General features: G+C 33.6%; 127 protein-coding genes and 6 pseudogenes (1 of these 133 running past the window's edge). 18 read left to right on the top strand and 115 right to left on the bottom strand.

Translation table 11 applies throughout. The features are described from left to right. The 8 genes from ACIQ38_RS21065 to ACIQ38_RS21030 form a co-directional block, all read right to left on the bottom strand. Positions 1-100, bottom strand: partial view of an ABC transporter substrate-binding protein gene (locus ACIQ38_RS21065; protein WP_402827937.1) — the beginning only. 875 nt of this gene lie to the left of the window's left edge; the window shows 100 of its 975 coding nt (coding positions 1-100); it begins with the start codon at positions 98-100; its stop codon lies off the left edge, out of view. A gap of 142 nt (positions 101-242) precedes the next feature. After that, entirely contained in the window at positions 243-1,685 is a 1,443-nt protein-coding gene (locus ACIQ38_RS21060; RefSeq protein ID WP_402827934.1) for a dihydrolipoyl dehydrogenase family protein, read from the bottom strand. 1 nt (position 1,686) lies between these two features. Next, complete coding sequence (locus ACIQ38_RS21055; RefSeq protein ID WP_402827931.1) at positions 1,687-2,907, bottom strand: dihydrolipoamide acetyltransferase family protein; 1,221 nt, start codon at positions 2,905-2,907, stop codon at positions 1,687-1,689. Between the two features lie 12 nt (positions 2,908-2,919). Continuing rightward, positions 2,920-3,936 (bottom strand): alpha-ketoacid dehydrogenase subunit beta, encoded by a 1,017-nt coding sequence (locus ACIQ38_RS21050; protein ID WP_402827928.1) that lies wholly within the window; start codon positions 3,934-3,936, stop codon positions 2,920-2,922. Positions 3,937-3,939: 3 nt separating this feature from the next. Beyond that, positions 3,940-4,995 carry a pyruvate dehydrogenase (acetyl-transferring) E1 component subunit alpha gene (gene pdhA / locus ACIQ38_RS21045; RefSeq protein ID WP_402827925.1) on the bottom strand — a complete coding sequence of 352 codons (1,056 nt, stop codon included), beginning with the start codon at positions 4,993-4,995 and terminating at the stop codon, positions 3,940-3,942. Positions 4,996-5,010: 15 nt separating this feature from the next. Continuing rightward, positions 5,011-6,153: a Leu/Phe/Val dehydrogenase gene (locus tag ACIQ38_RS21040; protein ID WP_402828002.1), complete on the bottom strand. Its 1,143-nt coding sequence runs from the start codon at positions 6,151-6,153 to the stop codon at positions 5,011-5,013. 33 nt (positions 6,154-6,186) lie between these two features. After that, positions 6,187-6,612, bottom strand: a complete 426-nt coding sequence (locus tag ACIQ38_RS21035; RefSeq protein ID WP_402827922.1) for a thioesterase family protein — start codon at positions 6,610-6,612, stop codon at positions 6,187-6,189. 249 nt (positions 6,613-6,861) lie between these two features. Next, entirely contained in the window at positions 6,862-7,827 is a 966-nt protein-coding gene (locus ACIQ38_RS21030; RefSeq protein ID WP_402827920.1) for an NAD(P)H-dependent flavin oxidoreductase, read from the bottom strand. A gap of 83 nt (positions 7,828-7,910) precedes the next feature. Between ACIQ38_RS21030 and ACIQ38_RS21025 the strand changes: the two genes are divergently transcribed. Continuing rightward, the gene (locus ACIQ38_RS21025) at positions 7,911-8,423 is read left to right on the top strand and encodes a gamma carbonic anhydrase family protein (RefSeq protein WP_402827917.1); all 513 of its coding nucleotides are present in this window, start codon (positions 7,911-7,913) and stop codon (positions 8,421-8,423) included. A gap of 454 nt (positions 8,424-8,877) precedes the next feature. Here ACIQ38_RS21025 and paaX read toward each other — a convergent pair whose 3' ends face one another. The 13 genes and pseudogenes from paaX to ACIQ38_RS20960 form a co-directional block, all read right to left on the bottom strand. Next, positions 8,878-9,756 carry a phenylacetic acid degradation operon negative regulatory protein PaaX gene (gene paaX, locus ACIQ38_RS21020; RefSeq protein ID WP_402827915.1) on the bottom strand — a complete coding sequence of 293 codons (879 nt, stop codon included), beginning with the start codon at positions 9,754-9,756 and terminating at the stop codon, positions 8,878-8,880. Positions 9,757-9,841: 85 nt separating this feature from the next. Further along, positions 9,842-10,066 (bottom strand): annotated as a pseudogene (locus ACIQ38_RS21015) (enoyl-CoA hydratase); the annotation flags it as partial. Positions 10,067-10,144: 78 nt separating this feature from the next. Continuing rightward, a complete protein-coding gene (locus ACIQ38_RS21010) occupies positions 10,145-11,662 on the bottom strand; it encodes an aldehyde dehydrogenase family protein (protein ID WP_402827912.1) in 1,518 nt (505 codons plus the stop codon). 14 nt (positions 11,663-11,676) lie between these two features. Continuing rightward, the gene (locus ACIQ38_RS21005; protein ID WP_402827909.1) at positions 11,677-12,450 is read right to left on the bottom strand and encodes an enoyl-CoA hydratase-related protein; all 774 of its coding nucleotides are present in this window, start codon (positions 12,448-12,450) and stop codon (positions 11,677-11,679) included. A 12-nt stretch (positions 12,451-12,462) separates the two neighbouring features. Then, on the bottom strand, positions 12,463-13,239 hold the full coding sequence (locus ACIQ38_RS21000; RefSeq protein ID WP_402827906.1) for an enoyl-CoA hydratase/isomerase family protein: 777 nt from the start codon (positions 13,237-13,239) through the stop codon (positions 12,463-12,465). Next, a complete protein-coding gene (locus ACIQ38_RS20995) occupies positions 13,239-13,541 on the bottom strand; it encodes an EthD family reductase (RefSeq protein WP_056832140.1) in 303 nt (100 codons plus the stop codon). The genes ACIQ38_RS21000 and ACIQ38_RS20995 overlap by 1 nt, the downstream gene beginning before the upstream one ends. Positions 13,542-13,557: 16 nt before the next feature. After that, positions 13,558-14,058 carry a 1,2-phenylacetyl-CoA epoxidase subunit PaaD gene (gene paaD / locus ACIQ38_RS20990; protein WP_402827902.1) on the bottom strand — a complete coding sequence of 167 codons (501 nt, stop codon included), beginning with the start codon at positions 14,056-14,058 and terminating at the stop codon, positions 13,558-13,560. 26 nt (positions 14,059-14,084) lie between these two features. Further along, the gene (paaC, locus tag ACIQ38_RS20985; protein WP_402827899.1) at positions 14,085-14,897 is read right to left on the bottom strand and encodes a 1,2-phenylacetyl-CoA epoxidase subunit PaaC; all 813 of its coding nucleotides are present in this window, start codon (positions 14,895-14,897) and stop codon (positions 14,085-14,087) included. Next, a complete protein-coding gene (gene paaB, locus ACIQ38_RS20980) occupies positions 14,894-15,241 on the bottom strand; it encodes a 1,2-phenylacetyl-CoA epoxidase subunit PaaB (RefSeq protein WP_402827896.1) in 348 nt (115 codons plus the stop codon). Before paaB ends, paaC begins: the two co-directional genes overlap by 4 nt. An 18-nt stretch (positions 15,242-15,259) precedes the next feature. Further along, on the bottom strand, positions 15,260-16,210 hold the full coding sequence (gene paaA, locus ACIQ38_RS20975; RefSeq protein WP_402827894.1) for a 1,2-phenylacetyl-CoA epoxidase subunit PaaA: 951 nt from the start codon (positions 16,208-16,210) through the stop codon (positions 15,260-15,262). A 122-nt stretch (positions 16,211-16,332) separates the two neighbouring features. Then, a complete protein-coding gene (locus ACIQ38_RS20970; RefSeq protein WP_402827891.1) occupies positions 16,333-16,572 on the bottom strand; it encodes a ferredoxin in 240 nt (79 codons plus the stop codon). 21 nt (positions 16,573-16,593) lie between these two features. Continuing rightward, positions 16,594-17,613: an NAD(P)/FAD-dependent oxidoreductase gene (locus tag ACIQ38_RS20965; RefSeq protein ID WP_402827888.1), complete on the bottom strand. Its 1,020-nt coding sequence runs from the start codon at positions 17,611-17,613 to the stop codon at positions 16,594-16,596. A 26-nt stretch (positions 17,614-17,639) separates the two neighbouring features. Beyond that, the gene (locus ACIQ38_RS20960; protein WP_402827999.1) at positions 17,640-18,944 is read right to left on the bottom strand and encodes a phenylacetate--CoA ligase family protein; all 1,305 of its coding nucleotides are present in this window, start codon (positions 18,942-18,944) and stop codon (positions 17,640-17,642) included. 407 nt (positions 18,945-19,351) lie between these two features. Here ACIQ38_RS20960 and ACIQ38_RS20955 point away from each other — a divergent pair. Beyond that, positions 19,352-19,549: pseudogene (locus ACIQ38_RS20955) on the top strand (DMT family transporter); the annotation flags it as partial. Positions 19,550-19,720: 171 nt separating this feature from the next. Here ACIQ38_RS20955 and ACIQ38_RS20950 read toward each other — a convergent pair. Then, entirely contained in the window at positions 19,721-20,602 is an 882-nt protein-coding gene (locus tag ACIQ38_RS20950) for a DMT family transporter (protein WP_402827887.1), read from the bottom strand. 104 nt (positions 20,603-20,706) lie between these two features. Here ACIQ38_RS20950 and ACIQ38_RS20945 point away from each other — a divergent pair. Next, a pseudogene (locus tag ACIQ38_RS20945) lies at positions 20,707-21,328 on the top strand (helix-turn-helix domain-containing protein). A 354-nt stretch (positions 21,329-21,682) separates the two neighbouring features. On the opposite strand, the gene ACIQ38_RS20940 reads toward ACIQ38_RS20945, so the two are convergent. From ACIQ38_RS20940 to ACIQ38_RS20925, 4 genes are all read right to left on the bottom strand, one after another. Then, positions 21,683-21,964: a hypothetical protein gene (locus ACIQ38_RS20940; protein ID WP_402827884.1), complete on the bottom strand. Its 282-nt coding sequence runs from the start codon at positions 21,962-21,964 to the stop codon at positions 21,683-21,685. A 483-nt stretch (positions 21,965-22,447) separates the two neighbouring features. Then, positions 22,448-22,615, bottom strand: a complete 168-nt coding sequence (locus tag ACIQ38_RS20935) for a hypothetical protein (RefSeq protein WP_402827881.1) — start codon at positions 22,613-22,615, stop codon at positions 22,448-22,450. Between the two features lie 1,063 nt (positions 22,616-23,678). After that, a complete protein-coding gene (locus tag ACIQ38_RS20930) occupies positions 23,679-24,179 on the bottom strand; it encodes a HEAT repeat domain-containing protein (protein WP_402827878.1) in 501 nt (166 codons plus the stop codon). Between the two features lie 57 nt (positions 24,180-24,236). Beyond that, positions 24,237-24,575 carry a hypothetical protein gene (locus tag ACIQ38_RS20925; RefSeq protein WP_402827875.1) on the bottom strand — a complete coding sequence of 113 codons (339 nt, stop codon included), beginning with the start codon at positions 24,573-24,575 and terminating at the stop codon, positions 24,237-24,239. Positions 24,576-24,705: 130 nt separating this feature from the next. On the opposite strand from ACIQ38_RS20925, the gene ACIQ38_RS20920 reads away from it, so the two are divergent. Next, positions 24,706-25,488: a hypothetical protein gene (locus ACIQ38_RS20920; RefSeq protein WP_402827872.1), complete on the top strand. Its 783-nt coding sequence runs from the start codon at positions 24,706-24,708 to the stop codon at positions 25,486-25,488. A gap of 399 nt (positions 25,489-25,887) precedes the next feature. Here the strand turns inward: ACIQ38_RS20920 and ACIQ38_RS20915 are convergent, their stop codons facing one another. The 19 genes from ACIQ38_RS20915 to ACIQ38_RS20825 all read right to left on the bottom strand — a co-directional run bounded on the left by ACIQ38_RS20915 (position 25,888) and on the right by ACIQ38_RS20825 (position 41,320). Beyond that, complete coding sequence (locus ACIQ38_RS20915) at positions 25,888-26,970, bottom strand: phosphotransferase enzyme family protein (protein WP_402827996.1); 1,083 nt, start codon at positions 26,968-26,970, stop codon at positions 25,888-25,890. 718 nt (positions 26,971-27,688) lie between these two features. Then, a complete protein-coding gene (locus ACIQ38_RS20910) occupies positions 27,689-28,141 on the bottom strand; it encodes a hypothetical protein (protein WP_402827869.1) in 453 nt (150 codons plus the stop codon). Between the two features lie 215 nt (positions 28,142-28,356). After that, positions 28,357-28,968, bottom strand: coding sequence for a hypothetical protein (locus tag ACIQ38_RS20905; RefSeq protein ID WP_402827866.1), 612 nt, complete (start codon positions 28,966-28,968; stop codon positions 28,357-28,359). A 149-nt stretch (positions 28,969-29,117) separates the two neighbouring features. Further along, a complete protein-coding gene (locus ACIQ38_RS20900) occupies positions 29,118-29,630 on the bottom strand; it encodes an HAD-IIIA family hydrolase (protein WP_402827863.1) in 513 nt (170 codons plus the stop codon). Positions 29,631-29,746: 116 nt separating this feature from the next. Continuing rightward, complete coding sequence (locus tag ACIQ38_RS20895; protein ID WP_402827861.1) at positions 29,747-30,139, bottom strand: hypothetical protein; 393 nt, start codon at positions 30,137-30,139, stop codon at positions 29,747-29,749. A gap of 45 nt (positions 30,140-30,184) precedes the next feature. Beyond that, a complete protein-coding gene (locus ACIQ38_RS20890; protein WP_402827858.1) occupies positions 30,185-30,469 on the bottom strand; it encodes a hypothetical protein in 285 nt (94 codons plus the stop codon). A gap of 580 nt (positions 30,470-31,049) precedes the next feature. Beyond that, positions 31,050-31,742 carry an aspartate/glutamate racemase family protein gene (locus tag ACIQ38_RS20885; protein ID WP_402827855.1) on the bottom strand — a complete coding sequence of 231 codons (693 nt, stop codon included), beginning with the start codon at positions 31,740-31,742 and terminating at the stop codon, positions 31,050-31,052. 186 nt (positions 31,743-31,928) lie between these two features. Next, positions 31,929-32,195, bottom strand: a complete 267-nt coding sequence (locus ACIQ38_RS20880) for a hypothetical protein (protein ID WP_402827852.1) — start codon at positions 32,193-32,195, stop codon at positions 31,929-31,931. A 55-nt stretch (positions 32,196-32,250) separates the two neighbouring features. After that, a complete protein-coding gene (locus ACIQ38_RS20875; RefSeq protein ID WP_402827849.1) occupies positions 32,251-32,616 on the bottom strand; it encodes a hypothetical protein in 366 nt (121 codons plus the stop codon). Positions 32,617-32,820: 204 nt separating this feature from the next. Next, positions 32,821-33,306 carry a VanZ family protein gene (locus ACIQ38_RS20870; protein ID WP_402827846.1) on the bottom strand — a complete coding sequence of 162 codons (486 nt, stop codon included), beginning with the start codon at positions 33,304-33,306 and terminating at the stop codon, positions 32,821-32,823. A gap of 685 nt (positions 33,307-33,991) precedes the next feature. Next, positions 33,992-34,678 (bottom strand): hypothetical protein, encoded by a 687-nt coding sequence (locus ACIQ38_RS20865; protein ID WP_402827843.1) that lies wholly within the window; start codon positions 34,676-34,678, stop codon positions 33,992-33,994. A 192-nt stretch (positions 34,679-34,870) separates the two neighbouring features. Further along, entirely contained in the window at positions 34,871-35,113 is a 243-nt protein-coding gene (locus ACIQ38_RS20860; protein ID WP_402827840.1) for a hypothetical protein, read from the bottom strand. A 155-nt stretch (positions 35,114-35,268) separates the two neighbouring features. Further along, positions 35,269-35,793, bottom strand: coding sequence for a hypothetical protein (locus ACIQ38_RS20855; protein WP_402827837.1), 525 nt, complete (start codon positions 35,791-35,793; stop codon positions 35,269-35,271). Between the two features lie 681 nt (positions 35,794-36,474). After that, the gene (locus ACIQ38_RS20850) at positions 36,475-36,858 is read right to left on the bottom strand and encodes a glyoxalase superfamily protein (RefSeq protein WP_402827834.1); all 384 of its coding nucleotides are present in this window, start codon (positions 36,856-36,858) and stop codon (positions 36,475-36,477) included. 265 nt (positions 36,859-37,123) lie between these two features. After that, positions 37,124-37,870 carry a hypothetical protein gene (locus ACIQ38_RS20845; RefSeq protein ID WP_402827831.1) on the bottom strand — a complete coding sequence of 249 codons (747 nt, stop codon included), beginning with the start codon at positions 37,868-37,870 and terminating at the stop codon, positions 37,124-37,126. After that, positions 37,870-38,361: an RNA polymerase sigma factor gene (locus ACIQ38_RS20840; protein ID WP_402827828.1), complete on the bottom strand. Its 492-nt coding sequence runs from the start codon at positions 38,359-38,361 to the stop codon at positions 37,870-37,872. The genes ACIQ38_RS20845 and ACIQ38_RS20840 overlap by 1 nt, the downstream gene beginning before the upstream one ends. Before the next feature lie 286 nt (positions 38,362-38,647). After that, positions 38,648-39,349, bottom strand: coding sequence for a class I SAM-dependent methyltransferase (locus tag ACIQ38_RS20835; protein WP_402827825.1), 702 nt, complete (start codon positions 39,347-39,349; stop codon positions 38,648-38,650). Between the two features lie 413 nt (positions 39,350-39,762). Continuing rightward, a complete protein-coding gene (locus tag ACIQ38_RS20830; protein WP_402827822.1) occupies positions 39,763-40,014 on the bottom strand; it encodes a hypothetical protein in 252 nt (83 codons plus the stop codon). A 283-nt stretch (positions 40,015-40,297) separates the two neighbouring features. Then, positions 40,298-41,320: an alpha/beta fold hydrolase gene (locus ACIQ38_RS20825; RefSeq protein ID WP_402827820.1), complete on the bottom strand. Its 1,023-nt coding sequence runs from the start codon at positions 41,318-41,320 to the stop codon at positions 40,298-40,300. 145 nt (positions 41,321-41,465) lie between these two features. Between ACIQ38_RS20825 and ACIQ38_RS20820 the strand changes: the two genes are divergently transcribed. Continuing rightward, positions 41,466-42,374, top strand: coding sequence for a LysR family transcriptional regulator (locus ACIQ38_RS20820; protein ID WP_402827818.1), 909 nt, complete (start codon positions 41,466-41,468; stop codon positions 42,372-42,374). 269 nt (positions 42,375-42,643) lie between these two features. Here ACIQ38_RS20820 and ACIQ38_RS20815 read toward each other — a convergent pair whose 3' ends face one another. The 8 genes from ACIQ38_RS20815 to ACIQ38_RS20780 all read right to left on the bottom strand — a co-directional run bounded on the left by ACIQ38_RS20815 (position 42,644) and on the right by ACIQ38_RS20780 (position 48,161). Next, positions 42,644-43,093: a GNAT family N-acetyltransferase gene (locus tag ACIQ38_RS20815; RefSeq protein WP_402827815.1), complete on the bottom strand. Its 450-nt coding sequence runs from the start codon at positions 43,091-43,093 to the stop codon at positions 42,644-42,646. Between the two features lie 136 nt (positions 43,094-43,229). Next, positions 43,230-43,592, bottom strand: coding sequence for a hypothetical protein (locus tag ACIQ38_RS20810; RefSeq protein ID WP_402827812.1), 363 nt, complete (start codon positions 43,590-43,592; stop codon positions 43,230-43,232). A gap of 321 nt (positions 43,593-43,913) precedes the next feature. Beyond that, positions 43,914-44,387 (bottom strand): GNAT family N-acetyltransferase, encoded by a 474-nt coding sequence (locus ACIQ38_RS20805; protein ID WP_402827809.1) that lies wholly within the window; start codon positions 44,385-44,387, stop codon positions 43,914-43,916. A 274-nt stretch (positions 44,388-44,661) separates the two neighbouring features. Further along, the gene (locus ACIQ38_RS20800; protein ID WP_402827806.1) at positions 44,662-44,811 is read right to left on the bottom strand and encodes a hypothetical protein; all 150 of its coding nucleotides are present in this window, start codon (positions 44,809-44,811) and stop codon (positions 44,662-44,664) included. Positions 44,812-45,299: 488 nt separating this feature from the next. Next, the gene (locus ACIQ38_RS20795) at positions 45,300-46,427 is read right to left on the bottom strand and encodes a CamS family sex pheromone protein (protein WP_402827803.1); all 1,128 of its coding nucleotides are present in this window, start codon (positions 46,425-46,427) and stop codon (positions 45,300-45,302) included. 114 nt (positions 46,428-46,541) lie between these two features. Beyond that, the gene (locus tag ACIQ38_RS20790; RefSeq protein WP_402827801.1) at positions 46,542-46,943 is read right to left on the bottom strand and encodes a topoisomerase; all 402 of its coding nucleotides are present in this window, start codon (positions 46,941-46,943) and stop codon (positions 46,542-46,544) included. Positions 46,944-47,255: 312 nt separating this feature from the next. Further along, positions 47,256-47,531 (bottom strand): hypothetical protein, encoded by a 276-nt coding sequence (locus tag ACIQ38_RS20785; protein ID WP_402827798.1) that lies wholly within the window; start codon positions 47,529-47,531, stop codon positions 47,256-47,258. Positions 47,532-47,630: 99 nt separating this feature from the next. Then, the gene (locus ACIQ38_RS20780) at positions 47,631-48,161 is read right to left on the bottom strand and encodes a hypothetical protein (protein ID WP_402827795.1); all 531 of its coding nucleotides are present in this window, start codon (positions 48,159-48,161) and stop codon (positions 47,631-47,633) included. Positions 48,162-48,382: 221 nt separating this feature from the next. Here ACIQ38_RS20780 and ACIQ38_RS20775 point away from each other — a divergent pair, with 221 nt between their 5' ends. Next, entirely contained in the window at positions 48,383-48,784 is a 402-nt protein-coding gene (locus tag ACIQ38_RS20775; protein ID WP_402827792.1) for a DUF3888 domain-containing protein, read from the top strand. Between the two features lie 366 nt (positions 48,785-49,150). Here ACIQ38_RS20775 and ACIQ38_RS20770 read toward each other — a convergent pair whose 3' ends face one another. From ACIQ38_RS20770 to pdxR (ACIQ38_RS20750), 5 genes are all read right to left on the bottom strand, one after another. After that, positions 49,151-49,537 (bottom strand): hypothetical protein, encoded by a 387-nt coding sequence (locus ACIQ38_RS20770; protein ID WP_402827789.1) that lies wholly within the window; start codon positions 49,535-49,537, stop codon positions 49,151-49,153. A 371-nt stretch (positions 49,538-49,908) separates the two neighbouring features. Beyond that, positions 49,909-50,385: a hypothetical protein gene (locus tag ACIQ38_RS20765; RefSeq protein WP_402827786.1), complete on the bottom strand. Its 477-nt coding sequence runs from the start codon at positions 50,383-50,385 to the stop codon at positions 49,909-49,911. 104 nt (positions 50,386-50,489) lie between these two features. After that, on the bottom strand, positions 50,490-50,849 hold the full coding sequence (locus tag ACIQ38_RS20760; protein ID WP_402827783.1) for a hypothetical protein: 360 nt from the start codon (positions 50,847-50,849) through the stop codon (positions 50,490-50,492). Between the two features lie 799 nt (positions 50,850-51,648). Further along, positions 51,649-52,092 carry a YfmQ family protein gene (locus ACIQ38_RS20755; protein ID WP_402827781.1) on the bottom strand — a complete coding sequence of 148 codons (444 nt, stop codon included), beginning with the start codon at positions 52,090-52,092 and terminating at the stop codon, positions 51,649-51,651. Between the two features lie 269 nt (positions 52,093-52,361). Next, entirely contained in the window at positions 52,362-53,792 is a 1,431-nt protein-coding gene (pdxR, locus tag ACIQ38_RS20750; RefSeq protein ID WP_402827778.1) for a MocR-like pyridoxine biosynthesis transcription factor PdxR, read from the bottom strand. A gap of 972 nt (positions 53,793-54,764) precedes the next feature. On the opposite strand from pdxR (ACIQ38_RS20750), the gene ACIQ38_RS20745 reads away from it, so the two are divergent. Then, on the top strand, positions 54,765-55,193 hold the full coding sequence (locus ACIQ38_RS20745) for a hypothetical protein (RefSeq protein WP_402827775.1): 429 nt from the start codon (positions 54,765-54,767) through the stop codon (positions 55,191-55,193). 670 nt (positions 55,194-55,863) lie between these two features. Here ACIQ38_RS20745 and ACIQ38_RS20740 read toward each other — a convergent pair. The 4 genes from ACIQ38_RS20740 to ACIQ38_RS20725 all read right to left on the bottom strand — a co-directional run bounded on the left by ACIQ38_RS20740 (position 55,864) and on the right by ACIQ38_RS20725 (position 58,437). Next, positions 55,864-56,247: a hypothetical protein gene (locus ACIQ38_RS20740; protein WP_402827772.1), complete on the bottom strand. Its 384-nt coding sequence runs from the start codon at positions 56,245-56,247 to the stop codon at positions 55,864-55,866. A 285-nt stretch (positions 56,248-56,532) separates the two neighbouring features. Next, on the bottom strand, positions 56,533-56,901 hold the full coding sequence (locus ACIQ38_RS20735) for a hypothetical protein (RefSeq protein WP_402827769.1): 369 nt from the start codon (positions 56,899-56,901) through the stop codon (positions 56,533-56,535). A 32-nt stretch (positions 56,902-56,933) separates the two neighbouring features. Continuing rightward, complete coding sequence (locus ACIQ38_RS20730) at positions 56,934-57,461, bottom strand: histidine phosphatase family protein (protein WP_402827766.1); 528 nt, start codon at positions 57,459-57,461, stop codon at positions 56,934-56,936. A 226-nt stretch (positions 57,462-57,687) separates the two neighbouring features. Next, positions 57,688-58,437, bottom strand: coding sequence for a VOC family protein (locus ACIQ38_RS20725; protein WP_402827763.1), 750 nt, complete (start codon positions 58,435-58,437; stop codon positions 57,688-57,690). Between the two features lie 96 nt (positions 58,438-58,533). Here ACIQ38_RS20725 and ACIQ38_RS20720 point away from each other — a divergent pair. Next, positions 58,534-58,833, top strand: a pseudogene (locus tag ACIQ38_RS20720) (MFS transporter); the annotation flags it as partial. 428 nt (positions 58,834-59,261) lie between these two features. On the opposite strand, the gene ACIQ38_RS20715 reads toward ACIQ38_RS20720, so the two are convergent. Together ACIQ38_RS20715 and ACIQ38_RS20710 are read right to left on the bottom strand one after the other, a co-directional pair. Continuing rightward, positions 59,262-59,453 carry a hypothetical protein gene (locus tag ACIQ38_RS20715; RefSeq protein WP_402827760.1) on the bottom strand — a complete coding sequence of 64 codons (192 nt, stop codon included), beginning with the start codon at positions 59,451-59,453 and terminating at the stop codon, positions 59,262-59,264. Between the two features lie 349 nt (positions 59,454-59,802). After that, positions 59,803-59,925 carry a hypothetical protein gene (locus tag ACIQ38_RS20710; protein WP_402827758.1) on the bottom strand — a complete coding sequence of 41 codons (123 nt, stop codon included), beginning with the start codon at positions 59,923-59,925 and terminating at the stop codon, positions 59,803-59,805. 353 nt (positions 59,926-60,278) lie between these two features. On the opposite strand from ACIQ38_RS20710, the gene ACIQ38_RS20705 reads away from it, so the two are divergent. Beyond that, the gene (locus tag ACIQ38_RS20705) at positions 60,279-61,970 is read left to right on the top strand and encodes a M3 family oligoendopeptidase (protein WP_402827755.1); all 1,692 of its coding nucleotides are present in this window, start codon (positions 60,279-60,281) and stop codon (positions 61,968-61,970) included. Positions 61,971-62,144: 174 nt separating this feature from the next. Here ACIQ38_RS20705 and ACIQ38_RS20700 read toward each other — a convergent pair whose 3' ends face one another. Both ACIQ38_RS20700 and pyrH read right to left on the bottom strand, forming a co-directional pair. After that, complete coding sequence (locus ACIQ38_RS20700) at positions 62,145-63,017, bottom strand: serine hydrolase domain-containing protein (RefSeq protein WP_402827752.1); 873 nt, start codon at positions 63,015-63,017, stop codon at positions 62,145-62,147. A 224-nt stretch (positions 63,018-63,241) separates the two neighbouring features. Further along, positions 63,242-63,988, bottom strand: a complete 747-nt coding sequence (gene pyrH, locus ACIQ38_RS20695) for a UMP kinase (protein ID WP_402827749.1) — start codon at positions 63,986-63,988, stop codon at positions 63,242-63,244. Positions 63,989-64,242: 254 nt separating this feature from the next. On the opposite strand from pyrH, the gene ACIQ38_RS20690 reads away from it, so the two are divergent. Both ACIQ38_RS20690 and ACIQ38_RS20685 read left to right on the top strand, forming a co-directional pair. Then, positions 64,243-64,779 (top strand): sigma-70 family RNA polymerase sigma factor, encoded by a 537-nt coding sequence (locus tag ACIQ38_RS20690; RefSeq protein ID WP_402827746.1) that lies wholly within the window; start codon positions 64,243-64,245, stop codon positions 64,777-64,779. A gap of 3 nt (positions 64,780-64,782) precedes the next feature. Beyond that, positions 64,783-65,910 carry a DUF4179 domain-containing protein gene (locus ACIQ38_RS20685; RefSeq protein WP_402827743.1) on the top strand — a complete coding sequence of 376 codons (1,128 nt, stop codon included), beginning with the start codon at positions 64,783-64,785 and terminating at the stop codon, positions 65,908-65,910. A gap of 145 nt (positions 65,911-66,055) precedes the next feature. Here ACIQ38_RS20685 and ACIQ38_RS20680 read toward each other — a convergent pair whose 3' ends face one another. The 7 genes from ACIQ38_RS20680 to ACIQ38_RS20650 all read right to left on the bottom strand — a co-directional run bounded on the left by ACIQ38_RS20680 (position 66,056) and on the right by ACIQ38_RS20650 (position 70,315). Then, positions 66,056-66,526, bottom strand: a complete 471-nt coding sequence (locus ACIQ38_RS20680; protein ID WP_402827740.1) for a GNAT family N-acetyltransferase — start codon at positions 66,524-66,526, stop codon at positions 66,056-66,058. Positions 66,527-66,567: 41 nt separating this feature from the next. After that, positions 66,568-67,407, bottom strand: a complete 840-nt coding sequence (locus ACIQ38_RS20675; protein ID WP_402827737.1) for a DUF2268 domain-containing putative Zn-dependent protease — start codon at positions 67,405-67,407, stop codon at positions 66,568-66,570. Positions 67,408-67,479: 72 nt separating this feature from the next. After that, on the bottom strand, positions 67,480-67,623 hold the full coding sequence (locus ACIQ38_RS20670; RefSeq protein WP_402827993.1) for a DUF3953 domain-containing protein: 144 nt from the start codon (positions 67,621-67,623) through the stop codon (positions 67,480-67,482). A 201-nt stretch (positions 67,624-67,824) separates the two neighbouring features. Next, entirely contained in the window at positions 67,825-68,274 is a 450-nt protein-coding gene (locus tag ACIQ38_RS20665) for a DinB family protein (protein ID WP_402827734.1), read from the bottom strand. Positions 68,275-68,525: 251 nt separating this feature from the next. Further along, positions 68,526-68,960, bottom strand: coding sequence for a hypothetical protein (locus tag ACIQ38_RS20660; RefSeq protein ID WP_402827731.1), 435 nt, complete (start codon positions 68,958-68,960; stop codon positions 68,526-68,528). Between the two features lie 54 nt (positions 68,961-69,014). Next, positions 69,015-69,353: a hypothetical protein gene (locus ACIQ38_RS20655; protein ID WP_402827728.1), complete on the bottom strand. Its 339-nt coding sequence runs from the start codon at positions 69,351-69,353 to the stop codon at positions 69,015-69,017. Positions 69,354-69,907: 554 nt separating this feature from the next. Further along, complete coding sequence (locus ACIQ38_RS20650) at positions 69,908-70,315, bottom strand: DUF4181 domain-containing protein (protein ID WP_402827725.1); 408 nt, start codon at positions 70,313-70,315, stop codon at positions 69,908-69,910. A 523-nt stretch (positions 70,316-70,838) separates the two neighbouring features. Between ACIQ38_RS20650 and ACIQ38_RS20645 the strand changes: the two genes are divergently transcribed. After that, on the top strand, positions 70,839-71,843 hold the full coding sequence (locus tag ACIQ38_RS20645) for a DUF2268 domain-containing putative Zn-dependent protease (protein WP_402827722.1): 1,005 nt from the start codon (positions 70,839-70,841) through the stop codon (positions 71,841-71,843). Between the two features lie 458 nt (positions 71,844-72,301). Here the strand turns inward: ACIQ38_RS20645 and ACIQ38_RS20640 are convergent, their stop codons facing one another. The 27 genes from ACIQ38_RS20640 to ACIQ38_RS20510 form a co-directional block, all read right to left on the bottom strand. Continuing rightward, entirely contained in the window at positions 72,302-72,733 is a 432-nt protein-coding gene (locus tag ACIQ38_RS20640; RefSeq protein WP_402827990.1) for a MarR family winged helix-turn-helix transcriptional regulator, read from the bottom strand. Continuing rightward, positions 72,723-73,019, bottom strand: a complete 297-nt coding sequence (locus ACIQ38_RS20635) for a transporter suffix domain-containing protein (RefSeq protein WP_402827719.1) — start codon at positions 73,017-73,019, stop codon at positions 72,723-72,725. The genes ACIQ38_RS20640 and ACIQ38_RS20635 overlap by 11 nt, the downstream gene beginning before the upstream one ends. 120 nt (positions 73,020-73,139) lie before the next feature. After that, positions 73,140-73,883, bottom strand: coding sequence for a GNAT family N-acetyltransferase (locus tag ACIQ38_RS20630; protein ID WP_402827716.1), 744 nt, complete (start codon positions 73,881-73,883; stop codon positions 73,140-73,142). Then, on the bottom strand, positions 73,880-74,254 hold the full coding sequence (locus ACIQ38_RS20625; RefSeq protein WP_402827713.1) for a DUF6176 family protein: 375 nt from the start codon (positions 74,252-74,254) through the stop codon (positions 73,880-73,882). Before ACIQ38_RS20625 ends, ACIQ38_RS20630 begins: the two co-directional genes overlap by 4 nt. A gap of 15 nt (positions 74,255-74,269) precedes the next feature. After that, a complete protein-coding gene (locus ACIQ38_RS20620) occupies positions 74,270-74,431 on the bottom strand; it encodes a DUF2087 domain-containing protein (protein WP_402827710.1) in 162 nt (53 codons plus the stop codon). Positions 74,432-75,076: 645 nt separating this feature from the next. Next, the gene (locus ACIQ38_RS20615; RefSeq protein ID WP_402827707.1) at positions 75,077-75,430 is read right to left on the bottom strand and encodes a DUF3147 family protein; all 354 of its coding nucleotides are present in this window, start codon (positions 75,428-75,430) and stop codon (positions 75,077-75,079) included. After that, a complete protein-coding gene (locus tag ACIQ38_RS20610) occupies positions 75,427-75,819 on the bottom strand; it encodes a MarR family winged helix-turn-helix transcriptional regulator (protein ID WP_402827704.1) in 393 nt (130 codons plus the stop codon). Before ACIQ38_RS20610 ends, ACIQ38_RS20615 begins: the two co-directional genes overlap by 4 nt. Positions 75,820-76,074: 255 nt before the next feature. Next, positions 76,075-76,599, bottom strand: coding sequence for a GNAT family N-acetyltransferase (locus tag ACIQ38_RS20605; RefSeq protein WP_402827701.1), 525 nt, complete (start codon positions 76,597-76,599; stop codon positions 76,075-76,077). A gap of 41 nt (positions 76,600-76,640) precedes the next feature. Further along, positions 76,641-77,927: a histidine--tRNA ligase gene (locus ACIQ38_RS20600; protein WP_402827698.1), complete on the bottom strand. Its 1,287-nt coding sequence runs from the start codon at positions 77,925-77,927 to the stop codon at positions 76,641-76,643. A 431-nt stretch (positions 77,928-78,358) separates the two neighbouring features. Further along, the gene (locus ACIQ38_RS20595; protein WP_402827695.1) at positions 78,359-79,336 is read right to left on the bottom strand and encodes a DUF4179 domain-containing protein; all 978 of its coding nucleotides are present in this window, start codon (positions 79,334-79,336) and stop codon (positions 78,359-78,361) included. After that, positions 79,299-79,859, bottom strand: coding sequence for a sigma-70 family RNA polymerase sigma factor (locus ACIQ38_RS20590; RefSeq protein ID WP_402827692.1), 561 nt, complete (start codon positions 79,857-79,859; stop codon positions 79,299-79,301). Before ACIQ38_RS20590 ends, ACIQ38_RS20595 begins: the two co-directional genes overlap by 38 nt. Before the next feature lie 267 nt (positions 79,860-80,126). After that, a complete protein-coding gene (locus ACIQ38_RS20585; RefSeq protein WP_402827689.1) occupies positions 80,127-80,894 on the bottom strand; it encodes a serine hydrolase in 768 nt (255 codons plus the stop codon). Between the two features lie 90 nt (positions 80,895-80,984). Continuing rightward, positions 80,985-81,218: a hypothetical protein gene (locus ACIQ38_RS20580; RefSeq protein ID WP_402827686.1), complete on the bottom strand. Its 234-nt coding sequence runs from the start codon at positions 81,216-81,218 to the stop codon at positions 80,985-80,987. A 643-nt stretch (positions 81,219-81,861) separates the two neighbouring features. Beyond that, a complete protein-coding gene (locus ACIQ38_RS20575; RefSeq protein ID WP_402827683.1) occupies positions 81,862-83,277 on the bottom strand; it encodes a YfcC family protein in 1,416 nt (471 codons plus the stop codon). A gap of 406 nt (positions 83,278-83,683) precedes the next feature. After that, complete coding sequence (locus ACIQ38_RS20570) at positions 83,684-84,133, bottom strand: GNAT family N-acetyltransferase (RefSeq protein ID WP_402827680.1); 450 nt, start codon at positions 84,131-84,133, stop codon at positions 83,684-83,686. Between the two features lie 368 nt (positions 84,134-84,501). Then, positions 84,502-84,939 carry a YflT domain-containing protein gene (locus tag ACIQ38_RS20565; protein WP_402827677.1) on the bottom strand — a complete coding sequence of 146 codons (438 nt, stop codon included), beginning with the start codon at positions 84,937-84,939 and terminating at the stop codon, positions 84,502-84,504. 247 nt (positions 84,940-85,186) lie between these two features. Continuing rightward, positions 85,187-85,570, bottom strand: coding sequence for a VOC family protein (locus ACIQ38_RS20560; protein ID WP_402827674.1), 384 nt, complete (start codon positions 85,568-85,570; stop codon positions 85,187-85,189). Positions 85,571-85,660: 90 nt separating this feature from the next. After that, positions 85,661-86,200, bottom strand: coding sequence for a GNAT family N-acetyltransferase (locus tag ACIQ38_RS20555; RefSeq protein ID WP_402827671.1), 540 nt, complete (start codon positions 86,198-86,200; stop codon positions 85,661-85,663). A gap of 227 nt (positions 86,201-86,427) precedes the next feature. Next, positions 86,428-86,694: a CD3324 family protein gene (locus ACIQ38_RS20550; RefSeq protein WP_402827668.1), complete on the bottom strand. Its 267-nt coding sequence runs from the start codon at positions 86,692-86,694 to the stop codon at positions 86,428-86,430. A 333-nt stretch (positions 86,695-87,027) separates the two neighbouring features. Next, positions 87,028-87,189 (bottom strand): tRNA U-34 5-methylaminomethyl-2-thiouridine biosynthesis protein, encoded by a 162-nt coding sequence (locus tag ACIQ38_RS20545; protein ID WP_402827665.1) that lies wholly within the window; start codon positions 87,187-87,189, stop codon positions 87,028-87,030. Between the two features lie 275 nt (positions 87,190-87,464). Continuing rightward, on the bottom strand, positions 87,465-87,782 hold the full coding sequence (locus tag ACIQ38_RS20540) for a hypothetical protein (RefSeq protein ID WP_402827663.1): 318 nt from the start codon (positions 87,780-87,782) through the stop codon (positions 87,465-87,467). A gap of 82 nt (positions 87,783-87,864) precedes the next feature. Continuing rightward, complete coding sequence (locus tag ACIQ38_RS20535; protein WP_402827660.1) at positions 87,865-88,344, bottom strand: hypothetical protein; 480 nt, start codon at positions 88,342-88,344, stop codon at positions 87,865-87,867. Between the two features lie 81 nt (positions 88,345-88,425). Continuing rightward, positions 88,426-88,914, bottom strand: coding sequence for a hypothetical protein (locus ACIQ38_RS20530; protein WP_402827658.1), 489 nt, complete (start codon positions 88,912-88,914; stop codon positions 88,426-88,428). 1,228 nt (positions 88,915-90,142) lie between these two features. Next, positions 90,143-90,511 (bottom strand): DUF2188 domain-containing protein, encoded by a 369-nt coding sequence (locus ACIQ38_RS20525; protein WP_402827655.1) that lies wholly within the window; start codon positions 90,509-90,511, stop codon positions 90,143-90,145. Between the two features lie 304 nt (positions 90,512-90,815). Further along, entirely contained in the window at positions 90,816-91,361 is a 546-nt protein-coding gene (locus ACIQ38_RS20520; RefSeq protein WP_402827652.1) for a GNAT family N-acetyltransferase, read from the bottom strand. 483 nt (positions 91,362-91,844) lie between these two features. Continuing rightward, complete coding sequence (locus ACIQ38_RS20515; RefSeq protein ID WP_402827649.1) at positions 91,845-93,554, bottom strand: hypothetical protein; 1,710 nt, start codon at positions 93,552-93,554, stop codon at positions 91,845-91,847. A 237-nt stretch (positions 93,555-93,791) separates the two neighbouring features. After that, positions 93,792-95,177 carry a DHA2 family efflux MFS transporter permease subunit gene (locus ACIQ38_RS20510; protein WP_402827646.1) on the bottom strand — a complete coding sequence of 462 codons (1,386 nt, stop codon included), beginning with the start codon at positions 95,175-95,177 and terminating at the stop codon, positions 93,792-93,794. A 140-nt stretch (positions 95,178-95,317) separates the two neighbouring features. On the opposite strand from ACIQ38_RS20510, the gene ACIQ38_RS20505 reads away from it, so the two are divergent. Then, positions 95,318-95,857: a TetR-like C-terminal domain-containing protein gene (locus ACIQ38_RS20505; protein ID WP_402827643.1), complete on the top strand. Its 540-nt coding sequence runs from the start codon at positions 95,318-95,320 to the stop codon at positions 95,855-95,857. A gap of 139 nt (positions 95,858-95,996) precedes the next feature. On the opposite strand, the gene ACIQ38_RS20500 is transcribed toward ACIQ38_RS20505, so the two are convergent. The 7 genes and pseudogenes from ACIQ38_RS20500 to ACIQ38_RS20470 form a co-directional block, all read right to left on the bottom strand. Further along, positions 95,997-96,350, bottom strand: coding sequence for a VOC family protein (locus ACIQ38_RS20500; RefSeq protein WP_402827640.1), 354 nt, complete (start codon positions 96,348-96,350; stop codon positions 95,997-95,999). Positions 96,351-96,485: 135 nt separating this feature from the next. Continuing rightward, entirely contained in the window at positions 96,486-96,806 is a 321-nt protein-coding gene (locus tag ACIQ38_RS20495) for a hypothetical protein (RefSeq protein WP_402827637.1), read from the bottom strand. Positions 96,807-97,086: 280 nt separating this feature from the next. After that, complete coding sequence (locus ACIQ38_RS20490) at positions 97,087-98,088, bottom strand: phosphotransferase (protein WP_402827634.1); 1,002 nt, start codon at positions 98,086-98,088, stop codon at positions 97,087-97,089. Between the two features lie 237 nt (positions 98,089-98,325). Beyond that, positions 98,326-98,571 carry a hypothetical protein gene (locus ACIQ38_RS20485; protein WP_402827632.1) on the bottom strand — a complete coding sequence of 82 codons (246 nt, stop codon included), beginning with the start codon at positions 98,569-98,571 and terminating at the stop codon, positions 98,326-98,328. A gap of 22 nt (positions 98,572-98,593) precedes the next feature. Continuing rightward, positions 98,594-99,631, bottom strand: a complete 1,038-nt coding sequence (locus tag ACIQ38_RS20480) for a serine hydrolase domain-containing protein (RefSeq protein WP_402827629.1) — start codon at positions 99,629-99,631, stop codon at positions 98,594-98,596. Positions 99,632-99,776: 145 nt separating this feature from the next. Beyond that, positions 99,777-100,064: a GNAT family N-acetyltransferase gene (locus ACIQ38_RS20475; protein ID WP_402827987.1), complete on the bottom strand. Its 288-nt coding sequence runs from the start codon at positions 100,062-100,064 to the stop codon at positions 99,777-99,779. 168 nt (positions 100,065-100,232) lie between these two features. Further along, a pseudogene (locus ACIQ38_RS20470) lies at positions 100,233-100,808 on the bottom strand (GNAT family N-acetyltransferase); the annotation flags it as partial. Positions 100,809-100,902: 94 nt separating this feature from the next. Here ACIQ38_RS20470 and pdxR (ACIQ38_RS20465) point away from each other — a divergent pair. Beyond that, entirely contained in the window at positions 100,903-102,297 is a 1,395-nt protein-coding gene (gene pdxR, locus ACIQ38_RS20465) for a MocR-like pyridoxine biosynthesis transcription factor PdxR (protein WP_402827626.1), read from the top strand. A gap of 454 nt (positions 102,298-102,751) precedes the next feature. Here pdxR (ACIQ38_RS20465) and ACIQ38_RS20460 read toward each other — a convergent pair whose 3' ends face one another. Then, positions 102,752-103,441 (bottom strand): FMN-dependent NADH-azoreductase, encoded by a 690-nt coding sequence (locus ACIQ38_RS20460; protein ID WP_402827623.1) that lies wholly within the window; start codon positions 103,439-103,441, stop codon positions 102,752-102,754. A 191-nt stretch (positions 103,442-103,632) separates the two neighbouring features. Between ACIQ38_RS20460 and ACIQ38_RS20455 the strand changes: the two genes are divergently transcribed. Beyond that, complete coding sequence (locus ACIQ38_RS20455; protein WP_402827621.1) at positions 103,633-104,112, top strand: Rrf2 family transcriptional regulator; 480 nt, start codon at positions 103,633-103,635, stop codon at positions 104,110-104,112. A 331-nt stretch (positions 104,113-104,443) separates the two neighbouring features. Here ACIQ38_RS20455 and ACIQ38_RS20450 read toward each other — a convergent pair whose 3' ends face one another. Beyond that, positions 104,444-105,061, bottom strand: coding sequence for an NUDIX hydrolase (locus tag ACIQ38_RS20450; RefSeq protein WP_402827619.1), 618 nt, complete (start codon positions 105,059-105,061; stop codon positions 104,444-104,446). Between the two features lie 5 nt (positions 105,062-105,066). Continuing rightward, a complete protein-coding gene (locus ACIQ38_RS20445) occupies positions 105,067-105,711 on the bottom strand; it encodes an HAD family hydrolase (RefSeq protein ID WP_402827616.1) in 645 nt (214 codons plus the stop codon). 124 nt (positions 105,712-105,835) lie between these two features. Between ACIQ38_RS20445 and ACIQ38_RS20440 the strand changes: the two genes are divergently transcribed. Continuing rightward, the gene (locus ACIQ38_RS20440; RefSeq protein WP_402827613.1) at positions 105,836-106,699 is read left to right on the top strand and encodes a LysR family transcriptional regulator; all 864 of its coding nucleotides are present in this window, start codon (positions 105,836-105,838) and stop codon (positions 106,697-106,699) included. Between the two features lie 152 nt (positions 106,700-106,851). On the opposite strand, the pseudogene ACIQ38_RS20435 reads toward ACIQ38_RS20440, so the two are convergent. Further along, positions 106,852-107,512 (bottom strand): annotated as a pseudogene (locus tag ACIQ38_RS20435) (transposase); the annotation flags it as partial. Positions 107,513-109,302: 1,790 nt separating this feature from the next. Continuing rightward, positions 109,303-109,467, bottom strand: coding sequence for a GNAT family N-acetyltransferase (locus ACIQ38_RS20430; protein WP_402827984.1), 165 nt, complete (start codon positions 109,465-109,467; stop codon positions 109,303-109,305). 470 nt (positions 109,468-109,937) lie between these two features. Between ACIQ38_RS20430 and ACIQ38_RS20425 the strand changes: the two genes are divergently transcribed. Continuing rightward, on the top strand, positions 109,938-110,639 hold the full coding sequence (locus ACIQ38_RS20425) for a response regulator transcription factor (protein ID WP_402827610.1): 702 nt from the start codon (positions 109,938-109,940) through the stop codon (positions 110,637-110,639). 5 nt (positions 110,640-110,644) lie between these two features. Then, positions 110,645-112,081: a sensor histidine kinase gene (locus ACIQ38_RS20420; protein ID WP_402827607.1), complete on the top strand. Its 1,437-nt coding sequence runs from the start codon at positions 110,645-110,647 to the stop codon at positions 112,079-112,081. 41 nt (positions 112,082-112,122) lie between these two features. On the opposite strand, the gene ACIQ38_RS20415 is transcribed toward ACIQ38_RS20420, so the two are convergent. The 3 genes from ACIQ38_RS20415 to ACIQ38_RS20405 are packed head-to-tail and all read right to left on the bottom strand — an operon-like array spanning position 112,123 to position 115,155. Beyond that, entirely contained in the window at positions 112,123-112,482 is a 360-nt protein-coding gene (locus ACIQ38_RS20415; protein ID WP_402827604.1) for a YxeA family protein, read from the bottom strand. Positions 112,483-112,487: 5 nt separating this feature from the next. Beyond that, positions 112,488-114,401: an FtsX-like permease family protein gene (locus tag ACIQ38_RS20410; RefSeq protein ID WP_402827601.1), complete on the bottom strand. Its 1,914-nt coding sequence runs from the start codon at positions 114,399-114,401 to the stop codon at positions 112,488-112,490. Beyond that, entirely contained in the window at positions 114,388-115,155 is a 768-nt protein-coding gene (locus ACIQ38_RS20405) for an ABC transporter ATP-binding protein (RefSeq protein WP_402827598.1), read from the bottom strand. The genes ACIQ38_RS20410 and ACIQ38_RS20405 overlap by 14 nt, the downstream gene beginning before the upstream one ends. Positions 115,156-115,343: the final 188 nt, after the last annotated feature.

Genomic DNA, 115,343 nt, shown 5'->3' with positions numbered 1-115,343 from the left:
TCTTCGAAGATGCCTCTTTTTCCCCTCCCCCACTACATGCCGCAAGTATAAGTGTGGAACTGAAAATAACAGCCAACATTTTTTTCCAACCGTTCTTCATTACATTTCCCCCTCTTTTACTCCATTTTATTTAGTATTTATTTGAATCTAATCTAAAAACGTGAGTATTTTATAACTAACTCAATATCATATGAAAAATTACAATATTCAGTCTTTCGTTTACGTAAAACGGTTGTTAACTTTTATGAGATCTTCGTCAAGTCTTTCTTTTTCATTGGTGAAGTATGAATTGCTTGTCCTACTAACCCCTCTACTACTTCAAGTAGTCCTTCATTGTATCCTGGATGCGCATAGTGTGGAAAAATGATATCTTCTTCTTTCGCTGCCATTTCAAGCAACTGGACAAAGGAGCCAGACATTTCAACCGCCCCTTCTCCTATCATATGAATGCCTTGTATTATTTCAGTTGTTGAATCCGAAATAACTTTAATAAATCCATCTTTTTTCCCAGCAATTGTTGCATAACCATTACCACCAAGAGCAAATTGGCTAACACGAATATCTATCCCTAAATCACGTGCACTTCGTTCCGTTAGCCCCACTGAAACGACTGGTGGAATGGTATGCGCAACAACTGGCATAAATGTCAGATCAACTTCTGTTTGTATTCCAGCAATGGATGCAGCTGCAGCTTTTCCTTGTTTAATAGCTTTTCCAGCAAGCATTGGGCCACCGGTTATGTCACCAATTGCATATATAGAAGGGATGGATGATCGCATATCATTGTCAATCTTAATAAATCCTTCTGCAGTCAATTCGATTCCCAAGCGGATTATTCCAATCTCCTCCAAATTAGGCTTCCTTGTTTCAGAAACATATAGATGAGATCCACTGATTGTCTCTACTACATTTCTATCTGATAAAAAGGTTATTGTAATATTCTCTTCCGTCTCATGTTTTGCAATGAAATCCACTTCTTTTAACATTTTTATTTTCCGCTTTTTAAACAAACGAGTTAATTCTTTATTTATAGAGTCATCGAAAGGAAGACCTAGTTTGGCGTCAATTACAACGCTGACATGAGCACCAAATGCCGCAAAGCTAGAAGCAATTTCAAGTGCAATGTAATCTTGCCCTCGTACAATGAGGTGTTCTGGAATTTTATCCATCTTATATATTTCATGCGTCAATAATACTCTTGAATCTTTTACTCTCTTTACCTCTTGCTTGATAGTGTTACTACCAGTTGCGATAATGAGTTGCTCAAATGTATAAATATCGAATTGATGTCCATTTTCTACTCCGATTTTATCAACAGATAGTAATGTAGCTTTTCCACGTATTATTTCAATTTTATTTTCCTTACATAAACTTTCTACACCTGACCTAAGCTGATTAATAATATTCGTTTTATAAGAGCTTAGCTTTTGAAAATCGAAGATCATATCCGAACTTCCGATTCCAAGACTGTTAAGATGAGCGGTTTCTGATAATTTTGATGCTGCATGTGTAAAAACTTTGGAGGGGATACAACCATTATTCAAACAGACACCCCCCATATCAGCCTGTTCAATTAACGTAACCGTAAGACCAAGCTGTGCAGCCCGTATGGCGGCACTGTAGCCACCTGGCCCTCCCCCAATAATTATAAGATTCCGCTCTTGACTGATTTCCCCAACAACCATTTTATATCAACTCCAACATCAGTTTATGTGGCTGTTCAATCAAACCTGCAAAGCGGTTCGTAAATTCAACTGCCGTAGCGCCATCCGCTACACGGTGGTCAAACGCCATAGAAAATGTCATAATATGGCCTATTACGATTTCATCATGAGAATTGACAATTGGTTGTTTTTTCGTTTTGTGAAAAGCAATCAGAGCGGTTTCAGGATAGTTGATAATTGGCGTCGCTCCTGTACTTCCTAAAGGTCCAACATTACTCACCGTAAAGGTACTATTTTGCATTTCAAATGGTTGTAGTTTACCTGCAATTGCTCTTTCTGTTAACCATTTGACCTCTTTGTTAATCTGTTTAATTGATTTCTTATCGGCTTGATGAATAACCGGGACCATTAAACCACTTTCTGTGTTTGTCGCGATACCGATATGATAGTTTTTCTTTAATAGTATCCTGCTATTTTCTTCATCGAGTTCCGCATTGAATATAGGGAATTCCTTTAATGAAATAACAAGTGCTTTAATAAGAAACGCCGGGATACTGATTGATTCTCCAGATGCTTTCATTTTCTCTTTCAATTCAAGTAAGTTTGTCATATTGACTTCGTCAAAATGAGTGACATGGGGAATTGTAAAGAGTGATTTCGTCATCTTTTCTGCAATCTTTTTCCGAATCCCTTTAAAAGGAATTTCATCGGGTATTTCTTGAGAAAATACGGTTTGCTTTTCATTCTTTACTGATTCCTCAGTTGATTGTATTCCTTCCAAGAATCGAAAAACATCCTCCTCTGTTACTCTTCCAGATGGATCTGTAGCACGGACGTCTTCAATATTAATGTTATTGTCGCGTGCAATTTTGCGTGTGTATGGAGTAGCAAGCACCCGTTTATAAGTCATCGGAAGAGCTTTTTCTTCATTGTTATTCGTAGACTTCCCTTTCATTTCTGAAACTGGATTCACTTCTACATGTAATTTTTGTTCCGTCCGTTCAGATTCATCGAATTCAATGTAGAGTAAACTCGTTCCGACCTGTACAACTTCACCTTCATCAATACGAATTTCTTTAACGATCCCTGAGCAAGGAGAAGTAAGTTCAGCAACCATTTTGTCTGTTTGTACTTCTACAAGTGGTTGATCAGTTATAACCGAATCTCCGACCTTCACTAAGTAATGAAGTACTTCTCCTTCGGTCATTCCTTCCCCGACATCATGCAGCTTTACTTCGAGCATTCCATATCCTCCTTAAAAATGAACCACTTTTTCAATTCCCTCAACGACTCTTGCCGGTGTTGGTAGATAATGTTCTTCTAATGCAAAGAATGGAACCGGTACGTCAAATCCCGTAATTCGTTCAACTGGAGCTCGTAAATAAAGGAAGGCTGTATCGTTAATAATCGACACGATATCATTACCTAATCCTCCAGTATTGTGAGCTTCATGAATAATAACTGCTCTTGTTGTCTTTTTTACAGAGTTAGCTATTATGTCACGATCAATTGGATACAATGTTCGTAGATCAATAATTTCACAACTAATTCCCTTTTGGGCAGCCAATTCAGCTGCTTTCTCTGCTTTCGATATCATCGCACCCCAAGCAATAAGTGTTACATCGGTACCTTCACGTACAATTTTTCCTTTACCAATTTCCACCGTATATTTCCCAACAGGTACTTCATCTCTCTTCGAACGATAGTTTTTCATAGGCTCCAAAACCAATACCGGATCAGGATCTTCCATGGCAGCAATTAACAATCCTTTTGCATCGTAAGGATTTGAAGGGCAAACGACTTTAATGCCAGGCATATGTGTGAATAAGGTTTCAGTACTATCAGAATGTATCTCCGGTGCGCGTATTCCAGCCCCGTATGGTGCTCTAATAACCATTGGCACTGTAAAACGGGACATCGAACGCATTCGAATTCGTGAGACATGTGTCATGATTTGCTCGTAAGCAGGATAAATAAAACCGAGAAATTGAATTTCTGCAATTGGTCTAAAACCGTTAACCGCAAGCCCAATCGACGTTCCGATAATCCCTGCTTCTGACAGTGGAGTGTCTACTACTCTATCATCACCAAATGTTTCTTGCAGTCCTTCAGTCGCTCGGAATACCCCACCGTTCTTACCGATATCTTCACCAAGAATAATGGTTCGATCATCCTCTTCTAAAAGGAGTCGCATACCATCATTAATAGCTTGAATTAAGGTCAACTGCTTTGTCGTTTCATTTTTTGTAATTGACTCTTTTATTTGTGCCATTCATTACCGCCTCCCTAAATGTGCAAGGTACGATTCTTTTTGTTCAACAAGTTGAGCTGGCATTTCAGCATATACATGATTAAAAACGTCTTCTAAGTTTGGCGGAGGAAACTTTTCCATTTCTTCAACAGCCGCTTCAACTTCACTACTCGTTTTATCTTTTGTTGCTTGGATCCATTCATCATTCCAGTAGCCGTAATTTTTCATAAACAGTTCTAATCTTGTTAATGGGTCAACAAAATCCTCCCCTTGTTCTTTAGGACGGTATTTTGACGGATCATCAGCTGTCGTGTGTGCACCTTTTCGCCAAGTAACTGCTTCTATCAACGTTGGACCATTGCCACTTCGAGCATTGTCAAAAGCTTTTTTTGTTTCAAAATATACTGCGAAACAATCATTTCCATCAATTCGAACCCCTGGTATACCATAGGCAACTGATTTTTGAGCTATCGTCTCAGAATTCATTTGTTTTTCAATCGGGACTGAAATCGCATATCCATTATTTTGGTTAAAAAAGACAACTGGTACTTTGAATACACTCGCAAAATTCAAACCTTCATGAAAATCACCTTCCGAAGTTGCACCGTCCCCGAAATAAGCAATTGCTGCATTTTGTGTTCCTCTTCTCTTTTCAGCCCAAGCAGCTCCTGCCGCATGAGGTAGTTGAGTTGCAATAGGAACAGCGGGTGGGAATATATTTCTATCTTGGGGTACTACACAGCCCTCTACTCTCCCATTCCAATACAAAAACGTTCTAGCCATACTTTTTCCGAATGTAATTGTCGCACCATGATCCCGATAAGTTGGGAAAACCCAGTCTCCAGCTTTTAAAGCCAGTGCGCTACCAACTTGAGCAGCTTCCTGTCCTTCAAAAGGGGCATAAGTACCCAAACGTCCTTGTCGTTGCAAGTTAATCGCTTTTCTATCAAAAGTACGAATTCGTAACATGTGATAGTAAAGGTCTTGAACCAATTGCTCATCTATTTGTTTTTCAAATCCCGTATCAAGAAGATATCCTTGATCGTCTATGATTTTTTTTATAGGGTAGTTATCTTCCACTTAACTCGCCTCCCATTAGGATAGTTTGCTAAACGACCATTTAGGTTTCGCTGGTGCTGAGTAAAAGCTATTCCGTTTGCTCCGATTTGCTATTCTTTTTTCACACATTGCATTCGCTGATTCCTCTGTTGTTTTTCCGCTGCTCTCAGCATCTTTATACACTTCCAATACTACATCGTAAATATGTTTTGTTTTTGCAAGTACACGTTCATGATTTATGCCATACAATTCATCTGCCACTTGTATAAGACCACCAGAATTTACAATGTAATCCGGAGCATACAATATCCCTTTATCTCTCAATAAACTTCCATGTCTATCTTCTAATAATTGATTGTTAGCTGAACCTACAATTGCTTTTACTTTAAAATGAGGAATTGTAGTGTCATTAATAATCCCTCCAAATGCACATGGAACGAATATATCTGCTTCTTGGGAATAAATATCATCATTTTCAACAATCTGAACTTTGCCAGTTGTTTTTGCAGCTACTTCTTCGATTGCTCGAAGGCTATCTTTATTAATATCTGTTACAAAAATGCGAGCACCAGCTTCCAAAAGTCCTTTTGCAACTTTAAACCCTACCTTACCTAATCCCTGAATTGCATAACTATGTTGACCCAAGTCATCATTTCCATACAACAATTGATTGGTTGCTTTGATGCCGTACAAAACACCAGCGGCAGTTGGTATAGAAGAATCACCACCACCACCATATTCTTCTGGAAGTCCATTAATGAAATTCGTTTCTTTCATCGCATGAATGAAATCATCCATTGTCGTCCCCATATCGGTACCCGTATAAAAACGTCCACCTAGAGAGTTTACAAATTGTCCGAATGCGCGGAATAATTCCGGTGATTTATCTGTTTTAGGATCACCAATAATTACTGCTTTCCCGCCTCCGAAATCGACATCAGCAGCTGCGCATTTATAAGTCATTCCTTTTGAAAGACGAAGAGCATCTTCTAGCGCTTCATCCACACTACTATATGGTTGCATACGACATCCACCAAGTGCTGGGCCAAGCGTTGTATTATGGATTGCAATAATCGCACGCAATCCAGTAGATGGATCGTTACAAAAAACCACTTGTTCATGCTTCGCCATCTTCTCGAACAGATCAAATTCTTTTGTTATTGCCATTTTTTCAGCCATTATCACCTTTTATACCCCCTAAGGAATTACATTCTAGTCTAAAATAGTTTCTTTTTTCTCTGGATATATGGAAGCATTTCTTAGTTTTTCAGCTATTGTTTTTTTAGGTAAAATAACTTGTTTCACTTCACCTTTACCAATAATACCCAGTTTATTAGATGCTACAATTTTTGTCAGTACTACATTGTCCTGTACTTCAACTAAAGTTGCTGTTAGCGTTACTGTCGTACCGAGTGGGGAAGGTGCTATATGACTTAGCTTTACGGATGCTCCCATTCCTTCTTCGTGGTCTTCTAAAAATGGAAGAATAATTTTCCTAGAAACCCACTCCATATGATATGTCATTGTTACCGTTGAATAGACAGGATGAACTATTTTCCCTTCAAAAGATGCAAACATATCCTCTGTTACTGATATTTGTATAGTCTCTTCTCTGCCTATTTCCATTCCGCTTCTCATTACAACACCTCTACTTACTATATGGTCGAATCTTCTTAATACTGAATGGTGTTTTGGTATTTCTATACACCATTACACAAAATAATGTAAACGCTTTCATATACAATTATATTCCACTAAACATAACACTATTACAACGTAATAGTATCAATTTGTAATACTATAGTCAATATAGTAATTAGAAAAATCTATTAATTCAAAATAAACTGATTCGTGTAAAAAAGTAGTGAGTAAGATCCCCACTACTTTTTACAACTCTAGTATTCTCTTAAATTCTATTGCGGATTTAATCATACAATTTTCTGCTTCTTCCATCATTTCGTCAATTAGTTCTTTTACTGTTGGAATATCTTCAATAAGCCCTGCAATTTGTCCACTATTCATAAAACCATTTTCCATATCGCCTTCTAATGCACCTTTAAGATGTTGTTTTTCCGAGGTCAGTTCACTATATTGATCCAGTGTCATCCCTACTTTATCCAATTCATAGAGCTTCATAGCATAAGGTGTCTTTAAGATTCTTCTCAGTCTTCCAACACTTCGACCGACAATCAACGTTTCCGAGTCACCGGCCTTCAATAAATTTTCCTTATAAACATCGTGAAAAGGTGCTTCCTTTGTTGCGATTAAACGTGTGCCGATTTGGACACCACTTGCACCAAGCATAAGTGCAGCTGCTAATCCTTTGCCATCTCCAATACCTCCAGCCGCAAGTACGGGAATTTTAACGTGTTTAACAATTTGCGGAATGAGTGTGAAAGTAGTTAGTTCTAAGTTTGAGTTTATACCAGCCGCTTCAAAGCCTTCTGCCACGAGTATGTCTGCCCCAGCAGCTTCCGCTTTCTGTGCATGTTTTACAGAAGCTACTAGAGCTATTACTATCACTGCATGTTCATGCAGTAGAGGAATATATGGTGCTGGGTTTCCCGCTGATAACGAAACAATTGGTACTTTATGTTTGATAACAAGATCAATTAATTCATCTGTAAAAGGTGTGACACTAATTGCAATGTTTATAGCGAAGTTCTTATTTGTTAACGCTTTTGTTTCTAATATTATATTCTCTACTTCCATTGGAGACATTGTACCGCACCCAATCGTGCCAAGGCCCCCTGCTTCTGAGACAGCTGCAGCGAGCTGTGCGTTACTAATATTCCCCATTCCTCCTTGAATAATCGGATAGTTAATTTGCAACTTCTCACAAATACATATCATTTTTCATCCACCCCCATAAAAATATGTTATAGTAAAACCAATAGAATGACAATTGAGATTATTTTAAAAATGGGGGTAAAATTATGATTATCACTTTTAAAGGGAAAAGACCTGAGTTAGATCCTACTGTTTTTGTTGCTCCAGGTGCAAAAGTTATCGGAGAGGTCCAAGTTGGAGAAGAATCTACTATTTGGTTCAATACAGTTCTACGCGGAGATGAAGGTTTAATTTCAATTGGAAAAAGATGCAGTATCCAAGATAATTCAACCATTCATTTATATGAAGATGCGCCAGTTGTAATAGATGACGAGGTTACTGTTGGACATAATGTCATCCTTCATGGATGTAAGGTTGGAAAACGTTCTATTATTGGAATGGGATCAACAATTCTAGATCATGCTGAAATTGGAGAAGAGTGCATTATCGGTGCTAATACGTTAATTCCGCCTGGAAAGAAAATTCCTCCACGCTCACTAGTCGTCGGTTCACCAGGAAAGGTAGTTCGAGAATTAAACGATAAAGATTTCGATATTATTCAGCTTTCCATTGATACGTATGTTCAAAAAGGATACGATTATCGTGAAATTTTTGAATAATAAGAATAGAAAGTACAAAAAGAGAAAGAAAAAACTGACATCGAGCATCCTTTTATTTGGATATATACGCTGAGGGTACTAAAAAGTTCCTATAATTAACTTTACCACATGGGGTTTCTCAAAAACCCAATAAAGAAGAAAATAAGTAGAGTGAGGGGAATTCTTTAACTTCCCCTCACTCTACTTTTCTAATTTTTTTGACAAGTCCATCTCTCTTTTTTAATTCTAGATACTAAATAATGGTGGTGCCCCGAATGTGATTAGCAAGAGATAATTACAATTAATCAAGTAGAACAGCTGATCATTTGAATCGAAAATCAAAATAATGTATGCATAATAAATCAAAAGGTTTTGGAAATGTCCAACATTTCCGAAACCTTTTGATTTGCTGATACTATATTCCGATATGTGTTTACAAACAAAAAATGCAAGTATTTTTCTGATCACCAAAACGTTAGTCCATAATAAGTGGATGATCATCTGCATCATACGATTTGTCCTTACGACGCATATCATTATCTTCTTGGAATACTTCTTCGAAAAAATGATTTGCTGGCAGTGCAAGCAATTTATAATATTGCTCAAATAAAAGAGCTGCATGGTTACCACTCCATATTTCTGGTAACAGTTCCTTTGGAAGACCAGGATCAGAAAATAGAAACTTACGATATTCATGTACAAGATTTGTTCGTTCAACAAAACATTCTGCATCAGACATTCTTCCATCGTTCATCATGCTCTGATGGATTATATATTGTTTGCTATAGGTTGAGATAAAATCCTGATATTTTCCTTCTATTTCTTGAAGCGGCCAACTTTTTTCAACAAGAGCTCTGTTTGCTTGGGGCCCTTTGTAGTCTGCTACGAAGAAATCTACATAATTTTGTATACTATATTTTTCTATAAGAAATTCAACTTCTTTTTCGAGATTGTTCGGTGATATCCAGCATCCACTAGAAAAACTGCCGAATCCACTCCACAAAAGCTCTTTTCGTAGTTCATCACGAACTTGTCTTTTTTCTTCTGGAATCGTATACATTAGCATACGCCATTTTCCATCCCAGTCGTTTGGCATTAATTTAAAAATCCGTATGGCAGCTTCTTCCATCCGAGCTTCACCACGGGTCGTCAAAAAGTAATAACTTTTATTCCCTTCCTTCTCGGACTCGAGCCAACCTTGTTTCATCATTCTTGAAACCGCTACTCGTACTGACTGTTCATTATGCCCAAACTCTTTTAACAGTCGGATTAAGCTTCCAATCCATATTTTATTTCCGTAATGACGGATATAATCACCGTAAATTGTAAATATCATTGATTGTGTATTCGACATGTAAACTCACTCTTTCTTTTTCCCTGATTTCCAATATAACACGTTTTCCCCCTTCTTTCATTATTTTGTTATTAGAGTTTACTAATTATTTCCCTAAAAAGACAGGATTCCTTTTCTCACTAAATGCAAGTAACGCTTCAATGCGATCCTCAGGTGGGATCGTTAATTCGTATGACTTAGACTCGATTGCAAGCCCCGTTTGTAAGTCCGTATTCATCCCTTGTGTAATTGCATACTTCCCTTGTTTAATCGCTACTGGACCATTTTTCATAATATCGTTTGCAAGTTGTTCACAAGACTTCAGAAGATTTTACTCTACTCCCCTTACGTTAAAGAAAGAATACGGACAGGGTTTGAATTTTCCCCTGTCCGTATTTTCAGTTTATTTTTACAATCCGAATGGATTCAGTGGTCGACTGCCGTAGTAAGATAAAATACTTTTCGTTTCCGTATAGAGGTCTAGCGTTTCAATACATAGCTCACGTCCGAACCCTGATTGCTTATATCCGCCAAATGGTGTCCCAGGAAAAGCTGAGAATGGACAGTTTACCATTACAATGCCTGCTTGGATCTGATTTGCAACACGCGTTGCACGTGCACCATCTTTTGACCAAATGGCTGAGCCTAAGCCGAACTCTGTATCGTTTGCAAGTCGGATTGCTTCTTTTTCATTTTTAAATTTCATTAATACAACAACTGGACCAAAAATTTCTTCTTTTACAACTGTCATATCGTGATTTACATTTGCAATAATCGTTGGCTCATACCAGAATCCGTTTTCATATCCATTTGGTTTCGAAATATTTCCACCAACAAGAATTTCTGCTCCTTCTTTCCGAGCTGATTGTACATAACTATCGATTGTATCAAGTTGAACTTGATCGATAATTGCACCAACATGTGTTCCTTTATCAAACGGGTTGCCTAGCTGTAATTTTTTTGTTTTTTCAACAAACTTATTCAAAAATTCATCGTAAATATCCTCATGTACATACAAACGAGATCGAGCTTCACATGATTGACCTGAATTATAGAAAATACCAAACAGGGAACCATCTACTGCAGCGTCAATATCTGCATCTTCAAATACAAGATTAGGAGATTTTCCACCAAGCTCCAGTGTTACACGTTTTAACGATTGAGATGCTTTCCCCATGATGTCTTTACCGATAGGTGTTGAGCCAGTGAAAGCTACTTTATCCACTTGAGGATGCTCCACTAAAAAGTTACCAATATCTGATCCAGAACCTGGAAGAATGTTCACCACACCCGCAGGAACACCCGCTTCAAGACAAATTTCTCCCAAGATTATTGCTGTTAATGGTGTGAGGGAAGCTGGCTTTACAATTACCGAGCAACCTACTGCAATAGCCGGTGCCACTTTCCAAGCAGCCATCATAAGTGGATAGTTCCACGGAATGATTTGTGCACAAACTCCAACCGGCTCTTTCTCTGTATAGTTATGGAATTGGCCAGGAACATTGTTAACGACTCCTCGGTGACCAACGATTGCTCCTGCATAAAACTCAAAATCTTCAATCGCTTGAGAAACTTGACCTTGCGCTGCATGAAACGTTTTACCAGTATCGAGAATTTCCAATTCAACTAGCTCATTAAAACGAGAACGCATTATTGCAGCGATTTTGTTCAATACTTGTGCTCGGCGACCAACAGGATACATTTTCCATTTACCATTGTCAAATGCATCTCGTGCACTAGCAATGGCTTTTTCAACATCTTCTTTGGACGCTTTTGCAACTTCCGCAACTAACTCTCCCGTTGCTGGATTGTAAGTTTTAATAGTTTCACCTGTACTACTTTTTATTTTTTCTCCATTTACAATCAAATGATAAAACGATCGTTTCATTGCCTCTTGTTCGATATCATTATCCCGAATTGTTGTCATGTGCTCAGCTCTCCCTATTGTCCTGAAAAAACAGGTTTTCTTTTTTCCATAAATGCATGAATACCTTCGCGGTGATCAATTGTTAAACCAGCAATACGTTGCCCTTGTGCTTCTTGTTCAAGATAGTCTTCAAAAGTAAGCTCTGTAGTGAATTTCAATGATCGTTTAATCAAACCAATCGCCTTTGTTGGTAAAGTAGAAAGATTTGCTGCAAATGCCGACACCTCTTCATCCCATAAATCTAATGGAATAAGTTTATTCGCAAGACCTAATGCTACTGCATCAGTAGCCGACACTTTTTCTCCAAGAATGGATAATTCCAATGCCTTAGCATGACCGACTAACTTGGTTAAATAATACAGATTACCCGAGTCCGGAATGAGGCCAACATGAATGAAAGCATTCAAAAAACTGGCGCGTTCCGATACAATTCTAAAGTCACAAGCAAGCGCTAAGCTGAACCCTGCACCAGCCGCAACTCCATTTACTGCTGCGACAATCGGTTTTTCACATTGTCTAATTTGCTTTATCATCGGACCATAGTAATCTCTTAAAACTTGGCCATGGTCCATATTCTTATCGACTTCTGCCAAATCTTGTCCAGAACAAAAAGCCCTTCCTTCACCTGAAATGACAATGCAGCGAACTTGTTCATCAAATGTAGCAGCTTTGATCGCATCTTTCACTTCTCGGTTCATTTGTGCGATAAATGCATTTAATTTGTCTGGCCTATTTAAATAGAGCCATGCAATTCCATCTTTGACATCATAACGTATCGTTTCAAACATGCAACGACCTCCTTACTTCCCTTTGTAATTCGGTTTTCTTTTTTCAACAAATGCAGTCATACCTTCTTTTTGATCTTGTGAAGCAAAAAGTAGATAGAAGTTTTTTCTCTCATATTGCATTCCTTCGTATAAAGGATAATCGACAGCTTTATTAACAGAATCTTTTATAAGCCGCAATGATAGAAGAGGCTGATTAGCCAAACGGTCTGCCAATTTCATTGTTTCTTCCATTAGTAGTTCAGGTGCAACGATTTTATTAATAACTCCATGTTTGAGAGCAGTTTCCGCAGAAATACGCTCCCCCGTCCAAAGCCATTCGAGGGCTTTCGTACGCCCCACTAGTTTTGTTAACCTTTGTGTTCCTCCTGCACCTGGCATAACGCCTAGTCCTACTTCTGGAAATGAAAATTCAGTACCGATACTAGCGATTAAAAGATCACAGCAAAGCGCAAGTTCAAATCCACCACCGAAGACAAACCCTTTTACAGCACCGAGTATCGGCTTTTTAATGAGCGCAAAACGATCCCAATCAGCAAATTGATTTAGTTGTTCTAGGCTTACTGGATTATCATCCAACATTTCATCAATGTCAGCACCTGCCGAAAAAGCCCGCCCTTTACCTGTAAGAACTATTACACGAACGTTTTCATCTCGGTCAAATTCCTCCATCGCTCCGACAATTTCATTTACCATTTTTCGATTCAATGAGTTTAACTGTCGAGGTCGATTCAGCTCAATAACTGCTATGTTTCTTTTTAAAGATGTTTCAATGAATTCGAAACGATTCATTATGCTTCCTCACCAATCATTAATGTGACAAGATCACCTGCAAATCCCATTAAGTCTTTGCCAGAAGCTCTTCCTTCAGGTGAACGTAGGCCCTCCTGCAATGCATCTAAACTATCATAATGCATTTCACATGTGAGATAGTATTTTCCATCCCCACCCATTGGAGATCCTGTTACTTTTGTTACTTTCATCTCACGAAGCCCTGGAATTTTCGCTGTAAGTGGTGCATGAACGTTAAAATAATGTGCATCAAAAGCCTCTTTGTTTTCAGGGTGTTTATACAATGCGATTAACTTTGCCATTTTTCTTCTCCTCACTTTACATTAATGTAGATACAGGTTTCATAGCCTCAAAGACGTTTTTACAACTCTTACAGTACAAAATACTTCTACATGCAGTCGGACCAAAAATATTATCCATCGTTACATACGTAGATCCACAGTAAGCGCAATCTATATGCCACGAGCCGTCCGCTTCCATACGTTTTGGTGGTGGTGCAATTCCGAACTTCCTAAGATTCACATGCCCTTGTTCCGTAATTCGATCTGATGTCCACGGCGGGTGTAAGACGAATTCCACTTGAACATCTTTCACTTCCGGTAATTCTTTTACAGCATTGATTGTATTCATTTTAATAATATCGAGTGCTGGACATCCTAAAAAAGTAGGGAGCAAAACGATCTTTACGTTATTCTCTTCTGTAGTGACTTCGCTCACCATGCCTAGATCTATAATGCTAATGGAGTCAATTTCCGGATCTTGTACTCCTTCAAGTACTTCATATACGTGCCGAGGGGAAATTTCTAAGAATGCTTCCATTCAAGTCACCTCTTTCCATTTTCGAATTACCAAGTTGCTAGTGGATCGAATTTGTAAACCTCCGAAAGTGTGCGTATTGCTTCTTCCAAATCATTTGTATGTTCACCGTTTCGTCCGTTTTTAATAGGCTTTTCTGATATATTTGGCACTTCCATTTGAAGCGCTGTAAAAACTGGTTCAATACTTGCTTTCCACTTATCTCTCAAAATCTCTTCACTACTGATTAATCTACTTTTTTCAATTAACAATTTTTCGTTTCCATAAGAGAATACATCATTAAAATCATCCATTACCTTTTTAATTGCTTCGTCCATTTTCTCTTTCGCAACATCAGTAGAACTAAGTAATTGCTTAAACCACGTTTCCCAGTGAAGTCTATGATAATAAAGCTCCATTCTCACTTTTACAGCAGTATCTGCAAGGGGACTATACGAGCTTTCACATAGCGAATCGATTTTTACCTTTTTAGCCTGTGTGTAAAAATAACTTCTGACAACATGATAAGCCCAATCATATAAAGGGGTTTCCATATAATAGCCTTCTCCGTTCACTCTCTCCATCAAGACGCTGTTTTTTCTGTCCAGTGCAGGGCGTGAATGGGCAAGTTCGTTTGCACTTCCTATTCCTAAATCTTCGAGTAATTTATAGTACATTGCTGCATGTCCCATGCTGTCTTGACTAATGGAAGAGGAAGCGACGTCTTCTTCTATATGGGGAGCGAGCCCAAGCCATTCAGATCCACGATAAGCGTACAAGAAATCATCATCAGCAAGTTGGAATAATAGGCTTGTTATTGCATCTTTATACTCCTGGCTCATGACTGTTTCATTTTCATTCATTTACGCTCTCCTCCCCATGATAGAATCTCTTTTTCATCCAATATTTGCTGCTCGTACTGGCGCCACTTTTTCTTTAAGTAACCATAGCCTTTTGTTGTCCGGTAATCTTTATTGTCAAGTCTACCAAGCGTCAGCTTCTCTTCAACATCCATCTTTCGAATACTCTTTCGATTCACAATCCAAATGTCAGCAACCGGTTCACGTCTCATGAAGTTTTCCTGTGCCAAAATAAATGCCATATCTTCATTTGGTGCTAATAAGCTAAACTGATGTTGAAAAGCAGAGCTTGGCGTTCGCTTACTAAAGACTTCATACTCTTGATAAAATGTTTTCTCTTCGGTCATTTATTCTGCCTCCTTTCGCTAGGTGACTTTCACACTTAGTGCATCACGCACCCATGCATTATTTTCGTAAGATGACCTTCGTAAGTTCAGACGCGCATGTGAACGTGGACCCCCGTTTTTGATAATTTTCTTAAATTCATTCCAATCCGGTTGTTTATAGGACCATAACTTACTTTCTTCATCAAAACGGATTGTCGGATCCGGAATTGTCAGACCAAGTGATAAAATACGTGGAATGTATTTATCAAAAAATAGCTGTCTAAATTCTTCGTTTGTTTTAGTACGAATTTTATATTTAATCGTCAAGTCTTGTTTAGAAGAGCCTGTCGTCTCTTTGCTCGCCGGTCCGAAGAACATGAGTAGAGCTTCCCACCAGCGATTGAGAGATTCCTGAATCATTGCCTTTTGTTCTTCTGTACCTTCAGCGAGCGCCATAATGATCGATTCTCCATGTTGAGCATGGAATACCTCTTCTGCACAAATTCGCTGAAGTGCTCTTGCATATGGCCCGTACGAAGCACCTAGCATATTTGTTTGTGTAATAATAGCTGCTCCATCAACGAGCCAACCTATAATTCCGGCATCCGCCCATGTTTTCGTTTCCATATGGAAAACATTATGGAATTTTAAATCTCCATTAAATAAGTCTTGCATTATATCTCCTCTGTTTTTTCCATAAGGTAAAAGTAAGTCTTCAGTTACTCGCAAAAGCAACTGGCCGTGGCCCATTTCATCTTGTACTTTTGCCATAATGCCAAGCTTTCTATTTAACGAAGGCGCTTTAGGTACCCATTCTTTTTCAGGAAGTGCCCCCATTATTTCACTAATACCATGCATAGAAATCAATCTAATTAATGTAAGTCTGTATTCTTCTGGCATCCAATCATCTGCTTCAATCTTGTCGCCACGTTCAATTCGCTGCATGAAATGAGCCAATTGTTCTTCTGCAGCATTCTGCAAATTGGTCATATCTAACCCCCCCTTAATAAAGTTATGCCTTTACATGACTGTATATAACAATTTAATGACGTCATAACTATATAATGTTATATTATTTAAAAATTATGCTAGTCTATAATATTTAGCTCACTTTAAACCATCTCTATTATTAGTGGGCCGGTAGCAATTTTTATAGAATTTGTAGGGCATCCATCAAACGTATCTTCTAAATCTTCATGCAACTCTAGAGGTACTTCAGCTGTCCCTTTATTTTCATCAAAAATTACATAAGCAAGTCCTTCCTCATCATAATCGAAGATGTCAGGTGCACTGGATCCACAAGCTCCACATGCAATACATGTTTCTTGATCAACAATTGTATACTTAGGCATGTGACTTTCTTCCTTTTTCTATCAGACTTTCTCTGCCTGTCTCTTCGTTTTATCCATAACACTTGTGCTGTGAAGAGGCTGAACTTTAGAAGAAGGATCGATAAAGACTTTTGCATTACTTATTGCAGTCGGTGCTTCACCAAATCCACTAGCGATTAACTTCACTTTTCCTTCATATGTGCAAATGTCACCAGCAGCGTATATTCCTGCAATATTTGTTTCCATTTTTGAATTTACGACAATGCTGTTTTTATCCAAATTAAAACCCCAATTTTTGATAGGACCAAGAGATGAGATGAAACCATAATTGACAATGACATCATCAACATCTATTATCTTTGTTTCATTGCCTTTCACCTCTATTAACTCGACTTGTTTAATACGTTTTTCTCCTATAAATGCAGATGGAACAAATGGAGTTAATACATCTACAGTTGAATTCTTCAACATTTCCACAGAATGTTCATGCGCTCGGAACTTATCACGACGATGAGCCAATGTTATTTTCTCTGCAATTGGTTCTAGCGTAAGAGCCCAGTCTACTGCAGAATCGCCACCACCGAACAACAGAACTTTTTTTCCCTCAAATTTTTCTAAATCATGAATAAAATAATGAAGATTAATTTCTTCAAAATCTGAAGAATTTACACGATCCAGTTTTTTCGGATGGAATGCCCCGTTTCCTGCAGTAATAATGATTGTTTTAGTAAAATGGGTCCCTTTGTTCGTCAATAGTTTAAAAGAATTGTTAGGATGTCTTTCTAGCTCTTCCACTGCTTCATTCAAACAAACTGTTTGTTCAAATTGCTCCATTTGCTTCTTTAACCTATCGATAAGGTCTTGCGCTGTTATTTTAGGGAAACCTGCAACATCGTAAATATGCTTTTCAGGATATAAAGCGGTTAATTGTCCACCTAGCTGCGGAAGACTTTCAATTATTTTACAAGACATATTTCGAAGGCCAGCATAAAACGCAGTGAATAAGCCAACTGGCCCTCCCCCAATTATGGTTACATCAAAAATTTCCTCGTTGTGAGACAAACAGACTTCCTCCTTCTGAGTATGAATTACACACCTATTACATTTTTATCTCGAGAATCTATAACTCGAATCGCTTTCCCTTCAAATCTTGGTATCGTTTTAGGACTATTAAAAACAATATCCATAGACACTAAACAGCTCGATTTCAATGAACTTTGAATTTCTAATTTCAGTTGATTTACTTGTGAATCGCTTAAATTACCATTGATTTTTTCATAGAGATTATTATCTATTTCTACATGTAGTTCGGCGATGTCCATCGCTTCTTTTCTAATTAAATGAATTTGATAATGAGGTACAAGATTTTCCACCTGTAAAAGAACCCGTTCTACTTCCGTTGGAAAGACATTCACTCCACGTATTATCAACATATCATCTGTACGACCTTTCACCCTCGACATTCTCGTCAAAGTTCTGCCGCATGTACACTTCTCGCGTGTTATGGACGAAATGTCACCAGTGCGATATCGAATGATTGGAAGCGCTCTTTTCGTTAAACTTGTAAAAACTAACTCTCCTTCTTCCCCTTCAGCAACTGGTTCAAGTGTTTTAGGATTAATTACCTCGATGTAAAAATGATCTTCTTGTACATGTAGACCATTTTGAGCTTCATAGCATTCAACGGAGACACCTGGTCCAATAATCTCGCTCAATCCGTAAATATCAACTGCTTTCAAATGGAAAGTTTGCTCTAGCCTTTTTCTCATTTCTTCCGACCAAGGTTCCGCTCCGAAAATTCCATATTCCATCGATGAGTGCCTTGGATCTATACCCTTCTCTTTCATTTTCTCCGCTATGTTCAACATGTATGAAGGCGTCCCGCAAATGCCTCTAGGTTTAAAATCTTCTATTAATGAAATCTGTCTTTCCGTGTTTCCACCTGACATTGGCACAACGGTTGCTCCGAGAACTTCCGCACCATAATGGAGCCCGATTCCCCCTGTAAATAAACCATATCCATATGCATTATGAAAAATATCTGTCTTTTTACCACCTGCTGCCACAATTGAACGTGCTACAACTTCAGCCCACATTGCTATATCCTCTGCTGTATATCCAACAATTGTTGGTTTCCCACTCGTTCCCGAAGATCCATGAATCCGAACAACCTCTTCTTGTGATACTGCAAATAATCCAAAAGGATATTGATCTCGCAAATTGTTTTTTATTGTAAAAGGCAGCTTCGTTAAATCTTCTAAACTTTGAATATGTTCTGGCTTAATCCCAAGCTCATCAAATTTCTTTCGATAAAATGGAACATGCTCATAAACGTTTTTAACTGTACTACGGAGTCGATCTAGCTGTAGGCTTTCCATTTCTTTACGCTGCATCGTTTCAATTAATGGATTATACAAACATCATTCCCCCTAGTTTTCTTTCTTTATAGAATGGAATTATCAATATTCGCCCTATATAACAAATAAAAAACGGAGATATAATATGCAGTAATATGATATTAGATTAATAGTTCGGAATGTATAAGTCAACAAAAAATTCAGAATTTTTTTATCTTCATTATCTTATTACAAAAAGTGAGCTCTCAACTGTGGTTGAGACAACGTTTAGTGGAGGGGGAATGGGAGAAATACAATCATGGAAAAAGAAAGGAACAATTCCATGTCTTAAGAAGAATCAAGAAAACGCTGTTCCTAAGTGAAAAGGACAGCGTTTAAAATCGTTTGCATAAAATTATATGAGTGAATAAATTGAAATTGTTACAATAAGTTATTACTCTTTCTATGCCCATTGGTCTTGAATAGGTATCGTTGCTACAACCTTTATTTCCGTTCTAATTTGGAAAGAGAAAATCAATATTGCCAGTGCTACAGGAATCGCATTAATTCTTATAGGTGTTGTAATCTTAAATCTATTTGGCTCAGGACACAGCGAAGCAAGTAATAAAATTATTCCTTTTAACTTTCTCATTGAAAATTAATTTTATCTCTTCTTGTCTGTTCAGTGGCATCTACTTCCTTCCTTTAAGAATCTAAGTTTTATTCCATAATAGTGCCCGATAGTTGAACAAGGGAATAATTTTAAAAGATATTATACTAATAAATGTGCCTTAATTAAATCTATTCTCGTACCGGCAATTAATCTCTATTATTTATTCTTTATTTCTTTTCTGTAGTAAAAATAATGCTAGACCGATTAAGATGAGTACGATACCCATACCTTGTTGTAAAGAAATGACTTCATCCAAAATGAAATACGCGAGTATACAAGTTCCAATTGTTTCTCCTAATATACTCATTGAAATAATGGAAGTACTTAGCCATTTCAACAACCAATTGAAAATTGTTTGCCCTAAAATTGTTGCAATAAACGCTAATCCAATAAAGGACCACCATGTTTGTACAGAATAATTAAAGAAGGGTGTGTGCTGATAGATAGCAAAAACACCTAAAAGTAATGAACTGCTCCCGTAGCTAATAACTGAATATGGGATAAGAGATAACCTTTTACGAACATGCTGACCAATGAAGAAGTAAGCTGTTATGATGCCTGCCGCAATAAGAGCAAGTATATCGCCAAATAATGCTAGTCCACTAATTTGAAAGTCTTGCCATCCAATGACTATACTTCCCGCAATCGCTACAAGAAAGCCCATTATAGCCCCTTTACTGAAACGCTCCTTGAATAAAAAATAACCGCCAATCATTGAAAATAGTGGTTGTAATGTGACGATAACCGTCGAACTTGCAACAGATGTGTAATTTAATGATTCAAACCACAATACATAGTGTGCTGCTAGAAATACACCTGATAATAATCCGAGTACCCATTGTTTTTTTGATAACGAACGTAATTCTTGTCGGTTCTTTTTATTAACTAATAAAAACGGAAAAAGTATTACAGTTGCAAAAAGCATCCGATAAAATGCTGTAATTGTAGCAGGTGCATCAGCTAATTTCACAAAGATAGCTGAAGTCGATAATGCAAATACGCCAAAAAATAAGAGTGCGTAAGAAATATGAGGGGATTTCAATTCTGGTCCTCCTAGATAATTATTTACAATAATAAAATAAATTTATTATAATGTACAAAGGTAAGTATAAAATATTTATGTAATTGAAAAAAGTATTTTTCGCTATGTTTAGTATGTCAGCACAAAATGAGTTAAACATACATTATTGTAGAAAGAGGTTTTACTATGAACGATCATCGTCTCGGGCAAACCGTACTAAATTATCGCAAAAAGACTGGTATGACAATTCGTGAGTTCGCTGATTATGCTGGGATTAGCACTTCACTTATTAGCCAAATAGAAAGAGGACAAGCAAATCCATCGTTAAGTGTACTAAAGCTGATTGCACAGGCATTAAATGTACCACTCTTTACCCTCTTCATTAATGAAATTGATACGGATTCACTCATTTCGAGAAAACATGATCGAAAGAAAGTATACCGTGAGAATAGTGACCATATTGTCTTTGATGTGTTAACACCAGACTTCATGAAAGCACATATTGAACTCTTACTAATGGATTTAAATGCACACGCAAGCACAACAGAAAGTCACTATTCACACGATAACCAAGAAGAAATTGCTGTCGTCATGAAAGGACAAGCGTATGTCGAACTGGAAGGCACCGAATACTTTTTAAATGAAGGAGATGTCGTACGCATTCCACCAAATGTTAAACACCGTTTTTTGAACAAAAGTGATGAATCGAATCATATTTTATTCGTACTAACTCCATCATTAGTTTAAATAGCCCCTCCCCATGTAAATATTAAAGAAAGATTACTACAACCACTAAAAAGGGGACCGACCAAATATCGATCAAATATCGACTTGGAACAGCCCCGTAAAACGGTTCGATTTTATTTCAAACCTATGTTCACAACCTCTTCTAAACTCTAACAAAGATATTCAATTTTCTTTAAAGACGTTATTCAACAATCTGACACGATCGTTGAATAACATGACCGGCGAAATCACAACTAGTATCCGAATTTCACATCATTTCTTCTTCAACTAAATTGCTGCGTTAGTGCAATAAGAAAAAAGATTTTACCCCTTTTTGAAGTAAAGCACCCATTAGTTTAATAATATTACTTTTAATTAATATCGTTTTTTTAAATTTGGAAATTTATTATTGTAAATTTTGTTCCAGATTTTTAGGGCACTTGGATAACAATTATTAATCGAAGTTACTCTACTCCTCGAAAACATTTCATCAAAGACCTCATGTATCACTATAGCTAATTTTTCGACAGATGCAGTTGGTAATCGCGATACAATACGACTTATTTCTGGATCATATTCTTCCTCAGATGTGTAACGTAAAAGGTGCATCGGGTCCCAATCATTAATTACTTCTTTTACAATTTGGTAGTGGTTCATAATATCCCTCTTTCAAAATGTATTTTTAGTGATTTATGCTACACCCTTATTTAGCTAAACTGCTTCTTTAGTATAAGTGTAACATTTCAAAATGCATATCTGAGAACAATTTAATCTCGAAAGACTTAAGGGGATATCTCCAATTCCAGTAATAATCCTGTTAGAATGCGGGTACCTCTCACTTAATTATCTATATTTCTAATCAAAAAGATCTCTAGTGCGTACCCACACGCGCTAGAGATCTATTCTTAGTTATGAATAGGTCATTGACTACTATCTATTATAAATCGAACAAATAAAGGAGCCTTAACAGGGATAGCCGAAGTCATTAGCCCAGCGGTGAAGCTGCTTGGCTTATGGTGAGGGGCGTCCCTAGCGCCGTAGCGAATTCAATGGGATGCTTTATCCTGCATTAACTGGCAGTAATCACCCCACTGATTAAAGGCTCACTTTATGTCAACTTATCATTACCAATTCTGAAGGTTATTTTGAATTTACGCCTGTAAAATAACTCAAGACTCTTTTCCAAAAAGATTTTTGCATTTTCTTTTTTCTAGATAGGTAGTTATGTCCTAATTTATATTGTCTTGCTTCCTTTTCCAAGTCAGCCATCCGTTGCTTTACATATTCTATATCGTTATTCGTAAACATTATTTTTCTCCTTAAGGAGAAGCCTAATTATATTGTTAAGGTGTAGCTAACACCATTCCTGTTAGCCACTTTTCACCTAAATAGTGTGTTGGCGACTCCAATTTATTTTTACCTACAAATTTATTCTGCTTACCACTTATTTTTGGGATCATCATTTTTTTCCTCCTCATTTATTATTTTTCCGCTTAAGCCAATAGCATCATTTTAGTCAACTGGGGTTTTTCTTTCCCCAACCGGCGCTATCCACTTTCGAGATATTCCTTTTTTAATAACTTTCTTCGCTGTTTCATGATCATCATCACCAGCACTCCTTTTCTTGTTATTTTGTTTATATATGCAACACGCAATGCGTGAAAACACCAAATTTCTAAAAAAGCACACAAAAAAGCACACGCTTCTTTACATAAGCGTGTGCTCATAGAAAAAGAACGGCATAACATGCCATCCGTTAATTATTTACAAAAAAAATTATTAGAGGTTGGGCACGAAATCAATATACGATTAATTATTAAAGCATTAAATGTAGTCATTTTCCGTACCTCCATTTCTAATTTGAATATCTAACTACTATAGGATATCATTACTTATTTCTGAATGTCAATACCTTTCTGAATATTTCGTATTAAATTCAACATATCAGCGTCCAAAGCTAATTAGCTTTCGCAATTGAAAAAACGGATAAATCTTTTGAATTATACGTTAGCACATCGATTATTAGTACTTTGTTCTCAACCAAAGTTTTTAGAAGAAATCGGATTAAAGTTGATCAGTCATTCGACAATTGGACAGCGATTTTCATAACTGAATACGTCCATTTAGCAGATTTTCTCGGCCGTTTGGCTACACATTACTGATGTTAAAAGGGGATGCTAAAGGGTTGAATGCCAACGTTGGTCTCCTTCCAATATAGGCTTTTTAATTTTCTTGATGTTTTGTATAAAAAACAAACCATGAAAGTCACAATTAACTAAAGCCCCCCCTAACCCTAGTTGAACAAGAAAAAGAATATACCATAGCATTTCGTCTTTCTTTATGTAAAGCCCCAGCTTGAAAGAAGACTTAATTATTTTTTCTTAAAAGCAAGCAACATTTCTAACGTATCTGACATTATATCCTTTTGTCGTTCTATTTCATTTAACTCTTCTTTTACCTCAATAATACAGCTTAATAAAACTTCCTCAGATAATTCACCTTTAATGGATTCTATCAATTGATATGCTTGTGCTTGTACTTCAAATTTACCATTTATCAAATGGTAAATTAGTGTTTCTAAATATGCTGAACAATCGAATGGTTCTAGTGCGTATAATAGTGTTCCTCTATAACCTAAAGTTTTTGGGTCGTTAATAACATCTATTAACGATTGTACTACTTCTTCGTTCCCAATATCACTTAACGTTAAAGCAATGGAGTTTCTTAATAAAGCATTTTCTGTGCTTTGTAAGTATTCAATAAGTAGAGGAATTGCTTGAATATCCTTACTTCTGCTAATTTCCTCTAAAATGACTTCTGCTTTCTCAAACTGTTCATTTTCTATTGCCGATCTTAATGAATTATTGTTCATAATACTTACCCAAACTCCTTGTCATTTACCCTATTTAAATATAGATTATAACTTTTCTTATTCACATAATTTCTTTGACCATTCTATAAACCAACTAAGTGGTAACTTTAATTTCGATTGGTCTATTTTTCTTAATTCTTCAAATGAATATAGTTCAAACCAATATAAATCCCATTGACATTCAATCTCCCTTGCAATACTAAATACTAGTGAATCAAACTCATTCAATTCCTCACCTTCATCATCATCGAATGCCATCGTTAAATTATCGCACCACATAGCAAAATCATATTGTGAAAACTCGTTTTCTTTCCTACAGACAGTATCTAACAATGTCCTGAAGGTATCGGATGTATATGGAAGGCTAATGCTGGTTTCATTCCAATTCCAATCCATTTATGAATCTCTCTCCCTTTTGAAATGTTTTCTCCACTAATCTTGTTTAACTAAAGCACCCACAGTTAGACAACTAATCTTACGCATAACTCCCTCGTAAAAGCAGATAATATGGTGAGGTGATTAGAATATGTTAAAAACAAGGATAGGTTATATTATTTGTTTTACAGCTATTTTAAGCTTATTTGTTTACAGTAAGTCAATAAATACAAAATCGATGGAGTTATCTTTCTCGCAACCAAATAGTGATAAAAGTGAACAGGAACAAATTCACGAATTAGAACAACGTTTAGATAGCCTCGAACCACCTAAACCTACCACTATTCTTGATTCACCTTTCCCATTTGAAAAAGGAACAGAGGTGCATTTCCCTACCGATGTTATCCCTATTTCAGAAGTGTTAAATGAAGGAACAAAAATTCCTTTCAAAGTAATAAAAAGCGACCCGAACTATATTAGACCAATATATGAAGAACACTGGCATAGCACATTTTGGGGTGGGAGATGGAGCTATATTCCTTCTAGAATACACTATGCTCTCCACCGTATATTCCCTTTTTATGCCATTGGAATTTCAGCTGAATTAAATTTTCAACAAGATGTAGGTATTGCTTTTAATACTGCGGCAAATGAAACAGACCTTGATCTGTATATAGTTGTGTTTCAAACAAATATCACAGATGTTTATACAAAAGGAAATCAAGTTGTTGTTGTCGGAACACCTAAACGGACAGGAGTAGAGGTTATAAGCATTAAAACAGCAGATATACACCCGAGTAATAAGGAGAAATTTTTGTTAGTTCAGTTAGCGACAAATGGAGCAGAACTTGATTATTCTTTAATTAACTATGAACCACCCGATTTCTGGTTAAAGCTAAAACAAAAAAATGAACGTGAAAAATCTAAAAAATAGTGAACCTTTGCCTCATCAAGTAACTTGATGAGGCTGTTATTTATATTATCATTCTTTTTCGACCCTTCTACTTCGTTAGATTAAGTGTAACATTACACAAAGGATAGCCGAAATATTCTTGATATCTTGGACGCAAAAATAGACCATCTAAAATGATGGCCTTGTTTAGCTAAAGCACCTGTTAGTTGCATAAAAATTATTTTAAGTAGCAATATTTATAGAAAATAAATAAGGTCTTGTCTTGGAACAGAATAATAAATTTTTAAGGATACGGAAAAACCCACTGATTTATGAAATGAGATAGAACCCTCGTTAACTGGTGTAGTAATGCAACGGACACAACTACTACCTTGCTATTGTTCTATGAGTATATAGTCGTCATCTTCGGAAATTGATGGATTAAATATTTCGTTTCTCACACTCGAAAGGTTCTTCGCAGGAGAAAACTTCATGGAAAAATCCCTTATACGGGATATCTTCTTCGAGGCATTTTATGCTATATGACAACTCTTCATCGCACTGCAGCTCTCCACCATTATTCCGCATGACCTCGAAAGCATCAATTATATTTTCCATGAGGGTAATTTGGATAAACAAGGACAAATTATTCAACATCGAATCTTCGATTTTGGTCTCAGATGTGTATCCCTCGAGTACTGTTTTGAAATAATCATCCATAAAGTCTTTTCGTTTACCGGCATCTGGTTCGAATTGTATCCAGCCCAATCCGAGCATCCAGGCATTCGCCAAGTCATACATATACCAACAGAAACAAGAGTTATCGAAATCAAATACAGTGATTTGTCCGGTATCAAAGTCAATCATATAATTACCATCATTGTAATCAAAATGTACCATACCGAAAGACTTAGAGTTCTTGTCCAATCCTTCTAAGGTTCTAAGAAGCTCTACCATCTTCTCCTTAAGCAGGGGTAACGTACCCGGTATCAGATTATCGATATACTCGACATTGTACTTATCAAAGAAACTGTACCGTTTATGAACAGGAGAATAGCTTTTTGACAATTGGTGCAGCTTACCGAGAACTTTACCACAGTTATAATAGTATTCCGTAATAGGAACTCCTTCACGGTACCGATAATGATTTTCTACAAGCATTTTTCCCTTAGCCTTTTCGAACAGACAGACAAAAAAGTTGTAATCATAATAAGTGATTTCTTCCAGCAGATTCCCCTTCCGGGAGCTGATTACATTCGAGACACTACCGCCATGCTTGAATAAATATTGGATATATTCAACTTCGCCCAACAGATCCTCTCGGCTCCTGTCATTTAAATAGGTGATTCTGAGTATTTTTGCACTAGCGCCCTCTTTCTCACAGTTATAAACGACATTCCTCCCTCCGTCATGAGCATTAATTAGACTTGTTTTGTAGCCTTTCAACTCGTACAACTCTGATACTAGTGGACTTAAATAAGCTTCGTATATTTCAGCAACTTTATGATGATTTAAAATTAATATCTCCTCCAACTTCCTATTCAATAAACCTGTCTTGGTAGTTCAATATAAAATGCCTGATCCAACAGAAAGTAAAGCACTCTTAGAACGCCTTCACTTTTGTTCAAAAGTTTACTTGCTTTAACTTTTTCAACACCTTTCAAAAAAACCTTCTTATTCAACTAGACTGCTTCGTTAGTTCAATAAGTAAAAGTTTCCTGGAGGAAGCCTCTTCTTCTGCCAAAGCACCCGTTAGTTGAACCTTTTTATTTCAATTAGTTCTATAAGAGGTTAATAATCCTTCTTGGTCCAATGCAACACACTATATAAAAAATTTAATTACACCTACCGAATTTAGAATTATAGAAATACTTATGTATTTATAACCATATATTGCTTTTTTGTCTTTTTTCAAATCATCTAATCCTGACAGCTACATCGAAGTACCTAATGACAACATCATAAAAGGAATTAACTCAAGCGGAGTTATTAAATCTAAAATTCCAAAAACAATAGCACATATTAATAACCGTGTTCTTAATTTGTTAAGCATTATTCTCCTCTCTTTCTAACATTATTGTTAGATAAACTGGTTGCATAAGAATCAATACTTTTCATTACTTAATATATTAAGTACATCTCTTCTTGTACCATTCTTCATTGCTTTCATTATTTCCTTTTTAAACAAACCTGTCGCGTTAATTCAATAAGATTAAAATGCTTTTCAGGGTCACTCCCAACATCAAAAAGGGTACTTGTCTAAGGAATTTACCAAATCTTTTAATTCTTCACTATCATCATCTTGCCATTTTTCTCTATCTATTGCTCTAAGTACCTTTTTTGAAGTTGACAGTAAACTATCTCTTAATTGGTTAATGGAACACTCTGCTTTAAAGAGGACTTTCGATGAATTATTTTCGTAAAATGAAAGTTCTGCAATGTCACTGCTTATCTTCTTAGCTATGACAATTAGAGAACCATCTATAAAATCAAAATTATATGTTCTCCCTATTTCAGAAATAATAATCCCCTTACAGGATTTAATCCACCAAGATAAAATGATAACTACAAAGTCTGACCAGTCTTGTTCTGGAAAGTAATGATGATAATCAATAGTAAAACAAATGTTACCTGTAATCTGTATCCTCTTCTCTAATGAGACCAAATCAACTTCTATCACTACTTCCTTAATCAAAACCTTCCCCCCTTATTTAAGCATATGGATATAAAATTTATTCGACCTTATACAACTAACCTTCTATCATGTTTGGTCTATCTTTTCTTCCCAATAATATTTTGCTAAAGTTTAAATCTATAACATACTTCCTGTTCTGTTCGCTTTAACGCTATATAAAACGTACAACCTAGAACTATGAAACACACTAATTTAGATGTGACTTATATGAATTATTAAAAATCTTTTGACCATGTTTCAGCATCATTATCGTACATAATATTTACGGTTGCATGTTCGATATTCAATTCATGCTGTAGATGATCAATGAAAGATAGAAACATTTCTTCGTTTATTTTTTCTTTTTTGTTTTTTAAGCTGATATTAAGTGTAGGTGTACCTCCTACATCAGACGAAGGTGTAAATGCTATACCTTGTGTTTCGCCGAATCTTTCATTTATATAACTTTTAACTTTCGGTGTTGCTTGTTCAATGAATTCTGTAGCTTCCTTAATAGGTATATCATCTTCTACTTTTTTGGTAAATCTGTTTTCATAAACAATGAACGATTTTTGTGTTTCTGTATTTAAAATTACTGCAGCATAATCGAAATTACCGTAGTTCTCCCCACTATCAAAAAGGACATACGAAATTTCGTATTTCATGTTTGGATATTTTATTACTAGGTATTGTTCTGCTTGTTCAATTATCTTTTCCTCTTCTTTTTCATCTGGGATTAATGATTCTTTAAATTCACCCAAAAGCCAGAAAGTCCCGACTACTACGAACAAAAATATTCCCGTAACTATCACAACGATTTTGTACCAAGTTTTTTGGGGCCTATTCAACATTTCACCTCCAATTAAAATATTTTCTTTTGTTGAACTAGTAAAAAGAGCCGCATTTGAACTCAATAGTCTTTCACTAAAGCCCCCGTTAGTTGATATATAAGTTTATTTATATAAATACTTTGTTTCAGTAGAACTAAAAACCACTATTAAATATATTTTGTTAAATCTTTAATAGTGTTCAATTGATATATATTTTCTTTCTTGTAATTAGAACCTACTCCTATCCCAAAACCTTTAATTCCTATGTTTAGTGCTAACTTTACATCAACTGCTGAGTCACCAATCACAAAGGACTCTCCTAAATTAATTCCAGGATATTTACAGATTGCTTGCTTAATCATTCCACTTTGAGGCTTAATACAATTACATCCTTCGTCTCTACCGTGAGGACAATAAAAGACATCAAGTAGTTCAATACCTTGGCGAGTTAACTCACTTTTCATTTGATTATTTATATCATGGTATTGATCAATTGAATTGTATCCTTCGTTAATAATGTATTGATTGGTAATAATTATTATTTTATAACCTTTCTTCATAACTTCTTTTAATGTGTTAATTGAACCATCAATAAATACTGGATGCTTTATTCCAGTCCAATTATGGTCTGGATAATCCTCAATTATAGTGCCATCTCTGTCAAAGAATGCAACTCTCAATTTCTACGCCCCTTACAGATTGATTTTCTGCTTATTCTAATTTAACTAAGCTGCTCCTTTAGTTATGAAAAAGTGCTTTACTTCTCCTTGAAGTAAAGCACCCGTTAGTTAAGTTATTACAAACTAATTTCTTCACCTATACTTATAGCATGAAAAGGATTTCTTTCCTTTGATTTTAACGATTCAATAAAGTCTGAAGTTAAGTCCTCTTTGTTAATAATTATTCTTGTAGAACCAGATACTACACCGTTTAAAAAAATGGGTTCAATAGATTCTGGATTCTTAAGTCGTTGATAAAAAAAACTGTCTAAAACAATAGTTGCATAACTAAAATTGCCTGTAGTGTTAGTGAATTGAAAATTAACTTCAATAATAAGTTCGTCATTGTTTTCCTCTATCTCATAGGTGAAACTTTTTACTTCTGCACTTTTATTAGGAAATAAAATCCACACTAAGCACAATAAAAAAATCGCAGATAAAATGAAAATTATTACTTTGTTTCTTTTCAAAAATTCACCCCCATTTTGTTTATTTTATTAAACTGCCCCTTTAGTTTAACAATATTGTTTCTTTATTATTTCTATGGAAGCTTCATCAATTCCAGTAATATTTGAAATTACTTTTCTTTCAATACACTCTTTTAGTGCTTTTCGTACGGTGTTCAAGTTCTGTCTTATTTCTAACATTTTATATTCTAAGGGAATACTGTCAAAATCTAAAAAATCGTATTTATCTTCCGCCTGCCATTTCTTAAAACAGTCCCAAAATCCCTTAATTGTTTGCCTTTTGGCATCGTGTTTTTGTTCCCATTCTAGTAAGGTTTTCGCGTTCAAATTCATCTTCCCTCGTTAAAGAGTATAAGCTATTTCCCAAATTTCTTATTAAACTAACCTGCTGCTTTAGTTTAGGTAAAACCTTTTACAAACCTTATAATATTTACTGAACTTCAACTTGCATCATTCACTTTATTTAAAATCCTTCACAATAAAAAAAGTATTTCAAACTTATTTCTCTTTTGTATACCATTTGGGTTTTAATTCACTAAAGTAATCATGATCTTCTAAAAAAGTGTAAACTTTACCTAACATATCATTTAAGTTGTCTGGAACAGTTTTTATGGTCCATATTACAGTAGAGAAGCCACACAGTTCATTAAATTTTGAGAACAAATCATTGTTAGATTTATATCTTTTCTTTCACTAACCTGCGCTTTACTTTCATACGCTCAAAATGATTATAGGTTCCAATTATAAGATAATTCACCATTTTTTCTGCTATTGAACTTAACTGCTGCGGTAATTTAAGTGTAACATTTCACAATGGGCATCTGAGATCAACTTAATGTTTTAGACCTAAAAATAGACCATCGAAATGATGGCCATGTTTTGCTAAAGCACCAATTAGTTGAAGAAGTTATTCTTATTTTTCAATTGCCTTATTAACTGATTCAAAAGCATGAATTACTGTTGTATCAAATATTGGAACTTCGGAATCCTCTTGTTTTATTAATAATCCTATCTCTGTACATCCTAATATAATCCCTTCAGCACCATTATCAATTAGATTTTTGATGACTTTTTTAAAATATTCTTTTGACGCATGATTGATTTTCCCTAAACATAATTCTTCATAAATCACTTCATTAATAAGTTCTATATCCTCATCACCTGGAATTAATACCTTTATATCATTAGCTTCAATTCTTGATTTGTAAAAGTCTTGCACCATTGTATATTTAGTCCCCAGAAGCCCAACTGAACCTACTTTTGTTTTCTTTATTTCATTTGCTGTTGCATCAGCAATATGTAGAATTGGAATATTTATTTTTTCTTCAATATAATTTATTACCTTGTGCATTGTGTTTGTACAAATAACAATAAAATCTGCTCCTGCCTTTTCTAAAGAAAGTGCCACATCCCCCAAAGATTGACCAGCACTTTTCCAATCACCATTAGCTTGATAACGTTCAATTTCGTCAAAGTCAACGCTATATAAAATGCATTTGGCTGAATGTAATCCGCCTAATTTGTTCTTTATTTCTTCATTTATTAAACGATAATATTCATTTGATGATTCCCAACTCATCCCACCAATTAAACCTATTGTCTTCAATGCTTAATTCCTCCTTATAGATTGTCTTTGTAGGATAGGATATTTTAATATCCTCCATAAAATCCTAATTTCTTTAATTTCGACATTTTAAGAACATTTCCCTTCTTCCCCTAAACTGCGCCTTAGTTTAATAAGAAAAAATGCTTAACCACTTCTTAAGTAAAGCACCTGCTAGTCAAATAAGACTTATAAATGCAAAACACTACGAACAAAATATTTTGCATCTTCTACGTCTTTTTTACTAACAGAAACAACATATTGTTTTTCATAATTCTTGTTCATTCCGAAACTTCCAAAGTTTCCTCTCGAAGTACCAGGTCCCAACCATTTTCCTGAAGGGTCAATAACTTTATAGGTATACTTAATGCCTTCACCTGTTAAAATTGTTGTTACTTTTGATAATTCTTCCATTGAAAATCCCATATAAACCTCTTCTTTATTAAAGAAAAACATATCCATCCCCCTCTAAATATTAAGAAACCACAGTATTTCACATAAGTTGACTAATTTATTTGTGCCCCTTTTTATATCTATTAGCTATCTTCAAAGCGAAAAACTGAGGAATCAAATTCAAGAAACTAACCAAGACTAATAATTGATATGGATTTAGCGGTTTGAAATAGCCACCCCATCGTTCATTCCCTGTCATTTCGTTAATGAAATAAAATGAAATTATTACAGATAATATATTTCCAATAATAAGAGAGGTCGAATTACTAAAGAGTTTGCCGGAGAAAGCAAGCAGTGAAGTTACGATAATCATAAATAAATAGCCAAGCATTGAACGGTTAGCAAAATCTTGATGCATTGAAATATAAACAAAAGGAAAACAGTAAAAGCAGACTATTAGACTACCAATTACTATTTTTCTCATATTGAGCCCTCCCTTTATAAGTAATAATATAAAAAATTATAGGTTACGTGGAAACTTGGGACAGCCTACTTCCTATTCAACTAAACTGCAGCGTTAGTTCAATAAGAAAATGCTACCTTTACAAGACAGCCACTTGTCTAACTAAAGCTGCCGTTAGTTGAAGAGTGATGAGAAAATATCAAATTTACTTCCTAGACAAACGCCCTACAAAAGGTTCATCTCCTTTTTAGAGACTATCTTAAAAGCATTCTTGTACACTATAAATAGCATGAATCCTATAAAACAACTTAGTAGGTTTAGAATAATGTCATCCATATCAAAATAACCTAAAAAGGATAATAATTGAATAATCTCTATGCTGAGTATCAACAAAAAACTAAAAATCATCGTTTTAATTATATTTCTTTGAGAAGGAAAAGCCGCGGGTATTAGGAATCCCATAGGTATAAAAGGAATGATATTCCCTATAATATTTATAAAAGCTACACCAAGGCCTATATCATTTATATAAGCTTTGATTGTTCTAAAAGGAACTAAGTTTGCACCTGATTCTCCTTGAGCTCTACTCTCCATATTCGATTGTATGGTGTTGATAAGATGTTGTATATTTCCATTGAACTTAATCACTATAAAATTAAGCACTAATAATATGTATATAATAAAAATACCTTTCCAAATATTTTTGTACATCCATGTAAACCTCCACAATTTTATTCAACTCTTTTGATTTGATTTTAACAATTAAATTATTGAACTAAACTACTGCGTTAGATCAATACGAAAAAAGGCTCTACTCCTTCTTGAAGTAAAGCATCCGTTAGTTTAGTAAATTCAACAAAAAGTAGGTCTAATTATTTTTGAGTTGAATCTCTAGTTTTCTATTCTGATTTAGATAGCATTTTATATTAGTTAAAGAAAAATAACAGCTATAAAACCAAACAACATTCCTATAATCGGATAAATCATTAGTATGTTTTTTTGTTTGTTGAAATTTTCAACAGTTATTAATCTATCTCTCAGAGAAATAATTAATTTCCTATGTCTAAAGTATCCCAATAAGAAACACAATCCACTAACTAACATTAAAAATAGCTTCATTATAATACCTTACCATAAAGGAATAAATTCATTTCAAATGTCCTCCTAATTTCTTTCCATAGAATCCTTATTGAACTAACCTGCTGCTTTATTTCAATAAGAAAAAAGCTTTACTCCTTGTCGAAGTAAAGCATCTGTTGGTTTAGTAAGTGGTTAGTTTGGCTGAAAAATATAATACATTTCGACTAAGTGTTTATCAATTATATATGAAGACTCTTATCTACAGGTAAGATTTCAGAGTGTAGACAAAAAGCATTGTTTTTTCGCCATTCTATTCTTATTCATCTCTGGGAATAAAATTAATCTGTTTAGATTGATACATATTATCTTTAAAAGTATAAGTAATATGAATTTCACCAATAGATCCCCCAGCAGGAGATATTGTCAGCCCTACTTTCGCCACTAATTTGTTATCAATAACTTCAAACCTTAAAGTACTTCCAACAGCGACATTTTCAAAGATATGTGATGGAACAATGTTTAATTCCTTGATATTTATTTTGTTTTTCTCCCTACCAATACTAACAATAGCTTTTGAACTACTCAATTTAGTTTTTACATTCTTGTTAATAATGGCCATTGGATTATCTACAAGTTTCTCTAATAAATCCCCGTTATTTGTTACATGAAACACATGAGGTTCTTGCATTATTACTCCAGTTCCTGTACCTGTTGTTAAAACAATAACTATTTCTTTCCTACCATCATTATTAATATCACTGTAATAGAGTTTTGGATAATACGTTATATTAGAAGAATTCACCCATCTTGGGAAAAAATAAGTTTCTCCTTTCACACTTAGTTTGAAATTCGTTAAATCTCCTTCTTTTTCAGTGGCGTATAAAGTAAGATTAGCTTCCTGTAAATTTCCAACAACTTTTTCAGCTGTGCTTGCCTTGGTCACCATTGGAACTAAGAGTATTATCAATGTAAATATGGCTAGTTTTTTTAATATCCTGTTCATAATTTATCCTCTTTATTGATTAGTATGTTAGAGGCATCTTTTATTATACACTTGATATTATTTCTGATTTTACCTATTTAAGTTTAACATTTCACAATGGATTTCTCAGAGCTACTTGATGTTTAGGATAAATAAATAGACCATGATGCCATGTTTTGATAAAGCACCCATTAGTTTAAGCTCGTAAGTATTTTATCCTCTTTTTAAAACCCCAATAACTATTAGTATTAACCCAATTAAGAAAAAGAACCAGACAAAAAAGTTATCAAAAAAACCAGGGTAATTCATCATACCTGAAGTTGAAATTCCAGCAGAAGCTAATCCAGCATCAGTAACAGCAACAGACAATCTTTCAGCAATTCTTTCAGCAGTATAGAATATACCACTGAGTGAAATAAAAATCGCTCCTATAATTCTATAAATATTTTGTGTCATTCTACTCCCCCTTGATTTATTTACTATATTCTTTGTAAATAAAAGCTAACCCTTGTTCAACTAAATTGCCCCTTTAGTTGAATAAGAATAAAAGCTGTCTACTAACAACCCTATTTGCTAAAGCACCCGTTTGTTCAACAAGGCATTGTTCAAATTTAATCAATTGAAATAGCACCATCCGTAATTGTTATAAAGTTTGCGTTACCACCAATAATACAAATGATATAATCTCCAGCCACCTTTACATCAAAAGAAGTAGTCAGTTTATCAGAAACAGGTTCAAAAAATACCTCTGTATATTTGCCGTCTAATATGTATCCAACTCCAGTATGACTTAAGCCATCTGGAATCATGGTTAAATCCACCAATACATTATCTCCTGACTTTAATTTCAACCCCTGACTTTCTCCATGCAATAATAAAATATCACCGTTGTGCAAATCCATATTTTCGAAATAATAGTTATTTGGGGATTTCTCTTTCAATGTCATGTTGATTTTATTCCAATTGTCTAGAGATTCATCGCTAATTTCAACTTCAGTTATTTCTTCCGCTTTATTTTCGGAAATATCCTTGTTACCTAACATACCTGTTACCTGTCCATTTGTTTCCTCCTCTCCGCTACACCCTGTTAAAACGTTAGACGCAAGTAAAATTCCCGCATATAAATATTTTTTCAATTATCTTCACCTCTATATTAAATTGTTATAATATTCTATATTTAATAGTTTATAGAATTTATAATGCTATTTCAATTAATAAATTAACGTTTATCTTTGTAAAAAAGTTAAAATTAAAAACCCTTGAGGAGATACTTTATAAGTAAATTTAATTTGATGGAATTAAGAAAACCCTTATTCAACTAACCTGCTTCTTTAGTTAAAGTGTAACATTTCACAATGCATATCTGAGATCAACTTAATGTTATAGACATAAAAATAGACCATCGAAATAATGGCCATGTTTTGCTAAATCTTCTTGAAGTAAAGCACCCAATAGTTCAAGAAGATAACAAATTCAATTGTGTTTTTTATTTTCATCATTTTTAAAAACTTTCATTATTCCAAAGAAAACGGCACTAATTAGACCACCTATACTCAAAGCAACAAAACGCTTCCAGTCTACTTCTTCGTTTTCCCATAAACTCATAATAAATACAGCTATAAGCACACCAATAACCCAACCTATCAAAGATTTTATTAAACATTTAATAGCAATACCTCCGTTGAACTAAACTGCTGCTTTAGTTGAATAAGAAAAAGTGCCTTTTTACCAGCTCAGTGATCTTCAAGTAAAGCACCCGTTACTTCAAGAAGAAGTAACAAATAATATAGCTATATATACAACGAAAATTAGCAATGCTATTTTTGAAGGTTCTCAAAAAAGACAATTCTATTTCCGAAGGGGTCCCCAATGCAAATTTCCTGTGAATTCCAAGGGGTTGTTTCGATGCCAGGACGAGCATATTTGTATTTCTTTGATATAAGGTTTGAATGGAGTAACTCTAAGTTTTCTACTTCAATCCTTAAAGCACCTCCAGGGCAGCAATCTCCATGATGTTCTGAAAGATGAATAATACAATTTCCATAAGAAACTTGCATGTATAAAGGTAGATCATCTTCAAATCGATGTTCCCAATCTACCTCAAATTCCAAAAATGTTAAATAAAATTCTTTGGCTTTTTCCTCATCAAAAATACGCAGGATTGGAGTGGTGCTTTTCATAGTTATTTTAGATGTGCTCATTTTATACACCTTCTTTTCTATATTTGTTTTAGAACTAAATTACTCCTTATGAACTATTTTGTGGCATTTGTTCCTTTACATCCTTTATAAGTTCAAAAAATTTCATTCTTCTTAAAGTAACCTGCCCCGTTAATTAAAGAAAGGTTTCTACATAAATAGCGTCAATGATTGGTTTCATAATTCATCCGAGAGCTTTTTATACTGGTTCTTCTTTTCTATAGATAACTTGGTTCTTTGTACTTGTAGTATTATCATCTCGATTATTTTAATTAAGTTTTAATGAAATAGAATTTGATTCTTGAGTTACAACAATATCTTGTTGTTCAGAGTTTCCATCTGTATATTTCACAATTACTTTGATTATTATGTCGTCATCTATTACCAAATTACCGTCATGAGGAATTACAAATGAATATTTATATTTATCCTGTTCATTATACTTAACTGTATAGGTATTTCCAATGTCCTTTGTAGCATAATATATATCTGAACCAGGCGAGTTTCCAATCGTAACTATCTTTTCTGATAATAACCAGTCTTTGTCTGCATATTCTTTAGCTGTTAGTATAACATCCTGTAAAAACTTGCCTTTGCTAATGGTATAAGTGATTGAGTCGATATGTTCTCCACTTATATTTAGCATAACATTTGTAAAAATTAAATTACCTGTATCACCAGTTATATCAGTTGTACTACCTCTAGCTTCAGTTGATAATTCAAAAGTAGTTTTATCTGATGAAAGTTTGGTATTAGACTGATTCCCATCATCACTCAATGCATAAGCTGTGATTTCAAAAGGAACTTTTAGCTCTCCATTCTTATTAAAAAATGGAATGCCTATCATAATTGACAATAGGATTCCAAATGCACAAGCTACAGAAATCCACCTTTTAAAATTTAATTGTCCCGATTTTTTCTTTTCTATCATATTGCAATTCTCTTTCACACGATTTTTCATAGTTTTTGACATTTCAATAGAATTAACAGCTTCTTTAATCTTATCAAAGTCCATCATTCATTCTCCTTTCTATATCTTTCTCGAATAAGCTCTCTTCCACGTTGTAATCGCTTTTTAACTGCTGATGTAGTAATGTTAAGTATTTTTGCTATTTCATCTACTTTATAGCCCTCTACATAATAAAGTAAAAATACAATCTTATGTTTATTTGCTAATTTCATAAGATGGTCGAGCAAACCATAGTTTTCTTCATCCTTACAATATAGTTGCAAATCATTGATATCCATATGTTTACGAATAATATTGTATCTTCTCATATTCTTGCAGCGATTTGTGGCAATAGTAATCAACCATGCTTTCTCATGTTCTGAATTGTTAAAAGTGGGAGATTTAGTTAGATATGTAATAAAAGTGTCTTGTACTACATCCTCTGCATCATTCTCATTGCACAGAATAACAAGACATATTCTAAATAGCATATTGCCATATGTATCAACAATTCGCTCTATATCTAGTTCAGTCGACCAAACTAATTGTTGCAACATCTATCAACTCCTTTCACTTATAACACACACGAAGATACCATTTGGTGACTTTTTGTATAAAATAATTTTGAAAATAATCTTACTCCAAAAACTAATCAGTGTTTACAAATTGAAAAAAATAATTTCCCATTCGAAATAGCACTCTAATTAGTGAAATGTTAGCACATCAAAATAATTAACAAAAATTTTGATATATAAAAGTGCTTAGTTAATCTAAAACTAAGCACTTTTTTATTATTTCGGTATTTAAATATTCAACCAAAGCACCTGTTAGTTTAATAAGAAATTAATTTCTAACCTGCATCAAACTGACCCATAAAAAGTCTTCACCAAATAAATGATCTGGTTGAGTAATCTTTTTCATTTTCCTAAAATTAATTATATTGAAATCATTTATAAACACTTCTTTTAATCGCCCTTCAGCGTAACCTATTCCTCCTTTTAAACTACCTTCTTTGTAGATATCCCAATCCGATGTATCTAAGGCACCCTCAGTATTGAAGCAAACAATTCCGAAGTATCCATCACTTTTCAATGCTTTTTTCAGCATTTCAATATATGTTAATCTGCGATGTGGTGCTAAATGGTGAAACAACCCACAGTCATAAATAAAATCATACGAGTGTGGCTGAAACTTGAAGTCAAATAGGGAAATACAATGAAAATCTATATTAACCCCTTCTTCTCTAGCCGTTTCTTTTGCCCATTCTATCGCATTGGTAGACAGGTCTAAAGCATCTACCTTACAGCCTTTTAGAGCCATATAAACAGCATTCCTACCCGGTCCACATCCTAATTCCAATACTCGTTTAGGTGCCAGACCCTTATTAAAATATTCTACAAGATTTTCATCAGGAGCTTTAATTTTGAAAAAAGGAATTTCTTTAGTCCTATCAGTATAAAAATCATCCCAAAATTCCTTTGGCTCTCTTAGGAATCCATCCAACATTTCTTGCAAATTCTCATAATTCAATATTGCCTTTTCCAAAAAACTTCCCCCTTAGTAAAAGTTATCTCTCTTATCCATTTTACTAAAAGTTACCATTCTCGATGTTACATTCATATTAATTTAACGTTATTTTGCCAGAAAATTCAGATGAGAAAAGCCCTTCGATTTAGCTCTTAAAGGCGTTTGCAAATCATATTTACTATTTAAATCACACAAATGACGTATTTATATAACTGCCGCAATCGAACCTCTTAAACATCTGTTTTAAATGGATTCGACCTACTATAAAATGAACTCAAAAACCACCCTTGTAATATTTGTTACACAATCGTAATATTTACTTTTTCAACTAAACTGTTGCTTTAGTTAAAGAAGAAAAAAAGGCTTTACCCCTTCTTGAAGTTAAGCACCCTTTAATACAATAAAGAAAATTGAGTCTATTTTTAATAGTATCAACTACTTTCTCTTTGCCTTATTTGCCATAAATCAGAAATAATTATCAATGCACCAATAACAAATAAAAAAATACTTAATGTATAAGGCACCCATCCAATTATTTCGTTTAGAATTGTTGCAAGTTTACCAGGTGGACTCCAACCTGATAAATTTGGAATGTATATAGCAATAGCCAGATGCATTAAACCGAATAAAATAATACCTGTAATAAATAAAACATAACCAAACAACTTTAAACTCTTATTCACTCAATTCACCTTCTTGTATATTACTTATCCCAATAGTATTCGAGATATCGTCCTAAAATCCTTCTTTCACTAACCTGCCCCGTTACTTAAGTAAAAAAATGGCGACCCTTCGCACTTGAAAAATCGCATCCGTTTGTTTATGTATATATGTTCACCAAGTTATCGCTAAGTGGATGTCCTTTTCCTGGCCAGTATCGTTGTACACGCAATAGTCCTTGAGTAAAAGAAAGAGACGATTAATTTTAGGGTAATCGTCTCTTGATAATAGTATATAAAAAACAGTTTACCTGTTTTTTTGAAGTCCTAATAAGCGTTTTATATTTTCATCAATAAATTTATTATCGTTTTTGTTAATTCCACGACCAGCAAAATGACCCCAGACTGATTTGATAGGATGATATTCAGCATTAGGTACAAAATTAGCTTCATATTCGTTATTTTCTGCCGTACAGAAGAGATCTGTACTTCCTGGCATGATATAAGTAACCGCTTTAATGCTTTTTAGTGCCTCATCAAACGCTCCTTTATATGCTGCGTTTGCACTAATATCTGCATGTTGTCCCGTCCATAACATGGCTAGAACGTTATGGGGATCCATACTCATAAAGCTATTTTCCCAAACTCCAACCGCAAAATCTTCCAATTCCTCAAATCCCATTTCACGATAAAGTTCCTCTTTATAGAAGGTTTGCGATAATCCCCATCCAGCATAGACACGGCCCACTGCACGCATATCCTTAGAAGTCAACTGGTTTATCTTAGTAGATTCTGGACCGACTGAGGCCATGAGTGCAGCCTTCAGTCCATCGAGAACCACATAAGTTTGCGGCCAAGTCTTTGCATTTCCGCAGAAAGAGGCAATTCGATCCACCATATCAGGATAACTGGCCCCCCATTGGAAAGATTGAAGACCACCCATTGACCATCCAACTACAAGAGCAATTTTCTGAATGCCGAATTTTTCGGTCACAAGTCGATACTGAAACTGAACATTGTCATAGATGGTTACCTGCGGAAAATTAGCTTTTTCGAACGGTGCAGGAGTATTGCTTGGAGAAGAAGATAAACCGTTCCCTATTAGGTTCGGAACGATAATGAAATATTTTTGTGGATCTAGTGCCATGCCGTCTCCAATCAACCATTCATTATTAACATGCTGGTCGCCAAAAGCGGTTGGATAAATGACAACGTTATCTTTAGTTTCATTCAATTTCCCATAAGTTTTATAAGCAAGAAAAGCGCTCGGTAACGTCACTCCTGATTGTAAGGTTACATCACCTAAATTGAAAATCTCATAATTATCCATTGCGTTATCACTCCTTATTTAAATGAAACACAAACTTAATAGAATGTATTTCTTGTATTTAGTATAAAGTCGTGTTACCTTCAATAAAAGTGAAGATAATTAAAAGTAGCATTCAATAATATTGAAAATGAAAGGAGGAATTATGGTGGAATTGCGCCAGCTGAATACGTTCAACACTGTGGCAACAACTTTAAATTTCAGTAGAGCTGCTGAAGCATTAAACTACGTACCCTCCAATGTTACGATGCAAATAAAAGCATTGGAGGAAGAACTAGATGTTCGTCTCTTTGATCGGTTGGGAAAGCAGCTTGTTCTCACAACTGCGGGTAAACGTTTTTTAACTCACATCCAGGAGGTTCTAAACAAGTTAGACGAAGCTAGAAGTGTCGTTCACGACAATGAAGTTCTTAGTGGCACCTTAACGATTAGTGCTAACGAAGTTGTTTGCGCTTATCGACTTCCAGATATCTTTAAGCTTTTTCGTTCGCGGCATCCTGGTGTTCGTCTCATCTTTCGCTCGGTTCCAAATCAACAACTCAAACAAACACTCTTTGATGGAACCTCGGATGTCACCTTTATACTCGATGAACCCATTCAATCAACGGGACTTGCAGTAGAGCCGTTGACAAAAGAAACATTTCGATTTTTCGTTGCTCCAGATCATCCACTTGCTAAACAATCTGCTTTACAGCTTGACGATTTTCACGGAGAGGTATTCTTGATAAACGAAAAGGGTTGTCCCTATCGAACAATGTTTGATCGAACGTTAAAGAAGGGAGACATTGATAGTATTTCATCATTAGAATTTCAGAGTGCAGAAGCGATTAAACAATGTGCAATCTCGGGGATCGGTATTGCCTTTCTTCCTAATATAGTAACTGCAGTTGAAGTTGAACGTGGCGAACTTGTTGCTCTTCCTTGGCAATTTGAAAACTTGAATGTGTATACACATATGGCATGGCATAAAGATAAGTGGCTTTCACCGATTATATTATCTTTCATTGAAGCTGCAAGGGAAGTTCTATCTTTAACGGAAGACAATATGTCAAAATAGTTTAAACCACTTTGACATATTGTCTTCACCCCTTACCTAAAGCGACTGGACAATGCGGTTAACTAATATATAAAATCTACCATGGAATAATACAATGGCTTTTCTACAAAATACACTCTTAAAATCCATAAATCCATAAATCCATGAAACAAATTACAGCGTAGTGTAAGAGTCTACTTCGTTACAAGAATCGTCAAATACTTATTCCATAAACCTGTCAATTTAGTTCAATAAGAAAAAAAGCTTTACTTCTTCTTAAAGTAAACCCGTTAGTTGAGTAAACTTTTCTCAAGTACGATTTTATGTAATCCATTTTCATCCGTAATTGTATCAATGACATCAAATCCACTTTTGATATTTAGAATCAACATATTTCGCCATTTATTCATAGTTTTTGTTTGTACAACTTTATAGCCATATTCTTTTAAATATTGATGTTGTTGAATCATCAGCTTTGAAGCAATACCATTTTTTCTATAAGTAGTATCCACTGCACCTAACCAACTATAAAACTTATTTTTATCAAGTTCGTAACCAATCTTAAATCCAATAACTTTTTCACCGTCTATTACGATGTTAAACAGTAACTTGGTTTTATTGTTTATTTTACTAATTAAATCTTCGGTATTACTGTCAAATATAACACTGTACAGTTTTACCATGCCTTGCATTAAACTATCATTGGGAACGGTATCAAAAACAAGATATTTAAAGTCCAAAGTTATTTCCCCTTTCGAGTAAAAATTCTCAAAGTAAATATTATACCTTATTCAACTATACTGCTGCGTTAGCACAAGAAGCGATTGCCCTAATTGAACAATCGCCTCTTAGCCTTACGTATATGTATTGACAAAATTATACACCGTAATGAATCAACCATCTATCTTCTATTATTGCTTCAGCTATTTTTTTCATCAATTCTTCCAGTTCTTCTGTTTTGTACTCGTCGTTTGCTTCACTAACCATATTTAAAAATTGTTTATGGGAGCTCGGTGGTATCAATGTTATTCCAAAATAGGCGAGGCTTTTATAAGGTCTATTTGTGTTATGTGCGAATGTGTCTAGGTGAAGCATTTTTTCACCAAAATCCTTAGACATAAGTTCATCAAAAAGGTCACCATCTACACCTATGCAATTATATTTTTCAGGTTCATAATCAACATACTCTTTATCTTTTTCAATACATACAACTATTCCAAACTCGTGAATATAAGGCAAATTGACATCTCCTAAGTCTTCAATTTGTATTGGCTATTTTTTTAAACAAATTCCTTTATGATTCTCAATTATTCATAACGTTTCTCACATTATTTTACAACACTTTCTTGTTCCTTCTTCAACTAATCTACTGCGTTAGTTCAATAAGAAAAAGGCTTTACTCCTTCTGGAAGTAAAACAATAGTTAGTTTAAGTGAAAATCTTCATATTTTTTACCTTAACAAAATCTAATCCGTTGATGTGCAAGGCATATTAAAAAGACGCCTTCTTACTAAAGAAAAGCGTTCTATAACGTATATAAGATTAAACTTCTAGTTTTCTTTATTTGAGAGTGTGAATAAACTCTTCCACATCTTCGCCACGTGCATTAGAATACCCACTGTCCTCACCAGTAATTACGAACCCACATTTCTCTAAAACCTTAAGAGATCCTGTATTATCTTTTGCAGCACGAGCATAAAGAGGACGAATTGTAATGTATTTTAGAAATTCCCTTAAAGCTTTGGTTGCTATTCCTTTGCCCCAATATTCCTTTCCAATCCAATAGCTAACTTCTTGTTCTCCGAATTTCTCAAAACATGAAATATGCCCAACCACATTACTTTCGAAAATGATTGTCTGCTTCAAAATATCCTTATCGGTAAGAATTTTGTTCCAGTGTGTAGTGAAGCTATCCCAATCACTGGGGTCTATGCTCGTAAAGACAGCCATATAGTTCGCTTCACGGTCCAGTTGGTGCTTAAAAAAAATAGGAAGGTCTTCCTCAATCACATTACGAAGAATTATGTTACTCATCATACTCCCCCTTTGTCGTTTACTTGATTTTAACAAACGCACGTTTCTAATGTGAATAATTTTTAGAATATTAAATCCGTCTTATAAACTCAAATCCACTCTAATTAAATACTTTGATTTTACACTGATAATACTTTTCCTTATTCAGTTAAATGTCCCGATTGTTGAATAAAAGTTAATGACTCTTGTTCAACTAACCTGCTTCTTTAATTCAATAAGAAAAAAGGCTTAACGCCTTCTTGAAGTAAAGTACCCGTTAGTTGAATAAGAATACTTATTTTAGTTGATTTTTTAATTCCTCTATTACTACTAATGTTTTTCGATAGTAATCTATTTCCTTCTCAGTAAACCGGATAACTTCTAACTCTTTTATAATTTCATCCTGAAAATCACTTAAATGTTCTGGGAAGTTAGCTGTGTCCATTCTACTTTGAAATTCAATAAGACCATATTCTTTTTTTTATAAACTTCTCACATAAGAGAAGCAATCTATTATTTTCAGTCATTGTTTACCTCACTTAATTAAATACTTAAGTCGCACACTTAAGGTAACCAGCACCGTTAGTTCAATTTCTTCCCCAAAACCTTTCAATTTCATTTGAGCCTTTCCTCGTCTCAGAACTCATTATTTAAAGCAATAACTAATCCCAATATTGTACTCTCTCTTTTTAGCATTTTAGAAGGTCTTCACATAATCATTCCGATATAAATTTCCAATACACGAGCTCTCAGGCCCCCAACACACTTAAACCTGATTTAAAAATGAAAGTGAAAAAGTTCAGTTTATTATTGGGATTCGATATCCCTGAGGCTGTTGCCGAGCTATCTTTTACTTCTCACTATAACTCAAAAAAAACAGTGGGCAAAATCATCCTATGATGATCTTCCCCACTAACCTTAGTATGTTTAAAATTATATTGGATTTGCATAAAGCTGTTTTTTTGATGGATCCCAAACGATAATCCCAACAATTTGTTTTTGATCTGTAATATTAATTGTAATAGGTATAGGTAGATAATCAACTAAAACAGTATTTAACTTATCACCAGTGAGTTGGAAAAGACCAATCAATTCAGTATCATTTATTAAAGGTGCGTTAACATCTATTATTAAATCGATTAATTTCCCATTCTGGTATCGAAGTTTACCACTTATTTTAGGATTTAAATGTTCAAAACTTTTCTGAATATCTTCTTTGAAAGTTAATAATTTATCATGAGTTTCTTTGTCTAAACTATATAATGGATTTGAAGGGAATGTATAATTTTTTATATCTATATCAGTCCATTTATCTATTCTTTCTCCTTCTGGAATAAATGTTTCAGCTAAAAATATTCCTGGAAGTATACCATCTATATTTGATTCTTGATATAAAGTTAAATAAATAGGGACATTAGGTATTTTATTATTGTTTCTAATATCTTTAATTATATTTTCGGCTATCTCCTTACCGTAATTTTCCACATCATTTACATTATCATCGCTATTATCGACTTTAACTTGACCTGTATAAACTAAACCTTTATCATCAGTTACTCTAAAATCATAAAATTCATTTAAAGATATAGCTAAAGATAACCCTTCTAGTTTTCCATTCTCTTTGTTAATAAAATTTTGTTCTAATACATGAGATAATATCCTAGGATTATTTTTTTGATCTTCTACAACATCTCCCCTACTATTTTCTATAGGTGGGTTTAAACCAAAACCTTCTTTTGTTTTTCTAGCTAACCATTGACTTATAATTTTTTCATCTAAATATTGACCTTCCTGCATATAAAACTTGTTTGTAGAAAAGTGGTTTACCGATAACTCCATTAGTCCATTCTCAATTTCAGTTATATCTAATAAATTGTCTATATTACTCAGTATCAGTCCTCTTGAAACATTAGATTTAGCGGGTTGCATAATTTCATATATGTTCTTTTCTTGAAATAGTGATATATTATTTTTATTTTCAACAACTTGATCTTCATTACTACAAGAAACTAAAAAAAATAGTGGTGTTATAAAAAACAACATATTCTTCCATACACCCATTTGTTAGATCCTTTCTAATTTATGTATTATTAAACCCCACATTTCTATCAGTTCAGGACAATGCCTACTTAATTGTATACCCTTATTGATTTGTATCTTTTAAGAACTTCACTATTAGTATTTCTCGATCTTTATTTTTACTTTCATTTTAATTTTTTCTTCGCTAGTTGTTACTGTTTCTTTTTCAGAAACATTCTTAATAGAATCTTCAACTATTTGTTGAATCAATGTATCCTCAATTTTTTTATCCTTCGGGAAGCTTACTGAAACTGTTAATTCATCAGCACCACCATCTATCATTATTGCTAGTGAATCATTTTCAAGTTCCGTTTGCTCTGTAATAGATGCTATTATTTCATTTTGTAATTCAGATAATAAATTTGATATTCCATTATCCCCACCGTTTCCTTGAGAAACTTCTACTTCCTGCTCGCTTTCTAATACCTCGGTTGTATTACATCCAACTAACAATATTGAACAAAATACAATTCCAGAAATTATAGCTTTTTTCAACATTTCTACTTCCCCTTTCAAAAGTAAATTGCACATACCACAGCAATTCTCTATATGTAAATTTAACGTTATATATTGGTAAAAGTTCCAAATTTAATTTTAATAATATTCTTCAACTAAATTGTACCTTTAGTTCACTTTCATAATAAACCTCCACTAAATTAATTAACCTGCCGCGTTTGTTTTAATATTTTACAAAAGAACGCCATATCTAATAGAGATTTTGGACGTAAAAAAAGACCATCGAAATGATGGTCAGGATTAACTAAAGCAACCAGTAGTTGAAAAATGATAGTGAAGCTTGTTCAACATTACTTAGATTTCTCCACCGAATATATAAGAGAGGAATACAACAAACAAAAAACCTAACGAAATAGAAATTAACGAAATATATTTCATAAACCCTTTTTCTTTCTTAATAAAAGCGATAATTCCAAGTGCTATTCCTGTTAAATAGATAGCAAAACCGATGGGTATAGCTATCATAGACCACTTTCCAAAAGTTATATTGATAGGTGGAAAAATCATATATGCAATAAAAATTCCAAGAACAATTAAAATAATAGAGTACTTACTATACCTATTTTCCAATTTTCATATCCCCCTTAGTGAACTTAACTGTCGCGATATGTAAGTAAAACACTTTATAAAGATATCATTTATAAAATCTTATTAATATTAACAAATAAGTTAACTTGTCATCCATTCTTCCATTTCAAAATCCATTTTCCCGTCTCTATACTTTGCATATGGGTCATCTTTTTCACCTATTAACAATTTTCCTCCATAAATCTCGGCAACCTCATTCCATTCTAATTTCTGTCCATTCTGTTCTACTTCAAGCTTTATATGGTGCCAAAATGAGTGGCCGTCTTCATACTCAATATCTACAATTTCAAAGTCTATTAATTTATAATTTTGTGCTTTCAATACATTTATTTTCTGTAAATAAAATGCTTTGGTTTCTTCATCCGATAATGTAGTTCCTTCGGCTAATTTACTTTCTTCAGTTGTGCTATCAAAATCAAATAGATGTAATTGTTCAAATGCTTTTTTATAATCTCCTTCAATAATAGCTTGATAATAATTGTTGATAATGCCTTCTGCTTTCTTCTCTTCAATGAAATTGCACCCTGTTAACATAAGAATTAATGTTAAAACTAGCATTATTGGTATAGGTTTCCTCACAAATGCAATTGAACGTACACTGAATTGCTTCATAATATACCCCTAGTTCTTTTTCTATAGATGACTCTCTATATCATAATTGGTTTCATTCCCTGGCTTTTCGTAATTAGATTGAACCTGATGCTTGCCCAACTAACCTGTTACGCTGGTTTAATAACTTTTTCACTAACTTCGTATGCCCCATAAAGATGTATTAAAAAATGTATTATATTCAATTTTACGGGATTAATAAAAAGAAAGGAGGGATAATAAAGTTGAAACAAAAATTTCTATGGATATTTACATTAATTGTATGTTTCGTTTTGTTGATCTACTTTATACCAAAAGTATCTGCTTTTGAAACAGCAGCAAGTGCGGATAGGGAAATGTTATTAGAAGAAACACTCTTACATCAATTGGAAAATAATTTTTATGATATAACAAATGGAAAAGCTTACTTTTGCGAGAAAATACTAAATATAGAAAGAATAAATAATAACACTAACAGTCATAAACTAACTGTACAATTAGTTACATACGAAGGAGCACATTCTCAACCCTTTAATTTATATGTAATTAATTTTACCTTGCAACCTTTTAGTATCTTTAAACTTCTTGATGTGGAAGAAACCAAAGATGTGCCAATTGAAAAAGCGGAAAAATTATGCAAAAAGTAAGTGAGGGGATAAATTCCCTCATCTAATTTTTATTAGCGTACTAATATTTAATTACTTTTGCATTAATATAAACCATTTCCACTATCCTACGCTGTAATAGGTGTGCGGCGAACATAAGTTGGATGTGTAATAAAATTTAAAGTAGTAACTCCATTACCATTCTAAGGAATTTCCAAAGTCGATAGGCGAACCTGCTCAACTTCTATGATTATCAACATTAAAGTGTTCAAACATCACATTTACGCTAATTGTATAGCTTTCCTTATTGAAGTAAAGCACCGGTTAGAATGAATGAAACGTTTCACAAATTTGTTTCATTAATTGAAGAAGTGAGTACATTGTTTATGTATTGTTGTTGAGCAAAGCTTAATCCTCATTTATTACAATTTCTTCACTATTTCCATTCCAATCTATAGAAATAATATAGGTATCTGTATTTGTGGTTGCGGGACTATTAGAACTCAAATCATCATTTGTAAAAATACCGTTTTTACTTAATTTAACGTTATTTCCTCCAAAATTTGTTCCGCGATCAGTATTTTCCACATAATAATTAAATGCTCCAATTGTATCTAAATCATTCCCCTTATATGTAAGCTCTAAATTGTTAGTTTCCGACCCATTCAAAACACTAATAGTTAGTTGGGCTGACCAGTTTTCGCTTGTACCATTAAAAACTAAATCATTTTCATCGGCTTGACATGCAGCTAGTAATATTAATATTGATATTGGTAAGACAAATAACTTTTTCACAATGTTTACCTCCTGTTCATAGAAAATCTATAATAATAACGACTTGTAAGTTAGACGAAAAAATATATCATCGACATGATGGTCTTGTTTATCTATAACACCCGGTAATGAACCAAGTTAAATTGATCATACCTCACCTGTTTTCTTTTACCTTTGAAAGATACCTGCCAATTTACTGAATAAAAATAACAATTAATATCCATACAATAACACCAAAAATACTAATATTAAATTCATCTTTTTGATAATTATAATCTTTAATACATCAACATTCATAAGGTTGCCGATGAGTGTATGTATGAATAATACTGCTACGTCAGTTCAAATAAGAAAAAAGACTTTATTTTTTCTTGAAGTAAAACACCGTTTGCTTAATTAGTTAATATCAGGTAATAGAATTTTGTATCTTGTAATAAACTAATTAAATCAAATGTTGCTTTGAAGGCAATATATATTGCAATACCCGCTAACACAGTTATAACTACACCGCTATCTTTAAGCATTTTTCTTTTTTTCTTGTAAAGGATCAGCGTTGTTATAATAATTATTAATAAGTATGAGACCGATACAATTAGTTTTACCAATACCAATTTACTATCATTTACAGCATTCATATAATTTACTAAATCATCTTGATTGGCAGCACTCTGTTCGATAATAGATGTATCTCCTTTGTAGCCAACTTTCCAAGAAAATTTATTTTGTTCTTTTATTACGGTATACTCATAACCCATAGACTGGCCATCACCAATGATCCCTGAATATTCCTGTGTGTCTTCCTCAGCATGTGAACAAGCAGATAGGGTTAAGATGATGCTAAATAACATTAGCAGAATACATTTTTTCAATTGACTTCCTCCCATCCTTGGGTAGTTTCATTATAACCTTGTTTATCTATACTGCTGCTGTAGTTCAATAAGAAAAAAGGCTTTGAGGTAAAGCATTCGTTTGTTTAAAGTAGATAAATATAAGCAATTAGACCGGAAAAGCCTATTAAGATCATAGCAATACTTTTAATGGCATTTTCCTCTCCTTTTACCAAACCTACCGCCCAAGTTACAAACCAACCAAGGAGCATCAAACAAATTCCCAAATGACTTAAGACTTTTATTCCAGATGCCGAAACAGAGCCGGTAAGAAATACGAGCAAACCAATAAATATAGGAATAATGCCTAAAACAAATAAAGGTTGTCTAATCTCTTTTATAAGCTCTATCTGTTTCTCTTCTCCCATTTTTCTGAAGGTATACCAAGCACCCAGAATAGGTAGTACCCATATTAGCACAATATATATAACTTGAATTAACCTCATGCCATCCCCTTTTCTGCAGCCTGATTTTCTTATACAAAATGGTTTGATTGTTGAAAGCTAAGATAAACAACACGCTTCAACTAATCTGCTACTTTACTTTCATACGTTCGAAACCATTAGAAGTTCCAGTAATAAGTTTATTTCCCTTTGACATAACAAATAACGATTACCTGCTTATTTAACTAAAACAGCTTTTAATTAAAAAATCGGCAGTTCCCAATCCTCTAGAAATCCCTAAGTAATTTCAGGTTTCCTTTTGAAGATTTCATTGAACCCACATATACTTTTCAAGTTGAGATTCCTGAATTGCTGTAATGTTTAATTATTTAACGGGTAATAAGTGGCAACATTCTTTTTAGCAATATCCTAATTATCCACCCATGTTAATAAAGCTTCACCGTTAACTAAATTACTTCGTCAGTTCAAAAAAAAAGCTCTTACTCCTTCTTGAAGTAAAGCACCAGTTAGTTGAGATAAATGTTTGTAATCTAATATTTCATTTTGAGTTCGCCATTACATCGCTGCTTATTAATCTCACCACTATTACATAAAGGGGATATCCTTAGCTTTACAATACCTTCTTTAGCATCATCAAGTTTTTTCGAAGTGATTTCAATTTTTAAAGTAATTTGCTTCAATTAAAAAAAGTACCCACTACATCGAGGGCACTTGTTCCTTAATTAATAATCCTTCTTAAACTTGAAGAATATTTTCGTTGCATTCGTTCAATCCAGTCAAACCTAGACTCTTTTCTGCAACTTTCCTATTTCACAGGAAAGCAACCATCTAGTCTTCTCCTCTAAACATTGATATTATTTGATACAGCAAACTTATTTAGAGACTCAGAACTGAGTGTATAATACGCAACTTTCTTCTTCCACTGCTTAATTACATCAAATTGATCATCGTCACTATAAACAAAAAAATTCATTTCTTTGTTTTTCCTTTTAACTTTGACGACAAATGGTATCACATCCGTCTCTGGATTGAGGAAACTTTCTTCATTACCGGGGAATATATGTTTTCTTTCTAAAAATAGAGCTTCATTAAAATAGGCAGTAAATATATCTTTTTCTTTCTCTTCTAATTGCTTTCCGTTAAATGTTACAGTAACATCTTTTGAATCAAGTTTTGGATGAAGCTCAAATTTACTTACAACCCATCCCACAACCGCACTCGGCGGGCTCATTAAAAATTTTAAAATTGCACTAATTACTATAATTACAATAGCCATCAATGTCATATATATCAACTCCTTGGAGAATTTCTGGTTACTGCATTCTATTCTATAACTGTTTAGTGAAAAGATAATTGGGATAACACCAAGTATTTAATTCATCACCATTATTCATTAGTCTATATGGTTGTTTGATTATTCACTTCTCCATCATAAAGTCTTTCATTATTTTTGAGACCATCCAATTCAATATTTTTTTGACCATCCATTTACCATAAAAAAAAGAATCATGAGGATCATGATTCTTAAGTAAATTCCAAGATAATCATAGTTATTTAAAGAAAATGAAGGGCTTCTGCAAATCGTTTAATTCCTTTGTCTATTGATTCTTCATCTTCCCTAGCAAAAGTAAATCGGACAAACCCCTTTTTAGATCCCATTGTTGAACCAGGGACATAAATTACACCTCTTTTAATAGATTCCTCTAGTAATTGCAATTCATTATAGTCTTTTTTAATCTTGCACCATATATGAATGCCGCCAAGTGGAATAGAAAATTCTACCTGATTCTTTAAATAAAAATTAAGACTTGCAACTATCTGATTTCTACGTTTTACTATTTCCTTTATCAATTTTTCAATATGATGCTGGAAATTTTCAGATTCCATAAAATCATTAGCAATCCATTGTGTAAAGCTTGAATGGCCGAAGTCTATTTGTTGTTTTGCATCAGATAATCTTTCTATTACTGGTTTTGGTCCTATAATCCATCCAATTCTTAAACCAGAAGCAACAATTTTTGACAAAGAGCTAATATATAAAACATTCCCGTGAACATCCATTGATTTGAGCGTAGGGATTTTATCTCCAGTAAAAGATGTTAAACTATAGGGATCGTCTTCTACTACAGGAATTCCATGTTCTGAGGATATATTTAAAATAGCTTTACGTTGTTTTTCATTTAATAAAGAACCTGTAGGATTTTGATAAGCAGGATTTAAAAATATCATTCTAATTCGGTGTTTTTTATATAATGACAACAAATCATCGGGATTGATGCCATCTTTATCAACAGGCAAATGATATACCTTTAAGCCTGCCGATCTGAAAATTTGTAGATTATAATTATAAGAAGGGTCTTCTATCGCAACTGCATCTCCAGGCTTTAACAAACACTGAACGACTAAGTGTAAAGCTTGTTGTGCCCCCGAAGTAATGAGGATTGAAGAAAGATTGGTTTCAATTTCTCGATACTTTTTTACATGTTTTGTCAGGGTATTTCTTAAGATAGCGCTACCCTGAGGATGATCATATCCTAAGCTTCCAATGAAGGAACGAGTCGAAGTAATTTCTCTTAAAAAATTCATAGGAAATAGGTCTTCCGACAATTCTCCGCTAGCTAAATTAATTAATTTATGATCTACTGTTTCATTTCTTATTCTTTGCGTAACAGGTAAATTAGGTAAAAAAGACCCCGCCTCGATATAGGTATTCCAGCTAGGAATACGCTTCTTTGCAATCCCCCATATATCTTTACTAATGGTAGTTCCACTTCCTCTAGTTCTTTCAATGAGTCCATTCGACTCCAACTCATCATATGCAGCAACTATGGTACTTCTGTTTAAGTCCAATTTCTTCGCTAAATCCCTTTCAGATGGTAGTGGTTTATCTGGTGGAAATGTACCATCTGCTATTCTATTTTCAATATACTCAGCAAGTTGTTTATATATAGCCTTTTTTGCTTTTCGGTCTGGTCTCCAATCCATACGTCACAGTCCTTATAAATTTTATTAGTAACTCATTCTAGTGTAATTACTTTTACATGTAACCAGCCAATTATTCGTTATTTTGGCCATCCACTTTTACATTTAAACTTCTTTTCATAATCTTTTCAAACTTAATGCCCTTTTTGTAGCCACTGCTTATTAACTAAACCTTAAATAAATCTATTTGAATTAGAAGCAATTGTAAATCAAATTCCAGACAAACCCATAATTTTCCTATGAAACCTCCAAGAATACTTAAAAGGGGTTTGCCCATAAAAAAAAGAGGAACCTTTTCCTTGGATTCTTTACTCTTCTCACTACGCTAACAGTGTGGTAGTTCTCAACTTTATCGCAAAACAATCTAAATATTCAATTAGTTAATAGGGGTTGATTGAAAATGTGGTATAATTTACTTATTAAAAGATAATTTGGATTTAAGCTAAAACTATTTGTAAATCCTTGTTCAAGTAGTAATCGGAGTGCTAAAAAGGAGGTGGTTACAGTTAGAAAAATGACATTTTTCTTAGGTTTAGTAGGAGGATTCTCGAGCATAGCATTATGGATAGTGTTTGCCTTTTATAATCCTTACTCAAGTCCAACTACTGACTCTATGGCAACCACATTTTTTATGTTGTTTCTCCCTGCATGCCTAGCTATTACCTCAACTATAACTTCAAAAAAGTCATTAATGTTAATAGCTTTTGCTTGGTCAATTCCATTTAGTTTTTATTTAGTTCTAACACCTGGGATTTTTGCATTATTTGGAGTTACTTGCTTTATATATTTGATTTGTTTTATATTCTTTAGATCACCCAAAAGTAAAAAACTACTAGCTCATTACCAAAAACGCTGAATAATTTCAGCATTTTTTTGATAGAAGTTAGTGTTCATTTGGAAAAAAGATTGATTATTACGGACTGTGAACTATCTGTTTACTGTAATGTTATAATCTTCCTAAAAGGAGGCGTATTTTTGAAAAAGATTATTGGATTAAGTTTTATTCTATTTGCTGGTAACACATTATACGGATGTTCAAGTATAATAGAAAATTCTTTAGATTCAAGTGATAGAGCTGCTTATAAAATTGCAAGTAAACAAGAAACTGGAAACGGAAATATTGAATTATTAACATCAACGATTACAACAAAAGATAATGAATTGGAAATGATGATTGACGGGATTGATGAGAATAAAGTGACCTTTATTTTTGTTGCCAATAAAAAAGTATTGGAACAAAAAATAAAAAATGGTGAATCTTACAAACTTGACATTACAGGTATCAAAGACGCTCATAGGACGGACTACAAGCCAAAAGTTCAACTTTTGCAAACTATAGATGATACTGAAACTGGAGATATAGTAATCTTTAAACAAGTTAGATATACAGTTAAAAAAGATTAGTTTTGAAGTTAATTAATTTCAATTTGATTAACAGAAACAAACCCACGAAATACATCAGTTAGTGGAAGAAGACAAAACTTGACTGTGGCATTAGTTTAAGGAAATTTCTTTACTAACTGCTTTATATACTCTTGCTTACTAAGCTTTGTTAGTGATGTTAGTAAAATAAAAACCTAATTACCAATCTGGTCCTTCATCACCATCAGCCACTTTAAGATTAAATAAATTAGAATCTAGATTATTCTTTTCAACTATCTCAAAGAAAATTGATTTTACTGTTTCTTGTTCGGTTTTAGTAGCTTTTTTATTGTTTAATACATATTTGAATAAGCAAAATGCTTTACTCCTTCTTAAAGTAAAGCACTCGTTAGTTGAATAAATTTGAAATTCATAGGCGGTTCTTCATATATTAAATAACTTATAAATCCGTAAGTAGCAATGTTTTCATTGTCATAAGCTATAAGGAAAAGAGTTTCTTTCAGAAAATCCATATCCATTTGGGAAGCTATTTATTTGGCTTTTACAAAATCACCTACTTGTATCGCATCATTAAATTTCATCAAATAAGTACTCCTTAAAAATATCATTAAAACCTTTGGAAGTTTAACAATCATTCTAGCCTTATTAAACTAACCTGCCCTTTTAGTTGAAGAAATGAACCGGTCTATCTCTACACGTCAAATGCCAAACTATTAATCTTCCACTCATTGTCATACAATTTAAAAGTTAAATACAAGAATGTTGGAGGACTTTCTGGCTCTCCGTTTGAATCTAGATAAAATTCTCTTATAGCAATATTAAATGTTTTCGATTCACCATCATACTCATGTCCTTGTATTACCCAATCCACGAATTGACCCTTGGCATCCTTAGTAAATAATTGCCATTCATATTCACCAGAGCTGTCTATTCTAGCAAATAATTTGTTTTCTTTTTCTACAAGAACGACCTCATCGGATACTAGCTGTTGGATTTTTTCTTTATCTCCTGTCGTATGTGCTTTAACAAACTCCCTAGCATTATTACTTACGAAAGTGTAATGTTCTTTTTCCATATTAAAATCATCTACCTGTATATTCAACTGCTCAATATGTTGTGTTAAATCTTTGATCTTTTGTTCTTTTTCATTTAATTGTTCTGAAAGTATAAGATTTTGTTCTTCTAGGTAGATTTAACTCTTCCGAACAAGCAGACAAAAGTGTAATTCCACAAATTAATAGCAATAATTTCTTCATCAGAATCCCCTTAAAATTTTTATCATCTTGCATGTATTTGGGTCGAGATGTAGCGCATTTCTGAAAAAACTTCAGCATTCCCTGTTCTTCAACTAGAGCAGCCGTTATTTTAAGAAGAAATTTACTGGAAAGAAGTATTCCTCTTGAACCTCAACATCGGGATATTTAGTAAATACAAACTCAAATTCACCGTTATCGATAAGATAATTAATTACTTCATAAATTCTTTCTTTGCTTATATTATCAATTAAAACCATATCACTCGCCTGAAAGTAGGCTCCATGCATACATTCCCCTGACTTTTCATTCTTCTCTCTTTGCCTTTCAATGTTTCTGTATGTAAAAAATGTCGCCATCCATACACTACGGTCTGAAAAAGTAACTTTAACATCCGTATTTCCATCCTCAATATCCCATTCATCATTTTCCCACTCTTCAGCTTCTATCCATATATGTTTATCTTTTTCTCTCATAGAAACTTCACCTTTTTACATCGTCAAATGAATTATTTGAAACGATAAATTTTGTAATCACCATTATTTGATGAAAACCTTAGAATATTCTTATCTTCCGGTATGCCTTCAAAATAAGAACCAATACATCCAGTCGTACATCTATGCCCAGAAAGTAGAGTATTTAGTTCTTTCCCTCTATTTTCACGTTCCAGTTCACTCATAAAATTAAAAACTCTTTCGACAAAACCACTGGGCTCTTCAACACCTCTATAAATACTTGAATCAGGTACTACTCCTGCCATTTTCACTTCGCTAGTTTTTAATCTGTCTGCTTCTCCTAAATCAAAAACATCCAGCCTTGCATCAATTGTCACTTTTAATCCCGTCGCTATTTCTGCTGTTTGGATAGCTCTTTCTTGTGGAGAGGAAAAAACATAATCAAACTTTATATCTTTTATTTTGTCTCTCAGATTTTCTGCCTGTTTAATACCATATTCATTTAGAGGTAGGCCGAAACGTCCTTGCATCCTTCTTTCCTTATTTAAATCTGTCTGTCCGTGTCTAATAACATATATCATTTTTGTCCTCCATATATCTACAAATTAGTAACTTACCTTTAACCAAAAGTACCTTTTTCTTTTTGGTCAAAACAATAATCCCTTTTTTATTGTTAAACTAATCTGTAGCATTAGCTCAACTGTAACATCTCAAAATGGATTTCTAAGATCTACTTGATGTTTTGCAGAAAAATTAGACTCCCGACAATACTGGGCTTGTTTAGTTGAAGTAGACGATTGTTTGAAATTATTCATATTGAATTATTAAGTTATTTCCTATCACAAGTTGTTTTGTAGATTTTTCTTCATTCTCGCAGTCCAATATTACTTCAACTGAATATTTTTTAGATTCTACAAATGAAATGATTTGGTTTCCAAGAGAAACGGTAATTGTACTATCTGTTACTGTATAATCCTTAAAAAGTGCTTTAATAATATTTTTGTCTTGTTCTGTCAATATGCCATAAATCTTTACTTCCAATATTCCATTAATATTGTTTTCCCTACTATTCGGTACCATATATTTTTGCATATATTTTTTACTTTTTTCATCATTAAGCTGTTGCAAGAAAAATTGAAAAGGCATTCCTTCAAATTTGGGTAAATATGAATTTTTCCAAGGCATTGTCTTACTTAGTAGATTAAAGAACCATTTAAATTTTAAAGGTTCTGGCGCTGATACTTGAATGTTCTGTCCAATCAAATTCTGATAGATTGCTTCAATATCATCTACTTCTAATGCAAAACCAATAAGACCTCTATGCCCACTATGATAATCCTCAGTCCAACTTTCTATCCAACCCCCACCGTCTTTTGACTTGATTTTAACTAATTCAAGATATTCATTCCCAATCCATATGTTCGATACCTTAAATCCTTTTGTACCCTTTCCCCATTTCGGTTTATATGGAAGACCCGTAGAGTGAACTTGCTTAATAAAATTCTCATCTTCTTGTACATAACTATCTACATTGACAACTAGATGGTCAATCTTCAAATAATTCTCCCCCAATAAGCGTTTAGATTTTCTGTCCTCTACTTGAATACGCTCAAATCGTCTAGAAGTTCCGAATTTTAGAAAATCTTTCATTAATTTTTCACGGGTCAATTCACCTAACCTATGGTAATTATCACCTTACACCAGGGTATATTGACTGGAATTTCAGCAAACATTACTCAATATGTGGTTACATCTGCAGCTCCCCAAGCACCTGACTTTGCTAACGGCTTGTTTTTATCCTCCGCAAATATAGGAACAACAATCGGTCCTGCAGTAGGTGGTATATTCATCTCAGCGATGGGAACGCAATAAGTTATCCTGGTTGGATTATTATCCGTAATATTGAGTGTGGTGTTTATTTTTTGGAGAAACAACGTCTTTGGTTCTAATTAAAAACTGTCGAAGAGAGAAAGATCAAGTAAATATTAAAGGCTATTTTTCTATAAGACGTTAGCGTTTTGTATTTACTTATAATGCAAAATATCTCTTAAAATATCGTTCCAATTGACACTCCATCACTATCTTTCTCTCCTTTATTCTAACTAACCTGCCCTTTAGTTAAAGAAAAATAGAGGCAGTCTACTGACATCCTCATCTTGGTGTAGGACTCGTTTTTTTTAGAACGAATAATAAAACTTGTCACTTAATAGCTTTGACATCTATTTAGCATACATTTAACTAACGCATCTCAATGAGGAATATCACTCTCCCCTATCCCCCGAGTGTATACTTAAACCTAACTAAAACTTTGCTGTAATTGTTTTAAAAATGCCCATTCCCGTAAATGTTAACATCATTTTTTCATTTAATGAAAGAGGTTTCTATACAGAAATGGATAAATTGTCTACTTTGATTTCATTATAATTATGCAAATCTTTTGGTTTTCCTAGATGCGTTATTAAATCCTGAATCGGAGGAGCACAGCAAGCATTAACTTGTATGGTTTTTACTGAAACATCCTTACCTTTTGACTGCAGCCAGCTTTTCACTCTTTCATCTAACTCTACAAGCATCAATATTCCTCTCTCTCATCTTATCCTTATACTGAGGCACCCGTTATTTTAACAAATGCTTACTTCATAGAACCACTAATCTGTAACTTTAGCTGAACAACGTTAATACATTGTTTAGTCCCCAGCAACATGTACCTTGCCTATTTCCGAACTGGACAATTGTTTTATAAATTCTTCAAATTCGTTGAGTTTATCTTCCGAAATAAATACCTTGTAATTATTAAGATCTGTTATTAGATTAGAAAGTCTATCTCCAAAAGCGGATGTAACACATCTTTTACAAATAGTAATTCTTTATTTTTTATTTCAAAACACCAACCAGTATTTGAGTGTACTAACTGATTTATTTCTATCGTCCTCTTGCTTTACAGGTTTGCTTAGGTTGCGCACCGAGTCTTTTTGTAACGATATCTAACTGGAAATCATCATTTCCACTAAATAGTATATATGCATATAATGGTGTTTTGTCCATATTCCCCTCTGCCATCCTTATTATTAATCGACTATCGAAATACTTTCATTTTCTATTAAACTAACCTGTCGAGTTAGTTTAATTGTAACATTTCCCAATGTATAACCAATATCAAATTGATGTTTTGGATATAAAATAAACCGTTGAGAATTTGGAGATATTTAACGAAAGAAACAGTTTAGTTGAATATGAGTGAAACTCCTTTGATAACATCACTTTTCGTCAACAAAACGATTTAAACATTCCATGAACATTTTTCTCGCAGAGTATTTTTTTATTTCAGAAATTTATATATTGCTTTTAGAAGTAAAATATATTACTCTTTGAAGTAAATAGTGATTGGAGGGTTAAAAATGAATATTATTAAACAAAAGGATTCCATCTTAGATATTGACCAATATGAAGAAGACTTTGAAAGAATGTTGAAAAGTTTTATAGATGCAACTTCTTTAGATGAGCAAAATGTCCAGTTTGAAAAGCTGAACCTTCATCGTCTTGTTTATCAGGCCTCAGAAAACGAAGCAAGGATTAATTACTTTAGAGATACGGCAAACGATGAATACAATAATCAACATGCCTTTTTCCAAGAGTTCGAGCCACGCTGGTTACGAATGACAGGTGAATTCTACAGAGAGATTCTGAACGCGAAATTTAGGAAACAACTTGAGAGCCAGTGGGGCAATCAGCTATTCAAAATAGCTGACATGAAGTTGAAAACCTATTCTGATGAAGTGCAAGATGATATCAGAATGGAAAATCTCCTTGTTTCGGAGTATCAGGAGCTATTAGGAAAAGCGATTATTCCTTTCGATGGAAAAGAGTTGAGATTAAATACTTTGGCTCATTATCTAGGCTCATCTAATCGTGAGATTCGAAAAGCAGCCTTTAAAGCAAAATCACTTTTCTTCAAAAAGCATGCCTCCGATTTTGATCGAATCCTTGATGAACTTGTTAAGACACGCAACCGAATCGCTACAAAGTTAGGTTACTCGTCCTTTGTGGAACTTGGCTATGACCGAATGCATAGAACCGGACATAAGCCAGACGACCTCGTTCGATATCGCAAGCAAGTAAAAGAGCATGGGGTACATTTCATTTCTGCTCTTAGAAAGAAACAGTTGAAACGTATAGGCGTTTCCAAACTGAAGTATTATGATGAGAGCTATTTCTTCAAAAACGGTCCGCCCTCACCCAGAGCGGGACAACAAGAAATATTAGAGGTTTACCGTGCTATTTTCCGAGAACTGTCTCTTGAAACGGGTGCATTTTTTGAGGAAATGATGGAAAAAGGAAATGTTGACGTGGAATCACGTACAAACAAAATGGGTGGAGCCTTCGCTTCGTATAGCGGTCCGGAGGTTGCTTCGTTTATTTTCGCAAATTTCAATGGCACATCCAATGACGTCAGAGTTTTTGCACATGAGGCGGGGCATGCCTTTCAGTTTTATATGAGCCGTCATTCCAATATACCTGAGTACATTATACCCTATGATTCTTGTGAGATATTTTCCTTTACGATGGAACGGTTCGTCTGGCCGTGGATGGAACTATTTTTTGGCGAAGATACGCAGAAGTACCAGTTTTCTAACCTAACCGAAGCATTTATCCATATGCCGGTTGTATCAGTCGTTGATGAATTCGAACACTTCCTGTATGAATTCCCGACAGTCACCATGCAAGATCGGATGCAAAAGTGGAGTGAGTTGGAGCACGAGTACTTGCCGGAACGAGATTATGATGGCAATGAATTTTTAGAGAAAGGTACAGGTTTTTATGAAATAGGGCATCTTTTCGCTTCGCCTTTTTATTACATGGACTATGATTTGGCCCATTTTGCTGCGGTCCAACTATGGATCAAACAGAAAGATGACCCAAAATCTGCATGGGAAATCTTCCTGAAAATGTGCAAACAAGGGGGACGACTTTCATACCCTGAACTTTTGAAGAGTGCAAATCTGGAGTCTCCTTTTGAAGATGGAAGCATGGAAAGCCTTCTTGAAAAGGTTAAAAGCTGGGTTGATCAGGTGGATGAACATTCATTCTAATAGTAAGCCTATGGGTAGCCGAAATGGCATTTTCGGCTACTTGTTTTATATGGTTGCTTATATGGAGTATTTCATCCTCTTCTTCAACTAAACTTCCGCTTTAGTTTCCTATTTACAACTCATCGTTACTTGAAGATAAAATATTCCCTTTTTAAGATAATAAACTCAAAACAATTAATTAGCCATAATAACATCTAGAATCTTGTTTGATAAAACTTCACTCTCTATGTGATTAAATGTTTTAGAGTCCGCTGTAATAATAACTGAAATCTTTTCCTGGGGATTTATAAGAATTTGCTGACCACCTGAACCTAAAGCTCGATAAATCACATTCCCTCTATAACTTTTTAGCCACCAACCATATCCATAATCCCCATAACTGAGGTTTGTTGAGATACAATTTTCAATAGACTTTTTTATCCAATCGTTCGAAATAATTTCATTGTTATTATCAAAACTATTATTGATAAGAAGCTTTGATATCTTTACTAGGCTTTCAAATGAAATTTTTAAGCCCGTACTCCCAACTGTTACACCTTGCGGGTCACTTTCCCACTCAACTTCATTGATTCTCAGCGGCGAAAAGAACTTGATCTGAGCAAAGCTGGACATCTTTAAACCCGTTGACTTACTAATAATTGCAGATAAAAGATGATAGTCAACGCCTTTATATCTAAAATCTCCCTGTCCTGATAAAGGTAGGTCTAATATATCCTTCACCCAATCTTTACTCTTAAGAATAAGCCCGTATAAATTTTTATCATCGATATCGAATCCTGAAGTCATTGTAAGCAAGTCTCGTATTACTATATGACCAGGAGCATCAGGTAAATAATAATTAATCGGGGTTTCTAGAGACTTTATATGTTTTTCTTTTAAAGCTATTCCAATCAAAAGTGAAACGATACTTTTAGTCATTGATCGAATGTCAATTAAGTTAGAATCATTCATTTGTTGAGCATTAAATATTTCTTTGTTTGAAACCGAAACATACAAATTATGAATTGAGTCATTCTGTTCATATAACATACGAATCACTTCACTCATACAACTCTATCCCCCTAATCCATATCCCGCTTTAAATGAACTTTGTAACGTATTACTTTAGAGCAGCATATGCTTTTTTGGCCATTTCATAATGATCTGCATGCCAATTTTGCACTTCTTTAATAGGAAGGAACGCAATTTCCAAGCTTTCAAAAGATGTTTGCAAACTCCCCTCTACTATTTCACAAATAAAAATTGAGCTAATGTCCCTTTCAACATAGAAACTACTCAATATTTTCATCCATCATACTGGTGTTATTATTACTAATCAAAGTGCCCAACGTTTCTCCTAAACAAATCCTTAGCATAACTCCCGTGTTATTAAAATCAAATATATGTACAGGTAAATCGAAGTCTCTAGCAAGTAATAATGCTGATTGGTCCATAACTCGAATACCATTTTTTACAACATCATCATAATTTAAATTTTTATACATTCTTGCATCTTTTGTTAGTTTCGGATCTGAGGTGTAGACTCCATTGACACCTTGCTTCGCTACAAAAATAGCATCGCTATCCATTTCAATTGCTCTTTGTACACTAGGATAATCGGTCGTTACAAATGGTTGTCCATTTCCTCCCCCGAAAATCACTATATAGCCTTTTTCAAGATGTTGAACGGCTTTTAATCGAATATAAGGTTCAGCAACAGATGGAGCTGGTATGGAAGTCATTACTCGTACTTCTTTATCGGTTTTCGATTTTAGAACACCTCGGAGCATTAAACTGTTAATTATAGTTCCCAAAGTACCAATGTTATCTGCTTCAACTCTATCGATTCCCCATTGACTTGATAGATTACCTCTAAAGATGTTTCCACCCCCAACCAAGATAGAAACTTCGATTCCTATTGAGGTTAATGAAATAATTTCGTCTGTAATATGTTCCAAACTTTTTGCACCAAAGCTATCACCGTTTTCGTCTGCTAGAGCACCACCGCTTATTTTTATTAATACTCGTTTATATGTCATACATTTTCCCCCTTTTCTTATTTCCAGTACACAAATCCAAATCTTCTATATACTAACAGAAAATAAAAAATATTAAAACAGGAATTTTAATTTAATCAAAGTACTAATCGATACAATTTTGAAGAGGTCTAATAGTTCGTGTAAGCTGAGATTGTTACCGCATTTATACTTTTAAATATTTTATTTGATAGGTTTTTGACTTAATATACGTATTAATAGGCAGGGTACCCAAAAATGAACAAGGAGAGGTTGAAGTGAAGATAACGGATGAAAACGTTGTACAACAAATAATCTGTAAAAATGAACAAACAATTCCTTATCTTATACAGAATTATGGAGGTCTGCTTAATGGTATTATCCGAAGATACTTGAATGGCAATCAACCAGATATAGAAGAATGCTTAGCAGATGTATTGATTTCGATATGGTTCCATATTGAATCATTTGATCCCACCAAAAATGAGTTCAAACAATGGATTTCTGCAATTGCCAAATACCGAGCGATTGATTATATACGCAAAACGGAAAAAACAAAACGACAAGTAAGTCAAATTGCCTTTGATGAACATGTATATGACCAATCGAAGGTCAAGCCAAGTGGAATCGATTTATCTTCCATATTAAGTGCATTAAACGATACGGAACGAGCGATATTTGAAAAATATTATGTGGAAGGTGTTCCATCCAATGAAATTGCAAAGGAATTCAAAGTAAAGCAATCTTGGGTGCATAACAAACTCTCCAGAGGCAGAAAAAAGTTAAAAACTATATTATTGAGGGATGGGGTGTGAAGAATGTCCATTTTTAAAGAGCTAAATAATGTCAGGTTAGACGTAAGTGAATTGGAAGAAGTACCACTTTCCACAGTGGAACAAAATCGTATTCAAAAGAAAATATTTCATAAAATGTCAACCAAGAAGAAAAAGAAAAACTATTTTTTATTAGCTGCAGCCTCCTTTATCGTCCTATCTAGTTTTACATTCAGTCTTACATTTCCAGCACTGGCGGCTAAGGTACCAATTATTAGTAACATCTTTGAACTATTGAGTAATAATGAATACTATGTATTTGAAGAATATGACGAGCATTCGACCGATATAGGAATAACTCAAGAAAGTAACGGGATTAGTATTACAGCAACTAATGCAGTTTATGATGGGGAAAATATTACAATTGCCTACACGATTAAGAGTGAACAGGATTTGGGAGAAAGACCTGTTTTAGAAGGTAAAATGATTGTAGATGAATTTGTAGATGAATTTGGAGATCGTTATAAGGATAATGGATATTTTGAAAATTATATAGTAGAAAAAATAAATGATCACGAATACGCTGTAGTATATATCTACCAATTACTTAAGGGCTCTAAACCCGACACTCTTCATGTTACATGGACGGGGGATACGGTTATTAATTTAAATAAAGTTCAACAAGCCACGTTAGGAAGTTGGTCCTTCCAATTTCTTTTAGAGAAGTTAGATAACAAAACTAGAAAATTTACTACTAATGAATTTTCCACAGAAGATAAAGGGATTGAAGTTGATTTAATAAAAATAACACAAACCCCCATTTCTTCTACTATCTATCTGTCGGAACTAGTGGACGAGCGAGTGGTTTCACAAGAAGAGAAAGAAATGAGGGTGGTACTAATCGAATACTTAATATCTGATAATTCAGGGAAATCATATAAATATGTCCATTACCGAGATTCTACTCACAGTACAGATTTTGATGCGAATCATAGAAGTAATCCAAGAATTACAATGAGTGTTTTCGACGATGCAGCAACAACTCTCACGATAACGCCAATCGTGAATGTGATGAAAGTAGATAATCCAGATTCAAATGGTGATGGTTTCTTAGTGCCAGTTATGGAGCCTTACACGATTGAATCCATTCAAGTGCCACTAAATAAAAAATAGGATTTTCAATAGGGGTCCACCTAGCTTATTGCTAGGTGGATCTTAATGTATCATAAGAAAATATTCTCGATTTGACTGCTTCTCTTGTTAAACAAGAAAAAGCAGTCAAAACGACTCTTTCTTTTTTCCCCACTAATGCACCACTTTATTGAAATTTAAAAATGCTAATAAAATAATCTTCTTCTGGAAAATCCCCTTGATACTCAAAACCATTATGCAAATAGAATTTTTTCAACTTTTCATTTCCAGCCCAACAATCTAAATACATTGTTTTATTTTTTCTTTTAGCAAAGTAGCAAGCAAAGGCCGTTATTTTTGAACCATAATTATTACCTTGGTATTCTGGTAGAATGGCAATTTGAGACAAGTAATAACTTTTAGGATCAATGGTTAACTCACTTAAACAATCTATATCCTTTAAACAAAAAGTCCCGATTATCTTCTCTTCTAGTAACAATACATACGTATAATAATTATTTATTTCATTTGTAATTTTATTGACTTCCCAAGGATAATCCCATTGGTAAATGTCCTTTTTTTGCAAAGTCAGCGTGACCTCATTTAATACATTCACCACTTGGTGTTGGTCTTTTGGTGTCGCTAATCTTATTTCCATTTATTTTTCTCCTATTTTTTCTTATTCAAGTAAATCAGTAGTTAGTTGAATAGTAATGGATAGGCTTCACGTATATAATTGGGTATATCTTTCTCTTGAACATTTGCCATTTCTTTAAAAGTTACTCCCTCATCTAAGAGGTATTGCACCATTTCCCAACCTACAAAATAGGCTTCTCTTTCCCTGTTTGTTGTTCCATTCCCAAATGTAAACTTTGTCACCACTTCGGAAGAAGAGTCTTCTAAGTAAGGAAGTATACCTGTAAGGATTTCTGCCTTATTTTCATAGCACGATTCAAGCCATCCTTTTGAATGCTCGATATAAAGCTCAATTGATTGCCCTGGAACTAAAAATCTACTCACCTGAGTGGCTAATCCCTCTTGTAATATAGTTGAGCCAATTGTTCGTTCCCATTCAGCTGTTAAGTTAGCAATATGTGAATGTACTATATGGGTCAATTCATGTGATAGTAATATATCAGATTCTCCATTTTCAATAGGAAGACAAAGTGCCAAACGATTTTCATCATAAGGAGCAACGAAAGGATTATTTTCAAATCCTCCAACAAAATATACAACTACCAAATTAATTGGTTGGTCATATCCCAGAAGTTCTTTTACTTTTTTTAAGTAATCTTTAACTTTCTCCAGGTTTGGTTCCCAATTTTCCAACATAGTTAAATGGACACCATAAGCATCCCAGGCCCCGTCTAGCAAATTTCTCGCAATTATTTTCCCTTCTTCTCCTGGAGGAATTGCAGCAAAGTTATAATATTTTTCCCATAGTTTCCATCTTTGTTCTTCATCAATACTTGGTCTGTTTGCCATCTGGTAAAAAGTTAAGAATTTAGGTACCAAGTTTAGCAATTCTACTTTATCCAATAAGTGTCACCCCTTTTTGTTGTTTGACTGCCTAGTTTACTAATCCATCTGTTAATTGAATATTACTTCTGTTTATTTACTCATAATGCTTCCAACTACAGTGTATAAAATGAACAACGAAATGCATAAATAGCAAATGCCCCACAATAAGCTCTGAGTTCTTTTATATTCTCGTAATCCTATTATAAGGAACAATACGCTCAAAAATATGAGCATCAATGGCAGAAGGCTGTAGTTTTCCGTAACTTTACTGTAAATACTAATTAACATAACAAGAAGTGCAAAAATTATTTGAAATAACATTAAAACATCAAACTTTTTCTCTTCCATTTTTATACCTCTCACTGATATTCTATTATCTTCAAAAGATATCTTGTTTAATCCAAACATCCGTTAACACAATAAAAACTATGGCACTCAATTATTTATTATCCTATTTATTTGTTGCAAATGGTGAACATCATGTTCTAAAAACATCTTTATAAAACTTTCACTTGAGAACTGTCGTTTTCCTTTTCCTATTGTAAATCTAATATCTTCTTCTACTTTTGAAATATTCTCAATAAGCTCCTTTCGAGTTTCTATAAAAGCATCTATAATAGATTCCACTGTGTTGTCTTTTAGATATAATATTGATTCCTTATTATATTGGTCATGGTCTGGAAACTGTGGCAAGTTTGCTCCGCTAACCATTAACGGAACCATTTTTTCTAGATTATACTTATCCCAATAAAATAAATGTCCTACAATTTCTCTAATCGACCATTTTTCTTCACTAATAGGCTCAATTAACTTATCTTCATTTACATCTTTTAATTTCTTAATGGCATCCAATGTTTCTTCAAATTCTTTTAATATCTTCTTCATATCGCTTCCTCCACCTCAATAATTAAGAATATTATGTATTTCGAATTATACATCAATAAACAAACAATGAACATACGTTCTTTTTATTTCATTAAAATCTTACTGTTTTTCTACTAACCTGCTTATTTTGTTTGAGTATCACATTCTATAATATTTACTTGAGTAGTAAGAATAGATGTTCCAAACGATAATTTTTTTAACTAAAGCACTCGTTAGTTGGTTAAGTTTTGGTTGGAAATTTTCACTAATCATTAAACATACCAAGCATTTTCGGTAAAATCATTCCACTCTAAAGTAAAACTGATAGCTGTAATTTGAATACTACTGAATTGATGTGTCTTCCATTCAGTTCCAAACATATCAAAAATCATTAAATTTCCTAATGGTTTTTGAGTAAACTTCAAGAATTCCATTTCTTCTAAGTCGGTAATTAGAACTTGCTTTTCCATCCCTTCATCCAAGTGAATAACTGCAGCACTATCCGTTACTCCATAGAAAGTAAGTCTACATTTATCTGTTGATTTTGCTACATCATTGGGATTAAGGGGATGTTCAGCAGACACATAAATAAATCGGAACTCAATAATGACCTTGTCTTTTTCAACTATTATTTTCTCAACTAAGCAATCATGAAAATCCAAGTAGTCAAAAAATGTGTTTGTGGTTCGGTACTTCCAAGTCTTCATATGATTGAACCCCTATAATTTAAAGTATTAGTACTTCTATAACTAAATTGTTCTTTAATTTAATAAGTACAACAAAGGAAAAGCTATTAAGACAAGTAGAATCACACTTTTAATTTTATTCTTGTTCCACATATCTATTGCTGATAAGAACCCTCCTAAAGCAAAAAGACCAATTCCAAGTAACTCCATAATGCTAATGGAAAATAAAGTACCTAAATGTGCCAAGAAAGCACCCATTACAATAAAGCCAATTGTTAAAATAAAACGGCTTGACCTAAAATCATTGATTGCTGATTTTTTGTCATCAGTATTCATTTTCAAATAACTTCTAACAACCATAAAAACTGGTATTCCCCAAATTAATATCAACGGAATAAGAGGATCAGTATCCATATTAATTATCCACTCCCACCTCTGTATTTGCGTAAATTACTATTTAAATGACCTGCCGAGTTAATTTAAGTGTAACATTTCGCATTATATTTCTCGTATAAAAATAGACCATCGTAATGAAGGTCTTGTATAACAACAGCATCCGTTAGTAGAACTTCTAATAACTTATTTCTTCGTTCTTCCACTTTTTGTGATTATATAGAAACTGAACAGCTAAAACTAATGAAACAAATAAAACAAAGCTAATATAAAATGCTAAACTCCAATCTGAGAATAATATATGATAATGAATGCAATGTTCACAATTGGTAAACTGGTTAAAGTTCGTATCATCATTGTTCTATGAGAAAGTTTGAAATAAATAAATTCAAACCCTTATCTACTTTTTCCTTCTTTTTGTACCTTTTTGATAAGATGAAAGAAGTAATCACAGTAACAACAAAAGGAATACTAAGCAATATAATATAACCTGGAAATTCTAGCATATTATCTCCTCCCTACCATTTAAATTTACCGGATAAAACTCCCCCTCTTTCACTAAACTACCCCTTAGCTTAATAAGGTCCAAGTAACTTAAATTCGATAACGATTATTATTGCACTTAAGATAATAATCATTTCAGTTACAGTCAAGATAGATTGTTTCGGATATCGTGTAAACTTCCATTCAAAAAATGCTCTTATCATGTAATCCAATACTATAAAAACAATTACTGCAATTAATATGAGATAAATTAAATCTTCATAATAAAACAATAGCACATAAGATAGGATCAATAGAGTAATACCAGAAAGAGTTCTCAAACCTTTTTCAATTTTTCTATGTAACTCGTTTATGTGATTAAAAGAAAAAAACTCTTTTTTAACTTTCTCCATTTTGAGTATACTCCTCAGCAGAAGCTTAACTGTTGAAATAAAAACAAAAACAATTATCGTAATCAATCCAAATTTTAGCCAAAACATACAACTCCCCCTATCACCTTAACCTGCTGCGTTTGTAAACATACATCCAATATCTAAAATTCTATTAAGTTGGTAATAATCCTTTTCATATAACTATTTTATAGTGGAATGAAATGGTTACGGTCCAAAGTATGGGCTTTGTTTGAAGCTGATAAGCGTATAAAGACTTCTAACCCCAATTTTAAAACTTAAAAATATTTTTAAAATAATCAGTTATTTCTAATGTAAAGATGGTATTACTTTAAAAAAGATTATTACACTTCTCTATATATGTTGATTTCTGTACTTTCTCTAGGGTTTCTTAAAATCACCTTTTCCACGGGCTATACTCTTTACTAAAATAATTTCCTTTTATTTGTAATTGGAAAGTACTCTCCTTCTTCAAAAATCATACTCCTATTATTTCAAACCAACCAACTTATTTTAAAGGCATGTTTTGTTATAGTTATTAAATTTAATGAAACTTTTAGGCAAAATGGAATGTATAGGAAGTATATTAATATTGAATAGGGAGATGAAATTTTTGAGTACCGATAATAAAGTTTTAATTTCATTGTGTATGCTTCTATTAGTATTTATTTTATCAGCCTGTAAGCAAACTGAACAATCCCACGAGAATACAATTCTGGAAAATGAACAACAAGAACAACAAAATATAACCTATTCTTTTAAAAACCCCAATACGGGCCAAAAATTTAATATAATTCATGCTTACAAGCTATATGAAAACTATTTTAAAACTGTAAAAGATAATCCAGATAAGTCACTCCATAAATTATATCAACAAGAAATTATTGAACCTATATATGATGCATGCTTTAAAGATACGGAACATTTAGAAATTAATTTATTTGAATGGACACCGGAAGAAAGTGATTATAATAGTATTAAGAATCAAGTTGAATCTATAGATAAAAATCATATAAATAAGTTATACGAGGAATCCTTTGTTAAATCCTCCGACATACTTTCTTCTGAAAATAAAACAAATGTATGTGTGTTTCCTAAAAATGAAAGATTTCCATCTGACATGATTACAGCCGGGGCAGGGAAAATCTTAGTCTTTTTCAATGATTTCGATAACTATTATAGTTTGAGTGACCTTGATAATCATTATAAATCAGGTATTTCACATGAATATCATCATAGCGTTTGGATCGAAAAACATTACACAGAAGATTATAATCCAACAGTATTAGATTATTTAATATTGGAAGGGCAAGCCGTGATGTTTGAAACCTTAGTGTATCCCACTTCAAATAGTACTGATTATGTAGTTATCGAAAACTTTAACAAAGAATATTGGAGCAGGATTGAACCAAATCTTGAGGATCCTGTTACTGATCAGATTTATGAAATACTAATAGGTGGGACTAATGGTTTTCCCAATTATTATGGCTATAGTGAGGGCTACAAGATGATAAGATCTTACTTAAACTTGCATCCCGATATGACAGTAGAAGAATGGACTTCCAAAAGTCCGAAAGAAATATTTGAAGAAGGGAATTACATGGCTAACTACGAGTAGTTTTCTTTATGTGTCCTTTTCTACTTGTTAGAAAAGGGCTTTTTAAGTTTATTCCTGCTACTCATCTTTCATCAAATTGCGGCTTTAATACAATAAAAAAAGACTTTACTCCTTCTTGAAGTAAAGTACCAGTTAGTTGAAATAGACTTATTTCTTCTTTCTTGTTTGAATGTATTTTTCGTTCAATAATCCCGTATTAAACACCGATAAAATCATGATGAAGAAGAATAGTAACCGAACTGTTGGTTCCTTCTTATCAATAACAAACTCAATACTAGAAAAATATAGCACAGAATATAGATAAGATGAATCGCCCTTTTATAGACTTAATCATAAAATCCCCCTATTCTTTTTATCTAAGACACCCGTTTTAGAGAGGTTTTTCATAAATATATAAAGCTTTAGATACTCTATTTAATGAAAGTTAGTAAACGAACAATAGTTAATTTAAATAATCGCTACAGTTTATCAATTACTTTTGTTAGCTTTTGAAGTGCGGATAAAAAGTTTGTTAATTCTTCGCGTGATAAACTCGCATAATATTTTTCCTGAATTTGCTGCATAAATATTTCCACTTCCTTTTTATAAAGCAATCCTTTCTCTCCTAATTCAACTGAAAATGTACGTTTGTCTTCTGAATGTTGCTTTCTATAAATATAACCTTCAAGTTCCATTTTTACTAACTGTTGGCTGATAGCACTTTTGGTAATATTCATTTTTTCTGCTAATTCTGTTGGAGTGGATGATGGGTACCGAATAATTAAAGTCAATAACGTATATTGCTGATTATTTAATCGAAAATTCGTATAAGCTCTTTCTTTTGTTTCAAGTAACAGCCATAGTTCTTCAAGTGTTTGATTAATTTGCTCAGGTAAGTTTTCATTTTTCATCTTTTTGTTTATCACCTTTTTTTCTCCAATTTTTTGGGTTTAACTTACTTTTATATTTGGTCACCACTTCTTTTCCAACAAAGGCAACACCTATCAAAAAAAAGATTTCTCCCACTACTATACATACTGTAACAACAGTGGCCTTAATGTGAGTTGCTAATGGAGTAAATGGCACGATAGCAGCAAGTCCCCATAGTATAGGATAAAGGATTAGAAGCCCTATCCCAAATTTAAAAAGGAATGGTTTCTTTAGCTTATCTCCATTTGAAACTATATCTTTTTCCAATATTAAGCCCTCCATATAGTTTAGTTAACTTAACTAAACTATATACCGAAGCCTGTTTAATTACAAGACTTTAAAAGGTATTCACTAAAATTATTCCTTTTTTATGTAAACAGTATATTCTCATGGGGCATTGAAACCTAATTTACTACCTAAATTAATTGAAGCAATATTATTAACATCACAATCCCAACGAGGTTCAATATTATGGGAAAGACAATAATCTATAAATTGTTCAGCTACAACACTCGCTAACCCTTTTCCTCTGTAATCTGAATGAGTTATTATATCTATTTCCGCATAGTTTTTAGATTGAAAAATTGAAACTGCTTCACTAATAATCCTCTCTTTGTCCTTCACACAAAAGCCTATCCCTTTTTGTAGAAAATTCTCCATAGAACCCCAGTATTCGTTATAGTATTTTATATCAAATTCCAAACAATGTTCTATGTCATATTGGTTAATTTTTGTTACATCAAAATCATTCATACTTCTTCTTTTTCTATTTTTATATGTAATAAGATCAAAAGAGAAACCATAACGTTTTATTTTTCCCAATTCCTTATCAAAATATTTTTCAATTGCCTGATTCCAAGCAGGGTTAGTAGAAAATAATGTAAAACGTTTCTTTTGATTTAGGGAGCTCTCAAATATTTTAACTATTTTCTTAAGAAACAACTCATTAGATGGTTGGCCTGTAACATAATACAATCCTGAATCAGTTTTTATAAGCAATGATTCATACTTGATGCTATCTGCATGTACCGTTCCTTTAATAATATTATCTAATATGCTAGTTACAAATGTTGGTGCTTCTTTGATTTTCTCCTTTACTATATTAAAATCTTCTTTAGGTACCGTAATCATTTTGGTCTACCTCCATCACCGTTATTATTGTCCATTATTTTACGTACATAGGTTGGAATCATTACTACTTCGGTATGGAGATCCACAGGTTTATATGTTTGGTCAATACATTCTTCCCAATACTTGAGATGCTTCTTATCAATCCAATGTTGTGATTTCTCAACCTCTATTCCACCAGAGCCTTGAACCGAGTACCAATATAAATATTCCTCATTATTTAAGAACTCACGAAAAATTGTTTCAACATACATCTTCTCTCCCTCAAGCGTAACAAGGACATCTTCCATATGATCATTCAAGAAAGCTAACCATTCATTTACTTTTTCTGTTTTTCCTCGCTTTACCCGAAATCGTGTACATTCGACATTCATACTATCACTTCCCCTTCACCCAGTACTTCGTGCAGTCATTACTTCTTTTTCCGTGTAATCATTGTTCTCTTTAAAGAGTGATATTATATGTTGAAGTAAAATTATCTTTCGTTTTTCCTTACTAGGAAAAGTATCAATTCTTCCGTCCAATCCATTCTTAAAATATGTAGCTAACACTTTAGCTTTATTTTTCTTAGTTATCGCATATCATTCATCCACTTATATAATCCCCTTATGTATAAGTTCATACTGTTAATTTATTTGTACTTCAGATAGCCCAGTATGTATTTTTATCTACTTTAATTAACATTTCAAAAACAGAAACATGCTCTTTTTCAATATATACCTCGACTACCTTCTTTGCAGTATATAAACAATCAACTATTTTCAAAATTTCTGCACCTTTAATTCCTTAGGTACGAAATATGCATTGGTATATTTCTTCTTAAATTAATATATTCTCTATATCTAGAAAATTAACTCTCCTAACAACATTATACAAACAATATTAACTTACGTTTGTTTAATTGTAAACAGTATATATAAACGTTTGCATATGAAGTGAAATCGCAAACAAAAAGCACTTCGATAGATACATTCGAAATGCCTTTGTAAGTTAATATTATTTGAGAAAAGAAATGACACGGTTTATGCTTTACTAAGGCTATTCCTATTTGTCCTAACTATCAATCACTATCACTGTGCTTTAACTTTATAAAGAATCTTCTAACTCTTTCAATTATCAATTTATACCTTATAGAAATTACATCTTAAAAAAATCAATGAAAGGGAAGTAAAGCTTTCGTTAATGAAGTAAGAAAACTATAGCAAATTTCTAGTCGTGAACATATTAAAAATTACTTTTTGAATCCCTAAACATAACCCCCATGAAATAACTCCAACTAAAAGTGCCATGATAAAAGGAAAGGAATTTTTCAGCATCACATATACTGCTAGTAACATAACAATTGTTGCTGGTAACCCAATAATTACACCTATTGTAAAAGTTTGAATTTGGCTAACTGTTTCTCCTTGAACAGTTAACCAAAAAATACTAAGCAGACTTATTAACGGTAGTGCTGCTATAATTCCCCCGTACAAAGGAAATCTTCTAGCTAATTCCGTAACAACTGCAATGATTAAAGCTGACGTGATGAGTTTGATCCACACCATCACTTAGCTACCTCACTCAGTAAACGAAAAGCTTGTAAGACTATAGTCTTTTCCTTATCACTTAGCTTATTCAAAGCTGCTTGTAATTTTAACTCGTCTAATTCTGTGTTTTGTCTTACAACTTCTAATCCTTCTGCCGTTAACTTCAAAAATACTTTGCGTTGATCCTCTTCAGAACGTTGCTTAGTGATCCATCCATTGTTTGCGAGCTTCTTTACATGCTCTGATGCTGTATTATGCGAGACTTTTAATGCTTCTGCCAAGAAACGTACGGTCACGGTTTCTTCTTTCTGAATGATTTGCAGAATTCGTATACTTTGATGTGAGATTGTCAGTTCATGCGTTGGATGTAGATGATAGTAAATATCTGTGAAGTATTTGTTAAGTTCCATATTACACCTCTTTTATATCGTTAATCCAGATTATATCGTATTAAACGATATAAAAGCAAGGCTATTGTAATTTTTCATTTTAATGAACTACAATGGTGAAAATACAAGCTAACTTCTTATTTAACTAACTGTGACGGTAGATTAAGTGGAATATTTCACAAGGAATTTCTAGGATCTACTTGATTTGGTATAATAAATAGACCACCGAGTTGATGGTCTTGTACTAGTAAAGTGCCCAACAATTGAAAAGAAAAGTTAAAATATATTTCTAATATCTTCCCAACCATACACAAGTTCAGAAAGTTTCTTTCCTGCAATCTGAACTTCAATAGTATCTATTTTTTCGCCACCAAGTGCTTCATAGAATAGACGAGAGCTATTATCTTTCAGCACAAGAACAAGCATAGAATTAAATCTCATTTCTATAATTTCTTCAATAATTGGTTTAACCAGAGCTTTACCAATACCTTGCCCTTGAAATTCTTTTAAGATATAAATTGCATAAATCTCTCCATCAAATCCACTATATTTACCACTTCGTTCTTTACCTCCAGAAGCAAAACCAATAATTTTTCCTTCGTTATTCTCTGCTACATATACACCACCGTTGGGAATGCTATTTATCCAGATTTGTTCTCGACTCTCATAAGTCAAATTTTTTAAGTATTCATCTGGAACGATGTTGGCATAAGTTGTTCTCCAACTTTCAACGTGAACTTTCGCCATTTCTTTCGTATCTCTTAAATCTGCTTTTCGAATTGTTATAAATCCATTACTCATTGTTTCTCCCCCCTTTATAACGGATTATCTATCTAATAAATTTATTGATTAATAAAATTATAAACCACTTTTTCGCTCTTACCTGTTTGCATATTTTTTATATAATAAAAGCCATTTAGGATTTCATCATTTCCTAATACGATTACATGTGCAACGCCTTCGCGATTAGCTCTTTCCATTGCTTTATTTACTTTTTTATTGGATAATTCCACCTCTACCCGTTTGCCTTGGGAACGTAAATTTGTTGCTAGCTTAAGTGCTTCTTTTACCGTTCCTATGGGAATTATATAAATATCTATCAGCGAGCATTTGTTCACGCGTCCTAATAATTCAAATGCTAGATAAATAACATCTAATCCAAATGAAATACCTACTGTCGCAAAAGTTTTCTCAGAATTTAAAAGTCCGCCGATAGCATTGTCATACCGTCCACCGCTCCCAATACTGGAACGAATCCTACCATCAGCTAAAAAGATTTCATAAATGGTTCCTGTATATATTTCAAGACCCCTTGCCAAAAATGGGTTAAATATACACATATCTTGGATTTCAAGTGTTTCTAAATAGATCGTTAGCTCAGCTAATTCTCGTAAACCTTCCTGCACATAACTATTTTTCCGCTCCCATTGTTTGAAGCTTTGAATGGTTAATTGTCCTTTAGATTCTACAAAGTCTTTGATTTGGATCAAGCTATTGGAAGTCAATTGTAGTTGGGCTAACTCCGCCAACATAGATTCAATCGAAACTTTTTCAACCTTATCTAATACTAAAATGACCCGATTCATAACTTCTTCTGGGACTTCAAATTGTTGAAGTAAACCATACAAAAGCTTACGGTTATTAAATTGAATCTCTACATTTACATTAAGATTTTTAAAAGCATCTAAGGCCATCATCATTAATTCCGCCTCAGCAGCTTGCGATTCTACACCAACAATATCTACATCACATTGTGTAAATTCACGATAACGTCCTGCTTTAATTGGACCATCTCGAAATACTTTACCAATTTCATAACGTTTAAAGGGCATAGGAATAGTTGGATTCATCGCTACAACTTTTGCGAATGGTATCGTCAAATCGTAGCGAAGTGCAAGATCACGTTCACCACGATCAGTTAATGTATACATCTCCTGTAAAATTTCTGCGCCACCTGCATACTTAGATGCCATTAAATCTGTGTAATTTAAAATAGGCGTTTCTAAAGGTTGGCAACCATAGGCAATAAATGTGTCCTCTAATGTCCTACGAATGTTTCGTCTTACCATTTCCTGTCTTGGTAAATAATCTTGTGTTCCCCTTACGTTTTGATAATCCATTTTTTTCATCCTATTCATCCTCTTTTCTCATTTTTGGCAAATAAAAAAAATCGTCCTAACATAAGCTCCAAATAGGCTTAGTTATACGATTCAATGAGAATAGTCTTCCTATGTAGATATAAAAATATCGATAGCAAGACTAGTTAATATGATGATGTGAAGTTGTAAAAGTTAGTTTTTGAACTAGCATATGAACCCTCCTCTTATATTGCTGTAATAATACAAATATTCAAACTTCTTGTCAAGTAATTATGAAAATATTATTTAATATCAATTCTTTTTGAGGAGCCAAATCAACAAGTCATTTCTTATTTCCCTAACATGCTGCGTTATTAGAATAAGAAATGATTTGCTAAGCATTAACTTCAATAACAATTAGACAAACAGGATATAAAATTTTTAAACTTAAAAAGACAACCATTGCTGGCTGTCCAGTGTACTCACGGAATCGTTATTTTAAAGGGCTCCAACTTATATTCCTTCCATTCTATCTGACCATCTCCTCTTTGAACATCAAATTTAGCAATAGGGGTGATGGTCAATTCAGTTACATCCGTTTCAAGCGGTTCAAAGAGTTGCTTGCCGTACTTCTTACTAATTTCCTTTAAAGGTTTATTGGAAGAGTCTACTACCTCAAATTCAAATATAACGTCACGTCTATAGTTTACTTCTATATACTGGGCATCATACGAAATGAGCAGGCCAGGTGTACCCCATTCGATATCATGTATCTCGTATTTCAAGTTGTCTATTTGTTCAGATTTTGCAAGATCGATCTTATTTTCATAACGTGCTTTAACGACTTCCTTCGTAAACTCGAATAACTCTCCTTGCTTACCTTCAAATGTCATACCCAATTCAAGTGTATCAGGGTTAAAACTATAGTAATTAATGTGAAGAATTCCAGTCCAATTTGTAGGTGAACTTTCATCCGTTCTAAGTCCAGTATTCGATAAAGGCCTTCCACCTTTATAATTATGTCTAATATCAAAATAATCGTATGATACCGGCTTTTCTGAATCGACGGAAAAGCTGGCTGTTACGCGTGCATCATCGTAATAGATTTCCCCGAGCGTTATCGTAATGCCATTGATTGTTTTAGATTCTCCGGAAAACTCACTTATGCCAGCTTCCGAAACACTTTTCAATCCGACATCCCCTAAGTTCTTATATATTTGACCAATTATTGGTATAGAGGAGACGACCTGTGCCAGTGCAGGTGAAACAGATACAGATCCGATAAGAATTCCACATGCCACTACTGCAGCTCCCACACCAAGGGCAGCTTTACTCCATATAGTTTTCTTTCTCTTTAACGTCTTCTCAGTGCCTATTTTAGAAATGATTTCGTCTAACTTTTCTGTTGGAACATCGATCAAATCAAACTCTTCCTTGAATGATGGAATTTTGTCTGTCATCCTTGTATACCCCCTTCATTTTTTCCTTGAGTATAGCAATTCCTCTTCGAATATTTGTCTTAACTGTGCCTTCCGGGCAATCCAAGATAGCTGCAATTTGTTGGATTGTATAATCCTGATAATATCTTAATAACAAGACGGTCTTAAATTTCTCATCTATCTCGTTCAGAGCATTCAGTAAATCCATTTGGACGTCTGTTTCCACCATTTCTTCAGCGGGAATATTGTCCCACATTTCTTTGTTTATAAATACGACTCGCTTCTTTTTGCGTAGAGTGGAAATGGATGTATTAATTAATATTCTAATAATCCATGTCGAAAAATACCGATCGTTTTTTAACTTCGCGATTGACTTAAAAGCGAGATAAACGGTTTCCTGAAAAACCTCCAAAGCATCTTCCTCATTGCGCATGTAAATAAAAGCCATCTTATATAGTTTTTCTTTTTCCAAATGGATCAACTGTTGAAAAGCAATTGCATCCCCTTTTTTAGCTTTGACTATTAATTTCAACTTCTCTTTCACCATCGTCCCCCCTTCCTTTGTTATCAGTTAGATAAACGACCGGCATATTTCGTTTCAACTTTTTTCAATTTAAGAAACTTACCACTGGATACTTTCTTTTTTTAATGAAGACCATGTTTACTTTCTTATTCGGGAAAAATTACAATCTCTTTTATGAAAGTTTTGTCCCCCGTTCAATAAATAAAGGCTACCCATAGAGGTAGCCACCTTTAAACTAAAGTACTATTCACTGAATAAGCAGTATTAATCAGCTATACTTTTATATTCCTAATCATCTTCTTGATTGCAATATTCATCATAGATCAGTTTCATTGTCTCCATAATTATTTCATCTGCTAATTTCTCTTCATATCGATTTGGTAACTCCTTTGCCCCCAAAACAAATAATAATGGATTTTTGGAAAACTCACCCATTATCCCGATATCTATTACTACATTATCTAATCCACCAGTCATATGATTTAAGAAATGGCTTGGTACTCCTTCTATATCACCTCGTTGCCTAACTAAACCATTAATAACCGGAATCCAGAGCTCAGGATTAGTTTTGTACCCATGATAAATTAAATGTAAAAGTTCTAATATCTCTCTCAATTCACCCTTGTTATCTAAATCTCTTGGATTTTGAGTAATATGTATATTTTTAAAATAGGTTTTTACTTTTTGATTTATCATTTCCCATCCACCACAAAATTGAACAATTCTGTCGGCTACAAAACTATCATGACAGGCTACCATCACTTCTACCGCATCTCGAAGTGCTAATTTTGCTCTATTTTGAAAGTGAGGATACACTTCGTTACTATCCTCTTTTGGATTTAAAGTTACATCTTCCACCATATCAGTCCAGTTATAGTGCCCTTCATCAACCAATTTTGCAATACAAAAGGCAATTGCAACTTTTGCTGCAGAAGCAAGAGGAACTAATAAACCTTTGTTTAATGATAATAGTGTATCTTTACTTGCAGAAGAATAAATGATTATTCCCACTTCACCTGACTCTAATTCCTTTATTTTCTTGAGAACTTTCTCCACTTCCAAACCCCTCGTTTCACTATTCTCTAATTAGTTATTCTCAATAAACTTGTCTTTGTTTAACAGAAGCACCCGATTGCACAGGTAAATTTAGTCGCTGAATTCCTTAAAAAGAGTTTCCAATTCAGACACATCATACATATCCTTATCACTAATGAATTTTTCAATATCAACTGTACCATCTTCCAAAAACTCTATTTCCCATCGTTGCCCTGGTACAGCTACATCTACCATAATAGCTTCAGTTCTAACTTTATTTAGCTTATAAAAAATATTATTGTCATCTAACTTATTTAGAAAGGCAATAAATTCTTTTAATTCCATAATAACGTCCCTATCCCTTATTCTATTTTAATCACTTTTCTTGTTGCATTGAACCGTCGCATCAATTTAAGTGTACCATTTCACATTAGATCGCCGAAACCTTTCTTATGTTTTAGATATAAAAAAAGACCATCGAAATGATGGACTTGTTTAACTAAAGAATTTCCTTTGGGTAAATAAAAAACTAAATAAACAGTTGATCAAGTAATCCTATAAACAGGATTGATAATATAACAATTGGTAGCGAAATCATTATCTTATTTCGAAACATAATATTCTCAAATCGCCTATACATTTTATTTAACAATTGATAAACAATTATTACGATTAGTAAACTTATACATATTGCTATTAAATCAACAGAATTAAATGGTTTGCTAATATATTTATCAAGAGGAATGTTAATAATAAAAAGTGCTGTAAATAAGATGAATTGATAAATACAAAATCTAATATAATTCAAAGGTGATTACTCCTCGCCTTTTGCCTTTTCTACACAAACTCTATACCAAAAAAGAAGCTGGCGCAAAACATTCTAATAAAGAGGAATTTTGAACAATTATCTTTGCTTATAAATTGTTCAGATTTACATCTCTTCATCAATATTTTGTACCAGCTTTATTCATGTTCAAGCCAAATGATTTTAGCCTGTATATTGTATCATCTGAGTGATAACTAACGTGACGATGCCAATTGCTGAAAATACTAGGAATAGTGGCATATAGAAACGAATCCATTTTTGCCAAGATACGCCGGCGATTACAAGTGCAGCCATAAAGTAACCAGAAGTCGGGAATAGAATATGGGCAAACCCATCTCCGAGCTGGAACGCAAGCACAGCTGTCTGTCTAGTCACGCCGATAATATCTGCAAGTGGCCCCATAATCGGCATCGTTACTAATGCTTGTCCGCTTCCGGATGGGATAATAAAGTTAATAGTCAGCTGTACCAGATACATTCCTACTGCACCAAGAACAGATGGCATCTCCCCCACCAGTGAGCCCAAGCTGTAAACGATCGTATCCATAATTTGACCGTCTTCCAACACAACAGCGACAGAACGGGCAAGACCAATAATAATCGCTCCCATGAGCACTTCACGGAATCCTTCTGTAAAGGCGTTAGAAATCTGGGTTGCGTTCAGTCCGGCAATCAGGCCAACTACGATCCCCATAAAGATAAACAGACCAGCCATCTCTACCATGAACCATCCGAGCTTTAACACACCAAACACTAACATACCAAGGAAGAGAAGAGCTACAACCGAAGCATATTTTTGTCTTGCGTTCATACTTTTCGCTTCAATTTTTTCTTTTTGTCTGTAAAGTTCTCTTTTTTCTTGGTCATCTTCATAAACATAGCTGTTTAAAGGATTCTTCTGTACCTTTTTTGCATAGCGCATGATGAAATAGATTCCAACCGATATACAAACAACAAAAAGAATTAGACGCATTTCCAATCCTGAAAAAACAGGGATACCTACAATTTTTTGCGATAATCCGACGTTGATCGGGTTTAAAACCCCCGTAGTAAATCCTACTACCGTACCGACAAGCGCAATCGAAGCAGCCACAATGGAATCATAACCTAACGCAATAATTAATGGCATAATAACAGGAATATAAACGAGCGAAAGTTCAGGTGTTCCGATTAAAGTTGCTCCAATCGCAAATACTGTTGTTAAAATCGGGATCAGCAAAATACTTTTTTTGGCAAATCGGTTGGCTAGTCTGTCTACAACTACTTCAATTATTCCAGTTGTCTTCAGCACCATAAACATACCACCGATAATAAAGGTGAAAAATACAATTTCCCCAGCATCAATTAGTCCCCGCGGAATTACAGTAAGGAAATCTGCTATACCAATTGGTGCAGATTCCACATATGAAAATGAGTTCGGATCAATCGCTGTTCTTCCGTCAGGACCTGGCACGCGCTCAAATTGACCTGCTGGAATAAAATAAGTCGAAATCGCCGCAAGTGCACTGAATATAAATAAGATGACATAAATATGCGGAAGTTGAAACTTCTTCTTTTTTATATTTTTTTCATTCTCCATTTGAAACCTCCATTAAGTTAATTTATACAGACGAATGGATCGATTGTTTTATTATCTAACACTTTAAAGTGTTAGCCTGTATTAAATGCTTATTATACAAGCTATTCACGCTTGTGTCGTTAGACCATATAGCCAATTAAATGTTGCTTCATTGTTAATGAGACACAATGAATATTTCTGCTTTGTTAACACTGCACAACCAAATGTGCACTATTTTCATTAAATTATGGAAATTCAGTCGTTTATCAACAAATAAAGTTTATTTAACAAAAAAGCACTAACCCTTCATAGATTAATGCCCCTTGAGTTTTTTAAAGTATTCAATTTATAACAGTCTTAATTAACTAAAGCAACCATTAGCACAATAAAAAGGACCAAAGAGGTCCTTTTTATTGTGCTGTCAATCTTAAACATTTTTGATAACTGCCATTTCCTTACCGAACCTATCACCATTATCGATAAAGCCCAAACTTGAGTATAAATTATGTGCTCCTAAATTTTCAGGATGATAACCTACAACAATTTTTTTCGCATCAGGTAATTTAGCCATTTCTAAAATCATTAACTTAGTTGCAGCTTTACCTATACCTTTGCCTTGAAATTTCTTATCCACCATTATTCTATATATCCAATAACCATCCAGTTCTTCTTGAACTGAATTGTACATTAGAAAACCAACTATCTCATCTGCAACATAGATAGCATATGGCTTTAATGAAGTTTCAAACTTTGACTGAGCTATTGATACGGCATTGGGTTCCATATATTCTTTCTGTTCTGTTGATACTTCTAATTCACAACAGTCGTACCAGTTCTCTGCATTTAATTCTACAATTTTCACATTTTCTAAACTCATAATTTTCCCCTTTCATTATTCGGGGAAACGCTAAACAACTTTGTTAATTAGTCGTTATCCCCTTGTAATCTTTCACCATACTAGTTCTATTATTTGTCATAATGAACGCCTCCTTTAACAACTATGTCCTAAAATTACATCGATTAATTTTTAGACTTTATTATTATACTATTTTTCTCCATAAAATTCCTTCTCAAATTAGTTTTACTATCTTATTTAACTAATCTGTCTCCTTCATTTAATTCTAGCATTTCACAATGATTAGCCAAAATCTACTCGGTGCTTTAGACCTGAAATTAGACCATCATATGATGGTCTAAGAGTTTACTAGTATCGTAGTGCAAACATGGGGACCCTTCAATCCACTCTCACTCTTTGGGATGAAGAAATACAAGGATCTTACCATCCTGAACATCATTAGAATAGCGTTCAGCTTCATCATCTGGGATTCCAATTTCCATAAGAGCATGTTTCAATCCTCCAGCACCAGAGCTGGCCCCTACGACTGCTCCCCCAATTGTTGTAATAATAGGACCTGCAGCCAACACAGCACCAAATCCAGGGATTAATACAGCGGATAACCCTGCTAACACTCCCGCTATGCCAATTGCTCCCCCAGTTAGAGCTCCTGCAATGGCTCCATCCATAGTGGTGGGTTTTACTTCCTGTGTGATCTCTGATAGTTCTTTTATATTTTTAGCAATAACTGAAATATCCTCCGTTGTATAACCCTTCCCTTTTAATTCTTCCACAACTTCAACCGCTTGTTGTTCATTTTCGTATACGCCAATAACATGATTCTTCATTAAAAATTACCTCCTACTTGCTTCAACTATGTATTCTTTACCCGTTTTCAAGTTTTTCTAGACATATTTCAGCTTTTAGTTTCACCAATTAACTCTATAAGCAAGTAAAAAACACCTTAACCCCTTATATATTTGGGATTTTAGGTGTTGTTATTAATGAGGTTGATCATGTTAATAGCAGTAATTACTTTTATACCTTTCCCTTCGCATATAACCCAGTCATCATTCATAAACAGCGTTCTTTCTTTTAACCTACTTTAATGCCAAATGCTATCCATCTTCCATCTATATCTTCCACTACAAATTCTTTATTATTGTAATCAGTATTTTCTATTTTACGGATGATTTTCACATTGGAATTGATTAACTCTTCTAGAAGTTTCTCTTGATCCTTTGTGATAAAGTACGCATCATACCCGTAGCCATATAGTTCTCTATTTGGAATTACATGTTGACCGTTAGTTCTAGTTAAGATAATCTCTGTTGTATCACGATACAGACAAATATGAGGTTCATTTGCATCCAAATACTGTACAGCTTTAAATCCCAATTTTCGTTCATAAAAATCAGCAGTTTTTACTATGTCTGATGTTGGAAATATACAGTGCGAAGCTATTAAAAGGTTCTTCACTTTTCTTTCTCCTCTTAAAAATTTGTTTTTTATTCCTATACCGCGTTAGTTCGATAAGAACAGAAATAACACTTTCTATTAGTAAACTTTTTATTTTTTTATATTATTAAATCGGAAGATAAGTTTAGATCCATCGAATGTTTCTCCTTCTTCCTCAACGTAAGCTCCATTCGTGTAATTTGAAATTGTTTTCCTCCAAAACTTTTGCCCAACTATATTTTCTTTTAATGGATTAGTAAACAACTCCCAATTCCCTTTGAATTGATCAAATACAATATTTGCTACTCTTTCAGCAATACCTTTCCCTCGTAATGATTGGATTAAAAAGAATTCATTAACAAAATAATCAATACCGTTATTACAATGTGGTGGAGTCGCTATTAGCATAAATCCTACAGGTATCCCATCTACTAAAACTAAATAAGGGAATAAAATATCTGGCTTTTCCCACCAGATATTTTGAACTTCATACTGGTCGTTTAACGTTCGAATATCATCATTATCCTCGTAAATCCCATGAACATTTGGGACTCTGCCGTAATGTCCTGATAAGTCATACAAGTACAAGGGGTATAAGTTTTTGATAATATATGCTTCATTATTATCAGTTAATTGTATATCAATTTTCATCGATTCTTCCTCCAGGGATAGTAGTAGGTATAAAAATTTCTTTCATCACTCTCCTGAAACATAGTTCTAATAATGATCGGATAATTGAACAAATTCGTTACTTGTTCTCCTAAGCTATACTGTAATGATACTGAAAACAATCCAGTGAATATATATAATGAATGATTATAAACTAAACTTTATACAAAAAAGTCACATCAGATTTAATCCAATGTGACACATACAAACTATTTTTTGGAGTAGACAATTTTTTTAATACTATCGCGAGAAAGAAAGAATCGATCTGAAAGTTGGTCTATCTTTAGACCAGCTGAAAATAGTTGACGGATATCATCGTTTCTATTATTCAAATAAGTTTTACTCCCAGAATTTTCGCCCCATTTTTTCCGTAATCCCTTAGAAATAGGGACGTAAACCATTTCTCCATTTACATACTTCTGTATTTCATTCAGTAATTCTACCGGAAAGATGTTTTCTGCATTTACATATTTCATGTTAGATTCGCTCCTTAAAATAGATGAAATTTTTAAGGTAGCAAAGTCATTACTATAAACATTCATCACTTTACAGGCGGAAACCAATTTCTAGCTCCATACAAACTTCCACCTTGTTTACAGAATACACTTTGCATAGAGCGAACCTTTAAACTTCTCATAATTCTTGTCATAGTGGACCTCCTTTCTTTACCTAATCAAAACGTAATAACATTCCTATTAATTTCTATAAAGAATTTCCGATATCCATCTCAGTAAAAGACTAAATCCACGTCTCCTAATTACATGTTCATAAATAAGTTACTCAACAATCTAATCGAAGAAGTTTTGAATTCATTCTGTTACTTCTTTTGGATTCCGCCTGCCAGTTAAGAACCCTAAAATAAGTCCTATTAATAAGAAGCTAAACCCATTCGAAGAAAAATCCTTTGTAAAAACTCCCCATATAAACCATCCTATCAAAGAACCCAATATTAAATAAAATAGCCCCTTCATTCTCCAACCCCCTGAATATGTTAATTAAATTCACCACTCTTCTTCTAAACTCCTTTTTGTGCCTTATTGCGCGGTAGTTTAAGAGAAACCGCACACAATAGATTGACGAAACTTATTTTACTCTTATATTTATCCTAACAAAATGATGGTCATGTTTAACTAAAGCAACCGTTATTTAAGTAAGAAATAAAAAAATAGATATAGCAAGTATAACCATTGAGAAAGCGAACTATTGTCCTTATAACTAACCTGCTCAGTTAGTTGATTAAGGAATTTCATTTCAGGTCCGAAACTTTACCAAAAAACATCTTATTTTTACTAAAATCTATAAGACTTCCTACCAATAAACAACTCCCTAAATGAATAAAATACGCCCATTTTGTATAGTGAAATATAGCACTATTTGTTTCTTGCAATTGCAATTCATTGTCGATAATAAAGCTAAAACCGTTCTGAAACAGAGTATCTAATACTGGATTTGACATTAGAAATGGATTTATAAATTTAATTCCAATAAAATCAAAAAGTACCGATACAATTGCGATTATGCCAAATACCAAAGTAATACTAAACAGTTTTATTTTTCTTTTCATTCGACAACTCCTTCTTTATGTCTTCAATGATCAGCAAAGTTTCCCTATTAATTCATCAGCCTTCATACATATTTATATTCAACTATTGAATCCATTGCATTACGAACAGTTTTTGTTCTTTCGCATTTGAAATTGCAAGTATGTAGCTATTGTCTTCTTCCAATTTATAAAAGTATTTATCCTTATGATTGTACGTCACTGGATTATCTTGAAACAATACTGGTAGATTCTGCAAATCCTTATTTATACTAGCCGTATCTTTTTGAAATTTTTTAAGGTGTATTAAAACAGTATCAAAGGATTCTTCATCAATAGTAACCCAACCATCTTTCTCCTTTAACTTCTCTTCAATTGATCTATATTTAAGAATATGAAAAGATTCTCCTTCACTTGAAAAACCATTTCTTGTATCAAATATTGTTTCTATCTTAAGTGGTCTGGGCACTCCAAATCCCCAATTCAATTTCCATTCAGTATTTTGTGAAATATAATTCCAATTAAATAAGACAAATCCTATTAATAATAAAGGCAATATAATCCATAAGAATGTTTTCTTTTTCAATAAAATCTCCCTTTATACTGAAATAATAAGCCAACTTTCAAGTTTATTTCATAGTAGAGATATCAGGATCGAATAAGATTTTTATTCCTCAGTTTTACTAATCAACTCAAAAATATAGTTATAATCAAACGTAGAATCGACAATTTTATAATATCCTTCTCGCTTGAACCCTGAATTAGCAGAACTAATATAAAGGACAGTAGGGTCGTCTATATATATATCCTTGATAAATATCTCTTCGGATTCAGTGAACTTTAACACCCCTGTTAAATAGGTATCATGTTCTTTGTCAGAAATCATCTTCTGAGCCTTCTTGTCTTTTAAAGGTATTAATTTTAGATCGCTAAGATATTCCAAAACTAAATCACAAGTATCCGGCTCATGGCATTTTACACTGACTGATTCACCATTAGGAAGATTTTGCGTAATATGAAAGTCAACCATGGATTCAGATACATACTCTTTAATAGGATTGAAAGGAATTTGATAATAGATGAAATTCTGATACAAATATATTGATAATAAAGCAATAGCTATTGCAAAGACTAAATACTTGATTTTATTCATCATAATTACCAGTTCCTTTCGTGTTATCCTTATTGCTATAAAATAGTTGAAGCAAAATATCAATTAAACGAAAACTCATACCCTATGTAGTTGAAAAAGTTGCTGAATCCTATATTTTCTGCATTTCTTTCATTGATTGAAATATTTCTGACCATCGTTCGTCAAATTTAGATACTTCTAAATTGGAATCCGTCAACCTTGGTTCTCCTTTTATCTTGTTCTAAGATTAAAATGCTGCGTTAAATAATAAAAGAGCACTATTAACAATTCCATATTTCACTAAAGCAACTTGTTAAAGAAAAAGCATCTATTCTAGCACAAAATCGACCATTTCACTTAGGAAGGGTTATTTTTCTTCTGTTTCCTTCTGTAAAGAAATCGCCATGTATAAAAGGTAATCCATGCTATTGTTAACATTATCCATGAAACATAATTATAACTGCGGCTCGCAAAAAATAGGATCAAGCTGCCCATAATAAAAGTTGGCACTATTATATAAAACCACATTCTAACTTCCTTATTTTTAAAACTTAATTCGAATCGTTCATTCATATACCTCACCTCATTTATTTCATTATTCAACTAAAATGTTCTTTACTTTTATACGTTCGAAAGTGAAAAAAGTTCCAATTATCAGTTAATTAAGTATTTGAATTAACAAACCACTTGCTTCACTAAACTATACCGTCAGTTTTATTCCAGTTTGTAATAGAATTTTCCCTAGCCCTTTTCTTAAGGTTTGAATAATAAAAATAAGAGTACCAATCATTAGCCGATTGATACCCTCATTCTAAGTGAAATTTATTATTTATTTCTATAACTAAACTCTGACCTATCCAGAAAAACCTTCAGTTATTGTATAATTTCATTTCCTTTAACGTTATACGCTTTTATAGCGTATGTCTGTAGTTGGGTAGCATTTAATTTCTCGATTTTTGCCGACTTGCTATTAAAAGCAGTCCCTTAAAAAATTGCTAATATTTATTTATAAATTACATCTATATGCTCGTATTTCCATAACATATTGGTAATTATAGAGTAAAATAAATAAGTATTTTATATCAAAAATGAATATTAAAATTACAAATTAAAAGTTTTTATTTTGGAACGGAAACAATCATTTTACATTTTTGCATTAATAAAAACTCAACACCTCTTAAGTTGAAAATAAAGTAGTGTCGAGTTTTTTTAGTTAGCTGCAGTTAAACTTCCTTAACGTAGTATTGGGTGGCTATTCGTACAATGTTTCTTCCAGATTTCCATTTTCTTGATAGATTGCGAGTACACCATTATGTTCGTTCACATATAGTTTCACTTTTTCGAGAAGACTCTCTTTTGTACTCTCAGCAAAAATTGCGCGTTCGCCATCTGATTTCATCAGCACCCAATCGCTTTCTCTTGCTATGACCTTATACATTGGGCGTTCGTCGCTCTCTTCCTCATGAATTGTTTTCCGTGCCTGTGCTATAGCTATGGAAATAGCACGTCCTTCGCTATAATCGTCTCGCAATAAGGCATTGGCAATTTCAATCGCTTTTTCTCTTACGTGTGGCTCTAAATTTTTCATTGAGTCGGGATAAGAATTTTTACTCCATGGCATAGAAAACGCCTCCTTAGTCCTCTTTTTCCCGTTGCGTTTAATATCAAACGTCTTCCTATCTTTGTTATCGTCATTGTGTGTCTAGTAGGCAGGTGGATTACACTAAATACAACTATATGAACATTGGTATTGAATTCTTGTCTATATGCTTAGAGGCTAATGTTACCATTAGCCCTCCAAGACTCGTTACGAGTGAATGGCTAGTTCTTTCTAGAAGGGAATCCCACCCGCTATGTGATATGACCTATGCCCTACCTCACAAGCACTCGTTAATTAAACAACTTCTTTCTTATTGTTTGAACTATTATTTGTATTTACGCAAATACTCTTTTTCCAAAATACTGAAGAAATATTGGTCAATCCATTTATTTTGCCAAAAAAGTTCTTCCTTAAAAATAGCTTCCCTTGTCATACCGATATCTTCCATCAAAACAGCAGAGCGTGTATTTTTTGAATTACACATTCCCACTACTTTATGTGCATCTAGCTTTTCAAAAGCATATTTAAGTAATAGTTTAGCCGCTTCTGTGCCATAGCCTTCTCCTGAGTATTCAGGAAGTATTGCAAAACCAATTTCCCAGCTCTTCCTAAATTCACTATAACTCCATACTTGAGCTAAACCAATGGGAGTTTTGCTAGTATCCTCTGCTAAAGTTACAATAAAATCATAACTTTTTACTCTCTCATTTCCTTCTATTTTATGTAAATAATTCTCACGCACCACATTTTCATCCGATTGTACATGTTCTTCAAAATACCATAGGTTTTTGTCACATTCTACTCTGCAAATAAAATCTAATTCATTGATTGATATTTTTGACAGCAATACTTTTTCCCCAGTAAGCTCCATTTCCACTCCTCCTTTTTTAATCTTAATTTTACAGTGCTTTTTAGTTTCTTTTAAGATTATTTCTTCAACACTTCTGCACCGTTGGAAAAAAACTACTTATGTCTATTATTCTAATAAAGCGGCAATAATCCTTTTTAATATTACTATTTTAGGAAGAATGGAATTGCTACTGTCAAAAGTGTTTGAAACTCACAAGCGAATTGAGGGCTTACCAGTTACAGTCTTTGCTACTATAACTTACAATATCCTCCGGCAAGCATTTATAACAGACAGTCTTGCGCAACCTATTCGATTTATGTAATTATTTTTAGTTGTTCTCATGAAAACCATAAAATTTGTCAAAAAAATTAGCTAAGAATGTAATACGCTTTTCGCTTAACAAAAACAAGGGTACCAATCATTGACAGATTGGCACCCTTGTTCTAAGTGATATTTATTATTTTTCCCTATTATAAACTCTAACCTATCAAGTAAAACCTTCAATTACTGTATAATTTCATTTCCTTTAACTTCATACGTTTTTATTGCGTGAGTTGGGAGTTTGGAAGAATATAATTCTTCGACTGTAATAACCGCTAATTTTCCGTTTTGATAAAATATGTTTTGGATATTTCCGCTCATTGTATAACGCTTTTCTCTTTCCATTGTTTTGTAATTGTAAACATCAATATTTTTACCATTACTTGTATAGAAATATCCATCCTTCAGGTTAAAAGTGATTTGTTCAAAAGGAGAATATAGTTTTGTTAAGTAGGTCATATTTATTGCCTTGACATCAGAAGCAATCATAATGACACCAGAACCGTTAAAAATATATTTTCCATCAGGAGAAATGGTCATATTCATATTAAGCTTGTAATCACCATGGTAAGGTGAGTCGTATCCTGTTGTTATTTTTCCATCTACAATAAAGTGGGATTCCATATCTCTTGGACTTAGACCCGTATTAATAGTGTAAAGTTTGTCTAAAGTTGGGTGCATTTTTAAAAAACTTCTCTCGTAAACTGAACTGCTCTTTGATGTTTCAAGTAGGGTTTCTCTTGAGTATCCTTTGATATCTCCCCATTGCCCTGAACCACTAGATACATATATCGACTTTCCATCTGCCACAATATCAAATGGATCCATATCTATATTAAACTGTTCTACTAGTTTAAAAGTAGTAGTATTAATAATGGCAATGGCCCCTTCTTGCTCCTCATCCCACCAGTAAGAACTATGTGTACCTTTCAATAAGGCTACATATAGCTCGTTATTGTGAAAATAAATTCTTTCAGGTATTAAGTTCATTGTAAGGCGGCGGACTATCCCAGTTTCATAGTTGATTTCTAGAACATCTTTATTTTCATTTAAGGCATAAATAATAGGCTTCGATGGATGTTCCACAACTTCTCGTATTAAATCAGATAAATACAAGAACGATTTATCCAACTGACTGTCTCCTAGAATGGACTTTTTAGCCACATCTAATTTTGTATATATTAATTGTCTAGCTTTTTGATCTTGTATTTCATTTGCGGCCGATTCAATTTGTTTAATTGTGAAAAGTAACTCTTCTGTATTTTTATTGTTAGCAATTGATTGCTGCAGTTGGTCAATTGCCATTTTTACACTTATGACAGATTTTGTAGATTGTCTAGCTTTCTCCCCTGGACTTTTATATTTTTCTAATATCGCATCTCTTGTTGACTTACCGTATACACGATATAGTAATATCGCTTGTTTTCTAATCTCACTAGATAGATCATGATAAGTTTTTTCGGTTTGATCGCTAAGAGGATTCAATCGATACGCTTCATTTAAGTCATCAGTTTTAACCGCAATCTTATGTCCAGATATTATTGCGTCAATATAAGCCATAGACCTATTCACATGAATATCTACGTTGCTCTCCATTCTTTTAGTTAATCTGGCTTTTTCCTGAGCAGGCAGCGTGTTAATGGCATTGTATGCTGATTGGCTAGCACGTTTTGTAGCATTATATAAATTCATATTGGGTAAAGCAATAGGATCTGAATACAATGTTTTTCGATGCTCTAAAGAAATCTCCCATTTTAATGCTGTTGCAGTATTCTCCGCTTTTTGAACCAGTTTCTCTGCTTCTGACAGGGAAGACGCATTGCTTTTACTAGGCATTATCATCATAAATACAGCTAAAATAATGACTGCCGATAAAAATTTCCTTTTTTTCACTTAATTGTTCTCCTTATTCTATTAAGAATCTTGTAAAAACTACCTTATTCATTCTAATAGATTAAGAAAGGGTTGTATAATGGTAAAAAGTTCTATTAGTAAGTAGAATATTTACCTATCTAAAATGAAAGTTAAATAAAAATTTGTTGACAATCAGTAAGGTTAATAAGTTTAGAAAAATCACACCAAATCCAAAAGCAATCATAGTTTTAAAAAGAAAGCTCTTTACAAATTACTTTAACTTCTCTTTCTCGGAGTAAACCATGTAATGATAAATGCTATCAATGAAATCACAAACATATAGAAGTACGTGTTACTCGCTGCACCAATATAATCGTTCATAGATCCTAAAGAAACATTCAATAATTGTATCGAATAAATCGTCATAATAACTGCTGTACCAATTGCTCCAGCTAGCTGACGAATTGTGTTGTTAATCGACGATCCATGAGATGCTAATTCCCTTGGTAATGCATTTAAAGCAGCAGTGTTTAAAGGCATCGTAATAAAAGCCAAGCCTATACGCAATAAAATCGTACGAACTAAAATATATACTGTTGTTGTTTCTGACGATAAATCAATTACTGCAAACATCGATATCGCGATTATACCTGTTCCTAGAATGAATAAAGGTTTTGCCCCAAATTTATCGAATAGCTTACCAGTTACTGGAGAAAGCAATGCATTGATAATGGCACCAGGCAATAATAACAATCCTGCTCCAAGTGCTGTTAACCCTCTTCCATCCTGCAAATATATCGGCAGTAATATTAAGTCAGCATACATTAAAATGGTAATGACAATATTAACTACCGTTGTCATCGTAAATATATTATATTTGAAAACCATTAAATTCAATAAAGGTTCAGTAGCCTTTATTTGTCGATGACAGAAAAAAATGGTTACAAGCAAACCTCCAACAATGGTTGTAATGACGATTAAATCGTCCCAGCCACGGTTACCTGCACTACTAAATCCAAAAAGAACAAATCCAAAGCCAACAGTAGATAAGATAACACTAACTATGTCGAGCTTTACTTTTGACGTTTCAGCTACATTAACTAAATATTTCCTTGCTAGAATGATAATCACTGTTACGAATGGAATCATAATGATAAATAACCATCGCCAAGATAAATACTCTAAAATAAATCCTGCCAATGTTGGGGCAATTGCTGGTGCAAAAATAATGGCGAATCCAATATTACCCATTATTGCTCCACGTTTTTCCGCTGGGTATAGATAGACAATTACAGTCATCATTAATGGGATGATAATTCCCGCACCTACAGCTTGGATCATTCTACCTGTTAATAAAACGCCGAATTTATTCGCAGAAGCTGCAATAATAGAGCCGATTAGTAAAAATAACAATGAGCTGATAAATAACTGACGTGTTGAAAAACGTTTCATTAAGTATGCAGTAATAGGTACTAATACACCGTTTACAAGCATAAAACCTGTTGCTAACCACTGAATGGTTGCAGTATTTACATCAAAAACAACCATTAAGTCACTAAATGCAACGTTTAACAATGTTTGATTTAACGTAGAAAAAAAGGTTCCCGTTATCATAATAATAAGTAGCAATTTTTTAGTATTACTCGATATTTCATTTTGCATATAAAATTCCTTCCCATATAATATACTTTATCGACAAAGTGTCTAGAAAATATATTAGCAGAAGAATGAAAACAACCATCTACAATCAGGTCATTTCTGTCGATTAGTTGACAATTTTATATTAAAAAGGAATGATTCTAATGACTTTTAAAGAAGATCCTCGTACCTTTCATACACAGAAAATGCTCAAAGAAGCACTACTTACATTATTACAAGAAGGCCACTCTCTACACCAAATTTCTATTCATAAATTAACGCAAAGAGCAGACTTGAATCGAACGACCTTTTATTTACACTACCAAAATATTAATGAGTTAAAGGAACATTTAACAAATGATATTTTACAAGTGCTAACTGACAAAATAGAAAATTTGACTTCTATTTTCGATAGGAATAGAAAAGAGCACTTGATACAGCTATTGGATTATCTTCTTGAACAAAGAAATCACATACTTGCATTAGTACAATTTGAAGAAATTGAGAAACATTTGCTTTGGTTAATGAAAGATTTAATCGTGATCCGAAGAAATGAATCTAAGAATATAGGAAGAAAAGTTATTGTAAATCCAGATGTTAAAGCTGCCTCCATTATCGGTATTATTATGTGGTGGTTAAAAGATGGCTTACATCTCGATTCAACATATATTGCAGAGCAAATTAATCTTATGTATCGTTCTTAAAATTATTTTCTATTAAAAACATACAATGCCAAAACATTGACTGCACAACGTTTTGGCATTGTATAAAATTCTTTCTTAACGCTTTTTAACTTTCTTGTAATACTCAATTCTAAACCATTCAATTCTTAAATACTTAAGACTAACATTGGCAAATCATTAAAATATTTCCATCAGGATCTTTGAAATTAAAATAATGGTTATGTTCAATTTCTGTCATCAAATTTACTCTCTTATTACGCATAAAATGAAATGCTTCTTCGATGTTTCTTGTATTTAAGTGGAATGCTGGTGATTTATATATTCTCTCTTCTGAATATATCTTACTATCTAACACAATCCCTGTGCCTTCCATAGGTAAAACGTAAAGATGACCAAACTGAATTTCCCCATCTGTTTGTAACCCTAAAATATCGCAATACCAATCTCTCGCTTTTTCTATATCACTTACTGGAATAAATACTGTTCCGATTTGTTTTATGATAGGATTATCCATAAAACCCCCCCCTTATTATTTTGGCTCAATAAACATTCAACATAATAAATCTAAAATCCTGCTTTTGTAAAAAGATCATGTTTATATCATTTTTATTGTTGTGTTAAAGCATTGTCAGTTGAAGAAATTAGCTTCTTATAAACTAGAAATTTCTTTCATCTCAATAAATTCGCCTTCCGATATTTCTTGTTTTTCAGAAACCAAAAGCGATTGGAACCTTACGAACAGCTCTTGAATCTCTTTCTGTTCATTTATAACAGACATACATTTATTAAATTCATTTTCGTCTTTGTATCTTGAAATCTCTATCCATTTTGTTTTATCATCTTTGCTATTAAAATACATTGTATGAAAGTTTAAATATCTGCTATATATTTTTGATGCTTGTTCTTGAATGTCTAGATAATCTTCTACTTTATCTTGTTGTATATGATATTGATATATTTTAACAAACATTGTTTGTCCCCCTAATGATAAGTACATTTCCCTTATCATCATAATGCATTCCCTAAATTTATTTGAACATGGCTAAATTCTGTGTTCTTCATACTTCTGTAAAAACCTTCTTCAAATAACTACTCCTTTCCCACAATAAAACATCAGTTAGTCGAACAAGATGCACTCAACAATTTCGCTATTTTTCCCAGCTCTTAGCCTGACTCCAACCCCCCCCAGTGCATCACAGAATATCGCACTCTATACGGGTAGCATTTTAAGTTAAAGAAAAAGTCATTTACTACTCTATTTCCAATAGAAAAGACTTTTTATCGAGGAAAGCCCTACAATAATTTTCTGTAACATAAGGTATTCTCCGCTGTATCCATTCATGAGATTTAGGATTATTAACCATAAAACCAAAAGCTCCAAAAATAGCTAATATAAATCCCGCACTTATTAGCAATTCCTCTTCTTCATCAATATTTCTTAATGTTTTATATCCTTCTAACACATTTTTTCTATGAGTAATATTAAAAGTTGTAAGCGTAATGCCAATATCGAATAAATAATAACCATAACCCGAGAAGCCAAAATCAATAGGAGACACAGAGTCATTATTTACAATAATGTTTCCACCTTGTAGGTCAGCGTGAATAATTCCCCAACTATTATTCGTTTTTGTTGTACGATCAAAAATAATTTTAATATATTTCATTGTATCTAATATCACATCGTATTGTTCGGCTGTAAATAAGTTAATTTCAACACCATACTGTAATCTATCAGTCAAATTCCTATATTTTTCAATATCATAGTTTGGTCGTATAAATGGTTGTGGAATAATCCAGTTTTTGGAGAAATTATGTAATTGAGCTAGTACACCCCCTACTTCATAAGCAATATTTTTTGAGTTTATTTCCTTTCCCGTATAAACATTGCCATCTTGCCAAGTGAGGAGCGTAGCCAATGGAATAAAGTTCTGCTCCGTATCAACAATTGTAGAAACAAAGCTTCCTTTTTTATTTTTAACTGGTTGCTGTAAAGGTAAAGAAGTTTGTTCGTTTAGACTATTTAACAATTCCATCTCTGCATTTAGCCCTTCAAACGTATGTTGTACACCTTGAAGTCCAGAAGTAATAGGGGAGTGAATCCGCAAAACATAAGAATTATTATCCTCTTTATTATCTATTTTTAATGTAATATTGTCGTTATGTCGTATAAAACTTGAAGAAAAATCGATAATACCATAGTGTTCTAAAGCAATATTAATAAGTTTATCGTAATTAACAGCCTTTTCCATTAAAGTTTTCTCCTTGTTATAAAATTATAATAATATTTATGTAACCTGTTGCTTTAGTTTAACTGTAACATTTCACAGTGGAATTCTGATATCTACTTGAAGCTTTGGAAAAAAACAGACCATCGAATTGATGGTCATGTTAATCAAAACAGGGTTAGCTTAATAAATACTAACCAAACTACTTAATATTTTCTAGGTTAATAATTGTAATTTTAGGTTCTAATTCTGAAATAATATCTATACCTCACTATTGTCCCATATTGTATAATCATCATATATGACAGAATAGGTAACATAATTTTCAAAATCGATTTGTAAGGTTTCAATTTTGCTGTCAGGTTGAGAATAAACGAGTAAGTCTGTTGGATTATCACTTTTGTTGACTATTATTCTAAGTCTTACATCCTCAGTTCTTTGTTCTAAAATACTTTCAAATGATAGATCACAATTGTTTACTTTTATAAATTCCTCAAAAAATGTCATAGTCTTCCCTCTCGCTTATTAATTAAGACAGAAGTGACTTATATATTTCTCCTATAATACCTTCCAGTTGATGAACGCCCAATTCTGCATTCGTCATAATGACCGCACCTTTCTCTAAATAGGGAAACGCCACTATCATACATTGAAACCCCACTCCCCAACCTAGTGATGTAATTTCTAATCCTTTTTCAGATCCTTCCAGAAACACACCTAACCCAGTCCAGCTCTTACCTCTTTGTGAGCTTATCATTTCTTTTGCTAAGCTTTTTGAAATGCCAACCTTGCTTTCACCTTTTATTGCGTTCATTAACTCAAGCACTAATTCAGCTAAATTCAAAGAAGTTGTCCATAATCCAGAAGCCGCTGGATAAGGATATATAGGAAATCTTCCATTTACTAATTCACCGTTTTTATTGTGTCCAGAAGAAAAATTTCGTTTTTCCACTTCCAATATTGTTGAATGGAAATGACTATTTGTTATCCCTAATGGTTCAAATATTTGCTGGTTCATAACTTGATGAAACGGTTTTTCAATAATATCTTCTATCAGTTGCTGAATGATACAAAAACCTGCATCCGAATAATGAAATTCACTTTCTGGTTCACACTTTACTTCAATTGGAGACTTACAATAGGTTGTTCGCCCCTCTAATAAGTCAACCATCGAAGGGAATCCTAGTTTAGTATTCAGTTCAGGAAAACTACCGTCAGGGTCTTTAATTCCAGATTGATGACTTAGTAAGTTCCTCAATGTCACTTTTTTATTTTTAGTAAATTCATTTTCTGGTACTTTCCACGTTACAAGGCTTTCATTTACATCATCATTTAATTCAAGAAGTCCTTCCTCCACTAGCTTCATAGCAAGCATTCCTGTTAAGAGCTTGCTAATGGAACAGGCACTGAAAATAGAATTTTCATTTACTTTTCTGTCGCTTTCCAATTCTAATAAGCCGTAATTTTCTGTGCCAGTAATTTCACCGCCCTCAAGTAATGTGATACTTAATCCTGGTACATTATAGTATTCCATTCTTTTTTCAATGTTAATGTTTTTTATTTTCATAGTTATCCACCCATTTAGTATTATCAGATAAATTATAACACGAATACACGTTCTTATTCATTTGTTTATAAAATAAATTTGCTACCAGGAGAAATGGAATTACATTAAAAGTCGAACGAAACTAGCATTTTTGGGGGATAAATTATTATAATAACTTTCTGAAAGAATAGCACCATTTATCATAGTTTAATTTTTCTTCATAAAAACGGTGGGCATTCAATCGGTGGATACCGGATTCTAATGCTACATATTCAGCTCCATTCTCTTTTGCACATTTGTGTATATATGTGAGTAATTTTTCACCATATCCGTGAGAACGGTTTGCTTCATCAGTTACTAAATCATTGATATAAATATGGCGTTTATTATAAAAGTTAACTCTCCAACTGAAACCTGCCAACGATACAACTTTACCGTTTGCAAATAACCCCATTAGTTTATAACTTTCTTTCTGCATTTCCTTAAATAATTCCAGATAAGTTGTTTCAGTTAAATCAGTACGTAATTGTTTCATAATAGGAAATGCCATTAACCATTGTTCCTGGCTTTTTAACTCCACTATATTCTCAGACATGTTATATCCCTTTCCACTATTGATATTGATTAGTAATTCATTTAAGAAATGTCGTTTAATGTCTGGCCACTCTTCCTTTGTAATGCTGTACATGACTGTATGACGGATCGTGCCTTCTCTCCTAATCATGTGATTTCTTAAACAGCCTTCTTTTGAAGCACCTAATCGTTCAATAGCTTTTTGTGATCGATAATTTTCATGACCTGTTTTAATTTGAACTCGATTCAATCCAAGATTTTCAAAACAGCATTGTAATAATAGATATTTACAATTTGTATTAATGTTTGTTCGCCAATACTCTGGTTGGAGCCAAGTTGAACCAATTTCTAATCTTTTATGAGCATCTGCAATATCTAAAAACGATGTACTTCCAATAATTTCGTTTGATTCCTTATGGATGATAACAAACATGTAAGACAAATTAGCTTCACGTTCTTTAATTGCATTCTTAACATAATGCAAAACGGATTCTTTTGTTAATAAAGAAACCGTCATATGCTCCCAAATCTCAGGGTAATTTGCAGCTTTCCATAGACCATCGACATCCTCTAAACAAACCGGTCTTAAATGGACAATTTCATTTTCTACAAATAATTCTTTCATGTTCTCTTCCCTCCTTCTTTATAGTTAAATATAAATTTGGTACGATAAACAGCATCAAAATACATTTATTTAACCATACCAGGAGGAGTGCATTTTGGAGATTACAATTACATTTTCGAATAAACAACCAAAGTATATTGATATATACGAGCAGTTGAAAAGTATGATCATAAAACAATTGTTGACTGCCAATGAAAAATTACCTTCTAAAAGATATCTATCTTCAAATTTAAATGTTAGTATCCATACCGTTAAAGAAGCTTATGAACAATTGGCGAGTGAAGGATATATTTATAGTGTTGAGCGATCTGGATATTTCATTTCCCCCTATGATTTAGATTGGGGAATTTCCCCCAAAAAAATTGAACGAAAAACTTTAGATTCTGCAACAAAAATTCAATACGACTTCAAAAATGGACAAGTTGATGAACAAGCGTTTCCACTTAAAGAATGGCTGAAAATATATAAGAAATTATTAGGTTCTGATATGGTACCTACTGGGCATTGGCAAGGTGAAATTTCGTTAAGAGAACAAATTGCACTATATGTTGAAAAATCAAGGGGTTTTTCTTGTGATCTTGATCAAGTATATGTGTATAGTGGTACACAACATCAACTTCAAGAACTATGCAGATTTTTCGGAAATGTAAAAGTGGCAATAGAGGAACCAGGTTTTAAGAGAGCCACAACAATATTTCAACAAAATAAATTAGCGATTCAGCATGTTCCAATTGATGAAAAAGGAGCAACCAAACCGGTTGAGCCCTGTCAGTTATACTATATTACGCCTGCACATCAATTTCCTTTAGGGGGAGTTATGCCTATTGATAGAAGGATTACATTGTTAAAATGGGCAACGGAAAATAATGCATATATTATTGAAGATGACTATGATTCCGAATTTCGATATAAAGGTAATCCTATTCCACCATTAGCACAAATTGATCAACTACAACGAGTCATATATTTTGGTACATTTACTAAAACACTAATGCCTTCCGTTCGGATAAGCTATATGATTTTACCGAAACCTCTCGTTGATAAATTTAATACTTACTATAGTGAGCAAAAGACAACTGTATCTAAAATTGATCAACTTGTAATTGCAGATTTTATGAGGAGTGGGATATACACAAGACATATCGCTAAGATGAGGACACTGTATCGTAGAAAAAGGGAGAAACTAATTGAAAGCTTAAACTCTATTTTAGGTCCCCAATATGAAATCATTGGAGATGCAGCAGGATTGCATATCGTTTTGAAATTACCTGATTGGCTTAATGAGAAGCAAGCGGTTCAACTTGCACAAGAAGCTGGAGTTGCTATTGACCCCATCTCTACTTCATATCAGCAGAACCCAATAAATAATTTAGTTATGATTGGTTATGGTGCGATTCCGATCGAGCTAATAGAAGAAGCAGTATATATTCTTTCTAATAAGTGGAACACATTTCATTTAATGTCGGTAAGAGATAGGGCGAAGATTTAAGTTCTAATCATTACAAAAAGTAACATAAAAAAACTCTCTAAATCTATTAATAGAATTTAGAGAGTTTTTTTATAAGTTCAAGGAAAGTATCTTGCATTTATTGTTCAAGATACAACCTCAACTAATAAAACATATCCGATCCTATCTCTCAACGCATTTATCCCCTTTTTTAAGATAAGTTACCATCTACTGTGAAACTTCTTTTCCCAAGCCAGAACTGATATTAGAATAGGTTTAGGCCAATCTATGAAGGTATATAGCATCATCATTTAAATTTCTCCAGATATGTTGGTACCACCTATTTTGCATCTTATTCAACGTAAAAGTGGCCACAATCTCTCCATCTCTTCTAACAATAATTATTTCCTTATTATCTATTCCTTGTATTGTTTCATTATCCTCCCCTCCGCCCTATATAAAACCAGGCGCTAACAGAGTCGCTGATTTTTCTAGTTTAGAAAGATTGTGAGTTAATATAACCTACTAACTCTTTTTCAGCTGATTTCATTATTTTTTCTTTGTCGTTAGTAGACATGTCTAGACCTTGAGCACGTATTAATTTCATTTGGTTAATTCCCATCATGTGCAGTACTCCGCGCATATATTGTGGTGCAATATCTAAGTTTACATATCGGTAATTAGTATCATATTCACCTCCACTCGTGAGGATGAATGTGACTTTGGTAGTTTCGTCTGACATTAATCCAACTGAACCGGTTTCAGTGTATTTGAACGTTTCTCTTGCTGTTAGAATATTATCCAGATAATCCTTAAACTTTGCAGGGACATTCCAATTATGCAAAGGCATATAAATATAAATATAGTTTGCTGACTTCCATTGTTTAATTAATTTATATTGTGCTTCATGATTATTTAATCGTTCAGCTGACATTTCTTTAGGATTAGTAAAATTTAATGTGTCAGCAGTAACTTGCGGGATAAAATTATCTGGATCGTAGACATTTAAGACTTCGATTGTTCCTTGACCATTTAATTTATCTTGTAAAGTTTTTAATCCAACATCTGCTATACGGTTAGCTGCTCTTTTTTGATTGCTATAATCAGGATGAGCCATTAACTGTAAAATTTTCATTGTTCCACCTCTATAGGTTTGATTATTTTGTAGTTCTATTTCTTTTGCCAATTTATGTCCTCCTAATGGTTTTAATTAAAGACTAGGTTAATCGGCGATTAACATTGTCCATAATAAATGCTATATTTATTTTTGTCAAATGAATAAATTTACCAAAGAGAGAGGTATCATTAATTTGACTAGTACTGTGATTCCTCATAAGATAAAAGTGATATTCCTTAATCAAAAGAAGGTGAATTAAAATGCAATATAGCGTCGGAGTAGAATATGCTTTACATTGTCTGGTTTATTTAATTGATGTTCCTTCTAAGGAAAGTATTGGGATAAAGGATTTAGCAGAATTCCAAGGACTTTCTGAGACATTTCTTTCAAAAGTTTTCGGTAAATTATCAAAGGCAGGTATTGTTAGTTCTGTCCCTGGAGTTAAGGGTGGTTACACACTTGCTAAATCTCCAGAAGATATTTCCTTTTGGGATGTAGTTGAAGCAGTAGAAGGTCCTAAGCCTATTTTTCAATGTAAAAATATTAAAGATAATGGCTATTTGTATCGAGAAGGCTGCTGTTCAGCTCCCTCTATTTGTACTATCAATTTAGTTATGCTCTCTGCGGAAGAAAAAATGCGAGATGATTTACGTAGTAAAAAACTTTCGTGGTTAAATGAAGAGCTTAATCGTGTCTTACCCAAACAAATACGTGAAGATACACGGAAATATTTTTCTTAGAGCAACAAATAAAACAAACAAACCTCTCTAAATACCTTATTTAAAGAATTTAGAGAGGTTTGTTTTCGTTCAAAAGTGTTCTGTAGGTCAATTGTTAATTACATCAATCTTAAACTAAACCGTTGAGTTAGTTTAAATGCATACTTTTACAATCTTTATACTATCGTAACAAAAATATTCCATATATAATTATTTTTTTTACAAAGCTACACGTTATTCAGGTCCCATACAGCCATAAATAATCGATTTTCTGTCTTTTTCATATTAATCCTTCTTGGATCTACTTAATAAATACACAATTCTAGTAAAAAAAATCTATATACCTTAATATTTAATCAAAAATAGTGTCTTTTGAAGGCTCCTTCAAAAATTCAAAAAGCATTTTAATTTGAGTTTCGGTATTCCTATTAAGAGAAAGTTGCGGTAAGTTATACTCTGAAAAAAATTGAACATTATTCGTTTCGGTCCCTGTAGTAGGCTGTCCTCCTATAATTTCACATAATATAAATAGCTTATAATAATGATATGCTTCTGGAGGATGTGGATGTTTATTTTTATCTAGCAAAGCAAGTAGTCTTATTGGGACTACATCAAAACCGGATTCCTCTTTTATTTCCTTGACTACATTCTCTGATGGGGAAAGTCCTATATCGCAAAAGCCACCCGGCAAAGCCCATTTATCATCTATATTTTCTTTCACCATCAATATCTGATTGTTTTTAAATACAACTCCCCGAACATCTACCTTTGGAGTTTGGTAACCAGCATCATTTGCAAATAAATCCCCAATTTTCTCCGTTTCAAGTTCTGTGTGTTCTGCCATAATTTCTATACTAATTTTGCGCAACTCCTCGTATCGTTCTATATCATAAACATCTTTAGAAAAAGCCAATCCGGACTGAGACAAGGCCTGAATTCTTTTTGCCCACTCCAACCACTGAATACTCATACTCGTTAGACACCCACTTTTAAGTAACTTTTAAATTCATTTATACTTTTTACTATTAAATTAGGTTGTTCGTTAAAATGACTTGTTTGGTACTCCGGCAGCCACTGTACTCCAATTGTAAAGACATTCGCTCGCACTCCCGCCATTACATCTGCATCACTGTCTCCAACAAAAACTACCTCAGAATTTTTTACTTTTAGAAATGATAAGGCCTTTAGTAACCCTTCTGGATCAGGTTTTGGATTTATTACATCATCTCCAGTGACAATAACATCGAACAATCCATTCATATCTAATGCATTTAGCGAGATATCTAAGCTTCTTTTTGCCTTTCCTGTAAAAATTCCTATTTTTATATCCTCCTCTTTCAGTGACTTCATTAACGCAAGTATTTCAAAATAACTTTCCACTAAATATTCATGTTGTTCTGCATACTTTTCGTAAAAATACTCGATTGCCATTTCCTTGTCCGCGTTTGTTAGATTTTCTCTAATAATCCCTGTTTCGGAAGGTCCGAACATTGCGCTTATTTCATTCGTAGAAAGTTCTCGATTATCATATTTCATAAATACATTTTGGAAAGCGTAGTAACATATGGGTAAAGTATTTGCTAATGTACCATCAAAATCAAATAACACAGCTTTTATCATATTATTCCTCCTATTAAAATAATTATCTTTGATAAAAGTATATCTCCTATAGTATTATTTGTTTAACGAATTTATTGAATCATAGCAATCGGATTTTTCGATTATACAAATAGGAGCTTTATATATGGATAGAGAACAAATAGATACATTCTTAACGTTGGTGACCTACAAAAACTTCACTAAAACAGCTGAAATGTTACATGTAGCCCAATCTACCGTTTCAGCTAGATTGAAAAGCCTTGAAATGGAATTAGGGAAGACTTTACTCGAGAGAACGAACAAAGGGGTGGAGCTTACTCATGCGGGATTTACTTTTCTATCTTACGCTAAGAGAATGTTCGAATTGTTTGAAGAAAGTAGAAAAGAATTATCCTTGGAAGGCCAGTATATTGATCGGTTAGTGTTAGGAGGCCCTTCCTCCGCATGGAACTATATCTTTGAGGATGCCCTCTCTACTTTTGCAGTTGAAAATAGTAATGTGTCCTTAGAACTTAAAACACACTCGTCAGAGAACACAATTAGCAAAGTATTAGATGGGGTTATAGATGTTGGAATTTCTTATACAAAACCTACACATCCAAACTTATTCATACATGGACATATGGAAGATCAATATACATTTGTCTCTAGATGTCCACGCAACACCCCCATTAAGGTTGTGGATTTACATAGTAAAGACTTTATATTGAACAATTGGGGAGATAATTTTTTAAATTGGTTCGTAGAGTTAACTGGTCATAACTATTTACCAGCATTATCTATGAATCAAACGACAATCGTGTTAAAAATGTTACAAAAACAAAGTTATTTTACTTTAATGCCTTCTTTGATAGCCCAATCCCATATTAATAGTGGAGAACTTCATTACCTTGCTAATGATTTTGATATGCCTTTACACCATATCTATATTTTCACCTCAAAAAATGTAAAAAAAGAAATGTCTGTAAATAAAATTTTAGAGTTACTAAACAATCAATACATAAATTAACAATTATTTCTACAATTCTTTTTCAAAGCCTCTATACCATGAAACACTTCATTCAAATTGGTTTCGTTATTCAGTACATTTCTAGCATAATAACTTGTTTAACTAAAAAGATGTTAAGACAGAAGTAGCATTAATAGTATACGGATAAGAGCTTATACTCTTGCCGCATATTTTCGGATATTCCCGGTCATTAATGCGAGGCCGATTTCATGTTTGACCTTCGATTTTCCACAAACAGAAAATCGGATAAAACCTAACTTAGCCTTCAAAAATCCAAAAACTGGTTCCACGTCAGTCCTACGTTGACGGTAAACGATACCAGTTTTTTCCTCTGAAAGCTTGGTTCGCACATATTCTTTTTGTTGTTCCCATTTCTCATTAACCATGAGCTTACGATTCGTACCTCTTGCGCCTTTGTACATAACGCTCGTATCGGATAACCTGTACAATCTTCACATTCATACATTATGAAGTGGCGATGGAATCCTGTTTTTTCGGTACGTGTGGAATTGTACTGAAATGTCAGTTGCTTTTTATTTGGAAAAGTATAGCTATCCTTTTCCTCATGGTAGACCCAATTGCTTGTTTTGAACAGATCGTTTTTATACTTTTTCTTTTGCTCGTTCAAATAATGGTTGTACGTAATGAGTGGTATGCGTTTGCGCTTCGTTAATATATCATCATAATTTTGCTCACTGCCTTAGCCGGCATCCGCAACGATATGTTCGGGTAATTCAAAGTACTTTTCTTCTATTTGATCTAGGAATGGAAGGAGTGTTTTGTATCCGTTGGGTTGGCAAATACACCGTAGGCCATGGCTTGTTTGTTTTCTTTATGAATTGGGGAGTAAGCTTGGATACTGCCGTAGGCGAATTGTTCTTATCAGGGATGGGAATCCGTTACGTCTTATGGGGAGGAGTGCTGTTTCTAATTTTGAGCTTAGTGTCTATATTACTCCGAAACTCACTCAGTAACCCAAATAAAAATCTGTCTAAACAAAGCATTTAAACTAGTAAAAGGTAATGTGGTCTTATTCAACGGAAAAATCGACTAGATTAAGAACTTTTAGTTCACGAGAATTTCTAAAGTTTAGTTGACCTAAAGCTTGATCACCTTTGGATGTTTAATTTAAAAGAAAGTTTATTACCAAACACTGATTCGTAAGGATGGGAAGACCTATGGCATACATACCTGAATTTGGTCTGTAGTACCAGAAGACGCTCCTTACGAGCAAGCATACACGGCCAAAACTCATGATGGTACCAGACGGCGGTGCGACAGAAACTGGAAGAATTACTATCGCTGGCATGACGAAGAAAGTTATCTGTGACCGGTTGAGGGACCAATCAACGATCCTATTGTTTATGCCAACCCGGCAAAGTACCATGGGCCATACCTCTACCCTTCGTTTAATGACTGTTGCCACACGGTAATAGTTATTTGCACCTCGTTAAATTCCTTCATTGTACCATTTTCTTATTAAACTAACCTGCTGCTTTAGTTCAATAATAATAAAGGCTGTCTACTGACAATCCTGTTTGCTAAAGCACCCGTTAGCTTAGGTATCTAAAGAAGTTTTTAATTGCATCCATGCGTATTTTGGAGTTGCAGTCATCACAATGAAAGACCTTATTCGTTCTTTCTTTGTATAGTTGATATTTTAGTGAACCTTCATATACTCTGAATTTTTGTCTACAACTACAACAAACTATTTCATAATAAAACATAGTTTTCCTCCTACTGACATATTACTTTTTAGTTGTTCTCTCGAATATTTTCACCAGTTGGTAAATATATTACTGAACATCTAACTTGCTAACAGTTTGGTGAATTCTCGGCACTTGTTCAACTAACCTGCTGTTTAGTCTAAGTGTAACATTTCACAATGGAGTTCTGAGATTTACTTGAGGTTTTGTTTAAATAAATAGACCATCGAGATGATGGTCTTGTTCTGCTAAAGCACCTGTTAGTTAAGTTATTACAAACTAATTTCTTCACCTATACTTATAGCACGAAAAGGGTTTCTTTCCTTTGGTTTTAACGATTCAATAAAGTCTGAAGTTAAGTCCTCTTTGTTAATAATTATTCTTGTAGAACCAGATACTCCACCATTTTAAAAAATGGGTTCAATAGATTCTAGATTCTTAAGTCGTTCATAAAAAAAACTGTCTAAAACAATAGTTACATAACTAAAAATGCCTGTCTTGTTAGTGAATTGATAGTTAACTACAATCTTTACTTAATATATACGCCAAACACCCGATGTAGGTATTATAGAAAAGATAAACATGTACTATAAATTAATTAATTGAGAACAGCTTCAGGTATTGTCCGATGAAATTAAGTAATTATCATTAAAACACCTTGAAACGACTTTAAAATCATCAAGGTGTTTATACTTATTATGAAGCTAAATTTACTAACTCTAGAATAACAATGGGTTTACCAGCTTTAATAATACTTTAGCCCTTCCCAATTATTAGCAATAGTTTCGACTGTCTATTAAAATCCATTCTCCTTAGAATCTCTCTTTTATTTCTCTAACTGGAATAATCATATCAATATGAAGAATATTGTCCACGAAATATTCTTCTGACCCTGTTTTAAAACCAAAGGATCGATAGAAATTCTCCAAGTGAGCGAGCTTGAGTCTGTGCAAAGATACGCATCTCTGGATAAATAGTTTCTATATATTCTATTCCTCTTGACACAAGCTCTTTACCTAAACCTAATTTTCGATGACTTTGAGCTACTAATACTCTACCAATATAATGGTATCATCTTTTGGAATTAGGCGCATATACGCACACATAATTCATTATTTCTTCTTTATAAATATGTTTACTCTCTAAGTCAGCATCGTCTACTTCTGAGTATTGGGAATTTCTGCTCCACTACAAAACTGCTACTCTTTCTTTATAATACATTGCAATCTAACTACGGTTAGGTCTTCAAGTAACTTATAACTGCCACATATTTATCTCTCCCCTTACATTAAGTCTTAATATATACTATCGAATAGATTCCATATCACTCTTTTAACCTACTTAACTAACAAAAAAGCCTTAAGGAATGTGCCGTCTTTAGCTATGATGAAAATAGGACCGAACAAGATGAATTCGGCGTTTCCTTTTCACTTTTTCTATTGTACCGCTTGTCAGTCTACTCTTACCTTTTGCTTCAGAATCACACTATAATCTATACTATAGAGAAGAATTATCGTTACGGGAGTAGAAAAATGGCTAATGAGCAGTGGATTTTAATCATTGAAGATGAAGAAGACTTAGCACGTCTCCTTGAGAAAGTTTTACATAAAGAAAGTATTTTTAATGTACTAACGGCCGGGACTGTAGCAGATGGCTGGAAAAAATTTCAGCACTATAATCCAGCACTTGTATTGTTGGATATTATGCTACCAGACGGAGAGGGCTATGACTTATGTAAGCAAATTCGTGAAGTTTCCAATGTACCGATTTTATTTTTGTCTGCAAAGGATGAGGAGATTGACAAACTATTAGGACTAGCGATTGGTGGAGACGATTATATTACGAAACCTTTTAGTCCCAAGGAAGTAGCCTATCGAGTGAAAGCCCAGTTGAGACGGGCAGGTTTTTCAGAGGCAAAAGATGCTCCAGAAAGTTTACAAGTTGGACCTTTTGAGCTTAGTCCCAATGAAAAAGAATTAAAGACTGATGGAAAAACGATTGAACTCACAGCGAAAGAAATCGGGCTTATGAGCTGTTTTATGCACCATCCGAATCAGATTCTAAGCAAAGAGACTTTGTTTGAACATGTCTGGGGTGATGACTTTTTCGGTTCGGATAATACAGTGATGGTACATATACGTCGATTACGAGAAAAAATTGAGGCCGAGCCTTCCAATCCTTCGTTTATATTAACTGTTAAAGGACTCGGGTATAAACTACATTCCAAAGGGTGAGGAACATGAAGTGGAAATTGACACGGCGCTTCTTAGGATCTGTTGTGATAATTGTGGTAATTGTAGGAATTGTAAATACAATTCTACTTTTCTCCTTGCTCGTTTATCGATCAATAAATAATTTCGAAACAGAAGAAGGATCTGCAGAAACCTTTAGTCGAACTTTTTCACAATATATAGAACTACAAAATGACAAACCAGTGATTAAAGAAGCTGGATTAGAAAAACTGAGAGAAATGAATGCCTGGATACAATTTTTGAATAATAAGGGGGATCAAGTAGCAGCTTTTTATACGCCTGAAAACCTACAAAAAGAGTATTCTCCAATTGAACTTGTTCAAACATATAAATATCAAGAAGAAGCCGGCACGACTGTCTTTGTTGGAGAGGCACATAACTTCAGTTATTTAATAGGAGTAAAAAATAAGCAAATAGGACGTTATGTATTCACTTATGATTATGACAAAATATTTAAAAATATTAATATCTTGCTTTTACTAATTTTAATCGTCGATATTATCATCGCTTTAATAGTTGGATTTATTTTTGGAAAAAAATTAACTGGTCCCCTCCACCTTTTAATAGATGGAATCCAACAGCTACGTGAAAGACGTTTTAAAAAGATACCGATACCAAATGGTGTGTATGAAGATGTATTTCGCAATATGAATGAACTGTCGTTGAAACTAAATCAATATGAGAAAGAACGAAATCAACTTGATCAAATGCGTGAAGAATGGATTAGCAATGTTTCGCATGATATGAAAACCCCACTTGCCTCTATTCAGGGATATGCAGAATTGATGCAGGATAATGCCAATGATTTAACACAACAAGAAATGAAGGGGTATACATCTATTATCAATAGACAGTCGAAGTATATGAGTAATTTATTAGATGATTTAAATTTAACGATGCGTTTGCGTAACCAAAAACTACCATTTCATTTAGAAACTGTTAATATTGTTGCATTCATACGTGAAATAACGATTGAACTTTTAAATGATCAACAATTTAGCGCTAGGAATGTTGAATTTGTGGCTAATGTAGAGAAAGCAGTGCATAAAGTAGATAAAAGATTATGGAAACGGGCAATAGTTAACTTTATTTACAATGCACTTGTGCATAACGATGAACAAGTCGTTGTAAAAATACAAATTGATAGTGTTTATCCTCAATGTGGACCACAACAAAAGTCAAGCGACATATCTACAAATTCAGCATACCATACACAAATTACAATTACTGATAACGGACGAGGCATACCTTCGAAAGATTTAGATCAAGTTTTCGAACGTTACTATCGAGGTACAAATACTACTAGTATACATGGGACAGGCTTAGGGTTGGCGATTGCACGAGATATTATTATAGCCCATAACGCAACAGTAGACTTGACGAGCTCTGAAAACAAAGGAACAACCATCACAATACTTCTATAGAAAATAAGGCTGTACTCCTTCTATCGGAGACAGCCTTTCTTCTATTTTAATTGTTTTTGTGCTTTATTCGGTATGTCTTCTAGTTTCACTTCATCATATGACGATACTTGATCGTCCTTTTTTACGTACATTTTCAAATAAGCGTCTTTACGGAGATTTTTTTGTGCTGTGAATTCAAGCGGAATTGTTTTACCATCCGCATTTGTAGCGTCTAGTTGATAAGAATAGGTAGTCATAACAGAACCATCATCCAGTTTGTCCTCATGTGGTACACCATCCTCCGTAATTTGCAAATAATAATTATCAGCGTTCGTACGGTTAAAGTCTATTTTTGTAATTGCAAAAATCCCTACACCCCCTACTGCAAACAATACACCTATTACTATTAAAAATTTCTTCATTTCTATCATCCTTCTGTTTTATTATTTTGTGTGATAATTCGATTGTAAGAAGCTACTGTTAAGATATAATACAGTCCGTAGATTACTGTATAAGCAATCATCCAGATCAATACAGGTCTGACTAAATCCATCATTAGTAAACTAGAGAAAGCTTTTAAAGCGATCGCACTATGCAATAATCCTACTGCAAGTGGCACAAAGAAGATGACAAAAACTTGAGTTCCAATGGACTTGCGCATTTCCTTTGGACTAACCCCCATTTTATGGAGCATATTGTATTGGGACTTATCTTCTTCTGCTTCTGTTAAAATTTTAAAGTAAATGATACTGCCAGTTGCCGCTAAAAACACTAGGCCAAGGAAACTTCCGATAAACAGCAAAGATCCTACACTTTCGATGCCTGTTTGCAAGTCTTTTGGAGCGCTTGAAAATTGCGCTTCTTCAGGTAAATGATCTGCAACTTTTTCTGATAGTTCTGCAGAAGCTTTATCTACACCAATGACCCGGTAGTTTAATACCTCTCCTTCTTCTTTTAGCACTTTATAATATTCATTTGAAACGACTACTGTAATGCCTGCCGTACCAGTATTTAATATATTTTGAGTTTGAAAGCTTTGGAATGTGAGTATAGTATTTTCCTCAGTTGAGATAGTTTTACCCTTATATTTAGGAGAAAACCTTTCATCATAACCAATATCTAAAATCACAGCATTTGCTTTGTTAACATCTATTTTTTCCTTTTTTTGAATTGATGCTAATCGATTATATGTTCTTTCGTTGATAATCGTATATATTCTTTTATCAGAGTTATTGAATGATGAGTTTAATTGTTCCGTATGAAAGCTGACAGACAATGCTTCGATATTTTCATCGTACTTTACATCCGGCAACACACTACTGACTTTTTGATCGAGCTTAGTATCTGTTTGCTCATACATAAAAGTATTCGGATCAGCGGTTACGACCTGATCGTTTATGTTGTAATAAAGACCATACACTGCTCCTCCTGCTGTTACAGTAGTGGCACTTAATATTGCAATGACTGTCAATGTACGTGCATTCCCACGTATACGATATAACAATTGGGAAATTATCATTAAATGTAGACCTCTCCACAGCCATTTCTCATTTTTCTTCATCACAGCTAAAACAAAACCGGTAACACTATGGAACAATAAAAAAGTACCAACAATAACTGTTGTTAAAATAATCAATGCTATCATTAAAAATCCCATTGCTATCCACACTTTGGAAGTAAAAATATCTTGAAGCGCCAACCAATAACCAATTGATATTAGTAAAACTCCAAAAATAGCTACCATTATAGAAGGCTTTGGAATCACTTCCCCTTTTTTTGAAGCATGGAATAAATCAATTAGTTTAAACTGATAAATTAAGCGATATCCTTGGAAAGATGTCACTAAGAAGATTGCCAAAAATACAATTGCAGTATTCAAGGCTGCCGAACCTGAAAATGTAAAGGGTGCGATAACATCATAGCCTATCAAATGGATTAAAATAGTCAGAAATCCTTTTGAACAAAGAAATCCAAGAAGAACCCCAACTATTAGTGAAAATACTCCTAATAATAAATTTTCAAAGAAGAGCATGAAGCCAATTTGTCGGTTACGCACACCTAGCAAAGCATATAGCGCAACTTCTTTTTTTCGTTTCTTCATAAAGAATGAGTTTGAATAAGCAATAAACACGGCAACAAAGAGTAGGAGAATGATGGCAGCACCACTCATTAGAGAATCTAACTTTTGAGAGGAAACCGTTTTTTGGGCAATCGTATCGCTATATTTTAATGTCACAAATGTAAAATAGATAACAATACTAAAAACCATAGATGCGATGTATAAAAAGTATTGAGAAAAGTTTCGTGCTATGTTTTTTCTCGCTAGACTAAATAACGTCATCTACCTCACCCCCAATTGTTGCAAGGACTTCTAAAATCTCTTGAAAGAACGCTTTACGTGTCTTATCTCGTCGATAAATTTCTGTGGAAAGTGTACCATCCTTGATGAAAATAATACGACGACAGAAACTCGCTGCATATGCATCATGCGTCACCATCAGGATGGTTGAATTATTGTTTTCATTTAAATTACTTAAGCTTTCCAGTAAATCTGTCGCTGACTTAGAGTCAAGTGCACCTGTCGGCTCGTCTGCCAGAATCATCACAGGTTCTGTCACAAGTGCTCTAGCCGCCGCTGTTCTTTGCTTTTGACCTCCCGATAATTGGTATGGATATTTTGCTAGTAAATCTCCTATACCAAATACGCTAGCAATTCGAGTCACCAAGCTATTAATTTGTTTAGCTGGAGTTTTCGCTATCGCTAGTGGCAATAGTATATTTTCCTTCACTGTGAGTGAATCCAACAAATTATAGTCTTGGAAGATGAAGCCGAGATTCTCACGTCTAAAATCCGCTAATGCGTCTTCTTTCATATCGTGGATACTCGTATTGTTCATATATATTTTCCCTTCAGTCGGAGAGTCAATTGTTGCCAACAAGTTAAGCAAAGTGGACTTCCCTGCCCCAGAAGGCCCCATAATTCCTACAAACTCCCCTTCCTGAATATCGAATGATATATTTTCTAATGCCGTGTATGCTGCATTGGATTTGCCATATGTTTTTTTTATATTTTCTACTTTTAATAATGATTCCATTTGTTTCACCTCTTCAATTTTTGTCGATATGTATACTATAAATGCTCATCCTTACAACAGTTTTATGCCAACCTTACAGCAAGCTTAAATCTGAAAAGAGGCTGGGACAAAACCCATCTTGAAAAATGAAAAGCCCTGGAAATTTTACGAACAGTAAAATTTCCAGGGCTTTGTTTTTAGGTATTAAA

The organism is Psychrobacillus sp. NPDC096389 (assembly GCF_044762855.1).
In the GTDB taxonomy this organism is placed as follows: domain Bacteria; phylum Bacillota; class Bacilli; order Bacillales_A; family Planococcaceae; genus Psychrobacillus.
Note: the sequence above shows the minus strand (reverse complement) of the source record. Positions and strands in the feature narration are given on the sequence as shown.

Bases quoted from the DNA above. Each gene is read 5' to 3' on its own strand.
- ACIQ38_RS20630 (WP_402827716.1), bottom strand. From the start codon at position 73,883: ATGATTACGGTACCTAAAGAAGATTTTAATATAGTAAAGGAGAAAATC.
- ACIQ38_RS20940 (WP_402827884.1), bottom strand. From the start codon at position 21,964: ATGAACCACTACCAAATTGTAAAAGAAGTAATTAATGATTGGGACCCG.
- ACIQ38_RS20490 (WP_402827634.1), bottom strand. From the start codon at position 98,088: ATGGAAAAGGCTGTTAATTACGATAAACTTATTAATATTGCTTTAGAA.
- ACIQ38_RS20425 (WP_402827610.1), top strand. From the start codon at position 109,938: ATGGCTAATGAGCAGTGGATTTTAATCATTGAAGATGAAGAAGACTTA.
- ACIQ38_RS21005 (WP_402827909.1), bottom strand. From the start codon at position 12,450: ATGTTTGAAACGATACGTTATGATGTCAAAGATGGAATTGCATGGCTC.
- ACIQ38_RS21030 (WP_402827920.1), bottom strand. From the start codon at position 7,827: ATGATATGTATTTGTGAGAAGTTGCAAATTAACTATCCGATTATTCAA.
- ACIQ38_RS20970 (WP_402827891.1), bottom strand. From the start codon at position 16,572: ATGCCTAAGTATACAATTGTTGATCAAGAAACATGTATTGCATGTGGA.
- ACIQ38_RS20860 (WP_402827840.1), bottom strand. From the start codon at position 35,113: ATGACACAAAATATTTATAGAATTATAGGAGCGATTTTTATTTCACTC.
- ACIQ38_RS20510 (WP_402827646.1), bottom strand. From the start codon at position 95,177: ATGCAAAATGAAATATCGAGTAATACTAAAAAATTGCTACTTATTATT.
- ACIQ38_RS21050 (WP_402827928.1), bottom strand. From the start codon at position 3,936: ATGGCACAAATAAAAGAGTCAATTACAAAAAATGAAACGACAAAGCAG.
- ACIQ38_RS20440 (WP_402827613.1), top strand. From the start codon at position 105,836: ATGGATAGAGAACAAATAGATACATTCTTAACGTTGGTGACCTACAAA.
- ACIQ38_RS20790 (WP_402827801.1), bottom strand. From the start codon at position 46,943: ATGTTGAAAAAAGCTATAATTTCTGGAATTGTATTTTGTTCAATATTG.
- paaC (WP_402827899.1), bottom strand. From the start codon at position 14,897: ATGAATGAAAATGAAACAGTCATGAGCCAGGAGTATAAAGATGCAATA.
- ACIQ38_RS20840 (WP_402827828.1), bottom strand. From the start codon at position 38,361: ATGTTGCAACAATTAGTTTGGTCGACTGAACTAGATATAGAGCGAATT.
- ACIQ38_RS20415 (WP_402827604.1), bottom strand. From the start codon at position 112,482: ATGAAGAAATTTTTAATAGTAATAGGTGTATTGTTTGCAGTAGGGGGT.
- ACIQ38_RS20705 (WP_402827755.1), top strand. From the start codon at position 60,279: ATGAATATTATTAAACAAAAGGATTCCATCTTAGATATTGACCAATAT.
- ACIQ38_RS20700 (WP_402827752.1), bottom strand. From the start codon at position 63,017: ATGAGTGAAGTGATTCGTATGTTATATGAACAGAATGACTCAATTCAT.
- ACIQ38_RS20545 (WP_402827665.1), bottom strand. From the start codon at position 87,189: ATGAAGGGGCTATTTTATTTAATATTGGGTTCTTTGATAGGATGGTTT.
- ACIQ38_RS20505 (WP_402827643.1), top strand. From the start codon at position 95,318: ATGACTTTTAAAGAAGATCCTCGTACCTTTCATACACAGAAAATGCTC.
- ACIQ38_RS20525 (WP_402827655.1), bottom strand. From the start codon at position 90,511: ATGCCATGGAGTAAAAATTCTTATCCCGACTCAATGAAAAATTTAGAG.
- ACIQ38_RS21010 (WP_402827912.1), bottom strand. From the start codon at position 11,662: ATGACAACAATTCGGGATAATGATATCGAACAAGAGGCAATGAAACGA.
- ACIQ38_RS20530 (WP_402827658.1), bottom strand. From the start codon at position 88,914: ATGATGAATAAAATCAAGTATTTAGTCTTTGCAATAGCTATTGCTTTA.
- ACIQ38_RS20805 (WP_402827809.1), bottom strand. From the start codon at position 44,387: ATGAGTAACATAATTCTTCGTAATGTGATTGAGGAAGACCTTCCTATT.
- ACIQ38_RS20780 (WP_402827795.1), bottom strand. From the start codon at position 48,161: ATGAAGCAATTCAGTGTACGTTCAATTGCATTTGTGAGGAAACCTATA.
- ACIQ38_RS20575 (WP_402827683.1), bottom strand. From the start codon at position 83,277: ATGGAGAATGAAAAAAATATAAAAAAGAAGAAGTTTCAACTTCCGCAT.
- ACIQ38_RS21035 (WP_402827922.1), bottom strand. From the start codon at position 6,612: ATGAGAAGCGGAATGGAAATAGGCAGAGAAGAGACTATACAAATATCA.
- ACIQ38_RS20710 (WP_402827758.1), bottom strand. From the start codon at position 59,925: ATGGACAAAACACCATTATATGCATATATACTATTTAGTGGAAATGAT.
- ACIQ38_RS20800 (WP_402827806.1), bottom strand. From the start codon at position 44,811: ATGGACACAGCTAACTTCCCAGAACATTTAAGTGATTTTCAGGATGAA.
- ACIQ38_RS21000 (WP_402827906.1), bottom strand. From the start codon at position 13,239: ATGAATCGTTTCGAATTCATTGAAACATCTTTAAAAAGAAACATAGCA.
- ACIQ38_RS20450 (WP_402827619.1), bottom strand. From the start codon at position 105,061: ATGAGTATTCAGTGGTTGGAGTGGGCAAAAAGAATTCAGGCCTTGTCT.
- paaD (WP_402827902.1), bottom strand. From the start codon at position 14,058: ATGGAAGCATTCTTAGAAATTTCCCCTCGGCACGTATATGAAGTACTT.
- ACIQ38_RS20735 (WP_402827769.1), bottom strand. From the start codon at position 56,901: ATGAGAGAAAAAGATAAACATATATGGATAGAAGCTGAAGAGTGGGAA.
- ACIQ38_RS20850 (WP_402827834.1), bottom strand. From the start codon at position 36,858: ATGAGCACATCTAAAATAACTATGAAAAGCACCACTCCAATCCTGCGT.
- ACIQ38_RS20655 (WP_402827728.1), bottom strand. From the start codon at position 69,353: ATGGATACTGATCCTCTTATTCCGTTGATATTAATTTGGGGAATACCA.
- ACIQ38_RS20500 (WP_402827640.1), bottom strand. From the start codon at position 96,350: ATGGATAATCCTATCATAAAACAAATCGGAACAGTATTTATTCCAGTA.
- ACIQ38_RS20580 (WP_402827686.1), bottom strand. From the start codon at position 81,218: ATGGAATTAAAAGAATTTATTGCCTTTCTAAATAAGTTAGATGACAAT.
- ACIQ38_RS20410 (WP_402827601.1), bottom strand. From the start codon at position 114,401: ATGACGTTATTTAGTCTAGCGAGAAAAAACATAGCACGAAACTTTTCT.
- ACIQ38_RS20760 (WP_402827783.1), bottom strand. From the start codon at position 50,849: ATGAGGTTAATTCAAGTTATATATATTGTGCTAATATGGGTACTACCT.
- ACIQ38_RS21025 (WP_402827917.1), top strand. From the start codon at position 7,911: ATGATTATCACTTTTAAAGGGAAAAGACCTGAGTTAGATCCTACTGTT.
- paaA (WP_402827894.1), bottom strand. From the start codon at position 16,210: ATGACCAATTTGCAGAATGCTGCAGAAGAACAATTGGCTCATTTCATG.
- ACIQ38_RS20865 (WP_402827843.1), bottom strand. From the start codon at position 34,678: ATGAACAGGATATTAAAAAAACTAGCCATATTTACATTGATAATACTC.
- ACIQ38_RS20420 (WP_402827607.1), top strand. From the start codon at position 110,645: ATGAAGTGGAAATTGACACGGCGCTTCTTAGGATCTGTTGTGATAATT.
- ACIQ38_RS20455 (WP_402827621.1), top strand. From the start codon at position 103,633: ATGCAATATAGCGTCGGAGTAGAATATGCTTTACATTGTCTGGTTTAT.
- ACIQ38_RS20405 (WP_402827598.1), bottom strand. From the start codon at position 115,155: ATGGAATCATTATTAAAAGTAGAAAATATAAAAAAAACATATGGCAAA.
- ACIQ38_RS20890 (WP_402827858.1), bottom strand. From the start codon at position 30,469: ATGAATTTGAACGCGAAAACCTTACTAGAATGGGAACAAAAACACGAT.
- ACIQ38_RS20475 (WP_402827987.1), bottom strand. From the start codon at position 100,064: ATGGGGTTATTTGCAAACGGTAAAGTTGTATCGTTGGCAGGTTTCAGT.
- ACIQ38_RS20640 (WP_402827990.1), bottom strand. From the start codon at position 72,733: ATGAAAAATGAAAACTTACCTGAGCAAATTAATCAAACACTTGAAGAA.
- pyrH (WP_402827749.1), bottom strand. From the start codon at position 63,988: ATGACATATAAACGAGTATTAATAAAAATAAGCGGTGGTGCTCTAGCA.
- ACIQ38_RS20625 (WP_402827713.1), bottom strand. From the start codon at position 74,254: ATGAATGTCGAATGTACACGATTTCGGGTAAAGCGAGGAAAAACAGAA.
- ACIQ38_RS20485 (WP_402827632.1), bottom strand. From the start codon at position 98,571: ATGACATTTTTTGAGGAATTTATAAAAGTAAACAATTGTGATCTATCA.
- ACIQ38_RS20875 (WP_402827849.1), bottom strand. From the start codon at position 32,616: ATGAGAAAAATAGTAATTGGTAGTCTAATAGTCTGCTTTTACTGTTTT.
- ACIQ38_RS20925 (WP_402827875.1), bottom strand. From the start codon at position 24,575: ATGGATTGGAATTGGAATGAAACCAGCATTAGCCTTCCATATACATCC.
- ACIQ38_RS20610 (WP_402827704.1), bottom strand. From the start codon at position 75,819: ATGGAACTTAACAAATACTTCACAGATATTTACTATCATCTACATCCA.
- ACIQ38_RS20680 (WP_402827740.1), bottom strand. From the start codon at position 66,526: ATGGAAATAAGATTAGCGACACCAAAAGACCAACACCAAGTGGTGAAT.
- ACIQ38_RS20550 (WP_402827668.1), bottom strand. From the start codon at position 86,694: ATGAAATATGTAAATGCAGAAAACATCTTTCCGGTAGAATTACTGAAT.
- paaB (WP_402827896.1), bottom strand. From the start codon at position 15,241: ATGACCGAAGAGAAAACATTTTATCAAGAGTATGAAGTCTTTAGTAAG.
- ACIQ38_RS20930 (WP_402827878.1), bottom strand. From the start codon at position 24,179: ATGAACAATAATTCATTAAGATCGGCAATAGAAAATGAACAGTTTGAG.
- ACIQ38_RS20995 (WP_056832140.1), bottom strand. From the start codon at position 13,541: ATGGCAAAGTTAATCGCATTGTATAAACACCCTGAAAACAAAGAGGCT.
- ACIQ38_RS20495 (WP_402827637.1), bottom strand. From the start codon at position 96,806: ATGTTTGTTAAAATATATCAATATCATATACAACAAGATAAAGTAGAA.
- ACIQ38_RS21040 (WP_402828002.1), bottom strand. From the start codon at position 6,153: ATGGCTGAAAAAATGGCAATAACAAAAGAATTTGATCTGTTCGAGAAG.
- ACIQ38_RS20845 (WP_402827831.1), bottom strand. From the start codon at position 37,870: ATGGACTTTGATAAGATTAAAGAAGCTGTTAATTCTATTGAAATGTCA.
- ACIQ38_RS20670 (WP_402827993.1), bottom strand. From the start codon at position 67,623: ATGCTCATATTTTTGAGCGTATTGTTCCTTATAATAGGATTACGAGAA.
- ACIQ38_RS20795 (WP_402827803.1), bottom strand. From the start codon at position 46,427: ATGGGTGTATGGAAGAATATGTTGTTTTTTATAACACCACTATTTTTT.
- ACIQ38_RS20595 (WP_402827695.1), bottom strand. From the start codon at position 79,336: ATGACAGACAAAATTCCATCATTCAAGGAAGAGTTTGATTTGATCGAT.
- ACIQ38_RS20880 (WP_402827852.1), bottom strand. From the start codon at position 32,195: ATGTTTTTCTTTAATAAAGAAGAGGTTTATATGGGATTTTCAATGGAA.
- ACIQ38_RS20445 (WP_402827616.1), bottom strand. From the start codon at position 105,711: ATGATAAAAGCTGTGTTATTTGATTTTGATGGTACATTAGCAAATACT.
- ACIQ38_RS20935 (WP_402827881.1), bottom strand. From the start codon at position 22,615: ATGTTTACGAATAACGATATAGAATATGTAAAGCAACGGATGGCTGAC.
- ACIQ38_RS20540 (WP_402827663.1), bottom strand. From the start codon at position 87,782: ATGAAAAGAAAAATAAAACTGTTTAGTATTACTTTGGTATTTGGCATA.
- ACIQ38_RS20650 (WP_402827725.1), bottom strand. From the start codon at position 70,315: ATGTTTTGGCTAAAATTTGGATTGATTACGATAATTGTTTTTGTTTTT.
- pdxR (WP_402827778.1), bottom strand. From the start codon at position 53,792: ATGGATTGGAGACCAGACCGAAAAGCAAAAAAGGCTATATATAAACAA.
- ACIQ38_RS20605 (WP_402827701.1), bottom strand. From the start codon at position 76,599: ATGAGTAATGGATTTATAACAATTCGAAAAGCAGATTTAAGAGATACG.
- ACIQ38_RS20740 (WP_402827772.1), bottom strand. From the start codon at position 56,247: ATGGAAAAAGAACATTACACTTTCGTAAGTAATAATGCTAGGGAGTTT.
- ACIQ38_RS20665 (WP_402827734.1), bottom strand. From the start codon at position 68,274: ATGAAGAAGATATTAAAAGAATTTGAAGAAACATTGGATGCCATTAAG.
- ACIQ38_RS20960 (WP_402827999.1), bottom strand. From the start codon at position 18,944: ATGCAGCGTAAAGAAATGGAAAGCCTACAGCTAGATCGACTCCGTAGT.
- ACIQ38_RS20660 (WP_402827731.1), bottom strand. From the start codon at position 68,960: ATGAAGACTTGGAAGTACCGAACCACAAACACATTTTTTGACTACTTG.
- ACIQ38_RS20570 (WP_402827680.1), bottom strand. From the start codon at position 84,133: ATGAGTTTAGAAAATGTGAAAATTGTAGAATTAAATGCAGAGAACTGG.
- ACIQ38_RS20870 (WP_402827846.1), bottom strand. From the start codon at position 33,306: ATGTACAAAAATATTTGGAAAGGTATTTTTATTATATACATATTATTA.
- ACIQ38_RS20920 (WP_402827872.1), top strand. From the start codon at position 24,706: ATGTTAAAAACAAGGATAGGTTATATTATTTGTTTTACAGCTATTTTA.
- ACIQ38_RS20825 (WP_402827820.1), bottom strand. From the start codon at position 41,320: ATGGATAATTATGAGATTTTCAATTTAGGTGATGTAACCTTACAATCA.
- paaX (WP_402827915.1), bottom strand. From the start codon at position 9,756: ATGTCGAATACACAATCAATGATATTTACAATTTACGGTGATTATATC.
- ACIQ38_RS20730 (WP_402827766.1), bottom strand. From the start codon at position 57,461: ATGATATATGTTATTAGACACGGACAGACAGATTTAAATAAGGAAAGA.
- ACIQ38_RS21060 (WP_402827934.1), bottom strand. From the start codon at position 1,685: ATGGTTGTTGGGGAAATCAGTCAAGAGCGGAATCTTATAATTATTGGG.
- ACIQ38_RS20480 (WP_402827629.1), bottom strand. From the start codon at position 99,631: ATGAAAATAAAAAACATTAACATTGAAAAAAGAATGGAATACTATAAT.
- ACIQ38_RS20685 (WP_402827743.1), top strand. From the start codon at position 64,783: ATGTCCATTTTTAAAGAGCTAAATAATGTCAGGTTAGACGTAAGTGAA.
- ACIQ38_RS20600 (WP_402827698.1), bottom strand. From the start codon at position 77,927: ATGAAAAAAATGGATTATCAAAACGTAAGGGGAACACAAGATTATTTA.
- ACIQ38_RS20520 (WP_402827652.1), bottom strand. From the start codon at position 91,361: ATGGAGCTTACTGGGGAAAAAGTATTGCTGTCAAAAATATCAATCAAT.
- ACIQ38_RS21055 (WP_402827931.1), bottom strand. From the start codon at position 2,907: ATGCTCGAAGTAAAGCTGCATGATGTCGGGGAAGGAATGACCGAAGGA.
- ACIQ38_RS20565 (WP_402827677.1), bottom strand. From the start codon at position 84,939: ATGAAGAATCATGTTATTGGCGTATACGAAAATGAACAACAAGCGGTT.
- ACIQ38_RS20555 (WP_402827671.1), bottom strand. From the start codon at position 86,200: ATGAAAATTGATATACAATTAACTGATAATAATGAAGCATATATTATC.
- ACIQ38_RS20715 (WP_402827760.1), bottom strand. From the start codon at position 59,453: ATGCTTGTAGAGTTAGATGAAAGAGTGAAAAGCTGGCTGCAGTCAAAA.
- ACIQ38_RS20755 (WP_402827781.1), bottom strand. From the start codon at position 52,092: ATGACATTGATGGCTATTGTAATTATAGTAATTAGTGCAATTTTAAAA.